Genomic DNA, 114323 nt, shown 5'->3' with positions numbered 1-114323 from the left:
CATGGTGAGCATCGACGACACCGAACTGGCCGTCACCGACACCGGCGGCACCGGAACCCCGGTGGTCTACCTCAACGGCCAGTTCGCCACCCAGGGCTACTGGCGCCGGGTCATCGCCGACCTCGGCCCCGGCTACCGCCACATCACCTTCGACGAGCGGGCCCGCGGCAAGTCGAAGAAGTCGGCCGACTACTCCTTCGACACCTGCGTGCGCGACATCGACGCGATCCTCGCGGCCAGGGGTGTCACCGACAAGCCGATCCTGGTCGGCTGGTCCTACGGGGCCTACCTCGGGGCGCACTGGACCAGCCGCAACCCGGCCGGTGCGCTCGGCGCGGTCCTCGTCGACGGCGCGTTCCCCTACGACTGGCTCGACGAGGCGATGGAGCTGCGCATCCGCACGCTGTTCAAGCGTTTGAGCTGGGTGCTGCCGCTGGCTCGCCCGACCGGGCTCGCGCCCCGCTTGACCGCACAGCAGCAGGCCGACAGCAATATCGAGATCGGCAAACTCTCCAGCGTCAACGCGCTGGGCCCGGTGCTCGATGCCATCACCGACCCGGTGCGGTACGTGGTCGCTTCGGGAACCTCGTTCGGCAGCCGTGGCGACGAGCAGGAGAAGATCCGCGCCGGCCTCGACGCGGCGCTCGATCGCAACCCCAACATCCGCATCAGCGCCAAGGTCGCCAGCAACCACGGTGCGATCCTGCGCAAGGACTTCCGCGCCATCGCCGACGCCGTCCGCGAGGTCGAGACGATCTCCTCGGCCGCCCGCTGACTCAGCACCGATCCCCTTCCCCCACCAAAGAACCCCAGGAGATGACCACCATGTCTGTCACCCTCACCACCCAGGAAAAGGCCACTGTGCGGACCGCCGCGTACGGGGCGGTCTCCCTGCTCGCCGCCGCGGGCGGGGCTACCGGCAAGCCGCACAAGATCGCCACCACCGGCACCATCGCGCTGTCGTCGGCGACCGGTGTGGTCGGGCACGTCCTGGCCGAGAAGTCCGGCCGCATCGCCCTGAGCGGCTCCTCGGTCGCCGAACTCGCCGATCAGGTATTGCCCGCCCTCACCGCGGCGATGAGCCTGCTCGGCCGGCACGACCCGGTGGAGGCCGAGAACTTCCGCAACACCATCGCCGTCGCCCTCGACACCGCCCAGCTCTACCAGACCCGGCCCAACCCGACGATGGTCGACATGACCCACAAGATCACCGGAGCACTCGACGCCGCGTGATGAGATACCCACTCGCGCAACCACAGCCGTGTCACAGGGCCCGTGACACGGTTACGTGGTCTGGCGGGTGATCACCGATCGACGACAGCGATCTCGCACGCGGCGAGCACCATATCCACCCGTGCCGCCATCGCCCGACCGGCCGCACGCAACGGTTCGGCCGAACGGAGTGTGCGGCCCAGAATGAATGCCCCTTCCAGTGCGGACAGCATCGCCAGGATCAGCTCGCGTGCCGCGCCTTCCCTGACGCCGCGTTCGACGAAATACCGTGTGCCCTGCTCGATCCAGTCCAGCACGACCTCTGCGGCCACCTCCCGCAAGACCGGTTCGCTGTCGGCGATCTCGCCCGCGACGGTGCCGACGGGACACATGTTCATCCACCCCGAATCCTCGAGTGTGCGCGCGGCGTCGTCGAACGCGGCGGGCACGGCCACCCGCAGATCCTCGTGCGGGTCCATCAGCAGCGGTAGCAGCTGGATATAGGCCGCGCCGGTGCTGCGCAACGCCTCGGCCGCGATCTGCACTTTGCCCTGCGGAAAGTGGTGGTAGAGCGACCCCATCGGCGCCTCGGCGGCGGCGGTGATCTGTTTGACGGTGATCGCGCTGTACCCGTGGACACGCATCAGTTCCGCGACCGCGCTCACCAGTCGCTCGCGGGTACTCGTTGACATCTGCTCGCTCACTCCACCAGACTAGAGCAAACACGCTAGAGCGAACGCTCTAGCGTGGAGCGCAAGGGAGGATGTCATGGCGACCGTCGAACTCGATGCGGGCCGGATCCACTACCGCGAACGCGGCGAAGGACCCCCGGTGGTCCTGCTACACGGGCTGTTGATGAACCACACGGTCTGGGACTCGGTCCTCGACCACCTGCCCACCGGCTTCCGCTACGTCCTGCCCGACCTACCGCTGGGCGCCCACCCCGAGCCCCTGCGCCCGGGCACCGACCTGAGCTTGCGCGGCCTCAACCAGCTCGTCGCCGACTTCCTCGCCGCACTGGACCTGCACGATGTCACCCTCGTGCACTCCGACTGGGGCGGGGCCCTGTTCCTCACCGCCTACGGCCTCGACGAACGGGTCGGGCGCTTGATCATCTTCCCCAGCGAAGCCTTCGACAACTTCCCACCCGGCCTCCCGGGCAAAACCGCCACGCTCGCCTCAGCCCTGCCCGGCGGCATCAGCCTGGCCCTGCGTCAGATGCGCATCGGCTGGCTGCGCCGCAGCCCCGTGATGTTCGGCTGGATGGCGAAAACTCCCCTCCCCGACGCCCTGGTCCACGCCTGGACCGAACCGGGCCTGCGCGACCCCCGTATCCGCGCCGACCTGCTCGCCTACACCCGCTCCGGTTTCGACAAACGCGAACTCGTCACCAACACCGAAGCCCTGCAATACTTCCCCGGCGAAACCCTCGTCCTGTGGTCGTCCGCGGGCAAAGTCATGCCCCGCTCCCACGGCCCCCGCCTGGCCGCCCTGATCCCGCGGTCGCGCCTGGTCGAAATCGACGATGCCTATGTCTTGTCGATGCTCGACCAACCCACTGCCGTCGCCACCGCGATCACCGAATTCCTCGCGACCTCACGTGCCACCCGCGCGTGACCCACATCACTGATCGATCCTGTCAGGATTTCGTCGGCTGTCTCGTTCAGATGGCACGCGAACCAGACAGGAGCCAATCATGAAGCACCGCATCGTCGTCCTCGGGGCCGGATACGCCGGGGCCTTCTCCGCCGGGGTACTGGCCCGCCGACTCCATTCCGACGACTTCGAGATCACCGTCGTCAACGCTGAACCCGATTTCACCGAGCGGCTGCGCAATCATCAACTCGCCGCCGGGCAGAATCTGCGCCACCTGCCGCTGGCGGAGATGTTCGCGGGCACCGGCATCCGGCTTCGGGTAGCGCGGGTGCGCGGCGTCGATGTCGACCACCGGACGGTCACGATTGCCGACGGCGACGACATCGACAGGCTCGAATACGACACCCTGCTCTACTCGCTCGGCAGTACCGCCGACATCCACGGCGTCGCCGGGGCCGCCGAGCACGCCTTCCACGTGGCGTCTCGCCCGGCCGCGCTGCGCCTGCGCGCCCGCCTGACCGAGCTGGGCGCGGACGGAAAGGTCCTGGTGGTCGGCGGCAACCTGACCGCGATCGAGGCCGCCACCGAGATCGCCGAATCCCATCCAGGGCTTCAGGTCGGCCTGGCCACCCGCGGCGAACTCGGCGGGTGGCTGGGCAGCAAAGCCCGCCGCCACCTGTTCGACGCCTTCGACCGGCTCGGGATCACCGTCCACGAGAACACCACCATCACCCGTGTCGACGCGGCGGGCGCGGTGGCCGCCGACGGCGCCGCTTTCCCCGCGCAGGCGACGGTGTGGGCAGCCGGGTTCGCCGTGCCTGCGATCGCCGCGACCAGCGGTCTCGCGGTGCAACCCAACGGCCAGATCACCGTCGACCGGCAGATGCGGTCGGTCTCGCACCCGGATGTCTACGTCGCCGGTGACAGCGCCTTCGTCATCGGCGACAACGGTTTACCGTTGCCGATGTCGTGCGCGTCCGCGGGATTCACCAGCATGCAGGCCACGGCCACGATCGTCGGGGACCGGACCGGGCGCAAGATCTCGACGACCTCACTGTCGTATGTGGGCAACCACATCAGCCTCGGCCGCAAGGACGGGATCTTCCAGGTGGTCGACGGTGACGCGCGATCGAAGTCGTGGGCCCTGCGCGGGCGAGCGGCCGCCCGCGTCAAAGCGGTGATCCTCGGGGTCAACCCGTGGAGTCTGAGCCATCCCACCTTCGGTATGCCCAGCCGCCGCTACCGCGCGGTCACCGATCGACCCCACGCCGTGGTCGCGACCTAGAGTCGTGCTCATGGACACTGCCACCGTGGCGCGTTTCGAGGCCAGCCGCAACCGGCTGGCCTCGATCGCCTACCGTCTGCTCGGTTCGGCCGCCGACGCCGAGGACACGGTCCAGGACGCGTTCCTGCGGTGGCAGGCCGCCGACCGCGACTACGTCGAGGTGCCGGAGGCGTGGCTGACCAAGATCGTCACCAATCTGGCGCTGGACCGGCTCCGCTCGGCCAAGGCGCGCCACGAGCGTGCGGTCGGCGCCTGGATGCCCGAACCGCTGCTCGACGGCGACCCGATGCTCGGGCCCGCCGACACCGTCGAGCAGCGTGAATCGGTGACTCTGGCGGTACTGACGCTCATGGAACGGTTGTCGCCGACCGAACGTGCCGTATACGTGCTGCACGAGGCCTTCTCATACCGCCATGCCGAGATCGCCGGCATCCTCGACATCACCGTGTCGGCGAGTCAGCAACACCTCCACCGTGCGCGTGGGCGGATCACCGTCGCGCGCACCACCATCGACATCGATCACGGCGCCGCCCGCCGGGTCGTCCAGGCCTTCATCGAGGCCGCCACCTCGGGTCGCACCGATCGGCTGGTCGCGCTGCTGACCGATGACGCGACCGGCATCTCCGACGGCGTCGGCGGCCTGGCCGCGAAGCTGATCCGCTACGCGAGCCCGCAACGCCTGGCCACCGCGGTGCGGGCCGGTTTCACACCGAGTCCGGCCAAGCGACGCCTCGCCGGTGGCTCACCATCGATCTACGCCGTCGTGGCCAACGGCTGCCCGGCCGTGCTCGTCACGCTCGGCGATCGAGTCCTCGGCGTCGCGATCCTGGAGATGCGCGCGGACAAGATCGCCGGCATGCGCAGCATCGCCGCACCGCACCGGCTGGGACGTCTCGCCGCCGAATGGCAGCGGCGCGAGCATGACGCCCCGCTGGTCCGATCGTGGTGATCGGCCGTTTCAGGAAGAACGCGCGACGCCGAGGGACAACGCAGCCCATGCTTTCGGCGCACCCGGCTGGTAGAACCGGTCGAGTTCGGTGATCTCGAAACCCGCTTGGGTGATCAGTCCCGCGATGTCGCGCGAGAGGTGACAGCCGCCGGCGATCTTCTGCTGGATCGGGTCGAGGCGATGCTGCCAGGTCTGCACCGATTCCTCCGGTGCGAGTCCGTGTTCGACGAAGTGCAAGGTGCCACCGGGCCGCAGGACCCGGCCGATCTCGGCGAGTGCCGCCGCGATGTCGGGGATGGTGCACAGGGTGAAGGTGGACAGGGCGGTGTCGAAGGTGGCGTCCGGAAACGGCAGCGACTGGCCGTCCAGGCCCGCGCGTTCGATCGGGGTCGAGCTGCCCGCGACACGTTTCGCGGCGATCTTCCACGCGGTGTCGGCGGGCTCGATCCCGCTGACCCGCTCGACCGCGGCCGGATAGAACCCGATGTTGTTGCCCGACCCGAATCCGACTTCGAGCACCGCGCCGTGTAGCCCGGCGCAGGTTCGCTCGCGCAGCGGCCCGTTCTGGGCGACGCCGCAGACTTTGTCGGTGATGTGCGGGAGGATCCGGTCGGTGTAGAAGCCCATCCACCGATCATCCTCCCGCCACCGCGCTTTCTACACCGGTGGCGCTCAGCCGAGTCGTCGGTCGAAGACCTCGGTGCTCGCGCCCGAGGCCGGATCGACAGTGAGCACTGTGAGGTTCGCCGAGTCCGCGGTGAGGTCCAAGACCATGAAACCCAGTTCGTGCTGGGTTTCGTACAGCGCGCTGTGCGCACCGTTCGTCAGCCGCGGCTGACCGCCCGCGGTCTTGCCCGCGGCGCCCGACACGATCTGGCGGGTGCCCTTGGTCGCCGGGGTGGGTTCGAGCACCTGCAGGGTGTGGTCGTGGCCCGACAGCAGAAACGACACCTTGCCCAGCACGTGGTCTTCGAAGAAGCGCTTGGCGTGCACGCCGTTGATCGGTTCGACCGGCAGGCCCTCGTAGTTGCCCGCGTCGCCGTGCGGGCCGTTGCTGATGTAGGCCTGATGGGTGCAGGCGATCTTCCACGGCGCGGTGGACTCGGCGAGTGCGGTGTCGAGCCAGGCGCGCTGTTCGTTCATGTACGGCCCGTCGACGGCCCAATACGGGTCGAGGAACGGCGGGATGTAGGCCGCGAGGGGGTTGATGTCGAGCACGAAGAACTCCACGACCGGGTTCTGTTCGGGCACGCGCACCGAGTAGTAGCGGCTCGGCATCCACCAGCGCTGTGACTTCGCGTGGTAGGCCACCTCGAAGTTGCCGCGTGCCAGCCAGCCGCCGTCACCGGGGAACACCGAGCTGGTGTCGTGGTTGCCGAGCACCATGGCCCACGGAATGTCCAGTCCCGCATTGGGATTCTCGAATTTGGTGGCGAACTGTTCGTCGTCGGGCCCGTTGGGTCCGGTGTCGTAGATGTTGTCGCCCAGACCCACCGCGAGTGAGAACGGCCGGCGTGCGTGGAATTCGCGTGCCGCGTCGGCGACCGCCCACTGGGTGCGGGTTCCGGTGCCCGCGTCACCGGTGACCAGCACCCGCACGTTACGCCCGGCCTGCGGGGTGAACTTGGGCACTTCGGCAGGCACCGCCGCGGCGGGGGTGAGCCCCACCAGCGACAGGCCCGCGACGACGCCGGCGGCGCCTGCCAGAACTTCACGACGGCCGATTCCGGACGAGAACTGATCGTGCATGGTCACCTTCTGGGTAATGGCTTCTGTTGGACAACTGACCTGATCGAAGCACACTGACATGATCGCGACGCCGCCGCAGCCTAACGGGCGCGGCCGCGGATCGTTCGTCAGCCGCGCGCATGTCGGCGAAGCGAAGCCCCGACTACACCGCGCACATCGATTGGATGACACCGCGCACGATCGGCGCGCCGTAGTCGGTCGGTGCGAACACCAGTTTCTGCACGATCGACAGCGGCGTGGTGACCGTCTCGGTGATGCCGGCGAACCCGGCGATGGTGGTGCCCGCCGAGAACAGCAAGCTGGTGATGTCGAGGGTCAGCGTCGCGAGATCGAAGGCATTCTCGACCTGGACCTGCGCCAACGGCACCGTGTCGAGGGCCTTGCCTTCGGTCAGGTCAGCGCCGAAGTTGGCCAGGAAGGTCAGCGGGCCCAGGTCGAGGGCCTCGACCAGCGGGCCGAGGTCGTCGGCGCGACGCATCAGCATCACCTTGGCGACCCGGTTGCTCGCCAGGAATTCCTGGAGGGCGTCGGCGGCCTGGTGCATCGCGACCCGGTCCACCGCCACGGCGCCACTGTCGAGGAAGGCGCGTGCGCGCTCCACGACGGTGGCCAGGGTCAGTTCCGCGACGGGCGTGCAGGTGCCGTCGGCATTCATGACCAGTGCGGCCAGATCCTCGATGGGCTGGGGAACCTGCACGGGTTCGATGACGGCGTCGCCGAGTTCGAGCGGCGGGTACACGTTCGGCGCCACGCAGCCGGCGTCGATCGAGTCCTGCACCGCGCGGGCCAGCGCCTTGGTTCCGGTGAACATCGCGCCCACCACCGGCTCGAGGAACATGCCGACGGTGGGCACCATGCCCGCGACGAGCTTGGCCGGGATCTTGACGATGCCGGTCGCCAGGATGAACACCTCGATGGCGTCGTTGACGGTCAGCTGCGAGACCGACATCGTCTCGTCGATGCGCCCGGTGCGCACCGCGTCCAGACCGTTGACCAGGTAGGTGACGATCGGATCGTCGAGTTCGGCGGGCCGTACGCCAACCTGTTCCGGGCGCAGCGGCAACCCGTCGCGGTGCACCCGCAGTGCGGCGATCCCGGCCCGGAAATCGGCGACCTGCTGGTCGTAGGCGAGCACCTGCGCGGGCCCGACGGTGCCGCGCAACACCGAGGCGGCGGCGGTCACCACGTCGTCGAAAGTCGGTGCGCCGCTGGCGCACACGGCGGTGGCATCGCTGATCGGCGTCGTGGCCAGGGTCGGGGAAACCTCGGCCGCTGCGGTGCCGGGCGCGAGCATCATGCCCGCGACAAGGGTCAAGGCGGTGAGGGAGCCGACGCAGGGCGCGGCACGGCGAGGCAAGGGCATTCGCATGCGCGGTGATCTCCGACCAGGGGGGGTGACAAGGTGAATCGTTCGATCCGAACCTATTGCCGCCTGGTTTCCGAAACAGTCCCGTTCACATGAACACTTGCCCAATTTGGACGCTCGTTCAGTTTAAGTCGAGTAACTCAGATCTCCTCCGCCGCGGCAGACCTGCGCCGACCCCTGTGGTCTTCGAGCAGATCCGCCAGGTCGCTGACAACGACGTCGGCACCGGCGGCTACCAACGCCGAGGCGCCGGTCCCCCGGTCGACCCCGATCACCCGGAATCCGCCCCGGTGCCCCGCTTCGACCCCCGACACCGCGTCCTCGATCACCACCGTGCGTACCGGATCCACGCCCAAACCCCGTGCGGCCGTGAGGAACATGTCGGGCGCCGGTTTGCTCGCGAGGCGCTCGTCGTGGGCGACCACACCGTCGATCACCACCGTGAACCTGCCCAGCAGCCCGGCGGTGTCGAGCACGAGCACCGCATTACGTGAGCTCGACACCACCGCCATCGGGACACCCGCGGCCGCGAGCGCCTCGACCAGGCGCAACGACCCGTCGAACACCTCGACACCGTCACCACGGATGATCTCGGTGAAACCGACGTTCTTGCGGTTTCCCAACCCGTGCACCGTCCGCGCGTCGGGTGGATCATCGAGCTCACCGTCGGGCACGCTCACGCCCCGCGACGCGAGCACCGACCGCACGCCCGCCGCGCGCGCTTTGCCGTCCACCAGCGCGAAGTAGTCGGCATCGGTGTAAGGGACGGCCTCCGGCGCGATGGCGGGCAGGAACTCGGTGAACAGCGCCGACCACGCCCGCCGATGCACCGCCGCGGTGTCGGTGAGGACGCCGTCGAGATCGAACAGCACTGCCTGCGCATCGAAGACGCCCGTCATGGCGCCCCGACCTCGGCCACGACACCGGGTTCGAGTGTCACCGGCCGACCCCACACGGTGATCTCCACCGATGGCCCCGCACCGACCAGCTCGAAGCGCGCGTCCCGGTGCCCCAGATCGGCTCGCACCGACCGGCCCCGCCAGTGCACCGCGAACCGTAACCGCTGCCAGGACGACGGAAGCGCGGGTGCGAAGCGCAATCCGCCGGCGTCGGCGCGCAACCCGCCGAAGCCGTGCGTCGCGACCTGCCAGGTGCCCGCCGCCGACGCGATGTGGATTCCCTCTTCGGTATTGCCCTGGTTGTCGTCGAGATCGACGAACGCCGACCGCTCGAAATACCTTTCCGCCGTGCGGCAATCGCCCACCTGCAACCCCACGATCGCATGGATCGACGGGCTGAGCGAGGACTTGTGCATCGTGCGCTGCTCATAGAACTCGTAGTTCAGCCGCCGGGTGGCCGGCGAGTATTCGTCGGGCAGCATGTGCAGCAGCATCACCACATCGGGCTGTTTGAGCAGCGAGGTGGTCTCGCAGTCGAAAGGGCTGTAGCCGACCGGAAGTCGCGGCATCCCGTTGTCGTCCCAGTCGACGATGGGCACCACCGTGCGATCGAAATAGCCGTCGAATTGTTCGATGACACCGCAGTCGGGATCGATCGGCGCCCGCAGCCGGTCCGCGGTGGCGAGCCACTGGGCCGGCTCACCCGCGTCCAGCCCGATCGAGGCCATGAGCTCGTGGACACGCTCGGGCCGTTCCCGCGACATCCGTTCGTACACCGCCGCCGCCTGCTGAAGATGCCAGTGCACCAGCCTGTTCGTGTACGCGTTGTTGTCGACGTGGGAGTGGAACTCGTCCGGTCCCATCACCGTCCGGAGGGCGAGCCGATCGCCGTCCTCGACGCACCGCTGCACCCAGAATCGGGCGGTCTCGAACAGGATCTCGGCGCCTTCCCCGAACAGGTAGTCGTCATCGCCGGTGACGGCGGCGTAGCGCATGATCGCGTAGGCGATATCGGCCGTGATGTGCAGTTCTTCTTCGCGCGTGTAGAAACGGTCTTTCCCGTCCGGGGTGTATCGCGGACATTCCTCGCGGCCGGTATCGGCCGATTCCCACGGATAGCGCGCACCGCCGGTTCCGTTGTCGGCGGCGACTTCCCGTGCCCCGGGCAGGGTGTGGTGCCGGTAGCCCAGCAGCGCGCGGGCAGCGCGGGGCTGGGTGAACAGGAAGAACGGCAGCAGCATCACCTCCGTATCCCAGAAGACGTGCCCGCGATAGCCTTCGCCGGACAGCGCTTTCGCGCCGATGCTCACAGTCGGATCGTGGGGGTTCGCGGCGATGAGCAGGTGATAGATCGCGAACCGCAGCGCCTGGGTCACCCGATCGTCGCCGACCACTTCGCAATCGGCGCCGGCCCACAGCTCACCCCACGCTGCCCGGTTGGCCGCTGCGGCGGTATCGAACGAGTCTGCGCGCGCGACGGTGTCGAGTGCGCGCGCCCGAGGTGGGTACACCGCTCGGTAGTCGCGGCTGGTGGCGATACCGACGAGCTTGTCGACCCGCACGGTTTCGTCTGCGCCCACGTCGCAATGCCACTGCACCTCGATGCCGTCGTGGCGGACCCGCTGGTGACGCTGCCCGCTGTCGGCGGAGCAGGTGAAGGCGTAGGCCAGGTCGATCCCGCTGTCGATGGTGCGGCTTTCGATGACACCGACCTCACCGTCGAATCCCGCACCGACCGACACCAGGTGCGTGGACTTGGCCCACTTGTCCCACTTGCGTTCGTAGCCGAATGCCGTCTGTTCGTGGTAGTTCGCAACCGTTCGAGGTTGCGCCGGTTCGCGTCGATACCGGTTCGCACCGTGACCGCCCCCGCGTGGTCCAGGCACGTCACTTCGATCCGCAGACAGCACAGATTCCGGTCGGCGGTGCTTGCGAACCGCTCGGTCCGCAGCCTGACCCGCGCGCCGCCGGTCAGCCGGAACACGGTGTCGCGGTGCAGGACTCCGCTGCGCAGATCCAGTGCACGACGGTGCTCGATCACCTGCGCGGATTCGGTGTCCAGGCGCAGACCGTCGACGAAGACCTCGCTGTCGAGCCAGTCCGGTGCGTTCACCAGATCGATGACCGGGGAGTCGTAGGCGTCGTAGACACCGGCGATGAACGTGCCCGGCAAAGCCCCTGTGTGCCGTTCCTCGAGCGATCCACGGGTTCCGAGGCGCCCGTTGCCGATGGTGAACATCGTCTCGAAGTAGTTGGCGCGCTGCGGGTTCCAAGCATCCTCGACCACCGTCCACGAGGTGGTCTCGCTCGTGTGGGTCCGGGCGTTGACAGTCTCACCGCCGCGGACCGCGCGCGATGCCTGGTTCGTCTGCGCCGGGTAGCCGTAGGCCGAATGCATCACACAGCCTTCCTCGTCGAAGGGTGATCGATGACCGCATTGCGATGGTGACGACGTGGTCGAGCCGGTGGAAACTCGGGCAGGGTCAGGCGCTGGCGATGGGCCGTTCGTAGCCGGCGGCCTCGTCCATGTCCTCGAGCGACATCCCCTTGGTCTCGGGCACGAACTTGGCGACGAAGCCCAGCGACAGCAGCGCGAACACCGCGTACATCCCGTAGGCGAAGCCGAGCGAGAAGGTTTTCAGGCTGGGGAAGGAGACGGTGATCGCCCAGTTCGCCGCCCACTGGCCTGCCGCCGCGAGCGACAGCGCGGCGCCACGGATCCGGTTGGGGAACATCTCCCCGAGCAGCACCCACACCACCGGGCCCCAGCTCATGCCGAAGAAGACGACGAACAGGTTGGCCGCGACCAGCGCGATCGGGCCGAGCGCACCGGTCAGGTGTGGCTCCATGACGCCTTCGGCGTCGGGCACCTGGTCGGCGCCGCCGAAGCAGATCGCCATCGTGGCCAGCGTGACGGTCATGCCGATCGAGCCGGTCAGCAGCAACGGTTTGCGGCCCACCTTGTCGATGAGCATGATCGCGACGATCGTGGTGGCGATATTGACCACCGAGGTGAACACGCTGATCTGGAACGACTGGGATTCTTCGAAGCCGACGGCCTCCCACAGCACATTCGAGTAGTAGAAGATCACGTTGATGCCCACCGCCTGCTGGAACACCGACAGCATCAGCCCCACCCACACGACGGGATAGAGCCCGCCCGCCGGTCGGCGCAGGTCCTTCCAGGACGGCTTGGTATCGCTGCGCAGGCTCTCCTCGATCCGGCCGATGGTGAGCTCGAGGTTCTTCTCACCGAACAGCATCGACAGCACGCGCCGCGCCTCGGGGATCTTGTGCGTGGCGACCAGGTAGCGCGGCGACTCCGGGATCGTGGAGGCCAATACGCCGTATACCACCGCGGGCACCACCATGGACAAGAACATCCAGCGCCAGGCTTCGAGCCCGAACCACAGGATCTCGCTCGCGCCACCCGCGAGGTGGGCGAGCACGTAGTCCACCAGCAGTGCCAGGAAGATGCCGAGCACGATCGCCAGCTGTTGCAGCGATCCGAGCCTGCCGCGGATCCGCGCGGGCGAGGTCTCGGCGATGTAGGCGGGGGCGATGACCGAAGCCACACCGACACCGAGACCACCGATCACCCGGCCCACGACCAGGATCCACACATCGGGCGCGAAAGCAGTGACCACCGCGCTGATGAAGAACAGGACCGCGGCGATCCTCATCACCTTGAGCCTGCCGATACGGTCGGCGATCCGGCCCGCGGTCATGGCGCCCGCGGCGGCGCCGAGCAGCGCCGAGGCCACAGCGAAGCCGAGAACGGCATCGGCGACATCGAATTCGGATTGGATCGCCGAGACAGCCCCGTTGATCACAGCACTGTCGAAACCGAACAACAATCCACCCAGCGCCGCGACGGACGCGATCCGGATCACGCGGCTGCCCGAGGCCGGCTCGCCATCGGGAAGAGCGGACCGGTCGGTGAAGGAGCCTCCATCATGCATCGGCGTCGTCCTCTCCACGGCGGGCAGCAGTGCCTCGCGAGTAGCGGCGTGAGACCACAGTCTGCCCCGAACAAGGTGCCATCTGCAGGAATTGACGATAGCGAGCCCACATCGCCGTGTTGTCGTCGAGAAAATGAACACGCGCGCCGTGCCCGTTCGCAGTGCGGCGGGATCGGCGTGGCTTCGCTGCGCTGGGCACCGCACGTTCATCTTCGCGACACGCACACCATTTAGCGTCACGGGGATGACCGATGTCGAGATTCGTCCGATCCCCCGTGATGTCAGCGAGATCGCCGATCTCGCGACCGTCGTGAACCTGGCCGACACCACCGGATTCACCGTCGACGACAGCGACGACGACGATCCGATCCTGCTCACCGAACCCGGCGGCCTGGTCGTCGACACCTGGCGAGAGGGCTACCCCTACGACGAGCGCCTCTCGCGCCTGCAATACGACCTCGACAAGCGGTTACTGCAGATCGAACTGCTGAAACTGCAGAACTGGGTCAAAGCGACCGGCCGCCGCGTCGTCATCGTGTTCGAAGGTCGCGACGCCGCGGGCAAGGGCGGCACCATCAAACGCTTCATGGAGCACCTGAATCCGCGCGGGGCCCGGGTCGTGGCACTGGAAAAGCCCTCCGCGCGCGAATCCACCCAGTGGTATTTCCAGCGCTACGTCGAGCACCTGCCCGCCGCGGGCGAGATCGTGCTGTTCGACCGCTCCTGGTACAACCGCGCCGGTGTCGAACGGGTGATGGGTTTCTGCACGCCCGAACAGCATCGACGGTTCCTGTCGCAGGTGCCGCTGTTCGAACGGATGCTCGTCGACGACGGTATCGACCTGGTCAAGTTCTGGTTCTCGGTCTCGCCGCTCGAGCAGCGCACCCGCTTCGCCATCCGCCAGGTCGACCCGGTGCGGCACTGGAAGCTCTCGCCGATGGACCTGGCCTCGCTCGACAAATGGGACGACTACACCGCGGCCAAGGAAGAGAACTTCGAGCACACCGACACCGATCACGCACCGTGGATCGTGGTCAAGAGCAACGACAAGAAGCGTGCCAGGCTCAACGCGATGCGGCACGTGTTGAGCGGGTTCGATTACGGCAACAAGGATGTCGAGATCGTCGGCACCGCCGACCCACTGATCGTGGGCCGCGGGCGCGACGTCATCGGTTCCTGAACGTTCTAGCGAGTCAAGGCGACTCGGTGCGCGTCGAGCATCAGCGTGGCGAGCTCGTCGCGCTCGGCGTCGTCGAGGACGTCGAAGCAGGGTGCGATCAGTTCGTCGGTCAGCTTCTCCGCCGCGTCCCAGCGCACCCGCACATCGTCGGTGACCGTCTCGAACGGTTCGGTCCAGCCGAGGAATTTCGCGTGGCCGGGTCCGTCGAGGATCGGGGAGCCCGCGACCAGGATCGCCTGCAGTGGGGTGAGGCCGTTGGCCATCACCGCGACCAGGTGCAGTCCGCCGCGAAGCTCGCGCAGCACATGGGTCAGTTGCAGCACCGCGGCCCGCCCGTCCTCGGGCACCGGCATCGCCCGCCAGCCGGCGAACAGGGGCAATCCGGTCGAGGGCGCGGCATCGACCACGCGGCCCAGCAGGTACGCGAGACGGTCGGCCTGCTCGAACGCGGCCAGTCTGCGTTGCCCGAAATCGCGACACGCGAGCATGTATTCCGCCGCGGCGTCGGCGGCGGGCATCGGCACCGATTCCCAGGCGGCACGCACGCATCCGGGTTCGAAGAAGCCGAAGGCGGCGGTCACCACGTCGGCGTCGACGTCACCGAGCACCCCGCCACGGCCTCGCGTGTAGGCGCCGTGAAACCCGGCCACACCGGTCGTCTCCCCGAACGCCCTGGCCTCGCGCGAGATCATGAACGCCCCACCGAGTTCGAGTACCTGCCGTTTGACCGTTGCCGACGTCATTCGTCTGCCACCTTCCACTGTTGTCCACTCCTGGCAGACTTTAGCGTTCCATAGCCAGATGGGGTAGCCCTTCGCGAGGACAACGACCGAAATCCCGTCGACCGCACCGCTCGACCGGCCCTAGTCTGGATCCCATGACCAACCAGCTCGTGGCGATTCTGTCCGGCGCCGGTGTCTCCACCGACAGCGGAATCCCGGACTACCGTGGCCCGGCGGGCCTGTGGCAGCGCGACCCCGACGCCCAGAAACTGGTCACCTACGACTACTACATGGCCGATCCCGACATCCGCCGCCGATCCTGGCTCATGCGCGGCGAACACCCCGCCTGGCGCGCTCAGCCCAACCCCGCCCACCAGGCCGTCACCGCGCTCGCCGCCACCGGGACGGCGGTGCGCGTGATCACCCAGAACGTCGACGGGCTGCACCAGCTCGCCGGCCTGCCCGACCGCAAAGTCCTCGAACTGCACGGCAACGCCCGCACGGTGCTGTGCACGTCCTGCGACGACCGCACCACCACCGAGCAAGCTCTCGACCGCGTCAACGCGGGCGAACCCGACCCCGCCTGCCTGCGCTGCGGCGGCATCCTCAAAACCGCGACGGTCATGTTCGGCCAAGCACTCGACCCCGAAGTGCTCGCGCACGCCATGGCGATCGCCCAGGCCTGCACCGTGTTCATCGCCGTCGGCACCAGCCTGCAGGTCCAGCCGGCCGCGTCGCTGGCCGGTGTCGCCGCCGATCACGGCGCCCGCCTGATCATCGTCAACGCCGAACCCACCCCCTATGACGAACTCGCCGACGAGGTCATCCGCGAACCCATCGGCACCGCCCTGCCCGCTCTGCTGGCAACATTGGCCGCGACGAAGGCCGAGCACAGCGGCTAATCTCGGCAGATGACCGTCGACACCGGCCGGAATGCCTGGCTCACAGTCGAATTCGTCGCCCTCTTCTTCGGCCTGACCGGCTCGGTCGCGGTATTGCTGCGCGGTGTGAGCCCGCTGCCGTTCCTTGCGGTGATCACCGTCGTCATTGTGATCTATCTGCGCCGCACCGGTTTCGACCGCCGCAACTTCTGGCGAGCCGACGCACTGCGCCCCGCCCTGCCCGGCATCCTCGCACTCTGGGCGATCTCGGCCCTCGCCCTCACCGCCGCGGTAGCGCTGTCGCGGCCCGGCTCGCTGTTCGATCTACCGCGCGAACGTCCCCTGATCTGGGTGCTGGTCCTGGTGTTCTATCCGCTGGTCAGCGTCTATCCGCAGGAACTGCTCTTCCGCGCGTTCCTGTTCCACCGCTACGCCCCGATCTTCGGCGACGGTCCGCGCATGATCGCCGCCAGCGCCCTCGCGTTCGGTTTCGCCCACTTCATCGTCGGCAACTGGATCTCGGTGCTGCTGAGCACGGCGGCCGGGGCTCTCTTCGCAGCCCGCTATCGGCGCACCCGCTCGCTGCTCACCACCTCGGTGGAGCACGCTCTCTACGGCATCCTCGTCTTCACCGTCGGCCTCGGCGACTTGTTCTATCACGGTGCCGCGGCCGCGTAACACTGCCTCGATGCGGGGAGAGGCGAGGTGAACTATCGGCATCGTTGCGCCGTAGTGCTTGGATGGTGGGGGTCGAGACCGCGGCCGCCGAGGGCGATGACGGAGACCGGATGCGAGTGCTGTTCGTGGCGATGCCGTTGATCGGGCATCTGTTCCCGATGATGCCGCTGGCCGAAACTCTGCGCGAGCGCGGGCACGAGGTCATGGTGGCCACCGGCGGCGACGCGGCCGCGGTGGTGCGGGCGCGATTGCCGGTCGCCGAGGTTGCCCCGCCGATCGACTATCTGCGTGCCGCGGTGCGGGGGCTGGGCAGGCATCCGGTGCTGGCGTGGCGATCGGGGCAGGGGATGGCGGATGCGCGCGGCGGTGCCCACGTGTTCGCGGTCACCAATCGGCCGATGATCGAGCCGCTGCTGCGTGCCGCCACCGAGTTCGGGCCCGAAGTGATCGTGCACGAGCCGTTCGCGTCGGCGGCGGCGATCGTGGCCGACCGGCTCGGCGTACCCACGGTCCTGCACAACATCGCCCTCGACAACGGCACCGTCATCCGCCGCGAACTCCTGCGTCTGCTCACCGACGCCGCCCTGCCCGCACCGGCGAGCACCCTGTCCATCGCCCCGCCCAGCATCGCCTGTGTCGACGGGCAGCCGTTGCGCTATACCCCGTACTCCACTCCGGGCGCGGACACACCCGCATTCCTGCGCGAACCGTCCACGCGCCGACGCATTCTCGTCACCCGCTCGACCATGCTCGGCGACGGTCCGGACACGATGCTAGGTGCGATCGTGCGCGCCGCACCGTATGTCGATGCCGACATCGTCATCGTGCGGCCCGATCGAAAGACAGTGCGCAACACCGCACTTCCCGCGAACATCCGCACGACCGGGTGGATCGCCCTGCACGAAGCTCTGCCCCACTGCACTGCCATGGTCAACCACGCGGGCGCCGGTTCGGTCTATGCCGCCCTCCACGCCGGCATCCCTCAGATCGCCACCCCCGCACCGGGCGACCGAGCGTGGAATGCGATCTCGGTGCAGCGGCGCGGCGCCGGACTGTCGGTGCCTGCCCGTTCGATCACCGCCGCCCACCTCAACGCCCTGATCTCTGATCCCGACCTGGCGGCCAGCGCGCGGGCGGTCGCCGCCGAGATCGCCGCGATGCCCGGTGTCATCGACATCGCCGACGAGGTGACCCGATCGGCCGGCACCCGGTGAGCTAGGGCGCTTGCACCAGCGTGAGCTTCGACTTCTTGCGCACGGTGAAGCCCAGCGTCTCGTACAGACTGATCGCCGTCGTGTTGTGTGCGACCGCGTGCAGAAACGGCGTCTCACCCCGCGCGCGAATTCCGGCCCCGACCGCCCGAATCAGCCGCGAGGCGATACCCCGCCCCCGAAAGTCGACATCAGTGCACACCGCGCTGATCTCGGTCCACCCCGGAGGATGCAGCCGCTCCCCCGCCATCGCCACCAACCGGCCCTCGACCCGCAGTCCGAGATAGGTGCCCATTTCGATGGTCCGCGGCGCGTACGGGCCCGGTTCGGTTCGGGCGATCAGCCCTAGGATTTCGGGAACATCAGCGGGTGTGAGTCTTTCGAGCTCAGGATCGAGGGAAACCCGCAATCGCGCGCCGTCCATCTGCACGGTGTCGAACTCGGCGAGCACCGTCCACCCCGCCGGCACCGCATGCCCGATCCCGCGAATTCCAGCACTGCCGCCCGACCCGAGCACAGCGCCCAGATCAGTCCAATCCTGCTCATCCAACACCGCCGGATGCCCAACGAATCGCGCGACTTCCGGCTCATAGCGCCCGATCCGCCCCGTCCACTGCGCGAAACGACTGTGCTCGCCCCGCAACGAAGCCCGCACCGGATCATCGAGCGGATGCACCGCGATATCGACGTCGACGGTCAACACACTCTCCTCACCAGGCAACCCGACCGCCGAAACGTTAGCCGAGCACACAACCACCGGTCACCGTTTGCGCTCACCACGATTCCGACCCCCTGTCCTCGAACACATCCCGCAACCGCCCCACCACCGTCCGCCGCCACCCCTCCGGGAACCGCCCACGCAACGAGCGGACCGAGTCAGTGCTCGGCGAGCGAAAGCTGGATATCCAGTTCCAGCAGATAGTGATTCACCGCCACAGCGGCTCTGGATCCCGCGGCCGCGGCGTGGACGAGTTGTGCAGGCGAATCGGCGACATTGCCCGCGGCCCAGATACCAGCGACGCTGGTGCGCCCGGTGGCATCGACCGCGACCCAACCGTCGTCGCCGACCGCGCATCGCAGCCGAGTGAGCAGATCGTCACGGGGAGTGAAACGCGGCCCGACAAAGACCGCCGTCCGCGTAATGAGCTGTCCCGATGCGAGTTCCACGCCGTGGAGGCGACCGTCGTGCGCAACAACTCGGTTCACCTCGCCTTCGACAACGTGAACATTGCGCGCGGACAACCGGCGGCGCTCATCCGCCGACAACACGATCTCGTGCGGGAAGAAGAGGACGTCGTCGGACCACTGACGCACCAGCGACGCCTGGTGCACGGAAAATGCCCTGTTCGCACCACCCAGAACCGCCAGCGGCGCGTCCCGCACCTCGTATCCGTGACAGTACGGACAGTGGAGAACCCCCTTTCCCCACTGCTCGCGAACTCCGGGGATCGCCGGCAGTTCATCGCGCAGACCCGTCGCCACAACCACAGCCCGCGCCGCAACGGCGGCCCCGGTTTCGGTCTCCACCGAGAAATGTCTGTCGACCGCGGCGATGTCCACGACTCGGTCCGCCAGCACCTGTGCGCCGTAGCGGCGCACCTCCGCGCCGCCTGTCGCCAGCAACTGCTCGGGCGCGACTCCGTCTCGTGTCAAGAAGCCATGCGTCGTCTCGGCAGCCATGTTTCGAGGTTCACCGGAGTCGATGAGCACTACTTGCCGACACGATCGAGCCAAAACCAGCGCGGCACTCAGACCTGCCGCACCTCCACCGACCACCACGACATCGTGAACCACAATTCCCCCTCGACCACTCCGCGCGACCTTGTCACCGTCCGGGTACGCTCCGAACGTACCGAATTGTTTACTAGTTAACAAAAGGAGAGGTAATGGCCGAAAAGTCGCTCCGAGAACGGACATCCGATCTCTGGCGTGTCCGAAACCCCGACCTCGACACGTCCGCCATGGTGGTGGTCGGCCAGATCAAACGCATTTCCGCCCTGCTCGACCGTGCCGTGGAGGACATCTACGCCGAAGCCCACATCACCACGGCAGAGGTGGGCCTACTGGTACCCCTTCGGTACGCCGACCCACCCCTCACCGCGATCCGACTGGCCGAACACCTCGGCATGTCCAGGGCCGGCGTCGGAAAAACACTCACCAAACTCGAGCGGCGAGGACTGCTCACCCGCACCCAGAACCCGACCGATCGACGATCGACCCTGATCCGCCTCACCCCAGCGGGAATTGGCTTGATCGACGAGGTCTTCCCCCGCGAACTCGAAGCCCACGCACAGCTGCTCGCCGACCTGGATCAACAACATTCCGCAGTACTACAGGGCTTGGACCACCTCGCCCGGAGTCTCGAAGCTCGAAGCGACCGCTGAGACCGCGACCGGTCACGACGCCGAAGGCGACTGGCAGGCGTTCGAACCCCGCCTACGCTCGCCGCCGAAGCGGTGCGTGGACCCGAGGGCAGGACAACTCAGGCCCCCACGCCAACGCGCTGGCACAACTCGCGCACGTCCTTCGCCATTCCCACAGGTGGGCGCTTCGACAGCCCCAGCAACAGCTCCTTGGCGAACCCGTTGAAGCCGATCGTCTCAGATGCGGTGCGGTGCGCTTTGTTCAACAAAGCCAGCACGGCAGCGCCCTCGTCGCGCTGATGGTAGGCGCGGGCCACCTCGATCAGATGACGTGCCCTACGCGGCACCGACACGATCGCTTCCTCCTCGAGCGCACGCGCCGCCCGTAGCGCTTCCCCGGATCGACGCAGATCCACGCCGAGGGTGACCGCATTCGCGCCCTGCACTGCCTGCCCGAAGCTGGTTTGAATGTGACGATAGTCCGGGCCCAACCGCTTCGCCCAGCGGTCGGCACGGTCCCACGCCGACCACGCATCTCCGTGACGGCCGCGGCGAGCATGCACCAGAGCCGCCTCGGCTTGCAAGGCACCGGTGATACCCCGCCAATCGTCGGGAGTGTTGTCGCGATCCAGGTAGGGGGCGAGGATTTCGGTACCCGATTCGATCAGGGCGAGAGCCTCATCCCATCGGCCCGAGTCCCGCAGCGCCTGCACCATCGACCACGAGGACGCAGCGACGAGGTACGGGTCGTCTGCTTCGTATGCCTGCTCCAACGCGCGGTCCGCGACCATCCAGACCAACGAACTGTCCCGCTGATAGGCCACGAAAAAGTCCACCAGTTGATAGACGCCAGCCAGGACTCGACGTGCCTCCCGTCGGCCGGGGTCTGGTGCGCGCGCCGCCTCCTGGGCGTCGCGAATCAGACTCGGCAGGATCCTGCCGAGCTGTGTGCGGTGATCGGGGCTGGCGTGCCGGACCTCCCAAGCCAGGCGTAGCCGCTCGGCCAGGTGCGCAGCGTTGTGGGTGCGACCGGGCGAAGGCCGACGGAAATCCGTGAGTGCGGCTTGGACGTCGCCGAGGGCCTCGTGTCTCGCCCCCGCGTACAGATTCACCGAGACGGCGTGCCCGTTGCCTGTCAGGTCGGCAAGGTCGGCCAGCCCCAGGGCGTCAGCGATGGCCAACAGCATCGGCAGCTTCGGTGGTTGCAGCACCCCGTTCTCGATCTGCTTCACCCAGTCAGATGACCGGTTGATCCGGTCGCCGAGCACCGGCCGACTGATTCCCGCACGCTCGCGGTGGCGTTTGATGCGCAGCCCGATCGGGGCGTGATCTTCCATGTTCCGTACCCCTTCACGGCGGGCGTGGAAAGCAATGTGCCCAGTCTAGGTGGCATAGGGGGCGAAATCCTCCCCATACCTCGTCTTCGCCGACCTTAACGTTGCGGCATGTCAATCGCCGGGCTACCAAGTCTGCTCGCCTTTCCCGAATCCCACGGTGAAGGCAAACGTCAATGACCACAGTCGATTCCAGAATCATCGTCGGCCGGATTGCTGCCGCGCAATGAACGGCATACTCCTCTGTGGGCGCGATCCTGGTCCGCTGACCGCCGAACAAGCTCATCGGGTGATGCAAGTCCATCTGGAATGCGCGGTCGACACGTGCCGGTGTCGGCGACGTGCCCGAACCGCCCTGGTGGAGCAGAAGCGGATGGTTCTCGACGAACGCGCACAACAGGTCAGGGGCTCGTGATGAGCGAGGATCACCTGACTCACTGCCAGGACTGGATTTTGACCAGCTTGTGCGAGTTCTCCCCGACAGCGCCGATCACCACTCCTGACCTCGCCTCGAAGTTGAGCCACTCGGTTCGCCGTACCGAGATGTACCTCGAACAGTTGGTTGCGATGGGATTGGTTCGTGTGCATGAGGTTTCGGGTGAACCAGCTTGGCGGCCATCCTCTGACGGTCTAGCGATCGGCAGCGTCGAGTAGATCATCGGTGACCGCACGACGATCAATCTCTCGGTTTCAGCTCGGGAGAACTCGATTTCGTCAGCGATCAGTCGCGTCGGCCCGACAGGGAGGCGCGGCGGGTGTTCGGTGAGCGGGTCGTGTCCGGGAACTCGTCCGCTAACCTTGCGTTTTGTGGCGAGGATTGCGGTGATCGGTGGTGGTCGGATCGGGGAGGCGTTGATTGCTGGGCTTCTCGAATCCGGTTGGGCACGTGAGGATCTGGTGGTTGTGGGGCGGGTGCTGGCGCGGATCGAGCGGTTCGGCATTCGGGCGATGACCAGCCTCGCGGATGCGACCGAGAATGCGGATCTGATAGTGATCGCGGTGAAACCGCGCGATGTGGACGGCGTGCTCACCGAACTGGCCGAGTCGATGGTCGGCAGGGCGCGCGATCAGGTGCTGGTGTCGCTGGCCGCGGGTGTGTCGACGGCACGGATGGAAGCTGAGCTGCCCGCCGGTTTCCCGGTGGTGCGGGTTATGTCGAACACCCCGATGCTGGTCGGCCAGGGCATGAGCGCCATCGCGGCGGGCCGTCACTGTAGCGAGGAGCAGTTGCGGCTGGTCGGTGATGTGATGGAGGCCGTCGGCAAGGTGGTGACGGTCGCCGAGTCGCAGATGGACGCGGTGACCGCAGTGTCGGGTTCGGGGCCCGCGTACTTCTTTCTGGTGATCGAGGCCATGATCGACGCCTCGGTGCAGCTGGGTCTGTCCCGGGAGGTAGCTGCCCAGTTGGTGCAGCAGACCATGCTCGGTTCGGCCGCGTTGTTGACGGAGTCGCGCCGGCCTGCCGTGGAGTTGCGCGCTGCGGTCACCTCACCCGCGGGAACGACCGCGGCGGCGGTGGGAGAACTCGAGCGGGGTGGTGTGCGTTCGGCTTTCGGTGAGGCATTGATCGCGGCAGAACGCCGTTCGGCCGAACTGGGCGCGATGTCGAACTAGCCTCGCTCTTGGTTGTGGTTGACGGGGCCGGCCGGATCGGTTCCAAATTGGCTGTCCGAATCCCTACCTCCCCCAGCGATTTCCGGTGCTCGACCACTGTTTGAGTCGCACCAAGGCGGGCATTCGCACTGAGCAAGGACAAACCTCTACCGGAGGGACAGCGTCGTGTTCACACATCTACGAGGGGCCGTGCTGATCGGGCTGCTGGTTGTCGCCGGCTGCGCTACCAGCACCGAGGCACCTGATCCCGGTTTGCCACCGTCGGCCGAGGGCGCACCTGAAATCTCCGATGAGGCGGCCGCGCACCTGTGCGAGATGATGGCCCCGGATCTCGATAATTGGCGTGCGCAGGGAGTCACTGTGGCGCGCGTGTCGTTCAACGCCACAGTGCAGAACTGGGCGGTGCGCAGCGGCGGCATCAACGTGGCGGTGGCTCGCAATCGCGAGGTGATCGATGCCGTCACCCAGCAGCACTGCGCTGATGTGCGCCAGCAGGCCATGCAGGCCCTGGATGTGCCGGATCTGGCCTCAGCGCTCGCCGGAGTCTGAGACGCCTGGGTCGGAAACCGCGGCGGGCGAGGTGGCCTCGACACCACGGCGCCGGTCGCGCAACACCAGCACGCCCGCCGCGACCGCCCAGATCACCGCGAACGCGACCGCGCGCATCAGGCTCCAGTTGACCATCAGCATCACGAGCGCGACGCCACCGAACAGTGTCAACAACCGGGCGGTACTCGTCTGACCTTTCATCGCCAGATCATCGCACGGTCCCCCACGACCTGCCACGACGCTCAGCTCTCGACCCGCACGACCTCGTCGGGAACCGCAGGCCGACGAGCGGCCCAAGCCAATGCGGGCACGATCAGCAGCGCGATCCCCGCACCGAGGAACGCCAGACCCGGGTAGTCGGCGAATGCCACGACCACCCCGGATCCCAACCCACCACCCGCACCCGCGATGGCGATACCCACATCGACGGTGCCCTGTGTTCGAGCACGGGTGGCGACCGGCGTCGCATCCGCGATCATCGTCGTTCCCGCGACCAGTCCCAGATTCCAGCCCACCCCGAGCAGTCCGAGCGCCACCGCCAGCGCCCCGACCGAACTCGGCGGGGCGAGCGCGGCCGCCGAACCGGCCGCGACCAAGGTGGCAGCGGCCGCCACGGCCACCAGGCCTGGCCCGAACCGATCCACGAGCATCCCCGACAGCAACGACGGCAGATACATCCCCGCGACATGCACCGCGATCACGAATCCCGCCGCGCCCACCCCGTGCCCGTGATGCTGCATATGGATCGGCGTCATCGTCATGACCGCGGCCATCACCAACTGCGTCACCACCATCACCGTCGTCCCGGCCACGATCGGCGCCGACCACCGTGTCGGAGCGTCCGTCACGACCACCTCGCCGGGCGGCTCGGCAATCGCGCGGGCAACAACAAGCGGGTCCGGCCGCAGCATCACCCACAGGACAAAAGCCGCCAGCACATACGCCACCCCCGACAGCACGAACGGCCCGGAAAGCGCCGGAATGCCCCAGCTCACCGCCATATTCGACATCGGCGTCGTCAGATTCGGCCCGACCACCGCACCGACCGTCGTCGCCACCAGCACCGTGCTGATCGCGCGCGCCCGATGCGCGGGCTGCGCCAGATCCGCGCCGGCGTATCGCGCTTGCAGACTCGTCGCGGTGCCCGCCCCGTACACGATCAGCGACACGAACAGCAGCGCCAGGCTCCCGGTCACCGCAGCGGCCACCACCCCGAAACTCCCTAGCGCACCGGTCAGATAGCCCAGGGTGAGGCCTGCCCGTCGACCCGCACGCTGCGAAATCCGACCCACTCCGACCGCCGCCGCGGCCGACCCGACCGTGAACATCGCTGCGGGCAACCCCGCCAGCCCGGTCGATCCGAGCATGTCCTGCGCCAGCAACGCGCCGACGGTGATGCCGGCGGCAAGCCCCGCGCCACTGAAAATCTGCGCCGCGACCAACACGGCCAGCGTGCGCCGTTGCGCGGGATGCTCGCTCATGGCGTCATCATCGCGGCAGAGATGGACGCCGGTCCAGTCGTTAGGCGCAGAAAGGTCCAGTGACGACGAACCGGCCTCCTCGAACGGCGCGAAGCTAGCGCAGGTACGGCCCCAGCTTGATATTCACCTCGGACCCGGCATCCTCGATCGAGGTGATCGGCCACACCCGCCCGGGCTGCATCGTGCCCGCGGCCGTGGCGTAACCGACGACGTCGAGCGCCGCGACCCCGTCGTCGTCCTGCAGGATGCCGGCCTCGGTGCGCATTCCATCGGAGAACACCACATCGAACTCGTCGGCCATACGATCGGCGCGCACCACCACACCGGGGAACAGATGCGAATAGTCGACGATGATCCGTCCCGGCTCAGCGCGTTCGTTCATCGACGTCCTCTCCGAGTTCTGACCTCAGTGACCACACGGATCGGTGAGGTGCAGCCCCTCGCCGACCTTGATCCGGCGATGCTCGGCGAGCACGATCCCGACCCCGAACAGCAAACACACACCGCTGAGGATGCCGGCGATCACCGCCCATCCGACGAACCCGGAACCGGCGGCCGTCAAGGTGGCCGCGAGCATCACGATGCCGACTCCGACGAGGAACAGCCCCGGCCAATTGAGCGAATCCTGAATCGACTCACCCGCGTGTGAGCGCGTCGTGCGCTCGGTGTCGGGAAACTTGTGTTGATGGGGATCGATGTAGTCAGTCATGGCACGGCCTCCTTCCGACGAGAGCTCTCCGTCTTCGGCGCGTACCCCCGATTCAATCGGGCAAACGGCCAGAATCACTCGAGTTCTCCCGCACGAGCACGAAGAAGTACGGCTCGGGGAAATTGCGGTAGTCCATCAGGCCCAACACGGTGTCGTCGTCGATCCGGCGGAACACATCGATGATCGGCAGATGGTCGTACACCATCGCCGTGGTGACCACCCCGCGGTGCTCGACCGCCCGCAACCGAGCCCGATAACCACGGGCGCGCAACGCCGGTTTCAGCACCCCGAGCAGCCCCCGACCCCGGTCCACGACCTTGCTCGGCACCTTCCCGACCAGGCCCAACGGCACCCGTTGCGGATCGACGGCGAAAATATCGCCCGCCGGAGCGCGAAACAGCAGCGGATGCACCCTGTCGAGACCGTCGAATTGCTTGCCGTACCACCCCGACGCGACGAGCAACCCGTCCATCGGGTGCCCGGTGCCCAGCTCGCGACCACTCCATCGGCCACTGAGCTGGGTCGCCGGCACCGGCGCGAGACTGTCGAACAGCTCCAGCGCGTCCTGTCGGGAACAGGCGGGTTCGAGCGCGGTAAGTCGGTCGATCGTCATGAAAATCCTCTCGCCTCAGGCGGGCAGTCGCAGCGCACCGGGCGCCGAAGCGGGCACAGCGGGCTGTTCCGGGGCCACCGGACTGATCCGCTGGTAGGCGGCACCGAGATCCGGACGCGGATCCGGCTCACCCTTGTTCGGCCAGAACGCCATCGCACGCTCGGCCTGCGCGGTGATGGTCAGCGACGGGTTGACCCCGAGATTGGCGGTGATCGCGCTGCCGTCGGCGATGTGCAGCCCGGGATAGCCATAGACCCGCTGATACGGGTCGATCACGCCGGTCTCGCGGGAGTCGCCGATGGTGCAGCCACCGATGTAGTGCGCGGTCGCGGGGATATTGAAGATATCGGTGGCGATATTGCCGGTGATGCCGTCGGACTCGGCAGCGTATCGGCGGGCGATGTCGTGCGCCATCGGAATCCACTCCGGGTTCGGCTCCCCGCTGCCCTGCTTGGTCACCAACCGCTTGCCCTTCAGGTAGGAGGTCAGCGAATTGTCCAGCGACTGCATCACCAGCAGGATCACCGACCGCTCCGACGCACCGTGCGCATTCTGCGAGCGCAGGAACTGCACCGGATGCAACACCATCGACAGCAACAACCGCAGGAACCGGAACGCGCCACCATCGATCATCGGCACGGTCTGCAAGAACAGCGCGTTCTGCCCCTTGCCGTAGGTGCACACCTCCACATGCGTCTGCGGTTCCGGGTGAATGGAGGACGTGATCGCCACGCCCTGGGCGAAATCACGCCGGGACTTACTGGTGACCCCGATGATCGCCTCGGAATTGCTGCGGGTCAGCTCGCCGACCCGCGAGGACAACTCCGGCAGCGTGCCGTCGCTACGCAACTTGTGCAGCAACTTCTGGGTGCCCAGTGCCGCCGCCGCGAACACCACCTGCTGGGCGGTGAACGTGCGACGCTGCTTGCGCACCCAACCGTTGGACTGCACCGTCTCGACGCGATAGCCGCCCGCACCGTCGGGCGCCACCGACGTCACCGTGGTCAACGGATGCACCTGCGCGCCGTTGCTCTCGGCCAGGTGCAGGTAATTGAGCGTGGTGGTGTTCTTGGCATTGTGCTTGCAACCGGTGAAACACTCCGAGCAGTGGATACAGCCCGCCCGGCGCGGACCCGCGCCACCGAAGTACGGGTCCTCGACCTCGACACCTTCAGAACCCTCGTTGAAGAACACGCCCACATGGGTGCGATGGAAGGTATCGGCGACCTTCAGATCCCGCGCCACCTGCAACAGCACGTCGTCCTTCGGCCCGACCCGCGGATTCTCCACCACGCCCAGCATCCGCGAGGCCTGGTCGTAGTACGGCGCGAGCTCGGACTTCCAGTCGGTGATGTGCGCCCACGCGCGATCGCGATAGAACTCCGGCAGCGGTTCGTAGAGCGTATTGCCGTAGATCAGCGACCCGCCGCCCACGCCCGAACCACTGAAGACCAAGCATTTGCCCAGCGCGCTGATTCGCTGCGGCCCCGTCAGGCCGAGGCGCGGCGCCCAGATGGCCTTGGGAATGTTCCAGTTCGTCTTCGGAAAGTCCTCGGCATTCCAGCGTCTGCCGGATTCCAGAACTCCCACCCGGTAACCCTTCTCGGTCAGCCGCAGCGCTGTGACGCTGCCACCGAAACCGGAACCGACGACGATCACGTCGTAGTCGTAGTCACTCATCGCGACACCACCTCATAGTCGGCGGGATCGAACCGCGCCTGCTTCTTGTATTGGATTCCCAGTAGTGGCCAGTTGGTCGTGATCCGGCCGTCGGCCTGGCGGTACCACGACGAGCAGCGACTCCACACGCTGCCGCCGAGCTGCGCCTGGATCCGCTCGTCATAAGCCTGCTCCACGTCCGGACGCACCGTCAGCGCGCGACCGGACGCCGCGAGATGGGCGACATAGTCGCCGAGGTACTTCGCCTGCGCCTCGAGGAAGTAGATGATCGAGCCGCCACCGGTGTTGGTGTTGGGCCCGTACATGATGAACAGGTTCGGAAACCGCGGCACGGTCATGCCGTAGTAGGCGTGCGCACCGCTGCCCCACTCCTGCGTCAGCTCCCGGCCCTGCGCGCCCGTGATCGTCATCGGCGCCAGGAACTCGGTGCTGGTGAAACCGGTCCCCCAGATGATCACATCCACCTCGTGATCCCGCCCGTCCGCGGTGCGCACACCCGAGGACGTGATCTCGGCGATCCGCTCGGTGGTCACCTCCACATTCGGTTCGGTCAGCGCCGGAAGATAGTTGTCGGAGAACAGAATTCGCTTACACCCGACCGGATAGTCCGGCCACACCTTCTCGAACAGCCCCGGCTTGGCCTTGGTCTGCCTGCGCATGTGCCACTTCGACACAGCCTTGATCGCGGCGGACAGCGGCTTGGAGTACACCCAGGCGACGCTGAGCCCTTCGACGACGCCGTACCAGGTGCCACGTTCGGCGAGCTCGGTCACCGGCAGCTTCTCGAACACCCGATGATGGCGCGTCGAGAACTCGCGATCGGGGCGCGGGATGATGTAGGGCGCGGTCCGCTGGAACAGCGTCAGCTTCTCGGCCTGCCGCTGGACCTCGGGAACGAACTGGATCGCACTCGCCCCGGTACCGATCACGGCGACGCGCTTACCCGTCAGATCCACCTCGTGATCCCACTCGGCGGAATGGAAACTGGCGCCTGCGAAGCTGTCGCGCCCCGCGATCGCGGGCACCGAGGGCCGCGACAGCTGGCCCACCGCCGACACCAGCACATCGACCACCACGGTGTCCCCGCCGCCGAGCCGGACCGTCCACTTCCCGGTCGCGTCGTCGAACGCCGCGCCGAGCACTTCGGTGCCGAACCGGATATGGCGGCGCACATCGTATTTCTCGGCGACGTGCCTGATGTAGTCGAGGATCGCCGGCTGCCGCGAGAATCGGTGCGGCCACCGTGGATTCGGCTCGAAGGAGTACGAGTAGAACGGGGAGGGCACATCGCAGGCCGCACCGGGGTAGGTGTTCTCTCGCCAGACGCCGCCGACATCGTCGGCCTTCTCGAACACGACGATGTCGTCGAAGCCGCGCTTCTTCAGTGCGATGACAGCCGCCAGGCCACCGAACCCGCTACCGATCACTGCGATGGACGGGGTCATGAGGTCCCTTCGAGAACGAGGCGAGCACAGGTTTCGGGGTCGTCGCTGAACGGGAGGTGCCCGCAGCCGGGAAGGTCGACGTGCTGCGCGAACGGCAACACCGTCCGCGCGCGGGCGCTCTGGGTGCGGTGCACGAGCACGATGTCACGGGTGCCCCACGCGATCGTCACCGGAATCTCGCCCAGCGAGCCACGGTCGTCGCCGGGGTCGAGCACATAGTTGCCGAAGTCGTCGCGAGCGGCGGCGAAGGAGGTGGCCCCCGCCAGCCCGGCCAGATCGGTGCGGGCGGCATCGGGATCGACACGCACCGGGCGGCCGAACATGGACGAGAGCAGGACCACGCGGCCGGCGGGGTGCTCGACCAGCCGGTCCAGTGCCGGTCCGGCGACCCGAGCGGCGCCACGCATGCTGGTGAGCAGGCCCTGCGTCCATCGCCGTCCGAGCGGCCCGTAGAAGCCGACCGGGGAGAACGCGGTGACCCCGGATGCCACTCCGGCCCGGCCCAGCTCGAGGGCGATCCCGCCGCCCATCGAACTCCCGACCACGTGCGGGCGTTGAATCTCGTTGTCCGCCAACCATTGTGCGAGCCAGGTGGCATAGCCACGCGGCCCCGGTCGCACAGTGTCCAGCGCGGGTGAGTCACCGAAGCCCGGGAGGTCGATCGCGATGACCTCGTGCTGCTCGGCGAGCAGATCGATGATCGGTGCGAAAACCTGCCAGCGGCTGCCGAGACCGTGCACCAGCACGATCGGCGTACCACTGCCCCGGCGGAGGTGGGAGATCTGCGTCATCGCAGCCCTTCGTCCAATAAACAGTTACTGCGTACGGTTTCTTGATTGCACCAGCTCCATCGGCCGTCGTCAAGAGGTGACGGCCGACACCTTTCACTCAATCTACCGAATCTTGTCGGCAGCACGTACGATTTCTCAGGTGACCGTGCAACCTCCACGCCGCACCCAGGCCGAACGTCGGGCATCCACCCGCGCCAGAATCCTGGCCTGCACCGCCGAATGCCTGCTCGAACGCGGCTACGCGGCAACCACCGTCAGCGCGGTCCAGGAACGCGCCGGACTCGCCCGCGGCACCGTGCAGCACCACTTCCCCACCAGAGCCGAACTGCTCATCGCCGCCACCACCCAGGTCGTCGACACCCGGCTCGACAAATTCCGGCGCGAAGCCGAACTCCTCGCGCCCGGCCGCGACCGCCTGCAATCCGTCGTCGACCTCGCCTGGCGCGACCTCAACAGCCCCGCCTTCTTCACCGCACTCGACCTGTGGGTCGCCGCACGCACCGACACCGAACTCCGCGACCAGCTCGTCATCGAGGAACGTCGCGTATTCACCGAAATGCGCAGGCTCTACCTGGAAGTGCTCGGCGAACCGTATGCCTCGGATCCGCGCGCCGAAGTCCTCGTAGAATTCACCATCGACCTGCTCACCGGGCTCTCGATGACCGCCATGCTCACCGGCACACTCGGCGAACGCGAGGCGGTACTGCGCCGATGGAAGCGCGCGCTCGCCGTACTCATCGGACAGCTACCCAGCGAGGAACTGCTCGACGGAAGTCCACTGCCGGCAGCGTTGAACTGACCGCGCTCGACGTCGCTCCCCATCGAGGGCGCGACGGGCCCTAGTCCCCCGTCGTCTCGACCCCGGACAACCCGTTCCAGCACAGCGAGACAACGGTATCGACCGCATCGCCCTTCGGAATCGGGCGACCCGTGTCCAGCCACTGGCGCGCCGCGAGGTGGCTGGCCCCGACCACGCCGAACGCACACGCATAGGCCCGGACATCGTCCATCCCCGCCGCGCGCAGCTCAGCGCTCACCAGGACCGCGCACTCGCCCATGGCATTGCGCACCCGCCACCGCACACACGGCTCGCTCGGCACCGGCGACTCGAAGACCAACGTGTGCCCGCCGGCGTCCTCGTCGACGAAGTCGAAATAGGCCAGCACCGCGCGACGCACCTTGTCCTCTTGACCGTTCGCGTCGGCCAGCGCATCGCGAATGCCGTCGACCATCCGGTCCAGATACCCCTGCAACACCGACAGATACAGATCGAGCTTGCTCGCGTAGTGCGTGTACAGCACCGGCTTGCTCATCCCGGCCCGAATGCCGATGTCATCCATGCTCGCACCGTGATACCCGTGAGCCACGAAGACCGCACGCGCGGCGTTGAGCACCGTGAGCCGACGCTGGGTGCGGGCAGTTTCGGCGCTCTCGTCGGTCTGGATGTCATTGAACAGAAGTGTCATGGCGCGTCCGTGGATTCGAGGGTGTTCACCATGTGAGCACCGGCTTGACCACAGTCCCCGCACGCTGATCGGCCAGTGCGGCGCCGACCTCGGCATGCGGATACCGGGCGATGAGTCGCTCGGCCGGGAAACGACCAGCCGCGTACAGATCGAGCAGATGGGGAATGAAGGTGGCGGGCACGCTGTCCCCTTCGAGGCAGCCGCGAATCGCCTTGCCGTGCAGCACGAGATCACCGACATCGATCGGCGGCGTACCCCGACCCAGACCCACGGCCACCACCGTCGCCCCCACCGCGAGCGCGGCGACGGCATCGGCGAGCACGGTGGCGATGCCGGTCGTGTCGAGCGCATGCGTCGCACCGCCCTCGGTGAGCTCACGGATGCGCGCTGCCGTCGGCCCGTCGGCAGGATCCAGCGCGGCGTCAGCTCCCAGCTCGACGGCCAGTTCCCGCCGCGCAGCCGATGTCTCGACGACGACCACGCGCACGTCGGGAACTGTCCGGGCTGCGAGTAGGCCCGCCATCCCGACCGCGCCCGCCCCGTACACCGCAACCCACGAACCCGGCTCCGGCGCCAAAGCGTTGAGCACCGCACCCGCACCGGTCTGGAATCCGCAGCCGAACGGCGCCGCCACCGTGAGGTCGATCGCGGGGTCGACCACGATCGTGTTGTCCTCGGTGCTCAGCGCGTAACCGGCGAAACTCGACTGACCGAAGAATCCGCCGAGAATCGGGGACCCGTCGACCAGCGCCCGGGGCGTGGCGTGCGCGCGTCGCCCGAACTGGTTGAGCGCGGTCGCCCGGTGGCAGTACGCAGGCCGACCGGCCGCACAGTTGCGACAGCTACCGCAGTGCCGAAAGGTCAGCACGACATGATCACCGGGCCGGACCGTACGCACATCGGACCCGACCGCCGCGACGACACCCGCGCCCTCGTGGCCCAGCAGGATCGGCCGATCCGCGGCGCCCGCGCGACGGCTCACCAGGTCGGTGTGGCAGATACCGGCAGCGACGATCCGCACCAGGATCTCGCCCGCGCGCGGCTCGTCGACCTCGATCGGCTCGATCGAGAAGTCCGCGCCCGGATCGCGCGACAGCACCCCCGTCGTGCGCATCAAGAGACCCGTTCCAGCAGGAAGTAGAAGTATTCGCCGCGCGCGAGAACCAGTTCGGGACGCCCGTTCATGATGCCCATCAGGGTGGTGTCGTCGAGCCACTTGAAGTGGTCGAACACCGCGCGACCGTCGTAGACCATGGTCGCGGTGACCTCACCGCGGAACTCGATGTTCCACAGGGTCGCTTCACCCTGTCCCAGTTCGACATTGGAGAACAGGCTGCCGTCCTCGGCCCGGCAGATCAGCGGCTTCGCGTCGTCGAGAGCGTGGAAGTTCTTTCCGTACCAGCGACTCGCGGGCAGCGCGCGGCACAGCGGGTGACCGGTCTGAAACGCGTCACCGCGCCATTCGCCGAGGATGTCCTCAGCGCGCGCCGGGCGTAGCCGGGTCCACAGCTGATCCAGCTCGGCGGTCGTCACGCCGTCCGACTGCTCCTTGAGCTGCTGCCACCGTGGTTTGTCCGCGCTCATCAAGCCCTCGTCTCACAGAGTTCAGAACCGTTCGGTTCACAGTGGACCATAGTTCCGAACCAGATGGTTCGGCAAGGGGTAGGATTCGGCGCATGCGTGCGGCAGGTCAGGCAACCAGGGAGCGAATACTCACCGCGGCGAAAGCGGAGTTCGCCGAATTCGGCATCGCCGGCGCTCGGATCAACCGCATCGCGGACGCCGCGCACGCCAGCAAGGACCGGCTCTACGCCTACTTCCCCGGCAAGAACGAGCTCTACGCGGCCGTCACCGAACGCTGGACCACCGAAACCAGCAGCGAGGCCGCCATGTCCGCCGACGACCTCCCGGCCTATGCCGGCCGCCTGTTCGACCACTTCGTCGCCCACCCAGACAACGCCCGCCTACAAGCCTGGGCCGAACTCGAACCATCCGGCGACATCCCGCAAGCCCTGCGCCGCACCATCGACGCGAAGATCACCGAGCTCCGCCGCGGTCAACACGAAGGCCTCGTCACCACCGATATCCCCGCTCCGATCATGCTCCGCATGCTCACCGATCTGACCCGCACCTCAGCCACCCATGCGAGAACGGGATCCACCGACGACGGTCGCCTGGCGGCGCAGCGCGCGGCGGTGGTGGCGGCCGTGGCGCGAATGGTCGCCCCGCCGTAGCAACCGGCATGCTCCCCCACTACGGCAAGCTCTGACCCCCTCCCCTCCTTGTGTTTTTGAAGGGTGTTGAGGTCGACGAAGTCGGGCACGGCCGGATGATGGACTGACATAGTTAGATGCGCATATCGCAATATCGCGATTAAATATCTAGGAGGGAGAACCTTCACCGACGATCGTCGGTAGCTCCACCCATGGCCGCCGTGATCGTCACCGGGTTTCAAATACCCTCTGCCCCTTGGCTTGTGCGCTCCCCCGCCGCCGATCAGGCCGATCCCCGAAACCCACTCCCCACCTCGTACAGTTGCCCGAATGAATGAGGATCTGCGCATCTGCTTCATCGGCGACTCCTTCGTCCAGGGAATCGGCGATCCGGAGTACCGCGGCTGGGTCGGCCGCGTACTCACCGCGAGCGGCCCCGGTATCACCGCGTTCAACCTCGGCATCCGGCGCAATACCTCCGCTGATGTCCTGCGCCGCTGCTGGGGAGAGGTCGAGCCGCGCGTCCTGCCCGGCACCGACAATCGTCTGGTGATCTCGTTCGGCAGCAACGACGCGGTCGTGGAGAACGGCGACGTCCGGGTGGACAGGGCACAATGCCTCGACAACCTCGCGACCCTGCTGACCGAAAGCAGGGAACGTGCGATCCATCCGCTGGTAGTCGGCCCACCACCTGTCATCGACGGCGGCGCGGAGCACCTGCGGCGCACCGCGGAGCTCGCCGACGACATGGCGGAGCTGTGCGAATCACGCAAGGTGCCCTTCGTCGCCACCACAAGGCACTTGGCCGACGACCCCGTCTGGACTCGCGAAGCCATGGCGGGCGACGGTGCCCACCCCGGCAGCGGCGGCTACCAGCGCCTGGCCGAGCTCGTCCTCGACAGCCGCTGGCAGTCCTGGATCGCCCGGCCCACCCTGTGAGGACTACTCCAGCAGGCCGAGGCCGGTCAGGTCGCGGACATATTTGGCGATGAGATCCGCCGGTAGGTGCGGGATGTCGTTGTCGGGACCGATCTGTGCGGCGCGAACGGCGGCGTGGAATCCGTCGGCGGGGAGAGCTGAGCCGGGCAGTGGACGACCGGGTCGGCGATAGGCGTCGAGCAGCGGGAGCAGGGTGTGTTTGCGCTGCGGTTCGGGGAGGGCCCGCAAGGCTGTTTCGAAGCGGGCGAACCACTCGTCGTAGCTGTCGATGCGATCGATGTGGCAGCCCGCGTCGATCAGCCAGTCGACGAAGACGTCGAGGGAGATGCCGTCGTCGTGCGGGTTCAGGACGTCGTAGGTGCGGTAACCGCTCGTAGCGGCGGCGCCGAGTGCGGTGACGGCCGTGGCGACGAAGTCGGCCGGTAGCCCGTCGTAATGGGCACGCTGTCGTTGCCCGGCGGAATCGGTGCGGTAGAACGACTTCGGTGCGAGACCGGTGACGAGCACGCTCAGCAAGAGCCGGGTGAAGACGTCGGGCACATTGAGCTGCCCACGAAAGTGACTGTGCGCCAGGATCATGTCCGAGCGGAACACCGCGACGGGCAACCCGAACCGCTCAGCCGCCTCCCGCAGCAGCACCTCACCCGCCCACTTGCTGTTGCCGTAGCCGTTGGCATAGGAATCGTCCAGCCGGCGGACCGGGCTCATGGTTCGCACGTCACCGTCTTCGGCGAAGGACTCCCCCTGCGCCGCGACGGCCACTGTCGACAGGTAGCTCACCGGCTTGCGCGTCGTTGTCAGCGCCAGCCGGATGATCTCGGCGGTGCCCACCACGTTCGGGCCGAACAGAGCCGCGTACGGGAGCACATGGTTCACCAGTGCCGCGGAGTGCACGATCAGATCGACCTCGGCGGCCAGCCGGTCCCATGTCGGCTGTGGCAGACCGAGATTCGGTTCGCCGATGTCGCCGGGCAGCACTTCCAGCGTGTCCTTCGCGAGGAGCTGGAAATGGGTGTCGAGGTCGCTGTCGCTGGCGAACGCCGCGTCGAGGCGCTCGCGAGCGGCGATCGCATCGCCGCCGCGGACCACGCAGATCACCTTGCCGCCCCGAGGAGCGAGCCGTTCCAGCCAGGTCAGGAGGAGGAACCGGCCGAGGTAGCCGTTGGCGCCGGTGATCAACACCGTCCGGGCGGGCGCTGCGGCAGGCACCTGCGCTACGTCGGCGACATCCAAGAACTTCTCGAGTGTCAGATCCGCGGCACGAATCTCGGTCGCATCGGCACCGTGTATCGCGTCGGAATCGGTTCTGTGCGTGCCCGGTTCGCGTTCATGGCGCACGTAGTCGGCGATGCGCGCCAGGTCGCTGTCCGGTCCGAGCAGCACATTCACCGGCACATCCACCGCGAGCAGTTCCCGCAGCAGAGACGAATACGACAGTGCTGCCAGCGAATCGCCGCCGAGATCACCGAATCGCGCGTCGGGTCGCAGATCTGCCGGGTCGCCGCCGAGCACCGCGCTGGCGGCGCGCACGACGGTCTCGTACACCGGTAGGCCGGGCGCATCGCGACGCAACCGCTGCAGTTCGTCTTCCTGACCCCGCGCGAGGTCCGCGTAAAGCCGCTCGAGACGCTCGCCGTACCGCTGCTTCAGCTTCGGGCGCAACAGTTTTCCGACTCCGGACAAGGTCCCGCCGGTTGTCGTGAACGGTTCGGTCTCGATGATGAAGTCGCGCGGAATCTCGTACGGCTCGAGCCCCGCCGATACGGCGGCGCGGTGCAGCGACGAACTCACCGCGGCGCGCAACCCGCCGGCAGGTCCCGCGAGGGCGGCCTCGGTGGGCACCACGACCGCCAGCAGATAGGACCGTTCGCTGCTGCCGTACACATAGATCTGGCGCACCAGATCGGCGCCCGCGAACACCGCTTCCAGCCGCGATACCGTCACGAACTCGCCCTGGGACAGCTTGAGGACATTGTTGCGGCGGTCGACGTAAGCCAGCCGGTCCGGTGCCAGCTCCGCGACCACGTCGCCGGTGCGGCAGAAGCCGTCGGCGTCGAAGACCTCGGCGGTCACCTCCGGGCGGCGGTAGTACCCGGCGATCATCGTGGTGGTCTTGAGCAGCAATTCCCCGCGCGGATACGGCTTGTCGGTACCGAAATAGCCGAGTTCGGGCACGTCGACGAGTTTGTAGTCCAGCACCGGCGGGCGCATCACCTTCGTATCGAAGATCACCCCGCCGCCGGTCTCGGTAGAGCCGTACCCGTCGTGGAGGCGCAATTGCAGCACCGATTCGACGAAAGTACGCAGCTCGGGGGCGATCGGTGCGCTGCCGCACAGCGCCGACATCAGTCGACCACCCAGGAATTGTTCACGCAGTTCGGTTTTCACCGCGTCGGTCGCCGCCTCGCCACGTTCGGCGACCTCATGACGGAAACGCTGCATGATCATGTCGCACACCCGCGGCACCAGGAAGATCTCGGTAGGCCGCACGAGCGTGATGTCGGTGAACAACGTCGACAGGTCCGGCGCCGCCGCGAAGAACGCGGTGCCGCCACGGGCGAGCACGCTGTTGAGGGTGAGGCGGGCCGCGATATGGCTCATCGGCAGGAAGTTGACATTGATCGCGGCCAGCGGCCGCGCGGGCTGCCAGCCGACCGCGACCAAACGCTGGGTGTACATCGCGCCCTTGGGCGTACCGGTGCTGCCCGAGGTGTAGATCAGCAGGGCGAGGGGATCGTCGCCGTCGGCGGGCACGCTCAGCGGCGCCGCATCGGCGAGCCGACCCTGTTCGACGATGTCGGCGAGCGTGCTGGGCACCAGGGCCGATCCCCCGGCACGCAGCCGGGCACGGGCCGCGTCGAGCGCGTCGCGGTGATCGTCGTCGTCGGCGTGATGGTCGAACACGATCAGCGAACGTGGTGTCGCGCCGGCGAGTACCGCATCGACGGCGGTGTCCAGGTGGGCGGTATCGACCGCGAACACCGTCGGCTCGGTCTCGTCGAGGATCGAACACAACTGTTCGAGGCCCGCGCCGGCCTGTAACGGCACCGCGACCCCGCCGACGTGGATCGTCGCGAGATCGAGCACGGTGTAGTCGGCGCTGGTGAACCCGAGCACCGCGATGAAATTCCCCGCGACGACGCCGTCACTGTGCCAGGCTGCGGCGAGCGCGCGGGTGCGCTCCCACACCTGCCCGTAGGTCAGTACATCGAACTCCGGCAACAGCTTTCGAGTCATCCGTCCGCCCGACTCGACCAGTTCGGTCCGGCGCGTGCCGAGCGCCGGGCGCTCGGCGTAGGCGGTCATGACGGTCTCGACGATGCGCGCCGGCGCGAGCCCGGGGGTCGTCACGATGGCGTGTACGTCCTCGGCGGGACGCGCCGCACGGATCTGCCCGTCTTCGGCGTAGAGCGCCCTGATGCGATCGGCCAGCTGCTCCGCGGCGAGCTCGACGGTCATGCTTCGCACTTCCGGATGCCTTGCCACGCTTCGCGTCGCGCGGACTCGGGGTCGACCAGCACGCGCGGTGGATGGTCGATGATGCAGGTCGTCCGGCGTTCGGCGGTGTAGGGGCTCCAGGGCGGCAGCGGACGGCCGGTGCGGGCGAAGCTGAGCCAGTTGTCCTGGATATGGTCTTGGACCGCCAGGAACGCCCGCCTGCCGCCTGCCGCTGTCATCGCGCGGCCGACCGGTCCGTCGACCCAGCCGAAAACCGGGACGAGATCGAGCGCGTGGGTGGCGCCGAAACCTGCCAGGTGCAGTGCGCGCGGGGCGTAGTCGTACCGGTAGGCGTAGGTGGGGGCATAGCGGCTGTGGCCTTCGAGAACGGCCAGCGTCGGGCGCAGGAACAGGTGGTCCCCGCCGATGCGCACCGCGGTCCGCGCGGCCGGATAGCCGGGGTATCGGCTGGTCACCGCCTGTTCGGCGCCGGGTTCGTAGCGTCCGAAGATGGCCGTCAGCTGCTCAGGGGTGTGCGGCACCGCCTTGGCGAAGCGCTGGAACAGCGTCGCCTCGTCGCGGTTGGTGCCGATGATCAACGGCACCGGATGCGCCCGGCCCTCCGCGATCGCGTCCAAGGGCATTTCCGGCAGGAAGTCGCCGTCCGCGACCGGCGCGTAGGGAAAACTGCCCGGATTCTCGCGCAGCGCCCGGCCCAGCGCACGGTCACCCGCCCGGCACAGCTCCTTCGCTGACACGGTGTTCAGCACGGTCGCGGCGTCGGCGGGGGCGGCGCCGAGCCGGTCCAGGCAACGGCGGGCGAAGCGGCGCGCCTCGTCCGGAGTCGAGGTCCAGTCCGCCGGGGCGCTCTGCGCGATCGCCCGATGGAACAGGCCGCGGGCGGCGGGGGTCGCCAGCAGGCTGACCACCGCGTGCGCACCCGCCGATTCACCGAAGATGGTGACGTTGTCCGGGTCACCGCCGAACGCGGCGATATTGCGGCGCACCCATTCGAGTGCCGCGACCTGATCGCGCAATCCGAGGTTCGACTCGAAAGGTCTGTCCGGTGTGGAGAATTCGCTGAAATCGACATACCCGAGCGCACCGAGGCGATAGTTCACCGACACCACGATCACGTCGCCCCGCGCGGCCAGCCGTGCGCCGGAATACATGCTCGACGTGCCGATCAGGTAGCCGCCACCGTGGAAGAACACCATGACCGGGCGCGGTGTCGACGAGGGCGTCACCGGTGCGGTCACATTGAGCGTCAGGCAGTCCTCCCCGGTGGGTTGCCAGGTTCGCGGCCCCACGCGGGCACCGTTGGGGTTCTGCACCGCGGCGAAGCCGAACTCGGTCGCCGATCGCACCCCCGTCCACGGTCGAACGGGCTGGGGAGCACGCAACCGCAGCGCTCCGATGGGTGGGGCCGCGTAGGGCAGGGCACGCCAGCGGGCGATTCGGCGACCCGCACGACCGCGCACGACTCCGTCGGCGCTCACGATCTCGGTGGACAACATCTCCCGAATGTACCTGGTACCGACGGTACCGCGCATATGGTTCCGTCGGCGAACTGTCTCGAAACCGCATCAGGGCCGCCGACTAGACTGTGCCGATGACCGGCGTGGATCCGGAAGCAGCCCCGAGCGCGGCAGCCCACACCCCCGATATCGCCGCGCTCGACCGCCTGGTTTCCACCTGTCGCGCCTGCCCCAGGCTCGTCGCCTGGCGCGAGGAGGTCGCCGTCGTCAAACGCGCGGCCTTCCGCCACGAACAGTATTGGGGTCGGCCGGTGCCGGGCTTCGGTCCCGCCGACGCGCGAATTCTCGTAGTCGGCCTCGCGCCCGCCGCCCACGGCGGCAACCGGACCGGGCGCATGTTCACCGGCGACCCGAGCGGCAACGTCCTGTTCGGCGCACTGCACGCGGTCGGTCTGGCCACCGGCGCGCACCCGATCAGCCGCGACGACGGCATCGAACTGCTCGATACCCGGCTCACCGCACCGGTGCACTGCGCCCCGCCGGAGAACAAACCGACGCCCGAAGAGCGGCAGCGCTGCGCGCCTTTCCTCAGCCGGGAATTGGAGCTGCTGAGCCCGACGCTGCGGGTGATCGTCGTTCTCGGCGCCTTCGGCTGGCAGGCTCTCTTTACCGTCCTGCTGACAGGGGGCTGGAATGTGCCACGCCCACGTCCCCGTTTCACCCACGGCGCACAAGTGGTCATCACCCATCCCGACGGCCGATCGGTCACCGTGCTCGGCAGTTACCACGTGAGTCAGCGCAATACCGCTACCGGTCGGGTGACTCCCGCGATGATCGAGCACGTCCTGCTGCACGCGAAGAAGATCGCCGAGTCCTGACCGGAATTCGCGACCTGGTCACCTAGGATCGAACAGCGCTCCCGGAAATCCTGCGGGCGAAAGACATTCGCTACGTCTAATTGGTAGTCATCCATTCCCCTCGACACCGTTCGGCACCAGTTCACTGCGATGGCAGGAGATCCGACGATGAGTTCGCTGGCAATGAGCACACTGGATGTCTCCAGATGGCAGTTCGGTATCACCACGGTCTACCACTTCATCTTCGTCCCGCTCACCATCGGACTGGCACCGCTCGTCGCGGGAATGCAAACGGCGTGGGTGATCACCGGAAAAGAACACTGGTACCGGCTCACCAAGTTCTTCGGAAAGCTGTTCCTGATCAACTTCGCCATCGGTGTCGCCACCGGAATCGTGCAGGAGTTCCAATTCGGGATGAACTGGAGTGAGTACTCCCGATTCGTCGGCGACGTCTTCGGTGCACCCCTGGCATTCGAGGCGCTGGTCGCCTTCTTCCTGGAGTCGACATTCCTCGGACTGTGGATATTCGGCTGGACTCGCCTGCCCAAACTAGTTCACCTCGCCACAATCTGGATCGTCGCGTTCGGTGTCAACGCGTCGGCCTACTTCATCGTCGCCGCCAACTCGTTCATGCAGCACCCGGTCGGCGCGAAATACAATCCCGAGACCGGACGCGCCGAGCTGGACAGCATCTGGGCGCTGCTCACCAACAACACCACCCTCGCGGCGTTTCCGCATGTGGTCGCCGGCGCGTTCTTGACCGCGGCGACCTTCGTCGTCGGCATCGCGGGCTGGTTCATGGTGCGCAACGTACGCAGTGGTGATGCCACGAAACTCGACGAAGCCGAGACCATGTGGCGACCGGTGGCGCGGGCGGGCATGTGGGTCATCGCCGCGTCGATCGTCGTAGTGGGTCTCACCGGCGATATCCAGGGCAAGATCATGTTCGATCAGCAGCCGATGAAGATGGCGTCGGCGGAATCGCTGTGCCACACCGAGACCGATCCGAAGTTCTCGATCCTCACCGTCGGCACGCACAACAACTGTGACAGCGTCACGCATCTGCTGGAGGTTCCCTACGTCCTGCCGTTCCTGGCCGAGGGCAAGTTCACCGGCGTCACCTTGCAGGGCGTGGAGGATCTGCAGAAGTCCTACGTCGAGGACTACGGGCCCGGCAACTACCGGCCCAACCTCTTCGTCACCTACTGGGGCTTCCGCGGCATGATCGGCCTTCTGGCCGGACCGGCGCTCTTGCTGCTCGCCGGGCTCTGGATGACCCGCGGTGGTCGAGTTCCCGGCAGGCGCTGGTTCTCCTGGCTGTGTCTGATCGCCATCCCGACCCCGTTCCTGGCCAACAGCGCGGGCTGGGTCTTCACCGAGATGGGACGTCAGCCGTGGGTGGTGGTGCCGAACCTGACCGGCGACACGACCATTCGCATGACGGTGGCGCAAGGAGTCTCCGATCACGCACCGGGGACGGTCATCTTCTCCCTCGCTGTCTTCACGCTGCTCTACGGCGCGCTGGCGGTGGTCTGGTACTACCTGATGCATCGCTACACCGTGGTCGGGCCCGAACCAGGGCCGACGGCTTCCGATGACGAGTTCGGTCCCGATGACGACGGCGGTGGCGGCAGGCACCGCGCCGAACCCGTCGAGCCGCTGTCCTTCGCGTACTAGGAGACGACGATGAGTCTGCAGCAATTCTGGTTCGTGCTGGTCGCCGTGCTGTTCACCGGCTACTTCATCCTCGAGGGCTTCGACTTCGGAGTCGGCATGCTGATGCCGATCCTCGGTAAGGGTTCCGATGTGCGCAGGCGCGTCGTGCTCAACACCATCGGCCCGGTGTGGGACGGCAACGAAGTCTGGCTGATCACCGCGGGCGGTGCGATGTTCGCGGCGTTTCCCGAGTGGTACGCGAGCTTGTTCTCCGGGTTCTATCTGGCCCTGCTGTTGTTGCTGGTCGCGTTGATCCTGCGAATCTGCGCGATCGAGTGGCGAGCGAAGATCAACTCGCCGAAGTGGCGGGCCTGGTGCGACATCGGCATCGGCATCGGCTCGTGGATTCCGGCACTGGCGTGGGGCTGGGTGTTCGCCAACCTCGTGCGCGGGGTACCGCTGAACGAGAAGCGACAGGTCGTCGGCTCGGTGTGGGATCTGCTCAGCCCCTACGCGCTGCTCGGCGCGGCGACCACGACCATCCTGTTCGCCCTGCACGGCGCGATCTTCCTCGCGCTCAAGACCGGTGGTGAAGTCCGCGACGATGCCCGCGTCTGCGTGCGGATCCTGTTCGTGCCCACGGTGGTGATCGTCGGCGGGTTCGGGCTGTGGACTCAGCTCGCCTACGGCTCCGGCTGGACCTGGGCCGCGCTCGGCGCGGCCGTGTTCGGCCTGGTCGTCGCCGGTGGGGCCACCGGCGCGGCCCGTGACGGCTGGGCGTTCCTCGGCACCACCGTCACGATCGCCGCGGCCACCATCCTGCTGGTCGGCTCGCTCTACCCGAACGTGATGCCCTCGACGATCGACCCCGCGTTCGATTTGAACATCCACAACGCCTCCTCCAGCCACTACACCCTCCAGGTGATGAGCTGGGCAGCGGTCCTGTGCACCCCGGTGGTCCTGATCTACCAGGGATGGACCTACTGGGTCTTCCGCAAACGACTCACCGTCGAACAGATTCCCGAACCGACCGGGCTGCCGCTCTCGAAATAGGCTTTCCTGCCGAGTAGGCGGATCGCCAGCAGGACAACCCACAGGCCGCCGGCAATGATCCCCACCCGTTCGATGAGCCCTGCCGGTCCCCCGTCGACCAATTTCGCAGTGCAGGCGAAGGCGACGTAGGTGGTGGCGACCAGCAGGCCGGTGGCCACCGAATACCGGGACCAGCCGCGACTTCCGGGCAACTGATCGTGCCGTGCCAGCACGAAGCAAGCCACGGTCAGCGACGTGAACTGAACGAGACCGAGAAGAGTGTGCACAGCGCCGTGCACGGTCAACGCTTCCGACGCTCCCGCGGGGTACCCCAGCGACGGGTCGGGAAGGATGGGCCCGATGGCGAAGAAGGTGAAGCCGTAGATGCCGAGCAGGACCGGACCCCAGGTGGAACCGCGTCCGGTACGCAGAAGCCGCCTCGTCCCGATCGCAAAGGCGAGCAGGAGTGTTCCGGTGACGATGTAGTTCGTGATCTGCATCCACCCACCGGGCCCCAGTTCGAGGTTGCTGTCGGGGACCACCCAAGCGTTGTAGTCAGGGCGAACGGCCCCGAGGACGAGCATGACGACAATGTTGATGAGCGGAGCGATGACACCGCAGGCCAGCAGCGGTCTCGTTGCCACGGACTGCTCGCCGGTACGTCGTGCTGAGGTGTGGGGATCGGCAGGGCCGAGCGTATCGGTCACGGCAGGTGTCCTCTCGTCGATCGGGGTGAGGGAACACCACTATCGACCGATCGCTCACCCCGGGGATTGGAAGAATGTTCCCCACGCCCGGTACCGATCCCGGGCGATGACAGGAAGATTGTCCGCGTGCAGCGTCCCCGGGGTGCGATCGGCGAAGATCGCCACATCCCGGCACAGATGAGCCTGATCGGTGTACCCGCAGACCGCGGCGACGTCGGCGGCCGGCCTGCCCGCCAGCAAAGCGGTGGCCGCGCACCGGAATCGGACCAGCATCGCCGCGCGCTTGGGTGTCAGACCGATCTGGGATTCGAACCTCGCCCACAGCCGTTTACGGCTCCACCCCAGCGAATCGGCGAGCTCGCCGACCTTCACCCGGCCACCGGAGGCGAGGAGGCGATGCCAGGCAGCGATCACCTCCGGGTCCGGCGTGAGCATCGGCCTGTCACGCTGTGCCAGAAACGATGCCGTCAGTGCGAACCGGTCCTCCCAGGTCCCCGCCTCCGCGAGTTGCTCCCGCAGTCGCCGAACCCCGGGTCCCCACAGCTCCTCCAGCGGGACAACGCCCCGGCCCAGATCGGTGGCGGCGATACCCAACAGCGAATACGCCCGGATCGGCGACAAGCGAATCTCTACGCACTCGGCTTGTCCGCTACGAATGCGCGCGGCAGCCAAGGGAAGTCCGACGACGAAACCCCCCAGCGCCTGCCGTCCATCCGCGTCGTCGACAAGCAGTTCCCGCCCCCCGAACTCGATCACCACAGCGACCGCCGTCGTCGCGGCAACCCGCAAGTCCAACCCGGCGCCACCCACATCGCGGTATCCGATCATCGCGGCACCCGATGCCGCGGCAGCGGACGGACCCGCAAAATCCCAGCCCAGAGCGGGCTCGCACCCGACCTCCGCAACTCCCACTGATCCAGGCTACGCACACGCGAACCCCTCGTGGCGCTACGCGTATCAGCGCAGCGGTAGCCGACCGCGTTTCAGCGCAGGGGTGCCGCGGACGAGTTCACGGGACGCCCGAGGTCGCGAAGGCGGCCGGCAAGACGCGCTCTGACGTCCGGCCAGTCTTCCACCGTGATCGAGAACAGCACGGAGTCGCGAATGGTGCCGTCGGCACGCCGGGTGTAGCGGCGCAGTGTGCCTTCGTAGCGGGCGCCGAGGCGCGCGATGGCCTGTTGCGAACGGTGATTGCGAACATCGGTTTTGAGCTCGACGCGACCGGCACCCAACGTGTCGAACGCATAGCCGAGGAGCAGCAGCTTGGCCTCCGGGTTCACCCCGCTCGCCCACACGCCCGGGGCGAAGAGGGTGGCGCCGATCTCCAACCGGGCGTCCCGCGCTCGGGTTTCGAGATAGGAGGTCATCCCGACGATCGCACCGACCGGGTAGCCCGCGACGGCCTGGCGCGTTCGGACGATCCACAGATAGTTCTCCGGCGTCGCGTGCCACGACCGCAGGAACGCTTCGAGTTCCTGTCGATCACGCGGACGAAACGGAATGTGGGCCCACACGACATCGTGATCGAGCACCGCGAACAACTCGGCAGCATCGGCTGCCGGATCGACCGGGTTCAACCGCACTGTCCCACCGGCGAGTTCGGCAGACGGGGAAACCGGCCACTTCAGCTCCGGCCACACCTCATCGGTCGGCCGCGGGTCCGGCACCGGATCGAAGCGTTTCACGTCGGCTAGACCATCCTGAGGCACAGCCGGATCATAGACCGGCGCCGATCACCTTCCCCGGCGCCGGATCGCCCGCGACAGCCCGCTACTCCGCTAAGCGATCAGGTTCGCGCTTTTCAGCCAGTCGTAAGCGACGTCAGAGGGGTCTTCTCCGTCGATGTCCACGCGGCCGTTGAGTTCTCGCATCAGGTCGTCGGTGAGCAGTTCGGAGATCGTGCCGAGGAGTTCGCGCAGTTCGGGGTTGGCGTCGAGGACGGGGCCCCGGACGACCGCGGTCCCGCTGTAGGGCAGGAAGAACTTCTTGTCGTCGTCCAGGACGAGCAGGTTCAGGTTCTTGACCCGGCCGTCGGTGGTGTAGACCATGCCGAAGTGGCAGGGCGAGTCTTTGGCGGTCGCGGTGTAGACGACGCCGGCGTCCATGCGGGTGACATTGCCCGCGGGCACACCGTTGGGATCGTTGTAGGGGATGCCGTATTTCTGCAGCATCGGAATGAAACCATCCGAGCGACTGAAGAATTCGTCATCGACACAGAAGGTTCGTTCGGCGACCGGCAGCGCGGCCACGTCCGAGAGCGACTTCACGCCGAGTCGCTGCGCGGTCGGTGTCGACGCACCGAACGCGTAGGTGTCGTTGAAGTTCGACGGGGGCAGCCATTCCAGGTTGTAGTCACGCTTTTCGACGTCGTGGACGCGCTGCCACAGCTCCTGCGGGTCCACGATCGTCTCGGTCTCGTTGTGGTAGTTGACCCAGCCGGTGCCGGTGTATTCCCACAGCACGTCGGCGTCGCCGTTGAGCTGCGCCTGCCGCGACGACGCCGATCCCGGCGCGCCGGTCAGATCGGTGACCGAGGCACCGGCCGCGGCCAGGTAGGTCGCGGTGATCTTGCCCAGCAGCACGCCCTCGGTGAAGCTCTTCGAGGTGACGACCAGTTTCGCGCCGTCGAGGGGCCGTTCGCCGCCGGGCAGACTGGCGTCGTGGAAGGTGCCCGACGAGCTCACCAGCCCACACCCGACGAGCAACGACAGCGTCGCGACCAGTGCGGAGATCAACGGGACTCGCCTCATGAGACACCTCGTGGGGTCGCGGCCAGTTCGACGAGTCGGCCGAGCCAATCGATGGTCAACGCCAGCAACCCGACGAGCACGGCACCGGAGATGAGCAGCTTGGGCAGGAACAGGGTGACACCGGTCGTGATCAGCGTGCCCAGGCTGGTCGCACCGATGAAGGTACTCAGCGTCGCGGTGCCGACCAGGATGACCAGCGCGGTGCGCACGCCGTTGAGGATCACCGGCACGGCCAGCGGCAACTCGACCTGAACCAGCGTCCGCCCGGCCGAGAAGCCGATACCGCGGGCGGCCTCGATGGTGCGGTGATCCACCTGCCGCAGCCCGACGATCGTGTTCTGCAGGATCGGCAGGATCGCGTAGACGACGAGACCGACGACCGCCGTGCGGAATCCGGTGCCGAGCCAGAAGGTGAACAGCACGAGCAGTCCGACGGCGGGCGCCGCCTGACCGATATTGGCGATGTTGACGGCGACCGGCTCGAGCCGCTGCAACGCAGGCCTGGTCAAGGCGATGCCGAGGGGAATCGCGACCACCACGACGATCAGCGTGGCGACCACCGTGAGCCGGATGTGCTCGAGGATCGTGGTCTGCAGGTTCGCCCAGCCGAGCGAGGCCTGTTCGGTCGCGGTGAACGTCGACGACCGATACCAGAGCACGTATCCGATGCCGATCACCACGATGATGAGCGGTTCGAACCACACATCGATCGGGACCCGGCGCAGTCGGTTCATGCTGGTCCGGCCGATCCGGGTTCGTCGTCGGCGGCGACGACAGGGGTGGGCGTGGGATCGGAACCGTCGACGTAGGTTTCGTAGGACGGGTCCTCGACAGCGGCGTGCCCCTCGGCGAGCTTGGTCTGGATCACGTCGGTCACCGAGCCGATGTTCAGCGAGCCGACGACAGCGCCGCGACCGTCGGTGACCAGGGTGGCGCCCTGACTGGCGGCGAGCATGGCGTCGAGCGCGTCGTTGAGGGTCGAGGACTGCGCGACCACGGGCAGTCGGCGATCGAGGTAGTCCGAAACCTCCGGCTTGCTCGCCACTTCCGTCAGCGAGGGCCACGACCGCGGCCGCCCCGCGTCGTCCACGACCACCACCCAGGTGTGTCCCGCGGCTTTCGCCCGCCCGATCACGACCTGCGAGGATTCGCCGATCCTGGCGGTGGTCACCGGGTCGACCTCCACGTCGCGGACCCGAGACACCGTGAGATAGGCCAGTTTCGCGCCCGATCCGACGAACTCCTCGACGAACGGCGTCGCCGGGTCGGTAAGGATCTCCTCCGGTGTCGCGTACTGCTCGACGTGTCCGCCCTCGGACAGGATGAGCACCTTGTCACCGAGTTTGGTGGCTTCCTCGAAGTCGTGGGTGACGATCACGATGGTCTTGCCGAGTTCGTGCTGGATCGCGATCAGACTGTCCTGCAGGCGAACCCGGGTGATCGGGTCGACCGCGCCGAACGGTTCGTCCATCAGCAGCACCGGCGGGTCCGCCGCGAGCGCGCGGGCGACGCCGACACGCTGCTGCTGGCCGCCGGACATGTCCTTGGGGAGACGGTCGGCGAAAGTCGCGGGGTCGAGACCGACCAGATCCAGGAGGTATTCGGTGCGCTCGGCGATTCGCTTCTTGTCCCAGCCGAGCACCCGCGGGATCGCGCCGATGTTCTTGGCGACCGACCAGTGCGGGAACAGCCCACCGGACTGGATGACGTAGCCGATCGACTGCCGCAGCTTGTCGGGATCTTCGCGGGTCACGTCACGTCCGCCGATGAATATCCGGCCCTCGGTCGGCTCGATCAGCCGGTTGATCATCTTGAGCGTGGTGGTCTTACCGCAACCCGACGGTCCGACGAAGGCGACGATATTGCCGGCGTCGATCTCGAGGTCCAGGCGTTCGACCGCGGGGGTGTCCTGGCCCTTGTACCGCTTGACGACCCCGTCCAAGGTGATGGCATCGCCGGTCACGTTGCGCTGGGGCGCGGTCGGCGCGGGCTGGCTGGTCACATCGGTCATCACAGTCCCTTGGCAATCGTGAGGCGTCCGAGCAGGACGAGGAGCGCGTCGAAGACCAACGCGATGGCAACGATGAGAATGGTTCCGGTGAGCGCCATTTCGAGCGCGTTGGCGCCGCCGAGGCGCGACAGACCGTTGAAGATCAACGAGCCGAGACCGGGCCCGAGGACGTAGGCCACGATCGCGGCGACACCGACGATCATCTGGGTCGAGACCCTGATCCCGGTGAGGATCACCGGCCAGGCGATCGGCAGCTCGACGGTGAGCAGGATCCGCCACCGCGAAAGTCCGATGCCGCGCGCGGATTCCACGACCGTGGCCGGCACCGATCGCAGCCCGACGATCGCGTTACCGATCACCGGCAGGGCCGCGAAGAACGCCAGCATGATGAACGACGGCACCACACCGAGGCCGAACGGGACCAGCAGCAATGCCAGCAGCGCCAGCGAGGGGATCGTCAACGCGACCCGGCTCGAGGTGAGGGTCAACGCCGACGCCAGCGGCAACCGATACACCGCCACGGCGATGAGGATCGCGACGACGGTGCCGACCAGCACGGTCTGAAAGGCCAGCGACGCATGCTGATAGGTGAGGAAGGTCAGCACCTCGCCTCGGTCCTGGACATAGCTCCACAAATTCACGGCATTCCCATCGTCGGACTGGGCCTGTGGGTACCTGTTCGCGCGTGATCAACGGTCGAATGTGCCGTCGAAGAATAGTCGATACCGGGTGTTCGCCCGGGGACGCGCGCGAGGTGGTGGCGGTCGATGATGGTTATGCCGCACGCTCGAGCGGAGCGGTGTACGGCTCGGCGTCGCCGGCGATCACCGTGCTCGCGGTGCCGTCGATCCCGACGGGGACCGGCCCGCCCAGTGTGATGCGGGTGAGCCTGCGGTGCTCGCTGCCGTCGTAGTCGTCGATGGCGTAGTGCTGGGTGGCCCGGTTGTCCCAGATCGCGACGTCGCCCAGCGACCAGTTCCAGCGGGTGGTGTGCTCGAGGCGGGTGATCCGGTCCTGGAACAGCCGGAACAGTGCCCGCGACTCGCTGCTCGACACCCCGACCAGCTCCTTGACGAAGCAGCCGAGCAGCAGGGCGCGCTCACCGGTCTCGGGGTGCACCTCCACCACGGGGTGCTCGGTCTCGAAATAGGTGGACTCGAACTCGCGACGGTAGTCGCGGTCGGTGTCGGCGGGTCGATCCTGGATCTCGGCGGCGTAGTCGTAGCGGTTCGAATGCCGCGCGCGCAGGCTCTCGGCGAGTCGCTTGAGTGGCTCCGGCAGCGAGTTGTAGGCGGCCACGGTCGAAGCCCAGGTGGTCGAACCGCCGTAGCTGGGCAGGGCGACCGCACGCAGAATGGAGGCCCGCGGGACACGATCGACGAAGGTGACATCGGTGTGCCAGATGTTGGACCGCGTCTGGTGCGAGTCGATCGCCAGGCTCTTCGCACCGGCGGAGGTGACCGTCGGGTGCGGGGTGGTCGGGTTGCCGAGCAACTGCGCGAACTCGTACTGCCCGTCCTCGGTCAGATGGTGCTGGCCCCGGAAGAAGATCACCTTGTGCTCGTTGAGCGCGGCGCGGATGGTGGCCACCGATCGCGCGTCCAGGTCACCACCGAGCCGAACCCCGTCGACCTGAGCGCCGATGTGGGCGCCGAGCTTGACCACCCGCACCGCGCTCCCTGGTACAGCTGCGTCATGGACGGACATGCGGAGGCCTCTCAGTCGAACCTGGACGATCTCGTCACACGAAACCACCAGGAACGCGCCGCGACCATCATTGAATTCAGGCTGAGCGGAATGGCCGAATCGGCCGGTATTACGGTATGCGCAATTGCGCCGCGCTGTGCCGCTGGGATGTCCAAGTATTGAATCGCGATTCGGCCGCTTCCGCCGACGGCGCGCTGATCACCCGGGCGACCGCTTCCCAGGACGCCCCCGACGCGCGCACGAAGCGGACAGCTTCGACGAGCCGCCGCTGTGCCGACGCCGTGTCCTCGAACGCCAGCCGCACCGGAATCAGCGCCTGCATCTCGAGCTGGTGATAGTCCCATTCGGCCAGGACCAGGCGGGCGAGGTCGGCGTCGAGCCGTCCGGTGGAGCAATGCAGCACCCGCGCGGAGGGGGCGTGGTCGGCGGACAGCTCGGTGCGTAGCCAGGTTCGTCCGTGCCACCCGTCGCAGGAGCACAGTGCGCGCCACCCGATCACCTCCTCCGGTCGGCGCGGGTGGCTGTCTTCGGGGGCCAGCGGCCGGGCGTCGTTGGCGACCGTCGCGTGGGGGCTCGGGGCGTCACTGCGTCCGTACAACCCATCCGTGAAGATGTCGGCTACCCATCCGCGATGGTTTTCGAGCAAGCTGTTCATCCTGACTCCGATGTCGAATCCGAAAAGCTCGATCCCGAACCGGCCCGTCATGACGCGATCGCCGGAGGTTCGGTGTGTGGGACAACTACTCCCAGACACTTACGATCAACCTCAGCGACGCCGACGGCAATCACTTCGCCGCATTGTTGTTCCTAGTCACATAATGCCTGGTCGCGGTCTGTGCTCCGAGCGCGGTGGGACCTGGTGGCGAGGTAGATCGTCGCGCCGGAACGCCCGCGGGTCAGCGGGTTGTCGAACTGGATCGGCCGAGCCTCCACCTCGACGAAGGCCGATTCCAGAATTTCGCAGAACTCGTCATCTGGCGCGTCGTCGGACCACATCGCGAAGGTGCCGCCGTCGACCAGGTGTCGCGCGACCGCGCGCAGGCCCTCGCGGGTGTAGAACTCGGCATTCGACCCGTGCAGGACATGGCGCGGTGAATGGTCGATATCGAGCAGCAGCGCGTCGTACACACGTCCCGGGCGTGCCGGATCGAATCCCACCGGCCCCGCCGCCGCGGCGAAGAAGTCCGCGCAGACGAGCTCGACCCGAGGGTCGGCAGCCAGCCCGGCGGTGTCGGGCAGCAGCTCACGTCGATGCCAATCGATGACGGCGTCGGAATACTCGATCACCGTGAGCGCGTGAATTCGAGGGTCCAGCAATGCTTCTCGCGCGGTGTATCCCAAGCCGAGTCCACCGACGAGCACCTCCAGCCGGTCGCCGGGCGTACGCCCCAATCCCAGCCGCGACAGCTCACGTTCGGCGACGGTGAACAAGCTCGACATCAGGTACTCGTCACCGAGCTTCACCTCGTAGACATCGGCCCGCACCGTCGGATCGAAGCGGCGACGCAGACTGATCTCGCCGATCGGGGTCTGCCGCCAGCCGAGTTCTTCGAAGCGTGCGCTCATCGCCGTCACGGTAGTCCCGTGGCGGCCACAACCCGGCCGGACGACGCGCACAGAACGTCGCCAGATTTGTGCTGGGCGTGATCTTTACGCCATGTTTATGGGTCGACGAGTCGGGAAGTCTGGTCGGCAACCCTGCTCGTGCTCGGTCGGGCGGGTTCTATCGGCCAGGAGTACGCATGACGCTCGCAATCACCCACCTCAGCATGGGCCTGGGCTGGGACCCGGCCCACGCCAACGGAATGCACCCCCGCCGCAAGGACATCGATCTCAACGCCGCGGCATTGTCGTTCGCCGGCGAGAATTTTGTCGATGTCGCGTTCCACGAGCAGCTCACCTCGCGCGACGGCGCGCTGCGCCATCTCGGGGACAGCGTCACCGGCGACGGGGACGGCGACAACGAGGTGATCGTGGTCGACCTGGCCTGCATCGATCCCGCCGTCACCACCATCGTGTTCCTGGTGACCTGCTACACCGGCCAGCGATTCGACCAGATCGCCAACGGCTTCTGTCGCATCGTCGACAACGTCACCGGTATCGACTTGATCCGCATCGATCTCGACAGCGTCGGCGCCCACACCGGCATCGTCGTCGGCAAACTGCACCGCCCCCACCAGGAGTGGGCCTTCACAATGATCGGCCAACCGATCATCGCCCAGCACGTGGTCGACGCCGTCCCCCAACTCACCGCCTACCTTCACTGAGAGCGACGACCCACCCCGTCGTCACTCCGCCAGACGGTCGCGGGCTCGCAGACGCGTCTCGAGTGCGTCGAGTACGTGCGTCACGTCCGCGTCGAACTCCTCGGCCAGCATTTCGAGTAGTGCCGCGCCCAGCAGCAACAGCGTGGTGAAAACCACGGGGGCGATCGGTTCGGTCACCTCGAGCAAGGAGCGAGCCCCGGGCGCGCCGCCACGATGCCAGGACTCGAGCAGGGCCAGTGCGCCCTGCAGATAGATCGGCGGTTCCGGGCGGGCGCTCAGCGCGGGGATCGCCCGATCGGCCGCGCGGCGCAGGATATCGGAGATGGACTCGACGCCCGGGGCCATGGCCTCCATCGCGCAACAGGCCAAACGCAGGGCACCGTCCAGATGACGCGGGCTGTAGCGGGCCGACTCCGGGATCTGGTCCCAGGGCAGTCGCAGGACGCGAAGCAGGTCGGCGGTGATCGCGGTCGCCGCCGGCGCCTGCGCCGTCGTCGGGGACGACCCGGACGTGTGATCGACGCCGAGCATGATCTCGAGCCCGATCGCCGAGGCCATGAGATCGCCTCGGCTGCTGCGGGTTTCGCGTCGATGGCGGCGGTCCTCGACCAGCAGCCAGCCGACCGTCTGCGCGTCGGCGGCCCGCAGCAGTTTCGCGTCGGCCTGCCAGCCGTTCGCGGTGTCGCATCGCGACAGCGCGCAGACCAGGTCCGCCATGACATGGTTGGCGGTGACCAGCGTCGGCTGATGCCGTGGACGGCGTGACACCACCGGAAGATCACCCAGCCGGGCCGAGGAGGACACGAACGACATCGCGGTGAGTGCCGCCGCGGCGGTACGCGCGGCGGACACGGCGTCGGCGGCGTTGGTGCGCAGCAGCGCGCGATGGATCGAGTCCGCCAGCGGTGCGACGCCGAACTCCGCGTAGTGCAGCAACAGCCAGGCCAGGGGCATGTCACCGAGGACCGGCGCGAGCCGTTCGTTCAGTTCGTAGAGCAACGCGGCCGACTGCTCCGGCTGACGCGATCGCGGCGCCTCCCCGGTGAGGTCACGCCATTCGAGCAGCGCCAGGTAATTGGGTAGCAGCAAGCTATCGACCAGCTCACTCACCTGAGCGATGACGAATTCGAAATCCAGCTCCGTCATCGCGCCCGGCCCGACCGAATTCACCACGGGGTTGCCGTCGAACGGATCGAAACCCGATTCACCCAGGGCGAGATCGAACAACAACTCCGCGTGCCCGAGCCTGCCGACGACCCGGCCGACAAAGGGCACCACCCCACCGTCTTCCACCGCTGTTGCGGCACCGAGGAGGCAATTCACCATCGCCCCTTCGGCTTTCGCATGCGCACAGAACCTGCGCAGCCGCTGGTGCACGATATCCTCGGTATCGAAACCCGTCCGCACGATCTCTTCCGCGATCGTCACGATTGCCGCGTCGACGACATATTCGGGCCTGCCCCCTGCTTCATCCGATGCCGACGCGGGGCCCGCGAAATAGAGCCGGTCACTGAATGCGTCGCCCATTCGTCGCCTCACCACAACCTCCACTCGGATGCGCAGTATTCCGTGTACTCGACACCCTTCCAGCAAATTGTTCGCAAGTCGCGGCTCACACCTCACAAGGCGATAACGGCATGAACTCCGCGCGCAGCGGCCGGACCAACTACACCCATGACGCGTCCCACCGAGGCACTGTCGCGACACAATCTGCCCGAATTCGGGCAGGGATGTTGGCGAACCCGGTCGGGGCAGGCATGATCGTGCGAGTGAATGACGGGGTACCCACCGAGTTGGTCCGCTACGTAGTGGCGTCCACCGGCCTACCCGAACGCGTGGCCGCCCGGGTCGTCGCCGACATCGTCGGCTACTTCGACGAGACGGCCGAGCAGTTCGTCCGGCGCAGGCACGCCGAGCTGCAAGCTCGGGAGATGCGCAATGCCGAGATCTGGCGACGCCTCGAGGTCGAACTCGGCGAGCGCCCGGTCGCGGCACCGTCATTCACCGAACGGCAACTTCGTCGCATCGTCTACGGGTAAGGGGTTCATCACGCCATGTGTGGAATCGTCGGATACATCGGTCACCGGCAAGCCGTTCCCGTGCTGCTGGAGGGTCTGCACCGGCTCGAATATCGCGGCTACGATTCGGCCGGATTGGCACTGCCGCATCGCGGCAAGGCGCGCGTGTGCAAGACCCGTGGCAGGGTGCAGGACCTGCGCGACAAGGCCGACACCACTGCCCTGCGCGGCACCGTCGGCATCGCGCACACCCGCTGGGCCACCCACGGCGAGCCCAGTGATGCCAACGCCCACCCGCACACCGACGCCGGCGGCCGTATCGCCGTGGTGCACAACGGCATCGTCGAGAACGCCGAGCAGCTGCGGGCCGAGCTGACCGCGCTCGGCATCGATCTCGTCTCCGACACCGACACCGAAGTGATCGCCCACCTGGTGGCACGTGAGCTCGAGGAAGCCGAGTCCCTCGAAGACGCCGTTCGCGTCGCGCTGCACCGGATCCGAGGCACCTACGGTCTGCTGGTGCTCGACGCGCGCCGCCCGACCGAGCTGGTGGTCGCTCGTAACGGCAGCCCCATCGTGCTCGGCGTCGGCGACGGCGAGATGTTCGTGGCCTCCGATGTCGCTGCCCTCGTCCACCACACCCAGCGGGTGGTGTTCCTCGACGACGGCGAGCTCGCGACCGTCCGCGACAGCGAATTCCGCACCAGCACACTGGGAGTCGAGTCCGAACAGACCGACAAGACCCCGACCACCATCGACATGGTGGCTGAGGACTACGCACTCGGCGGATTCCCCGACTTCATGCGCAAGGAGATCGCCGAACAGGGTGAGGCCGTCCGCCGAGCGCTGCGTGGGCGCCTCGACGACCGCTTCGCCACCGCCCACCTCGGCGGGTTGAACATGGACGCTCGCGAACTGCGCAGTATCAGCAAGGTCGTCTTCCTCGGTTGCGGTTCGGCCTACTACGCGGGCCAGCTCGGTGCCCAGCTGATCGAGGAACTCGCCCGTATTCCGGCCACCGCGGAACCGGCCTCGGAGTTCCGCTACCGCAATCCGGTCGTCGATCCCGACGCGCTCTATGTCGCGATCAGTCAATCCGGCGAAACCCTCGACACCCTCGCCGCGGTGCAGGAGCTACAGCGCAAGGGCGGTCGTGTGATCGGCGCCGTCAACGCGGTGGGCAGCGCGATCGCTCGCCAGTGCGGGGCAGGAGTGTTCCTGCACGCGGGCCCGGAGATCTCGGTTGCCTCGACCAAGGCATTGACCAATATGACCGTGTCGTTCACGATGCTGGCCCTGCTGCTCGGCCGGGTTCGCGACCTGTCGGCCGCCGACGGCCATCGCATCGTCGACGGCCTGCGCGCCCTGCCCGCCGCCATCGACCAGGTCCTCACCGACGAAGACGCGATCGCCGAGATCGCGCACCGCTACGCCAAGGCCCGCAGCATGTTCTTCATCGGCCGGGTGCGGGCGTGGCCGGTCGCCCGCGAAGGCGCGCAGAAGCTGAAGGAGGTCTCCTACGTACACGCCGAGGCCTACCAGGCCTCCGAGCTCAAACACGGCCCGCTCGCGCTGATCGACCAGGAGATGCCCAGCGTGGTGATCGTCCCCGACGACGAACTGCTGGCCAAGAACCTCAGCACCATCGAACAGATCAAGGCACGCGGCGGACCCGTGATCGCCGTCACGAACGCGGACCTGCCGCCGAACGCTGCCGACGAAGTGATCCGGGTCCCGCGCGTCGCACCGGAATTGGACCCGATGCTGCTCACGATTCCGCTGCAGCTGCTCGCCTATCACACGGCCATCGCGCTCGGCCGCGACGTCGACAAGCCGCGCAACCTGGCGAAAAGCGTCACCGTGGAGTAGCGGTCGCGTCGAGCGCGAGGCACGGCGGCGGGGCGGCTGGCAGGATCGTGGCGTGACTACCGCGAACCTGACCCGCTCCGAGACCGCCGCGCGATCGGCGGCGATCACCGTCCGCGCCTATCGCGTCGAACTCGATCTGTCGGCGGCCCCGGATCAGTCCCGGGACGGTTTCGCGACGACGACCACCGTCGAGTTCGATGCCACCGCCGAGCAGACGTGGCTCGACTTCATCGGTCTGTCCGTGGAATCGGTGACCGTCAACGGCGTGGCGGTCGCGGTCGAGTACGACGGTGCCCGGCTCGTGGTCGGGGGATTGTCCGAAACGAACGTGGTCCTGGTTCGGGCCACCGGTGCCTACAGCCGTTCGGGCGAGGGCTTGCATCGGTTCCTCGATCCGGTCGACAACCAGACCTACCTGTACACCCAGTACGAGCCGGCGGACGCGCGGCGGGTCTTCGCCTGCTTCGAACAGCCGGATATGAAGGCGCCGTTCACATTCGCGGTGACCGCACCGGCCGGGTGGCAGGTGATCTCGAATCGACCGTTCGCGGCCATCCAGGACAACGGCGTGCTCCAGAACGTCGAGTTCTCCCCCACCTTGCCGATCTCGACGTATATCACCGCCGTCGCGGCCGGCCCGTACCATCGCGTCGAATCGTCGTGGACGCGAGGTCAACTCACGATCCCGCTCGGGATCTATTGCCGCGCTTCGCTGGCCCGGTACCTCGACGCCGACACGATCTTCGAGGTGACGAAGCAGGGTCTGGACTTCTTCGCCGAGAACTTCGACTACCCGTACCCGTGGGGCAAGTACGACCAGGTGTTCGTCCCCGAATACAACCTGGGTGCGATGGAGAACCCCGGGCTGGTCACGTTCACCGAGGCCTACGTGTTCCGTGGCGCGGCCACCGCCGCGCAGTACGAGGGCAGGGCCAACACGATCCTGCACGAGATGGCCCACATGTGGTTCGGCGATCTGGTCACGATGGTGTGGTGGGACGACCTGTGGCTCAAGGAATCCTTCGCCGACTACATGGGCGCGCTCGCGAGCTCGGAGGCCACCGAGTGGACCGACGCCTGGGTGGCGTTCGCGAACCGCCGCAAGGCCTGGGCGTATCTGCAGGATCAACTGCCGACCACGCACCCGATCGTCGCCGATATCACCGACCTCGAGGCCGCCAAACTCAATTTCGACGGCATCACCTATGCCAAGGGCGCGAGCGTGCTCAAACAGCTGGTCGCCTATGTCGGCCGGGAGGAGTTCTTCTCGGGTGTACGCCGGTACTTCCGCACGCACGCATTCGGCAACACGACTCTCGACGACCTGCTGGCCGAATTGTCGGCGGATTCCGGCCGCGATCTGGCGGGCTGGGCGCGGGCTTGGTTGCAAACGACCGGGGTGTCCACCCTGACCTTCGACAGCGGTGCGATCGTGCAAACCGATCCGCGCCCGCACCGGCTCGCTGTCGGGCTCTACGACTTCGATGCCGAGGGTGACTTGGTGATTCGCGAGCGCGTGGAACTCGACCTCGTCGACGCTCGCACACCGGTGACTCTCGCACCCGCTGCACTGCGTCTGCTCAACGACGGTGATCTCACCTACGCGAAGGTTCGTCTCGACGTGGATTCGCTCGCCACCGTGGAGAGTTCACTGAATCGGGTCACCGACCCGCTGGCGCGCGGACTGATCTGGTCGGCGCTGTGGAACGCCACCCGCGACGGCGAACTCCACGCCGAACGCTACCTGTCGATGGCTCGTGATTTCGCGCCCGCCGAAACGAACATGGCGTTGCTCACCGCCGTCCTGGCGAACGCGTCCTTCACCATCGGGCATTATCTGCCCGATCCGGCGCGGGATCGGTGGCGCGGTGAGTGGCTCGAATCCTGCTGGGCCACACTGCATTCGTCGGCACCGGGCTCCGGCGCGCAGCTGGCGTGGGCGCGTGCGGTGGCGGCCGCCGCCACCGTCGACGGGCGCCGTGCCACCGACATCCGGGCGATCCTGCTCGACCGGGCACCGGACGGCCTGGCCCTGGATCCCGATCTGCGCTGGGCGCTGTGGACGGCGCTGGCCGCCACCGATGCGGCGACGGTCGCCGACCTGGACGCCGAGGGGGAACGCGACGACACCGCATCGGGGCGAACCGCTCACCTGCGCGCACTCGCGGCCCGCCCTCGCGCAGACGTCAAAGCCGCGGCATGGAATTCAGCGCTGAGCGACACCACCCTGACCAACGACCACCTCGACGCCACCATCGACGGGTTCCGCGCCGGCCGCCACCGCGACCTGATCGCGCGCTACGACGTCGACTACTTCGCGGCACTGCGCACGGTATGGGATCAGCGGAGCATCGAGATCGCCCGGCGCATCGTGGTCGGGCTCTTTCCCGCCGCCGACTCCCTCGACGGGGTCGACCGGTGGCTGGCCACGAATGCCGACGCACCGAGTTCGTTGCGTCGGTTGGTCGTCGAACAGCGTGACCACCTCGCCCGGGATCTGCGCGTGCGCGACGTGAACTGATATTTCCCATTTCACGTCGGGTTAAACATCTAAATCCGAAAAAGTCGTTCTGTCAACCCCAGTCGACCAATAACGGTTTAATAACCGACGCGTTGGTGAACCCTTGATCTATGACCAACTCACGTAATCGGACAACGAGTACGCCGAGCATGGATCTGACCAGCACCACCATCATGTTGGCCACCTGCGTGTTCTTCCTCTTCGGCCTGGCCGCACTCACCGGATCGCTGCCCGCCGCGATCTTCGGCGCCGTCGGCCTCGGCGCGGGAATGATGATGACGTTCCGAATGCTGGACCTGCACGCACTTTAGGTTCATCTCCGCAGATCCGGAGCGCATTCGAAGGCCAGGAGCTGATCCGCATGTCCAAGACCACCGACCGCACCTACGAACACGCCGAACCCCTCTTCGCGCGCTGGGCGCTGACCGATCCGCGCAGCCCCGAACACGACGCCCTGCGCGACCGGATCATCGAGGTCTGTCTACCGCTCGCCGAGCACATCGCTCGCAAGTACGCCGGCCGTGGCGAGATCTTCGACGACCTGCTCCAGACCGCGCGGCTCGGCATGGTCATGGCGGTCGACCGCTACGACGTGACCACCGGTTCACCGTTCCTCGGCTTCGCCGTGCCGACCATCATGGGTGAGGTGCGCAGGCATTTCCGCGATCACATCTGGCCACTGCACGTTCCCCGTCGCGAGAAGGAACTCCAGGGCAAGGTCAGGGAAGCGAGCGAGGAGATGAGCCGTCGGCTCCAGCGCTCCCCCACCGCCCACGAACTCGCCGCCGAGCTCGACGTGCCGGTCACCGACATCGCCCGCACCCTCGTGGCGGCCAACGCTTTCCAGACCCGCAGCCTCGACACTCCCGCCCGCGACAACGACGGCGATCCCGGCATGACCGTCGCCGAGACGTTCGGCGACGTAGATCCGAGCTACCGTCTCACCGAAGACACGATCACCGTCGCGCCGCTGCTGGCGCAACTGTCGCCGCAGGACCGGCAATTGCTGATCTGGCGGTTCTACGACACGCTCTCCCAAGGCGAAATCGCCGAACGCCTCGGGGTGTCGCAGATGAGTGTCTCCCGCAAGCTCACCAGGCTGCTGGGTGATCTGCGTGCCAAGGCCGCCGACGACCAACCGGTAGCCGTCGCCTGATCTTCGGCCCGCCTGCACCGTGCCCAGACGAGGCGGTGCAGGCTTCGACCGATACCGTCCATTGACTCTGCGGCTACCGGGCTGCACAGTTGATAAAGCAGAATCTCGCGCGTGTCGTGGCGGCGTCCACCGGGTCGGCGCTGTTCACATGGTGTGTCAGTGTGGTGCTCGCCGGCGGGAAGGGTGCGATGACGATGCGCGGTCGACGGAATCGACGGGACCGAGAGATTCGCGAAGTGCGGGAGATCCGGGCCAGTCCGGCCCATCAAACCGCGAAATTCTTGCTGTCGGTGCTGATGCTGGTCTGGTTCGGGGCCGGGCTGGCGGCGGCGATGCAGCGGGACTACTTCACCAATACCCCGGCCAATTGCGGCGATCTGGGCACGATCGGCCTCACGGTGCTCGCGGGCCCGCTCAACTACCTCGGTATGAACCCGAAGGTCTCCGAATGCCAGTTGCCGGAGCCGAGCCGCTGAGCGCACGCGCGACCGGATGCCGCCTCAGATGAGTTCGGCGAGCTGGTCGCGGTCGGTGGCGTCGAGCTTGATACAGGCCCGGTAGATGTGGCCTTCGACCGTGCGGACCGAGACACAGAGCCGTTCGGCGATCGCGCGGTTGGACAGGCCACGGCCGATGAGGGCGGCGATCTCGCGTTCGCGTTCGGTGATCGGCAGAGGGCGCGCCGCCGCGGTGATAGCGGGAGTGCCCGCGCCGTCGCAGCGCGCGGCCAGGGCCGTCGTGCGGGCGGCCGCCTGGGCGCTGGGCCTGCGCTGTCCGGCATGGTCGTAGATCGGCACCGTCTGCGCTTCGGCATCGGCTGCCGACAGCAGGAGCCCCGCAGACTCGAACTCGCGGCTGACCGCGGCGAGCGCGCGGGGGTCGGCAGCGCCGAGGGCAGCGGCGTGGCGGGCGTAGATCGCCGCCACCGGGCCCTGGACACGACCGGCGACGGTCGTGAGCCGGGTGGCGAGGGTGCGATCGCCGAACCGGGCGGCATGGTGCAGCGCTTCGGCTTCCATGGCGTACTGACCGGCACTGTGCGCCAGGTCGGCGGCCTTGCGGGCCAGGTCGACCGCCGCGTGCGCGCTGTGTTGGGCAGCGGCCAGCCAAGCGCGCGCGATGATGCGCTGCGGTTCGTGCAGGGCCATGTGTGGCCCGCTGTGCTCCTCGGCGTCGCCGAGCACCCGCTCGGCCTGTTCGACCTCGCCCAGCGCCGCGTAGGCCCGGGCCAGCAGCAGCCGCGCCGGCAGCTTCCACGGCAGCGAATTCTCGGCGTTGAGCGCCGCCAGCGCCTGTTCGAAGGCGGTGATCGCTTCGCGGAACCGCCCACGATAGGTGGCGACGACACCGTCGGCGATGCGCGCGATCGCCCAGCCGACGAACTGCCCTGCCGAGGAGAACTCGCGGTATTCGATCGCGCGCTGCTCGGCGAGGTCGAGGTCGCCGATGGTGGTCAGGGCGAGAACGTCGCCGTAGCGGACCATCACCCGGATGATCCCGTCGGTGGACTTCTGCTGCGCCCGGCCGCAGGCCGCGATCGGCGCGAAGTCGGCGCCGCGACCGGCCACCGGCATCGCCAGACCCAGGGCGAACGCGGCGAAATCGACGGCCTGGCGGGGTGAGTTCGGATCGGCGATCACCCGCTCGGCAGCCTCGATTCCCTCGTCGAGGTGGTTTTCGTGGACCGCCATCGCCGCCGCGGCGGCATCGACCGTCAGGCGAAGAGCGGGATACTCGACGCGGGTGCGCAGCATTTCGACCAGGTCGCGGGCGTGATCGACATCGCCCAGCGACCAGAACCGCAAGCTGGCGCGCACCACACCCCACTGCACCAGTTGCAGCGGATCGAGGCGGTCGGGATCGAACCGGGCCAGGATCTCGTCGGCATGCTGGGGCCTGCCCTGCCAGAGCAGCGCGCGGGAGAGCAGTTCGGCCGCGCGCAGCCCACCGCCACGCTCGCACGCGGCGCGGGCGAGCCGTTCGCCCAGCGGCAGATTGGCCAGCGACACCGCGTCCTTGGCCGCGTCGATCAGCAAGACGATGTCGATCGGCCGATCGCTGTCCACGCACAGGCGCGCCAAGCGGATACGGTGGGCCGGTGTGCTCAGGTCACGGTCCTGCAGCGTCTCGACGAGGCGTCCGCGCCGGGTGCGCGCGGCGGCGGTGCCGAGACGGCAGCGCACCACCTCACCGAGCAGGGGATGACTGAACCGGACATCGACGACCCCGTTGTGGCTCGTGACCCGGATCAGGCCGGTGACCTCGGCGGCGTCCACGGCGTCGGCGCCGACGAGCTCGCTGAGGATGTCGACGTCAAGCGGCTCGTGCACAGCCAGCGTCTCCAGCACGTCGAGCACAGGCGCTCCCACCCTGCTCAATCGCTCGCCGAGCAATTCGACCAGACCCGAGGGCACCGCGGTGGGCCCGCGTAACTGCCAGACGCCGTTGACGTCGGTCAGAGTGCTCGCCTCGACGCCACCCTCGACCATGTTGCGCAGGAACAGCGGGTTGCCGCCAGAGGACTCCCACATCACATCGGCGCTCAGCCCCTCCAGCGTCCCGCCGAGCACGGTCTCGACGAGTTCGGTGCACTGGGTTTTGGTGAACGGCGCCAACTCGATTCGCTCGAGGTATCCGTCCTTCCACAGTGAGGTGACCGCGTCGGGCAGCGGTTCCCCGGTGCGCACGGTGGCGATGATGCGGGCCCCGCGGTCGACGGCGATCTGGTGCACCAGCGTGGCGGAGAGAATGTCGAGCAGGTGCGCGTCGTCGACGCCGATCACCGTATCGGGCTGGGCGAGCACGTTCTCCCGGGCCGAATGCAGCAGCGCGAGCGGATCGCGCGAGACCGACGCGGCTATCCAGGGCGCGAACGCACCGAGTGGAATGGCTTGTGACGACGCGGTACAGGCCACCCAGCGCACCGGCTCGGACAGCACAGCGGTGACCATCCGGGCCAGGGTGGTCTTGCCGACGCCCGCGGCACCGACGAGGATCACGCCACCGGTGTCGCGGTTCGTCAAAGCCTTACGGACGGCGTCATATTCGGCGGGACGATCGAGCAGCTGCCAGAGTCCGCCCATACATGGAAAGTGTAGTTCCCGTCCGGCCCCGTCACAACGCATCGGCCCGGCGACACGGCCGACGCGCGGGCGGACCGGCGCGGCGGGCGCGCGCGGCGGATGGATGGGTGCCGCGATGGTCACGGCGGGAGCTCGGTGGCGTCACGGGGCTCGAGCCGCGGCGCGTTGTTGACGTCGTGGCGGTAGTTGCTCGAGGCCTCGTACACGCGCTTCTTGAGCCGGTTGATCGAGCCGAGCGGTCGGTGCGCGTCCAGACCACGCCAGGAGTTGAACGAGAGCACGTCGTCACCGTAGGCACGCCGCTGCGGGGTGTACGGATCCTGCACGTCGAAGCGGATGGTCGCCACAGTGCGGTGCGGTGAGTCGCCTTCGGGCCATGGCACAGTCGCGTCCTCGATCGGCATGGTGGCGGTATCGGTGCACAGTTGCGCGCGCAGTTCGTAGGTGGCGCTGTGCGCGGCGAAGAAGTCGACGATCAGGTCCTGATGCGCGTTGACTCCCGCGTCGGGGTCGACCGGTTGCCCTTGCAGCGCAACGACTTCCGGCGACACCGGCACGTAGAGCAGCTTGGCCACATAGTCGCCGTAGCGCAGTGGCGCCGAGGAGTAGAAGGTCTCACCGAGGATGTGGGTGTTGGGCGCGACGAAGACACCGAGATTCGGTGGCACGCTGCGCCCGATCCGGCGCAGCACGTGCGTGTTCAGCGCGGCGACGAGGTCGCTGCCCGCGCGCAGGGCGGCATCGGGCAGCCGGGCCAGCACCCACGCGGTCGGCATCCCCTTGGTGAGGTAGGCGTGCGCGTCGGCGAAGAGGAACTCGCGGTGGGTGACCATGATGAAGTCCTGCGTGCTCGCCTCGTCGTCGGGCAGCGCACGCGGCCCGTGTACTCCGAGCACCTTGATCCCGAGTCCGCGGACGCCGCGGAGCTGATCGCTGCGGATCACCCCGGAGGTGCTCGACAACCGCGCGATCACCGGATAGGTGCCCGGGGTGGCGAACATGCCCTGGGCCAGTTCGGGCGGCAGGCCCGCGGGCACCGTCAGTTCGCCGCGCAGGATGCCGTGACTCTTGGCATGGGCGTCGCGCAAACCTCGCTTGTACTTGCGGTAGGCGCGTTCATTGTTGTCGCGCAGGACCGCGATGATCTTGTCGATGATCTGTTCTTCGTCGGGCCTCGGTCGTTCCAGGTCCTCGCGGTAGCTCACATAGCTCATCGCGGGCTCCTCCACGGGGCGAACGGATTCGCGACGCCCTCCAGCGCGGGCGCGAGGGTCGGGAAATGGCGCAGCAGCACGCTGCGCATCGTGTTGTCACGCACCCAGGCCAAGCCCGCCTCGGTGTAGACCTCGGGCCGGAAGTCGGTGGTGAAGAACCGGTCCGCCGACAGGCGCCGCGACGCCATCAGCACGAACACGCGAAAGGCGGTGTCGCTGAAGCCGAAACCGGGCGGCTTGGGCTCGGCGTAGAGGCCGATCATCAGGTCGACATCGTCCACGTCGCCGTAGACCTGTTCGAGTTCGCGCGCCCACCGCGGATCATCGGTGAGTTCGTCGAACGAGGTGACCGGCGGGAGGCGCAGGTGCCGCCGGAACTCGTTGTAGCGCGGCACACCTCGCTCGCGGACCCGCAGGATGTCGACGGTCGCGAGATCGAGCAGCGGTTGACCCGGACGCTCGAGCTGTTGGAGGTGGACGGGGTAGTTGTGCAGCGTCAACGCGCCGGGATTGGCTCGGCCGAAGGAGTAGAGCAGCGTGTCCATCGCCGTCTCGGCGAGCCGTTCGCGGATGTGGGTGACGCCGAGTTCGGGCAGCGGGTGCTCGGCCAGCACGGTGTCGTCGGCGAGACTGCGGACGACGAGCGCGTCGGGGATCAGCGGATGCATGCGGTAGACCGAGACGAACTCCTCGGTGAGCGAGTACGGCACTCCGCTGTCGTCACGCGCGGAACCCGGTATGCCGCACAGCACTTCGTTGCCGATGAAGTGGCCGAAGCGCCGCGAAACCCGCTCTCCCAGCACGCCGAACCAGTTCGCGCGCATGGCCGCGACGGTGGTGGGATGGGCGATCACGGCCGGTGTCCAGTCGACGGTGTGGATCTTCGCGATCAACGCGGAGTTGACCAGCCGGGCGGTGTCGTAGAGCTGCTGGTCGTTCATGTCGGGGTAGCGCCGGGTCAGGCGGGCACAGATCGCGTTGTGTTCGCGCAGGAACAGCGAGTGCAGCAGGGCCAGGCCCACCCAGGCGTTGGCCGCCGAGGGGTCGAGTGCCACCAGCCGCTCGGCGTCCAGCGGCGGGAGCCCGAGTTCGTCGATCACGAGCTGGCCGTGTTTGCCCGAGCGCAGCGAAGCGGCGAATTCCGCCGTCTTGCCGTAGATCTGAGAGGCATCCCACCAGTGGGTCTCCCCGGTGACGTAGGTCGGCGCGGCGCCCGCATCGGGGGCGGGCACTGTCACCGTGCGTGGGATCGTCATCGGGGGGTGCGGCCACTGATCGTCGTCGTCCAGGGTGACGACGAAGGGGTCCTGTTCGGCGGGGTCGTGCACGAACCAGTCGTGCACCTCGAACTGGATCCAGGCCGCCGCCAGCAGATTCAGGGTGGTGGCCGGCTGGAATCGGTCGCGCGTGAGCAGCTGCCTGCTGATCGTGCGCGGGTTGGGTTCCATGATCCGCGCGGGATCCTCGGGGTAGGTGCGATCGAGTGGAACATTGCGGCCGAATCGGCAACCGATCGAACCCGCGCGCGGGTCGTCGGGGCTGTTGTAGGTGCCCTCGACGGTGCGCGCGTTGCGGTGTTCGCCGGTGTCGTCCGGGGGCAGCGGTCCGGCCGGGTGCGGGCCCGTGTCGAAGAGGTTGCGCGCCCGCAGTCTGCTGCGCAGGCCGACCAGCACGGCCAACCCCAACGGGGTCGGTAACCGGAACCAGCCGACACGCCGGTCGAGCGCCTCCGCGGCGGTGACCAATGCGCGAGTGACCAGTGATTGCTGCTGTGCGTCGACCATCGAGAACCTCCACGGAATGGCGCGTGCTCCCCGCCTACCGGACCGATCGAATCCAGTCTCCGGCACCTGGTCAGGCCTGTCACGAGTAGTCCACTACGCACGCGCACGCGCACGCGGGCACCGTGGCGCCGATCCGGCGCCACTGTCGTCGACGGTCGTCGCTCGACCCGGACGCACGACCTGATCGGGTAGCGCACTACGCGCGCGCCGCGGCCCGTCGATGGGCGAATCTGGCTTCCAGGGGGCCCGCGCACCGCGGGCAGCACCCGTCACAGCGACAGAAAGGGGGCCCGGGTGATCACGCCGATCGAGATCAAAGTGAACCTCGACGGGGATGTCGCGGGCGCACTGCACCGGCTCCGATGTCCCGATACCGCCGCGGTCTACCGCGACATCTGGTTCGCCGAGCCGCTGCACCCGGGTACCGCGGGGGCGCCCACGCTGCTGTCGAGCCGCATCGTCATCCGGTTGCGCAGCGGCGCGGAGGAGGACGATCTCACCGTCAAACTGCGACCGTGCGTGCGCTCCCAGCTGGCGGGCCGCTGGGCGGCACCCTTCACCGAGCCAGGTGTGCGGTACCGCATCGAAAGCGATTGGTCGGCCGATCGGCGGATGCTGTCGGCCTCGGCCATCAGCTCCCGGCCTGCCGGTTCGCTGCGCGCGGCCGTGGCCCGGGGCGTCGATGTCACCGACGCGCTCCACTCGGCTCAGCGGCAGTTCCTGGTCAGCTGCACGCCGCCCGGCGTCGCGGTCGACCACCTGCGCGCGATGGGACCGGTCGCTTCGGCACGGTGGGCGGGGGTGCCGGTGGGGACACTGCGCGCCGATGTCGAGCGGTGGACCGGCGCCGGACTCGATCTGGTCGAGCTGTCACTGAAAGTCACACCACGACAGGGGGATTCGCCCGTCGATCTGCACCTGCGCGCGCTCGACGCCCGGCGCGAACTCGAAGCCGCCCTGCGCACGCTCGGCGTGACGATCGCGTCGGGTGATACCAAAACCGAGCAGGTGCTCACCGCACTGGCGGCGGCGCACCGGCTCGGATAACGCTCGGCAGAGGGTCGGTGACCGGTCCTGATCGACATCGTCGGCGACGCGGACCTGCCCTGCGACTGTCACGGTGCCGGATGGCCCGGATCGACCACGCTGTCGATCGGAGCCGGCCTCCGGCGGATCCGTGGCACTGCCATCACAGCGGCTCAATTGGCGATGATGAAGTTGAACAGCACCCTGATATTGCTGTTCCACCCCACGTGATATCGCACCGTCATCGTGCCGTCGGCGTGCGGAACCACATTCAGGACCTGGGTGGTGGCAGGTCCGAGGAACGGGATGTTGTTCGTGTCGATCTCGGTCAGACTGACCGAGACCTGACTGTCCGCCCGCACGTCAGCGTTCGGGAATCCGAATACCCAGGCGCCCGTTCCATGGGTGCGCAAGATCTTCTGTGCCCAGAAAATCGACGTGATATTGGTCTGGTCGATCGCCCGAACGTCGGCTTCTTCGGCGCCGTAGCCGGTTTTCGCCGACTCGAACGCCTCTTCTTCGGTATCCGCGCTCGCTGCCACGACCGCATCCTCCGTATCCGTTTCCAACATTTCGGTGCCCTTTCTCGGCGGAAAAACTGTCTGGAGCTATCGTCGCGCGCGGGCGTGTGGGTGCGAATGCGTAATCCACTACCCCAATACGCGCGGGTGCGGCGCCGGTCGGGTCACGCATTCGAGTAGTCCGCCACGCTATCGAGTTCGACACGGCCGCAGGAGGATCGAGAGGTGCCGATTTCTCGGCATCAGATCATCGATCTCTCTAGATGGAGGAACGGCAGTGAGCGGATATTCCTTATCTGTTCACGATCAAAGCGGGCGCCGATTTTCTCGATCAGCGCCCGTTCACGCCGTAGCGCCGAGGGTCCGGGCCCGCCTACCTGTGTCGAGTGATTGTCGTGCGAATCGTGGTGTGGCTCATACGGACAGCGTGTGTCCGATCGTGGCCGCCACCGCGGCGTGGGCGAGGTATTCGGCGATGTCGTGCGCCCGCTCCTTGGGGTTCTCGACCGGGAGATCGCGCAGATCCGGCCCCCAGGCCTGACGCAGTGGGCAGCCGATGGCGATCGGATCGCCGGCGTACCAGGTGTTGAGCCATTCACCGACCCGCTCGGGCCTGCTCGGCCCGCCCGTCAGCAGCTTGCGGTACACCCCGTCCAACCCGAGCGGGCTGCCCGCCGTCACCAGCAGTCGCACGTTCAGTTCGCGGGGCAGCTGGGTGAGCAGATCCATCGCGACCACGGTGCCGAGACTGTGGCTGACCAGGATCAGTTCTCCCTCGGTGGGCGCATCGGTGAGCACCGTGTCCAGCACACTCTTGCGGACCCGTTCGTCGTCGAGATAGGCGGCGACGTCTTTGAAGATGGCGCCGATGAGCGCGGAATCGAGGCCACTGCGGGCGGCGATCCAGCTGAGCTGGTCGTGCAACCGCCCCAGCACCACCGCACCGAACCCACCGAAGAGCTCGCGCGCTTGGGGGTCGGCGGGTAGGTCACCGGCGTCCGGCATCCCGGCCCGGCGCGCGGCCTCGGCGACCAGGCTCTCGTAGAGTGCCGGACCGGAGTCGACGGCCTCGCGGGTGTCCATGCTCTCGACGAGCTGGTCACCGTAGAAGGGGAAGTACACATCGGCGGGGTCGATGGGGCTCAGGCCGGCGAGGGTGAGTCCCTTGTTCAAACCCGCTGTCCAGTTGCGGCGCAGTTCGACCGGGTCGCGGCCCTGTTGTCCGCGTCCGTGCAGGAACAGCACGCTGCGTCGACCACCGAACGCGGTCGACCGACCGCGCAGGCCGCGCACCAGGCTTTCGGGGGCCGACCCCCGTGCCGGCACCGGCAGTGCCGTCGCCGCCTCGCTCGGTGCGACCGCCGCGAGCCCGAGTTCGTCGAGCAGGGCGCGCTGGGCCGGATCGAACTGCCGCGATCCGAGATCGTGCAACAGCACGCTCACCCGAACGCCCTCGTTGGCGATCCAGTCGATCGCGTCGTCGCCGTCCCCGGACTGCCACAGTTTGCCGTCCTTGCGCAGTACCCGGCCTTTGTCGTCCTTCTTCGGGACTCCGGCGTGATGCAGCGCCACGATCTCCCACTGATCGTTGAAGACCGGCGAGCCCGAATTCCCCGGTTCGGTGTCGGAGGCGTAGTGCAGGAAGTCGTCGAGTTGCAGGTCGAGGCGGTTGTGCCGGATCGAGATCTCCTTGAGCCGGCCCGAGGGGTGCCCGACGACGTTCATCGCCTCACCGATCACGATCTTGCCGGGCTTGGCGATCAGCGGATTCCAGCCGAAGGTGACGCCGGGCGCCACGCCGTCGGGCCCTGGCGCCACCCGCACCACGGTGTAGTCGAGGTGTTTGTCGGTCACGAAGAAGTCGTCGGGGGCCAGGCGGTAGCGCACGGTGGGGTTCGGGACGTTGTCGATGTCGGCCTCGGCCCGGAACTCGACCACCACCGACTCGGCCGCCCCCCTCGTCGGCAGCACATGATTGTTGGTGAGCAGCAGTTGCGGCGACACCATCGAACCGGTACCCATCGGCACCTCACGGCCGTTGTCGGCCAACGAGATGCGCGCCACCGCCGCGGCGGCCCGAGCACCGCGGGTCAGGAAGTTCGCGGCCTGCAACTCGTTGGCGAAGCCGATGACCCGTTCGAGCGAGCGGATGCTGTCGACCGGGTCCTGCCTGCCGAGTTCGATCACCGCCTGCGCGGGGACTTCGCCGGTGACGAGCAGCCGGTCGGCGCGGGCGAGAATCTGTTCCTTGGTGTCGACGACATCGGACTCGGTCACCGCCCGCAGGCGGGTCACCTCATCACGTTGCGCCTCGGTATCGTCGAATCGCTGCGATGCGGCGTCCATCTGTTCGTGCCATGCGGTGGTACGAGCGTCGCTCTCGGTATCCATGGGTCACCTCGCCCGGAGAATGTGTGCTGGGGTATTCAGCGTGGGCGCGTGCGCGGTGCCGATCACGAGTAGTGGACCACTCGACTTCACCGCGCGGGCACCTGCGCGATGTCACGGATAGATCGTGTGGGCGGCGTTCACATCGCCGGCCGACAACGCGGAGCGCTGGCCCATCGTCACGCCGGGCGGTACGGGCACACGCGCGAGGATCGTCGCCTGCCCGGTGGTGCTGAACGCCGTCGCGGGGTAGTGCATGATCGAGCCGAAGTCGTAGCCGCCGACGTCGTCACCGTCGGTGATGTGCTGATCGAAGTTGTGCCGGTGCGCCGGGTCGACCCGGTCGAGCCGCACCGCGATGAAGTTGCCCCGGTCCTCCCGGCTCTGCTCGTGCCAGAGTCCGAGCGCGTGCCCCATCTCGTGGACCACGGTGCCCACGGGCGCGGAAGCGGCGAGTTCGATCGTCTGCCGTCCGCCTCGCCGCCCGACCGGCGACCGGCTCGACGTGCTGGGCACGAACCGTACGAAGTCGCCGTGGGCGCCGGTACGCGGGACGAACCGGATCCTGGTGCGTGAGTTCCAGTGCGCGACCGCGTCGACGACCCGCTGCGGTGCTGGCAGGGCCGGGTCGACCTCGAAGGGGACCACGGCATTCGGCCAGCGGAACACCGCACCGGAGATCACCACGCCTTCCTGTCGACGGCGGGCATCGATCTCCTCGAGGGTGCCGAGCACGATGTCGCCCTCGAAGATCGCGAGGTCGTCGACCGCCGCGTAGCGCAGTTCGCGCACCCCGTGCGCGACGCTGCCGATCAGCGCGGAGCCCGCCTCCGGGCCGGAATGGAATTCGCCGGTGTCGTCGGTGTCGATGACCGGTCGGAGAGTGTCGTCGATGATCATGGCGGTCGTGCTTCCTGTGTCGGAGCCGACGACGGCGGGATCCGTCGCCTGTCCTGGAAATCGTGGTCCGCTGACCTCCCGGCGCGCGTGAGTAGCGCGCTACCCGATCACGCGGACGCGATCGCGTCACCTCGCCACTATCGATCGCCGGGCAACGAGCTCATCAGCCTCGGGTTCCACACGGTCACCGGGTCGGACCCGGACACGGCCCGTGCGAGGGAGTGGTCAGACCTGATGGCACGCGTGCGGGACGCGGACCGGCACTGACTACGCTGACAACAGCCCGGCATACGCAGACAGGGCAGGCACGTGCACCGACCCGCGAGGAGAACTACCCATGTGGCCGTCCGACTGGCCTTCGTCAGCCCGCGCGATCGCGACCGCCGTCGAGGCCGCCGTCAGCGCGGCGAGGGCCGCCGACGAAGCCGGGTTCGGCGCGACCACGGCGGATCTGTCCGAACTCCCCGCCGACCAGGTCACCTCGGTGCTGGCAGCGATCGTTCGGGACCTGCTCGAGATCGCGCATCCGGATGGTCTCACCGGTGACGATGTGCGCGCCGTGCTGGAATCGGTGGTCCGCCGATCGGCGACGTGGCTGCCCCGACTCGACGCCGCCGCGGTCTTCAGCGCGCTCGCCGGGGCACTCGGGATCGACGAGGCGGCCGAGCCCGACCGGGCGTGGACCAACCCCCAACCCGCGGCGGTCCTCCTGATCGAGTACCTCGCCGATCTCGCCCGGACACCCCCGGGTGACGCCGTTCAGCGCGCGATCAACGAGATCGCCCGGGCCGAAACCGTCGAAATGCCCTGAGCTGCTTCACTCCTCGTCGAGCAGCCGCCGGATCTCAGCGCGCAGGACGACTGCCACACGGTCGGCGGACAGGGGCGGCAGACCCGCTTCGATCAGAGCGGCCGCCACATTGAGCGTCGCCTCCTCGACGAGGTCGGCGGTGGGGATCTCGGCAGTTCGGGCGGAACGGGCGTCGGCCCACGCCGATTCGGTCGCGGCGACGGTGTTGTCCAGCGCGGTGTCGTCGGTGCCGGAGTTCATGGCCTCGGGCAGGTCGCGGCGCACACGGCGACGAACGGCGACACCTATGCGCTGCGCGAGGGTCTGAGTGGCGGACTGGGACCCTTCCTTGATCGCCTCCGCGATGCCGTCGGCCACGTTCTTGAGCAGCCACAGGCCGACCACGGCCGCCAGGGTGGCAGGGTCGAAGCGCACCTCCCCCGACGGTTGCAGGCGGGGCAGGTCGGCGGCCAGTTCGTCCGCGATCGCCGCGGCCGAAGCCTCGAGGTCACTCATGTATCGCCTTTCAGTGCCGGAAGCAGGTGGGCCCGTGCGGATTTGGGGCGGCGCAGCGCTGTCTCGCCGTCGAGCAGGATACGCCGGACCCGACGCTGGTCGCCGGCGGCGACGGCCGCGGCGATCAGGCGGCGTTCCTGATCGAAACCCGCGTTGTCGAGGTCGAGCCACTGATGGAACATCCCGTCGACGACACGGACGGCCCACTCGTCGGCGACCTGATGGGTGCGCGTGTGCGCCTCGTCCCCGGTGGTCGAGGCGAGCGTCGCCGCGACTGTTCGCGCGGCGTGCATATACGGGTAGGTGTCGTAGAGCGCTTTGGCGAATCCACCGCGGTCGTAGGCCGGCTGGTGGACGGCGGTGTCGCGCATCTGCTCGCCGCAGTCGAGGAAGCCCTCGGCCAGCTGCTCCACGATTTCCTCATAGCCGTCGCGGATCGCTCGTTCGACAAGCGGTGTGATCGGTTGGCCGGCAGTGAAATTCGCGTCCGCGTACGCGAGTTGCCGAGCCCACAGCCCGATGCCGGTGAGCGGGTCTGCGGTGTGGGCGATGGCCCCGGCGAGCATGATCGCGGTCAGCGCGTCGGCGGCGGTGGCGCCGTCGACCAGACCGAGTTCGCGCTGTTCCCAGACCGCACCGACCAATCGATGCTCCTGCGCGGTGACGACCTCGAGTGGGTCCATACCCGCACGGGCGAGCTCGCCCAGGCGCAAATCGCGGATGAGGGTGAGCAATCCGGCCCGCAGCGGCGATCGCGCGCCGGGGGCGGTGATCGCGACCGCGTTGCCGATGAACCGCTGTAGCGGCGCGAGCCGGACATCGGATACCTGACACGCGCGAGGTGCCAACGCGGCGAGCCGATCTCGCGCGGGCGTTCGCGTCAGGTCCACGTCCAGCGTGCGCCAGTGCGCGGCTTCCGGCGGCGGCGCGTCGTGCAGGCGCCCGGACAGGTCCGAGCGCACCTGCGCCCAGCCCTCGCGTACCCGCCCGTCACGGTCGAGGTGTCGCAGATGCGCGGACAGGTTCTCCACGCCACGTTCGGGGTCCTCCGAGACAGCGGCCAGGTCGGCGTCGGCGGTGCGCGAATACTGTTCCAGCAGTTGCACATTGGCGTCGATGTAGATCGGATCAGCGCCGATCAGCGCGCACGCCAACAGCATTGCCTCGTGGAAGCAGTCGGCGTCGCTCGACGGCAGCATCCACATGTCGAGGCCCCCTCTCGCGGGTGAATCTCCTCGAATGTAGCCGAGTTCGCCGATCGAGTGTGTTGCTCGGCCACGGCGCGCGGCCCACCGGAGCCGACCCGCCGTCGAGATACCCCGCGTGCGCGTTCCGGTGCCGGGCGGGTCAGCGGCCCGCCGCGGTGAGCCGGTAGTCCGCTTCGAGCAGCATCCATGCGCTCAGCTGCACCGAGAGGTCCCGGCTCAGGTTCGCCGACGATGCCGCGGACGCGTCCGCCAGCTGGAGAAAGGTCCCCGGATGCTCGGGCACCGTGACCGGGCGGGTCCAGTCCGCACCGAACAGCGGCAGCCCGTTCACCTCGGCACGGTTTTCCCAGGCCGCCCGGGCGGAGGCGTGCACGATATTCGCCGCGGTCGTGTTATCCAGCGACAGTGCGGCTTCGGCGAGAAAGCGCGCGAGGATTCCCATGAAGAGCCCGGAATCGTTTCCGGCGGCGGCGACGATCACTCCCGCGGCGGTGAGCCGCTGCTCGACCGCGGCGATCACCGCGGCAGCACGGTGGCGATGAACCGATTCGCCTGTGCGCAGAGCCAATTCGGCTTCCAGTCCGATGGCCACACCCTGGCAGTAGGTGTGCACGGTGCGGTCCACCTGCCCGCCGGGCTCGTGGACCCCATCGTGGATCAGGCCGGTTTCGGTGTCGCGCAATCGCGTGTGCAGGAAATCGGCCAGTTGGCCGGCACGGGAGAGTTCACCGAGGCGCGCCAGCGCGATGCCGGTCGGGCCGATCGCGGGCGTGTTGTAGAAGTCGTCGCCGTTGCGCCATGGCACCGCGCCCACATCCGGGTTCCATCCTTCGAGCAAGGCTCCCCGCAGATTCCCGATCGCGTCGCCGAACCGGACGTCGAGCAGTCGCTCGGCACGCTCGAGGGCGATTGCCAACCACCCCATGTCGTCGTAATAGCGGTTGGTCCAACCGGTGATGTTGCGGGCTCGGATACCGCGTGCGAGGGCGACGACCCGATCAACGCGGTCGGGAGTGCTGGTCCGGTGCGCGGCATCGATCGCGCAGTCGAGCAGGTGTGCTTGCCACCAGTAACACCATCGCCCGAGCAAGGACCTTTCGGTCAGGTCCGCGGGCCACGCGAGCACTCCCAGCCGATAGTCGGGCAGACCGAGCAGCGAGTGCACATGCCGCTGCACGATCGCCTGTTCGGCCAGGTCCGCGCGCTCTCCCGGACCGCTGTCGACCGAGCACTTCCGGGTGATCGTGCCCGCCTGTGTCGGCTGCGCCACCGCGGTCAGCGCGATCGCCGCCCCCGCCGCGCACAGCACGCTGCGCCGACTGAACTCGTGGTTCAGGCGATCCATTCGCTCGGACTCCTCCTACTGGGCATCGGCGTCGGTGCCGAACCCTCAGAGTCCCGTGTCGCGATTGCCAAAGCTTGAACTGCTCCGGTGCGCCGTGAAAACGTTTCACACCGGTTACGGCTCGTCGGCCTCGGCGCCCGGGGAGTAAGGCGAGCTGAAACCGGGCACCCACTCGAACGGGGTCGCCCCCGCACCGGCGGTCCGCTCGGCCGCCGCGGCGAACGGAGCGTTGTTCTGCGTCAGCCGGCCGATGGCGCGTTCGAGTGCGGGCAGGATCTCGGTGATCGCGAGATCACCGTGCGCGAAACGTCCCAGCAGGGCATAGACCATATTGGTCAGCACGAGAGCGAGATCGGCCGCGTAGTCCTCGTCGAGGCTGGCGAACATCGTGCTCACCGCGGGCAACACCGCGGCGAAACCCTGCGCGTCGAGGCGCTGCCCGCCCGGACCGGAGCGGGCGTGGTAGTAGGCGGCGAGCATCCGTGGGTGACGCTCCCATGGCTCGAACACGTAGCGGGTCACCCGCTTCAACACGTCGGCGAGCGACTCGTCGGCTCGCGGCGGGTCGAGTTCGGTGTAGGTGTTCGTGGCCATCCACTGTGCGACCGCGGCGAGGACGAGTTCGTCGCGGGTGGGGTACAGCTTGTAGACCGTGGTCAGCGACACCTGGGCGACGCGGGCCACCCGGCGCAGCTGAACCGCGTCATACCCCTCCGATTCGAGCAACGACAGGGTGGTTTCGGTGATCTTGCGCGCGGGATCACCTTCGCCCTTTCTGGCCACCACGTCACAGTAGTCGATCGTCTCGTCGCGCCACCGAGGCGATTCGACCTCAGATGCGCGTTCCCACATCCGCGGCGACGAGGTTGTCCATGGCCCGCTCCGCGACCGCCGCGATCGTCATCGACGGATTGCACGCGGCGGCGTTGCCCGGCAACAGCGCACCGTCGAGCACGTAGAGCCCCGGCTGGTCATGGACACGGCCGTCCAGGTCGCACACCGAGCCCATGCTGGCCCCACCCAGCGGATGCCAGGTCGAGGGAAACAGCGAGTTGGTGTCCAGCAGCATCCCGGTCGAACCCGCGATGCGGCGCACGGCGGGGTCGATGTGGTTGTTCTGGATGGCCTGGTCGCCGTCGTGGGGCCAGTGCAGAATCGCGTCGTCGCGGGCGGCGTCGTAGGTGAACGCCCCGCGACTGTCACTGACGCCGTAGCCGACGAGCATCGTACTGGCCGGGTCCACCGACATCGGCGGGATGGAGGCCTGGATCACGGTGTGCGCGGCCTGCGGATCGTCCCAGTTCTTACTGCCGTACACCACCGGACCACCTTGTTCCGCACCGAATTTCGCGGCCGGGTCCGACCAGACATAGATGCGGTCGGCGTTGGTGCCCCAGTTCTGGCCGAGCCCGTCGGGCAGGTCGGGAATCAGGCCCTTGGCTCCGGCTCGCACCAGCAGCCGGGTGGTGTTGAGACTGCCCGCGGCCAGGATCACCGATCCCGCGGTGAGCACCTTGTTCTCGACCACGGCACCCGCGGTGTCGAGACGTTGCACGTGCACGGTCCAGCGGCCGTCGCGGGCGCGTTCGAGATCGGTCACCTCGTGCAGGGTCTGCACCTGGCAACGGCCGGTCGCTTCGGCGGCGGCGATATAGGTGACGTCGACGGAGTGCTTGCCGCCGTTGTTGACTCCCATCGCACCGTCACCGTTGGTGTAGGAGGCTTTCATCTCCCCGCGCAGCTCGGCCAGCGCGAAGTTCCAGTCGATGGGCATCGGGATCTTCGACAGCGGCATTCCGGCCCCGCGCACCCGCTCCGCGAAAACCCGTGCGGCCCGGTAGTTGTCGGCGGCGATCAGCTCGTCGGGAGCTTCGGCCAGGCCGAGCATCCGTGCCACTCGCGGATAGTGCACCCGATCCATCGTCGCCCAGTCCAGCTCTTCGGGAAAGTGCGCGTTGAACACCGTCTCGGCGGGCTGCAGCGACATGCCCTGGTAGACCAGCGATCCGCCACCGACACCGGCGGCGCACAGCGCGGTCATGTTCACCCCGGGCACCGCCTCCACCAGCCCGGCGTACGGGTCGAACACGAGCGGTCGCCCGAACAGGTTCGGGCTCGACCGGTACCACAGCAATCGCTTGTCCGGGGCGGACGCGCGTGGGAAGGTCTCGGCGTTCGGGCCGCTGGGCCACCGCTGACCTCGCTCCAGAACCGTCACCGTGACACCGGCCTGCGCCAACCGCAGCGCACTGACGCCGCCGCCGAATCCCGACCCGATCACCACCACCCGGTGCTCCTCGTAGGTCAGCGGAACAGTGTTGGACCGCAGGGCGATCGGAGCCGGCGTGCCCGTGGGGCGGGCACCGAGAATTATCCCGCTCGCTGTTGCCGCGGCAACCAGCATCGAGCGGCGCGAAATGGCTTTCACACAGATCCTTGTTCAGTCGATGCTGCAGCCGGAGACCGGCTTGTCCGCTAGACGATCGAGTAGATAGGTGAACGCGTTGTCGGGCCCGAAGCCGTCGATGATCTCCGGCCCGAAGTGATTCGGGATGGTGGTGCCGGGAAGGATCGGCGGGAGCTCGTTCGTGCGGAAGGTGACCGTGGCGCCCTTGCCGCACCAGTCTTCGGCGAGTCGCCGGGCCTGTCCGTACGGGACGGTGTCGTCGTTGCGGCCGCTGGTGATCAGGACCGGCGTGGCCGGGGTGGAGTTGCCGATCCGCAGTTCCGCCAATACCGGTGTGGCTTCGGGCAATTCGGCGAGATGGGCGGACAGCGGTCGGCCGTCCTTGGTCAGTGACGCGGTTTGCAGGAAGGGGTGATGCATGATCACGTCGGCGATGCACGAGTCGCTCAGGGTCTCGAGCATGGCGCGACCGGCCGGACTGGTGACCTGGTCGACCGCGCGCTGCAGCTCGGGATAGCGAGCGAGCATGCCGTTGACGGCGAACCCGATCGCGCCGCCGATCAGCGCACCGTCGATCTTCTCCAGAATCGCGGTGAGGTCGGCGACCGGCCCACCTGCCCAGGTGCCTTTGAGATTGAGTTCCGGCGCGTAGCTCGGCTGCATCTCCGCGGCGGCCGCGGTGGCGCCACCGCCCTGGGAGTAACCCCAGAGCACGACCGGCGTCTCCGGTCCGGCACCGCCCAGATTGTTGGCCGCGCGCACACCATCGAGAATCGCGTGCCCGCTCTCGAACCGGTTGGCGTAGGTGTGGATGCCGGGTGTGCCGAGGCCGACGTAGTCGGTCACCAGCACCCGCGCGCCCAGCCCGCTCCACACCACCGACGACGGCAGCTCCTGGTTCGCCGAGATCCCCAACGGCTCGGTGGACACCGCCATCCCGGTCGAGAACGCCACCGACATCGCGCAACGGTCGGCCTGCCCCGACGTGCCGGGGCCGATGACCACCGTCGGACGCGGTCCCACGCCCTGCCACGGCCCGGTCGGCTCGAGGTATGTCCCACTCACCGCTACCGGCGACCCGTCCTGCAATCGAGACGTGTACATCACGTGCTGCGCCTTGCCCGGCCATCCCTGCTCGGTGGGCGGTGTCACGAACAAGGTCATCGGTGCGGTCTTGATGATCGCGCCCGGTTCCTGCGGGATCCGGTCCGGCGGTGTGTAGAACGCACCGACGGGCTCGGCCGCGGCCTCGCCCGTCCGGGTCACCACCCCGGTCGCCGCCATCGCACCGGCCAAGACCATGACCGCGACGACGCGCCCGGCACGCGGCCACACCCGTCGAAGATCCTGTCGCTTCATCGAGAACCTCTCCGTCGTCATCACCGGTCGGCGTCGTCGCCGCAGTGACCCAAGTCGCCGGAATGGCAGATCATGATGCCTGTCACACCAGCGCCGACAGAGAGTAACACGGTTACTGTTCAGTGCGAACACCCGCCGCCACACAGCACCCCACCGTGCCGACGACCACGCGACTCGCCGTGGTAACCGAAGAACTCGCGTGGTGAAAGCTGTTCCAGCGAATCATCTTTCAGACCGCTTCGGCTGTGGGATGGTGCCGGAATGCTGATCGAATACGGAGTGTGGGGTTCGCGATTGGTACTGGCCGGGGCTTTCGGACTGTCGGCATGGGGGAAGCTGGCGGACGGGCCCGCGACACGGAAGGCGTTGGTCGACTTCGGGACAGGCATCAGGTGGGTTCCCGCGGTGGCGATCGGGTTACCGGTGGCCGAGGGCTTGGTGGCCGCGGGCTTGCTGCTGCCGTGGACGGCGGGAATTGCGGGCGCGGCGTCCGCGCTGCTGCTCGCCGGGTTCACCGCGGCGATCGTGCGATTGCTGCTGCGCAGGAGCATCCGAGCTGCTCCTGCTTCGGCGCGGCGAGTTCGGCGCCCATCGGGCCCGCGACACTGGTGCGTAACGGCCTGCTGCTGGCGCTCGCCGCCGTGGTCACGGTCGGCGCGATCCGATACCCGCGGGTCCCTGCCGGTTTGCCCGTCGAGGCCGGCGTGGATCTCGTGCTGATCGCGATGCTGGCGGTCGTGCTGACCTGGACGCTCGGGGAGTTGCGCGCACTTCGTCGGCGGGTCGACGAACAGGCCCTGTCGACCCTCGGCGCCGAGGGGCTGCCGGTCGGTGCGGTGGCACCGGAGTTCGAGTTGCTGGCCGCCGAGGGTGGGCGGATCGATCTGGCGTCGTTGCTCGCGCCGGGAAAGGCGATCCTGCTCGTGTTCGTCCATCCGGGGTGCGAAATGTGCGCGGCGCTGGCCCGCGAGTTGCCGCGCTGGCACTGCCGCGTGCGGGAAACGTTGACCGTCGTGCTGGTCGGCAACGGCGACCTCGCCGAACATACCGCCTGGGGGCGTGCGCAGGAGGTGGGCGACATCCCGATCCTGGTGCAACAGGGCAATGAGGCCGCTCTTCGCTATCGGGTCCGGGGAACGCCGTCGGCGGTGCTGATCGGCGCGGACGGGCGGGTCGCGGCCGCGGTCGCCCGGGGTGCCATCGCGGTGCGCGAGTTGATCACCACGGCGAAGACGGAGGCGGGGCGGCGATCACCTCGTCGAGACGAGCTCGCCTCAGGGACGCGCCGATAGGCGCTCCCTATTGCCCCGTTTCGCAGACAGAAACCGACTGATTCCCTAAACCCGTTGCTTCCCAACGGGTTTCATTCGCAATGCGCTCATGTTGCCGCGAATCCGCCGATACACTCGACCTCGCAACACGCTCGACTCCCGCTAGCCGAACACATCGACCAAGGGGAAATGTCATGGCGCTCTTTGCATTCACCGACTACAGCGGAAAAGAATTCATTTTCCAGCTCAACAACGAACAGCGGATCTCCGAGGCACGCCGGATCCTGTCCGGCGAGGAAACGATGTCCACCCACGTCATGGGCAAGATCCGCAAGACCAAGCAGAGCTACAACCCGGAGTGGAGCTTCCACCTGGACCCCGACACCATCACCTTCTTCACCATGGCCATCGAAGTATGTGATTCGAGCATCCAGTACACCGAGGACTTCCTCGACGAGGCGTGCGGCGCCTTCCTTCCCGGCTGTTTCTGGTGCCCGTGGTCATCGCGGCTGACGCGGGAAGTGACGGCCTCGGTCAGCGCCTGACATCGGCTCCGGCCGGCGCGCCGCGCGTCGGCCGGACCCTTCGAATCAAGGCTCGCGAGTGCGTTCGTGGCACCGCGGCCAGTGGCACCGCAGCTAGGTGATATCCGTCCGGTGGCGTGCCGCATCGAGGGCGGTGAATGCCGCCGCCGCGAGGATCATCACCGCCGAAACGAGCAGAGCCACGTCGAGTCCGTGATGGAATGCCGCTTTGCCGGCATTGAGCACCTCGGAAACCTTCGACAGGTATTTCAGATACGGGCCGATATCGACGCCCTCGGGGATCTTCCCGAGTTCCACGGCTTGAATGGCGTCGGGCTGTAGCGAGGTCGGCAGACCCAGCTCGTTCATGCGCGCCTTCAGGTCCGAGGACAGGAATCCGCTCACCAGCGCACCGAGCACGGCCACACCGAACGCCGAGCCGACCTGGCGCATCGTATTGGTCACCGCGGCAGCCATTCCCGAGTGTTCCGCCGGAACTCCCGACATCACCGCCGACGTCAACGGCACCACCGCGATCCCGAAGCCGAAGCCCGCCACCGCCATCGCGGCCGACAGCAAAGGATCGTGGAGCTCACCGGACAGCATATGGCGGGTCAGCAAGATCCCGCCCGCGCCGACCACACAGCCGAGAATCATCGGTGTGCGCGCGCCGCGCCGCGCCACCCAGAACCCCGCGACCAGCGAGCCGATCACGATCATGGCGGCCATCGGCGCGAACACCGTGGCCGTACGCGCACCCGAGTACGACTGCATCACTTGCAGATACAACGCGGTGAAGAAGAAGATCGAGAAAATGCCGAAGTAGACGGCGAAGGCGACGATCAGCGCACTACGCACTGCCGGAAAGCGCAGGTAGCGCAAGTTGAGCATAGGTGCGCGGGCCCGTGTTTCGACGGCGATGAACCCGGCGAACGCGAGTCCACCGATCGCGAAGAACGCGAGCACCGAGGGCGAGGTGTAGCCGCGATCCTGACCGGAGATCGCGGCATAGATCACCGACCCGAAAGCCGTGGCGCCGAGCAGAGCGCCTGCCCAGTCGATCGGCTCGGGGCTGGGGTCGGCGCTCTCCGGGACCGACCACAGCGCGACGACGAGCGCCACCGCCGCGATCACCAGGTTGAACCAGAAGATCGAGCGCCACCCGTACGCATGGACCAGCACGCCGCCCAGCACCGGTCCCGCCGCCAACGCCAGCCCCGACACCGCCGCCCACACCCCGATGGCCTTCGCGCGCGTGCGGTCGTCCGGGAAGACGTGCCGAAGCACCGACAGTGTGCCCGGCTCCGACGCCGCCGCACCGAGCCCCATGATCGCGCGACCGGCGATGAGCACCGCGACACTGCTCGCGAGTGCCGACACCACCGACCCGGCACAGAAGATCACCAGGCCGACGATCATCACCCGCTTGCGACCCCAGCGGTCCCCGAGCGACCCACCGGCGAGCATCAGCCCGGCGAACACCACGGTGTAGGCGTTGACCACCCACTGCAGTGCGGTCACGTCCGCACTCAGATCACGCCGGATATCCCCCAGCGCCACGCTGACGACGGTGGTGTCGAGAAAGGTCACAAATACCACTACAGCGACTGCGGTCAGAGCGACACGCGGTCGCGCCGTCCCGCCCGGCGCATTGCCCATCGGTCTCACGGGCACAGGGTACTGGCGGGTTCAGCCGGACGCCAGACGGCCACCGGCCGACGACATCAGCGGGACTCGCACCGGCGGAAGTACCGGGCCGACAGAGGAATTCCCTATGCCACCTGCTGACATTTCGTCTTTGCCTCGCGCTGTTTTCCGGACATACCGTGAAACAGCTCGACGAGGGAGGCACCGCGATTTCATCGAAGCTTCGCGCGCCGCACACGTCGATCCCCTGCCCGTCGGGCGAATACGCAATCGAGAGGACCGGTGGCATGACCACGATCGAGAATGTTTCGCACACGCGAGAACTCGCCGGAAAACGAGCTCTGGTCACGGGCGGTTCCCGCGGAATCGGAGCGGCCGTCGTACGCCAGCTGCTGGACGCGGGCGCCCAGGTGCTCACCACCGCCAGATCGGCGACGAACACAATTCCGGACGGGTCCGCCTTCGTGACCGCCGACGTGCGAACACAGGCCGGCGCACAGGCACTCGCCGCAGCCGTGCACGACGTGCTCGGCGGGGTGGACATCCTCGTACACAACGCCGGTGGTGCGCGACCGCACGCGAGCGCTTCGGCCATCCCCGACCGCGAATGGCAGGACGCGCTCGACCTGAACCTGCTCGCCTCGGTGCGGCTGGATTCGCTGCTGGTGCCGGGTATGCGGGAACGGCGTTCCGGCGCGATCGTGCACGTCTCCTCGGCCGCGGTTCCCACCGCGGCACCACAGTTCCTGCACTACGTGGCCGCGAAAGCCGCACTCCAGACCTACAGCCGGGGACTCGCCTTGGACTTGGCCGCCGCCGGAATCCGGGTCAACACTGTGTCGCCGGGCAGAACCGCCACCCCCGGCGGTGAAGAGACCCGGCAGTTGTGGGCAAGGATGGACGCGACGGCGGGCGACACCGTCACCGCGATCGGCACGACGCCGCTGGGGCGCGACGGACGGCCCGCCGACATCGCCGACGCGGTGCTGTTCCTCATCTCCGACCGCGCGAGCTGGCTGACCGGAACCAATCTGCTCGTCGACGGGGGCGAGTTCCCCCGGGGCTGAAGCCGGTCAGCGCGCCGGCGGGAGTGGCCCCGAATCTGCTGCGACACCGACGGTTGAGCAACGTGCAACACCTCCGCCGCCGCCGTCACCGACCCCTCTTCGGCCACCGCCATGGCGTACTCGAACTGACGAAGGCTCATCGGCGGGTTCCTCCCTGAGGGTGTCGAGCTGCCCCCGCGATGCTAGGCCGGTAGCTCCGGGCAGGCCACGATCGGTGCGTCGGCGACCAGCGGTGCACGGCGTCGAGCCGTCCAGCGCGCCGGGTGTGCGAGACTGGGGCGGTGAGCGATGCCGATGCGGGCACCTACGTCGAGGCGGGCGAGTTCCGCCGCGATACCAACTACATCACCACGCGGATCACCGCCGACGGACGTGAGGGCTATCCCGTCGAACCGGGGCGCTACCGGCTCGTCGCGGCCAGGGCGTGTCCGTGGGCCAATCGCACGCTGATCGTGCGCAGGCTGCTCGGGCTCGAGCCGGTGCTGTCGCTCGGGCTGTGCGGGCCCACCCACGACAAGCTCAGCTGGACCTTCGATCTGGATCCGGGCGAGGTCGATCCGGTGCTCGGCATCCACCGTCTGCGCGATGCCTATCTGGCCCGGTTTCCGGACTATCCGCGCGGCATCACCGTGCCCGCGATGGTCGACATCGTCACGGGGCAGGTCGTCACCAACGACTACGCGCAGATGACCCTCGACTTCTCGACCGAATGGGCCGCCTACCACCGGCCCGGCGCACCGCAGCTGTACCCGGAACCGCTGCGCGAGCAGATCGACGAGATCAACCGAGACGTGTTCCGCGACATCAACAACGGCGTCTACCGCTGCGGGTTCGCCGGTGATCAGGACGCCTACGACGCCGCCTACGTCCGGCTCTTCGCCGCACTCGACCGGATCACCGAGCGGCTGAGCACTCAGCGCTACCTGGTCGGCGACACCATCACCGAGGCCGATGTGCGGCTGTTCACCACACTCGCCCGTTTCGACCCCGTCTATCACGGCCATTTCAAGTGCAACCGCACCAAACTCAGCGAGATGCCGGTGCTGTGGGCTTACGCCCGCGACCTGTTCCAGACTCCCGGCTTCGGCGACACCATCGACTTCGGGCAGATCAAAGAGCACTACTACGTCGTGCACCGCGATATCAATCCCACCGGCATCGTCCCCGCGGGGCCGGACCTGTCGAACTGGCTGACCCCGCACCACCGTGAGGAACTGGGTGGGCGCCCCTTCGGCGACGGCACCCCACCGCCTGCGCCGATCCCCGCCGAGCAGGTACCCGCGATCGACTGAGGCTCTGTCTCCCGGCCCGATAGCCAAGCGGGGCAACAGTTTCGGTGATTCGTCGAAACGGTTTCGTGTCGGTGCTCAGCGCTAGCGTGCTCGGGTATGGACACCGTGCCCGATGCCTGGTTCGCCGACTTGCTGACGCAGCTGTGCGCGAGCGACTTCCGCACCGTCACCCGGCTCGACATCGAGCACGTGTGCGGTACTGCGGGGTGGCTGTGTCCGGGTGACGGCGTGGTGGTCATCCCGGGAACACCGTCCGGTGGCCGCATCGACGACGACCGCGGTGCCGACGGTAAGCAGCGCGCGCACCTGTCCATCGCCGTCGCGACCATCGCGCCCGAACTGTTCCGTCACTACCTGGACCTGACGGTGACGACGTGGGGTGCGCCGACATGGTTTTGCGGCCTGTCGGATCTCGGCGTCGGCTGGGTCGACGGCGACGCCCTGCGCATCCTCGAGCTCTCCGACCACGGCACGGTGACGCTACGGATCGAGTCCCTCGATGCAGATGCCCAACGCAGGTGGTGGAATTGGAGAACCCAGTACCACTACCCGGATCTCATCGACGAAGCCGACCGGGTCCCGAACGATGAGCACGATGTCTCGGTCACGAGCGCCGACGATTACGAGGTCAGCTTCACCTGGTCGGCCGGTTCGGCCGGGCGCGGCAGCGAGATCTGGAGCGTCTACACCCTCGGCCACCTGCGTGGTCTGCTGACCGACCTGCTGGGCAGCGTGCACCTCGCCATGCGAGCGCTGGGCCCCGGTCCCGAACCGCTTGTCCTGCACTTCTTCGACCGCGACAAGACACCGGATCGCTACGCCCAACTCGAGCTGTCGCCGACCGAGATCCGCCTGCGCGCCTTCACCACCGAGGCCACCCGCCCACACCTGGACCGGCTCGGCTTCGTCGACTGCGGTGACGGCAGCGCCACCCGGATGTGGCCGACCGACCGGGCACGGACCGCCGCCACTGTCACCGTGGTCTTCCTGCACCGAGTCGGGCTCGGTTCGGAGAATCTGACGATGACCGAGTCGGGGAATCCACTACCGATCGACCACTTCTCGGTGGATCTGCAGGTCGACCTGGAAGGTGACGGCGGCCTTCCGGCGTCAGCTGTCTCGCAACCGTTCGACCTGCCCATCGGACCGCTCGGTCCGCTGTCCGATGCGGCCGATCAGGGTGGCGAGGACGAACAGGGCGATCAAGATCAGTAGATGGGCGACGAAGAGCGCCAGCACGGGGAGCGCGAAGCCCTCGTCGGTGAGAAACCCGCGGTCACTGACGCAATACAGGGTGAAGTTGGTCGAGGTTCCTTCGGAGTCGTGGAAGGTGTCCGAGACGACGACCGGCGTGGTGGCCGTCGGTGAGCAGAACAGGGGTGCGGTGAGTTTCGCTTCGCCCGGCCAGATGGCAACAGCGATGAGAATGGTGAGGAAGGCGGCGGCGCAAGCGAGTGACACCGCGGAAATCAGGACGCGTCGCATTCGCTATACCTGCCGCACTCGAAGGAAGGTGCCGGTCCGGTCGAATTCGGCGACCATCTCCGAGCGTGGCGACAAGACATTGGCGACGATGCGGATCTCGCGGCCGAAACGGCTCACCACGATGACGGTCACCTGCCCGCCGGGCAGCGCGCTTCGGGCGAGGGCGGTGTCGACGATGTCCTCGATTCGCGACAGACCGGGTACCTCGCTGACGGCGAAATCCTCGCCGTCGAGGTCGTCGGCGGCGGAGACCCGAACCGGACGTGGTGCGCTGAGGGCGCCGAGAGCGAAGGAGTAGTCGTCGAGCTGCCGGGATCGATCAGGTGGCCGAACGCGCAGGCGCACGGTGGGTTCCCGAGCGGCCAGTACCTCGTCGCCGGACAGATATCGGGTTATCTGGGCGGGTTGGTCGTTCAAGGTGAGGCGGAACTGGGTCGAATTCGGTGGGGTGAGCATGATGACGTTCGCTTCGAGGTCGGTGGCACCGGTTCGCCGGCTCAGCGCCGCGATGGCCTCCTGCGGCAACGAACTCACCAACCCGCCGCCGCGCGCTCGCAGCTGATCCTCGAAATCCACCCGGTCCACCGCGCCCACGCACCCACTGGTGCCCAGTACGACCAGGCAAACGAGGACCCGAAACCATCTGCCACCGCGCACATCCCGAATGCTAAGCGTTGCGCCGGGATCGCGCCGGTCGTCAGCCCCCGACTGGTTGCAGAACGCGCAGAATCGGGTCGTAGGCCCAGTTCAGCATGCGTTCGGCGTCCTGCCGCGCGGCGGCGCTGCTGTGGTCGGAGCTGTGCAGGACGACACCGATCAGCGGGATGCCGGCGCGCACCGTCTCGAACATCAGGCAGTGTCCCGCGGCGTCGGTGTTGCCGGTCTTGATGCCGATGGTGCCGGGATATTCGTCGAGCATGCGGTTGGTCGTTTCCCACCGGTGCTCGCGGTTGGCGGGTCCGGCGGGAACGTGGAAGTCCCGGGCGCCGACGATCTCGCGGAACAGCGGCAGGTTCATCGCCCGCACACCCAGTGCGACCAGGTCCGCCGGGGTGGAATAGGTGGAGTGATCGGTGGGATAGGGCATACCGGCCGGGTCACTGAAATGCGTTCCGGCCAAACCCATCACCCGCGCAGTGTCGTTCATCCTGGCCAGGAAACCACCCTGACCGGGACCGAACGACTCGGCGACGGTGTAGGCGGCGTCGCAGCCCGACGGCAGCAGCAGCGCGTAGAGCAGTTGGCGCGCGGTGAGCACCTCACCGGGAACCAGTCCCGCGGTGCTGCCGTTTTCCCTGGCACAGTAGGCGCCCGCTTCCTGCGGCACCGTCACCGGCCGTTCGAGGTCACCGCTGACGATCACGACCACCGCCGTCATCACCTTCGCGATACTGGCGATCGGGACCGGGGTGTTCGCCTCGCGCGACCACACCACCGTCCCGGTGAGCCCCTCCGCCAACGCCGCGCCCGAGGCCTGCACACCGTCGGGCCCAGCGGCCGGCCACGGCAGCAGACCGTCAGCACTCCCGGAGGGTGCGGCCGCCGCAACACCGTGACCAGCGGCAACGATCAGAACCCCGACAGTGACGGCGTGCAACACCTTGGCGAATGTCCGCATGGCGACATTCTGGCGTACAACTACGCCGACCTGCGGGATTTACCCCCTCGATTCACCGAACTCGTTGCCGTTGCGGTCCAACCCGCCGGAACTATGCCTGGAACTCCCGGACATAGATCGTGTCGACGCCGAGTACACCGACCGAGCTCGCGCCGCCCGGCTGACCGAGTGGCTCGGCCCGTCCGGGTAGCGGTTCGTGGAAGAAGCGGACGTTCTCGGTGACGAACTGTTCTTGGCCGGGCGGCAGATCGTCTTCGTAGTAGATCGCCTCGACCGGGCAGGCCGGTTCGCACGCGCCGCAGTCGATGCACTCGTCGGGCTGGATGTAGGCCATCCGATCGCCGATGAAGATGCAGTCGATCGGGCACTCCTCGATGCAGGCCCGATCCAGGATGTCCACGCAGGCGGCGCCGACCACGAACGTCATGTTGTGCTCCTCAGCTGTACTGGCCCGCAACTTGCGGTAGTGCTGATCCTGCTGCGCACGCTCGCGGGCGGGTAGCCCTCGATATCCACCACCTCGTAAGGTTTCCTTATGAGCTTGCCCCCCGGAACGCCTGATCTGGAGGTACTCGATCTCCTGGTATCGGTGGCAGAGCTGGGCAGCCTCGGCGCCGCGGCGCGCCGACACGGCATCAGCCAGCCCGCGGTCGGCATGCGCATCAGCGCGTTGGAACGGCGGCTGCGGCTGCGGCTGATCGATCGCGGACCCACCGGTTCGGCCTTGACCGATGCCGGTGCGGCCGTGGTCGAACTGGGTCGGCCGGTACTGGCCGCGGGACTCGCCCTGATGGACGGTGTCGCGGAACTGCACCGCGAACTGCCACCACAACTGCATGTCATCGCCTCGAAAACCATTGCCGACCATCGGATTCCGCAGTGGCTGGCGGCATTGCGCAAGCTCCGGCCCGAGCTCGCCGTCGAACTCGACGTGGCGAACTCCCAGCAGGTGACCACAGCGGTGCGCGATCGCGAGGTCGTGCTCGGATTCGTCGAGGGCCCGCAGGCGCCCGCGGGGCTGGGGAGCCGGGTACTCGTGGCCGACGAGCTGGTCGTTGTCGTCGCATCTACCCATCCGTGGGCCACCCGCACGCGCCCGGTGAGCCCACGCGAACTCGCCGATACGCCGCTGGTGTGGCGCGAGAAGGGATCCGGGACACGGGACACCGTGTGGGCCGCGCTACAGATCCACGGCACCCCCGCGCGGCCTGCGGCCGAACTCGGTTCCGCCGCAGCCATTCTCGCGACCACCCGCAGCGGACTCGCGCCCGCGGTGGTCAGCCGGCTGATCGTCGCCCACGAACTCCGTGCGGGCACTCTGCACGAGGTCGACTTGGCCGATTCGCTGGTTCTGACCCGAAAGTTCCGTGCCATCTGGCACCGCAGCACGCCACCATCCGGCCCCGCGGGCGACCTGGTCGACCTCGCCGCCCGCATCGAAGCGGCCCGACCGACAGTACGACGACCGCCGCGAGACTGACCGATCGTTTGCCTGGCACGGGGATCTTCGCTCACACGGACAGATTCGGCATCGGCACCGGGCACGACCCGCTGCGCAGAGAGCGCGCACCCACGACACCGACCAGCGACGCCGCGACCGCCGGGCCGACGGGCACCAGCGGTAGCGCACCCCGCTCGACACACGCACGAAAGCCTTCGAGGATTCGTACCGTGCCCTCAGCCTTCGGTTCGACCAGGGTGCCGTCCGGCAGCGTCACGGCGGCGGGTGCGCGTTCCTCGTCGCGGGTGACGCCGTCACCAGTCGTCCAGCCTTCTTTGCGCACGCGCACCGACCAGGCGCGAGCGCCCGGTGCGCGAACCGATTCGGCGAGCCCCTCGGTACCGCGCACCGAGACCCAGCTCCAGTGGCTGTCCGGTTCGCCTTGCAGGAATCCGTGCCGGGTCACGGCCAACCCACCGCCGCTGAGCCGGACCACCATGACCACCGCGGACCTGGAATCGGTGGTGTCGACCGGAAAGGCCGTCACCTCGGTCGGCAGCTCGCCGGTGAGAGCGAGGATCGGCGACAGGGTGTGCGTGCAGTACGCCGTCGGCTCGATACGACCACGCCAGTGATTCGGATCGCCGATCAGGCCCGAGACATCATCGGGCGACATCGCGTGCAGATAGTCCGCCTCGACAAGCGTCACCCGTCCGATCTCCCTGGCTTCCACGGCTTTTCGAAGGAGCCGGACATGCGGATGGAAGACGTAGTTCTCGGCGAACGAGTACGTCGCGGCCGAGCGTCGTTCGGCCGCGAGCAGCGCGATCGCTTGCCGCTCGTCCGCACACGCGGCGGATTCGGAGAGCACGTGGATTCCGCGGTCGAGGAAGGCGACGGCCAAGGGGGCGTGCTCGTCGAAATCGTTCGCGAGGACCACCCCGTCGAGGTCGTAGTCCAGCAGGACGCGCCAATCCTCGAACACGGCCGCCGATGACAGGTGAACGGCCGCTTCTGCCCGCCGGGCCGGGTCACGATCGCAGGAGGCGACCACCTCCATACCCAATCGCCGACACCACGTCGCCAGATACAAGCCCATTCCCAAACCGACCACACCTACGCGCATGGCTTGATGCCTCCTGGATACTTCTTGCCGAGCAGGTCACTCCCCCTCGATCAGTTGCCTACCACTCCGCAAGGATCTCGACGTAACCGTCGGTGCCGTTCACGCGGATGCGCTGCCCGTCGCGGATCAGCTCCGTGGCGTGTTCCACGCCGACGACGGCGGGGAGGCCGTATTCGCGGGCGATCACCGCACCGTGGGTCATCAGGCCGCCCACTTCGGTCACCAGTCCCGCTATCCCGACGAACAGCGGGGTCCAGCTCGGATCGGTGTAGGCGGTGACCAGGATGTCACCGGATGCCAGGTCGGCCTGCGCGATGTCGGCGATGACGCGGGCGCGCCCTTCGATCGTCCCGGCCGAGACCGCCAAGCCTGGCAGTGCCCCGGCGGGAAGGTCCTCACGCCGATATGCCCCGGCGAGGGCCTCACCGTCGGAGGTGAGCACTCGCGGCGCGGTGAGCGACCGATACGACCGGAACGCGTCTTGTCGTTCGTCGACGAGGCCCCGGTCGGCCAGTTGCGTGCGAACGACCTCCTGCAGCTCGTCGAATCTCAGGAAGAAGATGTCGCCGGACTCGTCGAGTACACCGGCCCGCACCAGCCGTTCGGCTTCGCGCAGCAGCGCCTGCTTGTAGACGAAGTAGCGGCTGACCATGCCGTATTTCGGGTACTCCCGATATCCGGAGAACGTGCGGACACGCTCGATCATCCGCGCGGTCTCCGCGGCCTTCTGCTCCCCCTCGGGGAGGGCGCGCAGGCGTCGCAGAATCTGTTGTTCCGATTGTTCGGCCTCGCGCAGGCCGTCCTCGAAGCGACGCCTGCCCTCGCCCGGCCCGAAGTTCTTGATATTGCCGAGAATCGTCGGTACCAGCGTGGCGGGACTCTCGCTCCAGCGCGGCCGGGTGATGTCGATTTCGCCGGTGCAGCGCATGCCGTACTTGCCGAGGAACCCCTCGATCGCGGCTCGTGCGTCGTCTCCGCCCGGGTGATCGGCCAGACCGTCCAGGAAATCGTCGCCCTCGATCCGCTCCAGGTAAGCCACCACCTCCGGATGCGGGCGGATCACATCGGCGACATCCAGCAACGCCAGACCCATCTCCGATGTCACGTTGCCGGGGACCGACTGGGTGAGTGCGTCGGCGGCGTTCTTCTCGCCCAGCCATTCCCGCAATCGATCGTTGAGCCACTCCGTGGCCTCCATCGCGGCCATGATCACCTGCAAACCCTGGGGAGCGAACAGGACCCGCCGCAGCTCCTGCTGGATATCGGTCCGGATGAAGTCGAGCAGCGGCGGTCCCGACAGATCCGCGATGTCGCGCTTCATGGCCGCCAGCGATGCCTCGCTCTGCGCGATGAGCGCGGTGACGATATCGGGATCGGTTTCGATCGGCGCGGGGGCGGTACCGAACGGCGCCGCCGGTGCGCCGGAATCCTCTTCTGGCACTGGACGAACGAAATCACCGCGCTCGAGCACTGTGCGCAGCGCGTCCCCCATCAGCGGGTCGGACTTGCCGAGTCCCGCCGCCAAGGCGGCGCCTTTCGCCGGGACGGACACCATCGCGGTGACATCGACGAACAACCGGCCGCCCGCGTCGCGCATCGGCGCGTTGCTCGTCAGCTGCCACACCGAGAGCCCCAGCGGCTTCATCGCGTCGGTCATCATCTGCTGATGGCCCACCGACACATAGACGTGGTTCTCCCCGTCGTCGGCGGCGGGGATCGGGAACAGGCTGGTGATCGGCCTGCTCTGCACGACGCGGAAAACATCACCGTCCGAACACCATTCGATGTCCTGAGGGCTGCCGAAATGCGCTTCGATGTGGCGGCCGAGCCGCGCGAGCCGCAACACCTGCTCATCGGAGAGGACCGGCTCGTTCCGGTGTTCTCCCGCGATCTCGCGCACCTGGGTGCCGCCTGCCGGGACCGGCTCCACGCGAATCTTCTTGGTGGCGATCGTCTTGTCGGTGATGTGGTCGTCGCGAACCCGGTAGACGTCGGCATTGACCAGACCCGACACGAGCGCCTCACCGAGACCGAAACCGGCGTCGATGGACACGACCGTCCGGTCGCCGGTGAGGGGGTCGGCCGTCATCAGGATGCCGGCGGCGCGCGCGAACACCATCCGCTGCACGACCACACCCATCCGGATCTTCTTCTGGTCGAAGCCGTTTCGCAGTCGATAGGTGACCGCTCGCTCGGTGAACAGCGAACCCCAGCACCGGCGGACATGCTCGACGATCGCCGCCGATCCCACGACATTCAGGAAGGTGTCCTGCTGGCCGGCGAACGAGGCGCCCGGCAGATCCTCGGCCGTCGCACTGGATCGCACGGCACAGCCGTCCTCTGCTCCGAGCCGAGTATGCGCGGCGAGGATCGCCTCCACGACCGCGTCCGGCACGACCAGCTCCTCGATCATGCGCCGCAGCTGCGCGCTCAGCCGGGAGATCGAGGCCCGATCACATGGCTCGAGGCGCGACACCTCGTCGAGCCGAGCATCGAGCGCCGGCTCCCCCGCCACCGTCCGATCGAAGGCATCGGTGGTCACGCAGAACCCGTCGGGCACCTCGACACCGTCGATCCGCGACAACTCACCGAGGTTCGCACCCTTACCGCCGACGATCGCGACCATTGTTCGATCAATCTCGTCGAACCCGAGCACATAGGCCATCCCGCTACTCCTCACCTGGTGGTTTCGGTCTAACGCGAGCGATTATGGACCAGGATTCAGCGCCTCATGAGGGCCCGGAATCGTGTATACAGTAGAAGGGGGGAAAGCAACGGGAGCGTTCGTGCGCCCGACACCGGCGGCAAATCCGTGACCACACCGGATTCCAGTCGACCACAGCCCCGATCCGCCTTGATCGGACTCGGGTTGCCACATCGCGAGACGACCGGCCTCCGAAAGCCGACCGCTGCCGCGTGACGGGCGCTTGTGCCATGTTGCCCATCGATTGCGGATGCCGAGATTTTCACCTCGCGCGCCGATCCGGGCCGCCTGCGACCCCGAATATGTGACAGATCAGCTAGCACGCAGCGTCCAGCCCCCGGCTTTGCCTGTGAGGACACCATGGCCACCGAGAACCCTTTCGACTCCCTGCCCACGACCGATTCTTCCGTCGAACCGGCCCCGCCGTCCTGGGCCGCGCCTGCCCTGCTCCTGTCGCTACTGATGCTCGGCCTCGACCTGGTGGCCCTGATTCCCCTCGGTGCGTGGATGCGCGACTACGGCATCGGCCTGGTCTGCACGATCTACCTGATCCACGTCCTGGCGTCGACCGCGGTGGCCGCATGGACCGTGAGCCAGTTCCCCCTCCAGCTCGATATCGAACCGGAGCAGCAGAACACCTAGCCATACCGGTGCGGCAGTGGGGGATGCGGGTGCATCCCTGCTGAATTGTCGGCGAACACCGAGTTCACGGCACCTTCGGGCCTGCCACACGTGGGTGCGCTGATGGCAGGATAGAGGCGGAGTTTGCCTGATCTACCCGGAGCACCGCTGCACCATGACTCGAACTCGCACCCCGCGCCCGTCCGATGTACCGCGAGCTGTCGGCGGGGACCTGGTGAATGTGCGACTCATCGTGCTGGCGTTGACAATCGGCGTCACCCAGCTGTTCGTGATCCCGCTGGCACTGCTCCCACTGGATGCGGCGTGGGGTTGGGCCCTGGTGCCGCTGACGCTGACCATCACGCCGTTCTGGGCACTGATCCACGAGGCCGTTCACGGGTCGCTGCTACAGAATCGGACCCGCAACGACCGGATGGGACGCATGCTGGCGGTGGTGTACGGATCGCCCTTCGCGATGCTGAAAGTGGGCCACCTGCTCCACCATCGATACAGCCGGGTCCGTGAGCGCAGCGAGATCTATGACCCGGCGACGACCACTCTGCGAGCCGCCGCTCCCCCGTTCTATCTGAAACTGTTCGGCGGTTTGTACCTGCTCGAAGTGCTCGCGCTACTGCTCGCGCCGATGCCCGAGCGAACCATTCGCGCACTGGGACGTCGAGTGGACGCACCCGATTCGGTCGGTGGTCTCGTCCTCGAGCGTGTCGCCCAGCCGGCGGTTCTGGGCAAGTTCCGCACCGACGCTGCCGCGATCGTCGTCCTCCACACCGCCGCGTTCCTCGCCTACGGCCCACACGGCTGGATGCTGCTCGCCGCGATCGGCGGCCGCGCCCTCATCATCTCCCTCTCCGACAACGCCTACCACTACGGCACCGACCTCGAATCACCCAGAGCAGCAATGAATCTGCGCCTGCCCCGCACACTCGAGCGCTTCGCCCTCAGCTTCAATCTGCACGATGTGCACCACCGCCACCCCGGTCTGCGCTGGTACGAGCTGCGCTCCCGATTCGACTCCGAAGGCGCTCACTACCACCTCGGCTGGTTCCGCGCGGTTGCCCGTCAACTCCGCGGTCCGATCGAACTGACCTGATTTCGCTCGATCCCGCGGCGCCGGGTGAGGCATCGTAGATCCATGCCGCTGACGATTTCGGTTCTCGCGGACCGCCCCGATCTGTACGACGCCTTCACCGGAATGACCGACTCCTGGCCTGAATTCATGCGCCACGACCCCGTCGGCAACCTGTACTACTCGATGCTCGATCGGTTCGCCGACTACATCCTGGTCTGCCAGGACGAGGCGGGCGAGGTGGTGGGCCGGGCCTATTCCTCCCGTTCCGGCTCGGTGCGGCCGACCTCCCGGACGACGGCTGGGACGGTGCGATTCGCCGCGGCATCCACACCTCGGCGACCGGCGCACAGCCAGACACGGTGTCCGCGATCGAGATCGTCATCGAACCGAGCAGGCAGGGCACCGGGCTGAGCGCGGAAATCCTTGCCGCTCTGCGGGACAACGCCGCTCGGCTCGGATTCGCCGAGCTCGTGGCGCCCGTGCGCCCCAACGGAAAAGCCGACATCGAACAACCGATGAGTGTCTACGCCGGGCTGACGAGGGCGGATGGGCTGCCGGTCGACCCGTGGCTGCGCGTACACGTCCGGGCCGGCGGCACGATCGACAAGATCGCACCGCGATCCATGGTTATTCCTGGGACGCTGGAGGAATGGCGTGCGTGGACCGGCCTGCCGTTCGACACCAGCGGGCAGGTACTCGTGCCCACAGCGCTGGCCCCGATGTCGTGTTCGGTCGAGCACGGTGTCGCGGTCTACGTGGAGCCCAATGTGTGGATCCGGCATCCGACAGGAGCGACGGGTTCGCAGCGGATCAGTGCAGGTCGAGGTTGGTGACGGTCTCGGGGCCGAGTGCGATGCGGGCGTGCCAGGTCGGTGGCTCCCAGGGATCGGGAGCCATGCCCTGGTAGCGGGCCGACAGGTCGAGGTAGCGGGAGCCGCCCGCCTCGGCGGCCACGACTTCGTAGTCGTACCAGGTGATGTCCGAGCCGGTCGGCACGTGGAGTTCGATGCTGTCGCCGGTGCCGTCCGTGTCCTCGCTCGCCTCTCTGGCCTCGAGATCGCGGACCAGAATCGGCACCGCAGCATAGATTTCCAGGCTCGTCGCGGTGGTGAACCGGTCGGCCGGATAGCGGCCCTGCCAGCCCGATGGATCGGCGAGTACCACGTCCTGGAGCGGCTCGACGACAACACGATTCGACGACACCGGACTCGATGCCACTGCACTGCACCCGGATTGACCGCGCAGGAGCGCGTTCGCAGTCACCAGGACCGAGGTGGGATGTCCAGACCCGGGTGCCGCCCCGGTGGTCCAATGTGGTGGGGTGTCCTCGTCGCGTCCGGCCATGAGCTCGACGATCGTGGCAGCTTCGGAGCCGTCGACAGTGGCGCACAGGGCTCTGCCGTAGCCGCCGACACCCAGGGTGCGCTGCGTGAGCGGGATGGCGAAAGGCCAATTGGTCGGCGCAGGCAACGGCTCGTCATCCGGTGAGACCGCGGGCTGGAACGCGATATCGAGGGCGGTCGGCGTGTACGGCGCACGACGCCGCACCGTGAGCTGCTCGTCATCGGGCAGTGCTCGCAAACGATCGATCACGTTCCCCAGCCTGCGCACCTCACCATTGCCGGAACGCGTGCGGGAGTCGGTGTCCAGGCCGTAGACCGAGACACCCACCGGCCCATCGAAGTTCGCGTACACCACCGTCGTCGGCTGGTCCGTCGGCGGCGAGAACTCGCGGTAGTGGGCATCGTCGAAGGAGAGTTCGCCGAACCACGCGCGAACTTGCTCGATGCCGTCCTCGGTGAGCTGGGCCCAGTACACGCCGAACACGCTCTGCTCGGCACCGTCGTCCACGTAGGTGAAAACCGTACCGTCGCGCCGCAATTCGAAGAAGGGAACGCGTCGGCTCCCGACACGGCCGGTCTCCAGGAACCCCGCCGACTCAGCGATCGACACCAACACATCCGCGTCACGCGCGGCAGGCGGATCATCCTCGCCGCGGCCGAACACAGTGCACGCGCAGAGCGACGACACCGCGATGAGCATCGCACCGAGAACAACAGATCGGTGGGCCATATCCGAGCCTAACGCAGGCTGTGATCTTGCACGGCCGAGTAGCCGCACCCTCCCGATGGCCGCATCATGGATAAATCGCCGACTCTCAGATCCGGGCATCTGTCAGTCGCGCGCCACCGGTGCCGCGCGTTCGGCGAGACTGCCCATGCCTAAGGAGTCCGCCGGTGAGTCATGCATTCTTTCGCGCACAATCCGATCCGATCGGCGGCACCGAGGTACTCCATCCCGAACCCGAGGCGAGCAGCGGATGGATCGGTGGGCAGTTGCGCGGGATGGCTGTCGGCGCGGTCCTGGCGCGCGCGGTGGAGCGCGAGCTCATCGTTCGCGACCGGAGCGACTTGCGGCCGGTGCGGTGGACGCTCGACCTGTTCCGCCCGGTGTTCATGCGGCCCTGCACAACTCGTGTCGAGGTGATCCGCGACGGCCGCCGATTGTCGTTGTTCGATGCGGTGCTGATCCAAGACGGCCGCCCCGTGGCGCGGGCCGGCGCGCTGTATCTGCGCCCCGGCCCGACACCGGACGGCATCTGCTGGTCGCCGGAGACGACCGCGGATCCGCCGCCTGCCGACCGCGAACCCTCGCCCGATCGGGATCGCGTGTACTTCAGCGAGGAGCAAGGTTGGAGTCCCGATGCCCGCACCCACCACAACGCGGCCCGCACGGGGATCTGGCACCGCCCGATCGCGGTCGTGGTCGGTGAGCAACCGACGCCGTTCCAGTTCGTCGCGGGCCTCGCCGATGTGACGAACGTGGTCACCAACCTCGGCAGCCACGGCCTGGAGTACATCAACGCCGATGCCACGCTCACGTTGACCAGGCTTCCGGAAGGGGAGGAAGCCGGGCTGGTCGGCCTGGACCGGCTGGCACAGGACGGCATCGCGCTGGGCACTGCGGCGATCTATGACCGCAAAGGCGTATTCGGTACCGCGACAGTCAGTTCCCTCGCCAACACCCGTGGCCCCGCGGACCTGAGCGCTATCGGGGCGTCGTCATCGCCCATGGCCGCGGACTAGTTCGCACCGCCTCAGCTGCGCCGCCGTGGCGATTTCATGACCCGGCCTCGTAGGCTTGCGCTATGGCACACGACACCGATCAGCCCGTCGACATCAAGCCACGCTCCCGCGATGTCACCGATGGTCTCGAGAAAACTGCCGCTCGTGGCATGCTCCGCGCGGTCGGCATGGGTGACGAGGACTGGGTCAAACCGCAGATCGGTGTGGCCTCGAGCTGGAACGAGATCACGCCGTGCAATCTGTCGCTCGACCGGCTGGCCAAGGCGGTCAAACGCGGTGTCCACGCCGGGGGCGGTTTCCCGCTCGAGTTCGGCACGATATCGGTCTCCGACGGCATCTCGATGGGCCACGAGGGGATGCACTTCTCGCTGGTCAGCCGTGAGATCATCGCCGATTCGGTCGAAACCGTGATGATGGCCGAGCGCCTCGACGGTTCGGTGCTGCTCGCCGGCTGCGACAAGAGCCTGCCGGGCATGCTGATGGCCGCCGCGCGACTGGACCTGGCGAGCGTATTCCTCTACGCGGGGTCGACCCTGCCCGGCAATATCGACGGCAAGGACGTCACGATCATCGACGCGTTCGAGGCTGTCGGTGCCTGCATCAAAGGTCTGATCACCCCCGCCGAGGTCGACCGCATCGAGCGGGCGATCTGTCCCGGCGAAGGCGCGTGTGGCGGCATGTACACGGCCAACACCATGGCCTCGGCGGCCGAGGCCCTCGGGATGAGCCTGCCAGGATCGGCTGCGCCGCCTGCCCCGGACCGTCGCCGTGACGATTTCGCCGAGAAGTCCGGCGAGGCCGTCGTCGGATTGCTGCGCAAGGGGATCACGGCCCGCGACATCATGACGATGGAGGCGTTCGAGAACGCCATCACGGTCGTCATGGCGCTCGGCGGGTCGACCAACGCCGTGCTGCACCTGCTGGCCATCGCCCGCGAGGCCGGTGTCGGCCTCACTCTCGCCGACTTCAACCGGGTCGGTGACAAGGTGCCCCACCTGGGCGACCTCAAGCCGTTCGGCCGCTATGTCATGAACGACGTCGACAGGGTCGGCGGCATCCCCGTCGTGATGAAGGCCCTGCTGGATGCCGGTCTCATGCACGGCGACGTCATGACCGTCACGGGCGCGACCATGGCCGAGAATCTCGCCCACATCGAGCTCGGCCTCGACGGTGACGTCATCCGCCGCCTCGACCGGCCGATCCACCGCACCGGCGGGCTCACCATCCTGCACGGCTCGCTCGCACCCGAAGGCGCCGTCGTGAAGAGCGCCGGTTTCGACTCCGATGTCTTCCGCGGCACGGCCCGGGTGTTCGACGGGGAACGGGCTGCGATGAACGCACTCGAGGACGGCACCATCGTGGCCGGTGATGTCGTGGTCATCCGTAACGAGGGCCCCAAGGGCGGACCCGGCATGCGCGAGATGCTCGCCATCACCGGCGCGATCAAGGGCGCCGGCCTCGGCAAGGACGTTCTGCTGCTCACCGACGGCCGGTTCTCCGGCGGCACCACCGGATTGTGCGTGGGGCATGTCGCGCCCGAAGCGGTCGACGGCGGCCCGATCGCGTTCGTCCGCGACGGCGACCCGATCGTGCTCGATGTCGCCAACCGCATCCTCGATGTCGAGATCGACGAGAACGAACTCGCCGCCCGCAAGGTCGGCTGGGAGCCGCTGCCGCCCAGGTACACCTCGGGGGTGCTGTCGAAGTACCGCAAGCTCGTCAGCTCGGCCGCACACGGCGCCGTCACCGGCTGACGGCGCCGCCTCGGCGAGAATCGCTCAGCTCAGCGTCTTCAGCGCCGTCCCGTCGTAGGGCTTCACCTCGTCGCTCCGCCCCGCCAGGATCTTGGCGGCCCATTCCGGGTCCTGGAGAAGGGCTCGACCGACGGCGACCATGTCGAATTCGTCGCGCTCCATGCGATCGAGGAGGTTGTCGAGACTGCCGAGCTCGGCACCCTGGCCCGAGAACGCACGCAGGAAATCACCGTCGAGGCCGACCGATCCGACGGTGATCGTGGGCTTGCCGGTGAGCTTCTTGGTCCAGCCCGCCAGGTTCAGCTCCGAGTCGTCGAACTCCGGAAGCCAGTAGCGGCGGGTGGAGGCGTGGAAGGCGTCCACACCGGCCGCGGCGAGCGGGGCCAGGATCGCCTCGAGCTCCTGCGGCGTCTCGGCCAGGCGGGCGTCGTAGGCCTCCTGCTTCCACTGCGAGTAGCGGAAGATCACCGGGAACTCGGGCGAGACGACCGCGCGGACGGCGGCCACGATCTCGGCCGCGAACCTCGTGCGGGCGACCGCGTCACCGCCGTACACATCGTCGCGGCGGTTCGTGCGCTCCCAGAGGAACTGGTCGAGCAGATAGCCGTGCGCACCGTGCAGTTCGACGCCGTCGAAACCGATGCGCTCAGCCGCCGCGGCGGCCTCGGCGAAGGCGCCGATGACGTCGTCCAGGTCACGCTGGGTCATCGCCTTGCCGGTGCCTTCGGTGCCGTCGACGCGAATGCCCGACGGGCCGACGGCGGGCGCGTCGACATAGGGCTGCTCGCCCTGATTGCGCACCATGCCGATATGCCACAGCTGCGGCACGATCGTGCCGCCTGCCGCGTGGACGTCCTCGGCGACCTTCGCCCACCCCGCCAACTGTTCCTCACCGTGGAACCGCGGCACACGATCGCTCTGCCCGGCCGACTGATGGCCGACGTAGGTTCCCTCGGTGACGATCAGACCGACGCCCGCGGCGGCGCGGCGGGCGTAATAGGACCGAACATCGTCACCGGGAACGCCGCCGGGCGAGAACATCCGCGTCATCGGCGCCATCACGATGCGGTTCGGGACGGTCAGGCCGTTGAGCGTGACGGGCCGCGACAGGATCTCGGCCGTACGGGAGGCCTCGGACTGGGTGACGATCACTGGGTGCTCCTCAGAGGTACTTGACAAAGTCGAAGGTTGAGAACTTCAAGCAATGCCCACACGCTAGAGGCAGATATTTGAGATAGTCAAGTTTCTGCGGATAAGCTGACTCCCATGGAAGAAGCTGCGCGCGTCGATACGGCCCAGCTCATGGAGCTGCTCTCGGTGGCGCTCGGTGTCTATTACGGAGACTTCACCGCGGCGGCAGCGAGCGAGAACCTCACGGCGAGTCAGGGCAAAACGCTGACGGTGCTGCGCCGAGGGCCTGTCGCTATGCGTGCCCTGGCCGAGACCTTGTCCTGCGACGCGTCCAATGTCACCGGGATCATCAACCGGCTGGAGAAGCGCGACCTCGTGCGCCGCGAAGCCAGCGCGTCCGACCGGCGCGTCACCCACCTGGTCATCACGGCCGAGGGCGTGCGTGTCACCGATACGATCCGCGCGAAGATGCAGTCGACGCAAGACGGCCTGAAAAAGCTCAGCGACCGAGATCGAGATTGCCTGTTCGCCCTGCTGGAGCGCGTTTTCGTGACCGGCACCGACTGAGCTGCCGACCGGGGCCCGGCGTCAGAAGGACGACCCGAGCAGGGTCCGCACGAACGTGTCGGTCGACTTCCCGAGCTCCGCGGTCGTTCCCGCGGCGAGCACCCGGCCCGCGTGCAGGATCACCATCCGGTCGGCGACGCCGCCGTGAGTCAGCATCTGCACCTCGTTGCTGACCACGAGTACCGCCGCACCGGAGTCGGCGTAATCGCGCAATGATCTCCACACGCCGTACGCCGTCGCCCTGTCGAGGGAATTGGTCGGTCCGTCCGCGATGAGCACGCGCGGAGCCGGCAGCAGCGCGGCGGCGAGCGCGGCACGCTGGATCTGACCTCCCGAATGCTGATGTGGGAGAAGGTCCGAGGCCTCGGCCGGATACTGTGCCGCGGCGCATGCTCGCTCGACACTCCACGCTCGATGGCGGCGCTCCAACGTCCGCAATTGGGCGCTCACTGTCTTGTCGGAGTCGAATGCCGTCACACCTTCTTGCGGCACATAGCCGACGACGCCCTCACGCAAGGCCGTCCATCGCTGATCGTCGACAGCCACACCGTCGACCAAGACCTGGCCCTTGGACTGCGCGGTGGCGGGCAATCGTCCCGCGAGAGCCGAAGCGGCCATGGACTTTCCGGCGCCGGGGCCACCGAGCACAGCGGTGATCTGACCAGCAGGCACCACCAGATCGACCTCCGTGAGCACGGTTTCGCTCCATCGCGCGGTGTCGACACGGACGGTCAGGCGGCGCAGTTCCACGGTCATAACTCACCATGGCACGCTCGAGTATCGAGCATCCACCGTTCGCCGGAGGCGGTCGGAGCTCATCGCACGACCGCTGGCATGATTGCCGACCAGAATCGCGATTGCTTTCGCGACCTGCGCGGAACTGGTAGAACCGGATCAAACACGAGGTGCCGATCGCGAAGCGCCGAGACGTTCGCCGGCAGACTCTCCCTATCGGTCGACGCCCGCGGCTGAGGTAGACGTTCGCAGATCGGCATGCTGCCACGAGGAGACGTCATGGCTACCGACCAGAGCTTGCTGCACCGTTTCGTCATTTCCCAGCTCGGCGCGGCCGGGCTCGATCGGGCGCAGCTCATCCGGGACACCGGGGTGCCGGATTGGTCGATGACCGGCCACGACGTGCATCTACCCAGTGCGACGTTCTCCCGGCTGTGGGAGGTCGGTGAACATCGCCTCGGTCCCGACGTCGCCCTCCAAGTGGCCCGGCGCTACGAGCTGTCCAGCCTCGGGCTCTACGACTATCTGTTCGCGTCCGCGCCGACGCTGGGCGCCGGGCTGGCGACGTGCGGTCCCTACATCACCGCGGTCACCACCAATCACCGATTCGACCTGGTCACCGAAACCGAGGACGAGTCCACCCTGTACCTCGAGATGCTCGATGGCGAAGGTCGCGGCAGGGACCACACCCAGCTGTGGGGTTTGTCGGCCGTTCTGAGCCGCGCGCGCCGGGTGGTCGAGGATCCGTTGAACCCGGTGCGCGTCTCGCTGCGCCAAGCCGCTCCCGCGCACGTCGACGGCTTTCGAGCCGTGTTCGGCTCCGCCACGCTGGAATTCGACGCCCCGGCCGACTCGATGACCTTCCGCTCCGCGGACCTGGACCTTCCCCTGACCACCGCGGACCCTGTCCTGGCCGCGGTCCTGGAACCGCTGGCCGCCGCCTTGCCACCGCCGCCGACCCTTGCCTCGGCCTGGCCCGCCCGAGTCGCCGACGCCTTGGACGAAGCTATCGAGGCCGGAACGGTCTCCCTCGACAGTGTCGCCCAGATCCTCAACATCAGCCCTCGCACACTGCAACGACGGCTGGGCGAATCGGGCACGACCTGGCGGGCCGAACTGGACCGGGCCCGCAGCGCACGGTTGTCGCGAGCAACGTCCGGGGGCTCGCTCAGCGGCACCAAGCAGGCCGAACTGCTCGGCTACTCCGATGCGGGGTCGCTACGCCGGGCTGCCCGACGCTGGTCGGTGGGCTCGCGTCCGGTTCGCAACGTCACGTCCTGAGGTAGGTCGAGGCGATCTGCCAGAACGTTTCGCGCTCCAACAAGCGGAAGTCCCACCCATCGATGAGGTCACGGAACGTGGCGACGATGCCGGCGACATCGAAATCATCGCGGGTCGCTGTTCCTTTCGACTCCAGCGCGGAAATCACGTAGACAGTGGCACTCTCCCTCGTCACCGCACACTCCCATCGTTCACTCACCGACCATTCGAACGTAAGTGTCGAATTACCTCGCGGCCACGACAAGAACAGAACGCGCCAATCTCGTGCCGAACACGCCAACCTCACCGCCGAGGCGCGGGATTCACCCGTTCCGGATGAGGCCGACGCCGCTCTTCGCTGGTTGGCTGAGTCTCGCCGACCGCACGAACGGCGGTCCGAGGCGAGGAGCGTTCGTGAACTCGTACCCGCCGATCGACGAACACGGCATCGTCGGTGATCTGCAGACAGCGGCTCTGGTATCGGCCGCCGGAACGATCGACTGGTGGTGCGCGCCACGATTCGATTCACCGAGCGTGTTCGCGTCCCTGCTCGACAGCGAGAAGGGCGGACACTGCTCACTCGCCGTCGACACCACCAACCCGGTGACCATCCGGCAGCTGTACTTACCCGACACCGCCATCCTCTTGACGCGGTTCTCCGGGCCCGACGGCGTGGGCGAGGTCGCCGACTTCATGGAGCCGATTCGCGGTACCGAACCCGCCGACCGGCACCGATTGGTACGGGTCGCGCGGGTGGTGCGCGGAAGCTTCACGTTCGCTCTCGCATGCCGCCCGCGGTTCGACTACGCACGCGCCAGCCACACCCTCGACCGCATCGATGAGCGAACCGCCGTCTTCCGTTCCGGCATCGCCGATCTGCATCTGCAATCCACCGACCCGATCGCGCTGCACCCCGACGGCGCCGACATCACCGCGCGATTCACCTTGTCCGCCGGTGAGCGAGCGGCGGTCGTGTTGACCACCGCCCCCGCCGGGGCGGATTTCTCCTCGGCACCGATGTGGGCAACGATCGCCCACGAGTTCGACCAGTGCCGTCGCTTCTGGCAGACCTGGTTGCGCTCGTCCACCTACCGCGGGCGCTGGCGCGACATCGTCAATCGCTCCGCGATCACCCTCAAACTGCTCACCTATGCCCCGACCGGCGCGCCGATCGCCGCGGCCACCATGGGGTTGCCCGAACAGATCGGCGGCGAACGCAATTGGGACTATCGCTACACCTGGATCCGGGATGCCTCGCTGTCGGTACGGGCGCTGAGCGACCTCGGCTTCACCGAGGAGCCCTACGCCTTCCGTCGCTGGCTGCGCGACCGGGTCGACGCGGGCGGCACCGCCTCCGGCGAACCCTTGCAGATCATGTACCGCGTCGACGGAGACCCGCACCTGGACGAGATAACGCTGCCCCACCTGGAGGGATACCAGGGTTCGGCACCGGTGCGGGTCGGCAACGGCGCCGCTGACCAGATCCAGCTCGACATCTACGGCGAGGCGGCCGACGCGCTGGCGCAGGCGACCGATATGGCCGCCATCGCCGGTTGGCGGACATTCAGCGGCCTCATCGACTGGCTCGCCGACAACTGGGATCGCCCCGACGAGGGCATCTGGGAAACTCGCGGCGGCCGCCAGGAATTCACCTACAGCCGCCTGATGACCTGGGTGGCCTTCGACCGCAGCATCCGCATGGCGAACGCGCACGCCAGGCCCGCCGACGTGGTCCGCTGGACCGCCGAACGCGACGCCGTCTTCCGGCAGATCATCGACCGCGGCTGGAGCCAGAAACGCCGAGCGTTCGTGCAGCACTTCGCCACCGACGTACTGGACGCCTCGCTGCTGCTCATGCCCCGGATGCGATTCCTGTCCCCCACCGACCCGATGTGGCTGAGCACCCTCGACGCGATGGACAAGGAGCTCGTCAGCGACAGCCTGGTCTACCGATACGACCCCGAGGCATCACCGGACGGCCTGCGCGGCACCGAAGGCACCTTCAACCTGTGCAGCTTTCTCTACGTCGAAGCCCTCGCCCGGACCGGGCGGCTGCAACAGGCCCGCTATGCCTTCGAGAAGATGCTCACCTACGCCAACCATGTCGGCCTGTTCGCCGAGGAGATCGGTCCATCGGGCGAGCAGCTGGGCAACTTCCCCCAGGCCTTCACCCACCTGGCCCTGATCGCCGCCGCCATCGCGCTCGACGAAGAACTCGATCGCGCCGAGGCCGAGCCCGCGTCGGACTGATCCGCTCACCCGCGATGCGAACACGCCAGACAGCACATGACGCACTTCATGCCATTGTGCACAGCATGCCAATTCGCTCAGCTCTCGGCGGCGACGACGCAGAACTCGTTGCCGTGCGGGTCCTGCAGCACGGTCCAGCCGAAACCGGGTAGCGAGTGTTCGCCGTGGACTGTGGCCCCCAGCGCCGTCAGCCGGGCGACCTCGGCCGCGCGAGCCGTGGTCTGGAAATCGATGTGCACCCGGTTCTTGGTCACCTTGGTCTCGGGAACCAGCTGGAACGCGAGGTAGCGCCCCTCCCCGAAGCCGACGCCGGGCGGAGTGATCATGACGTAGTCCCCGGAGTCGACGAGGACCGTGTAACCGAGTGCGGAGCTCCAGAACTCGGCCAGTTCGGCGGGATCGTTGCTGTCGATGGTGATGCCGCCGACTGTGATGGTTTCCGACATGGACGAAACGCTAGGCCGTGACACCGACAAGTTCCGGTGGACGCGGCGAGCGTGCCAGACTGAGCGACGTGAGCGGGCCGGTGAAGAAGACCAGTAGGGCGCAACCGAACGACAAGCCTTCGCGTGATCGCGGAGATGTGATCGGTGGCGGGATCCTGTGGCTGGCCAAATGGTCGCTGTGCGTCGTGGCGATCGCGGCGGGGGCCTGGGTGCTCGGCACGATCACCGCCCGGCTGTGGGTGGTGCTCCTGCCCGTCGCACTGGCGATCGTGGTGACCACGATCCTGTGGCCACTGACCCGCTGGCTGACCCGGCGCAAGCTGGCACCGGCGCTCGCCGCGTCGATCACGCTGCTCGGGTTCGTCGCGCTGCTGGCCGGGGTCGTGGCGCTGATCGTGCCCTCGGTGGCCGATCAAGCACCTCAGCTCGCGGACAAGGCCACCGACGGGGTCAACCAGGTACGTGACTGGATCCAGGGACCACCGCTGCGCATCCGCGACGAGCAACTCGATTCCGCGGTCGAGGCGATCGTCGGACGACTCCAGTCCAGCGGCGCGCAGATCGCCAACGGCGTGTTCACCGGTGTGTCCACCGCGACATCGGTCCTGATCACCGTCTTCTTGGTGTTGGTGCTGGTGTTCTTCTTCCTGAAGGACGGGCCGCGTTTTCTGCCCTGGATGCATCAGGTGTTCGGCAACCGCAGCGGGCGCCATGTCGAAGCCGTCCTGGAGCGGGTCTGGGCGACTCTGGGTGGCTTCATCCGGACCCAGGCGATCGTCAGCATGGTCGACGCCCTCCTCATCGGCGCGTCACTGTTCATCCTCGATGTGCCGCTGGCGTTGGTGCTGTCAGTGATCACCTTCATCGGCGGATTCATCCCGATGGTCGGCGCGTTCGTCGCCGGTGCGCTGGCCGTCCTCGTCGCGCTGGTGGGCAACGGGCTCACCACAGCATTGATCGTGCTCGGCATCGTCATCGCGGTGCAGCAGCTGGAAGGCAATGTGCTGCAACCGGTCCTGCAAAGCCGCAGCATGGAACTCCACGCCGTCATCGTGCTGCTCGCGGTCACCGCCGGTGGCTCGCTCTACGGCATCACCGGGGCCTTCCTCGCCGTGCCCGTCGTCGCGATGATCGCGGTGATCATCCGCTACATCGGTGAGCAGATCGACATCGCCACCGGAGCGCGAACCGACGACGCCGACGAGCCCGACGACGCCGAGGCCGACACCGGCGAGGCCATGGTGGCCTCGCCGACATCCGACTCCGGAGCAGCGCCCGAGCCGAGCACCTAGCGCCGCGCGCATCCGCCTCAGCGGCCGCGCGAAACCTCCGCCCGATCCCGGTCGTTCTCGCCGGCCCCTTCCTCCAACGCACCCGAACCAGTGCGCGTCCGATCGGCCAGGGCAACCACGCCCGCCACTGCCGTCGCCGTCGCGGCGGCAGCGACCAGAGCAGGCCAGCCGAACCAGCCGATCGCTGCGGCCCCGAACGCGGTGCCCACACTTCCCCCGACGAAGTAGACGGACATGTAGGCGCTGTTGAAACGGGCAGGCGCTGAAGCGTCGATGGCCAGCACGGCACTCTGATTGGCGACTTGCGCGGCGAACAGTCCGGCGTCGAAGAGGCCGAGGCAGATCAGCGTCACCACGGTGTTCGACAACGCGACGGACAAGACCACGACCGAGCTCAGAGCGAGCGCGAGCCCGACCAGGATCACCTTCCGGTGGCCGACTCGGTCGGTCCAGCTGCCGGCGATCCTGGTGGCGAAGACACCGGCCAGCCCGGCGCAGGCATACAGCCCGATCCGGTCGGGGGTATACGAGTACGGCGGCTGCGACAGCGCCACCGCGAGCCCAGCCCACACCGCACAGAACGCGAAGAACCACAGCGCGCCTCGCGCTGCCGCCCAGCGCAACGCGGCGAAGCGGGCGAAGAGCCCGGGCATCCCCCGCACCGTATCCAGATATCCGGCAGCTGTCCGCCCACGCACCGCGGGCAGCACCACATACGACACTGCCGCCACCACGACACAGGGCACCACGAACACCAGCAGCATTGCGCGCCAACCGATCACCTCGGTAAACCAGCCACCGACGATGCGCCCGGCGAGGATTCCGGCCGAAATGCCCGCGGTGACGATCCCCAGAACCGTGGCCTGCCGTTGAGGCGCCGCGAACCGCCCTGCCACCGAACTCAACTGAGCTCCGACAGCCGATCCCGCGCCGACCACACCGATGACGATCCCCAAGGTCAACGGCGAACGGGCCGCCGCACCGGCGACCGAAGCCAGCGCCAGCGCCGCGAACTGCGCCGCCACCACAGTCCGGGGTGCGAACCGGTCCACCAGCGGCACCAGCAACACCAACCCCGCCAGATAGCCGATCGGGCCGCATGCCAACGCGGTGCCGATCGCCGCCGCGGAGGTGTCCAGCGATCCGGCGACCTCGGCGACGGCCGGTTGCAGCAGATACACACTCGCGGTCGCCAGCGCGGCGGCCAGCGCCATGAACCACACGACGGGCGCGCGCAACGCCGTGGTCGAAATCTCCGGAATCCGTTCGCTTTCCATGGCACCGACGATAGGAATCGCGCCGCTTCGGATCCGGCGGAAAACGGACGACACCGTCGCTCAGCCCGATGCGCTGTGCCCGGAACCCCGCCGGTCGTCGCGTGGTGTGATGGCCGCGGTGACTCGGTCGGCCAGCGCGCGCAGGTGTTCGATCAGTTCGGGCGGTTCGTGTACGTGGAATCCGAAGCCGAAAAGCGCGGTGTAGACCGCTATTTCGTCGAGCGAGTTCGAGCCGGTGCGCAGCAGGCAGTGCCCTTCGTCGATCGCTTCGATCACCCCGACAGTCGGCGGGATGCGATCGGCCGCCACGGCCGCCGACACCTCCAGCGTGATGCGGGCCTGATAGCGGTAGGCGGAGGTGCTGACACCGCGCGATACCCAACCGCCCAGGTCGACTTCGGGCGCCTCGCGTGGGGTGAAGCGTGGCCCGGTGGGGATTCGCGGGCGGAGGCGGTCGACGCGGTAGGTGCGCCAGTCCTGCTTCTCGACGTCCCAGCCGACCAGGTACCAGCGCCGCCCTGTGTGCACGAGTCGATGGGGCTCGGCTGTTCGCCGGACCTCGGTGCCGTCGTGGGTGCGGTAATCGAACCGGAGCTGTTCGTGGTCGCGGATCGCGGCGGCGATCGCGGTCAGTACCTCGGGGTCGACTGTCGCGGTTCCGGCGGGCACGGTGACGGTCGCGGCGTCCAACGCCGAGACCCGGTGTCGCAGCCGCGACGGCAGAATCTGCTCCAGTTTCGCCAGCGCTCGCAGCGAACTCTCCTCGATGCCGGTGACCGATCCGCCCGCGGCCGTGCGCAGTCCGAGCACAACGGCGACCGCTTCGTCGTCGTTCAACAGCAGCGGTGGCAGCTTGGTGCCCGCGCCCAACCGGTATCCGGCGGTGCCGGCCACCGCGTGCACCGGGTAGCCGAGGGTACGCAGCTTGTCGATGTCGCGACGGACCGTGCGAGCGTCGACCTCGAGGCGTTCGGCCAGATCGGCACCGGTCCACGCGCGGGGCGTTTGCAGCAACGACAGGAGTTCGAGGAGGCGAGCCGAGGTTTCCAACACAGTTCGCATTCTTCCCCACTGCTAGGGCAGAAACTGTCCTAGCTGTCTCGTAGCGTGGCTTTCATGAGCGAAGCAATCACTCCCTTCCGCATCGACGTCCCGCAGTCCCAGCTCGACGATCTCCATCGACGTCTGGACGACACCCGCTGGCCCGACGGTGTGACCGGAGTCGGCTGGGCGCAGGGCATTCCGCTCGACTACACCCAGGAACTGGTGCGGTACTGGCGCACCACCTACGACTGGCGAGCGCAGGAGGCGCGCCTCAACGCGTTCCCGCAGTTCCGCACCGAGATCGACGGTCACGCTGTGCACTTCCTCCATGTCCGGTCGGCCGAACCCGGTGCGATGCCGTTGATCCTCACCCACGGATGGCCCGGATCGATCGTGGAGTTCCTCGACGTGATCGGGCCGCTGACCGATCCGGTCGCGCACGGCGGCCGGGCCGAGGACGCGTTCGACGTGGTAGTGCCGACGATTCCTGGCTTCGGGTTGTCCGGTCCCGCCATCGGCTGGTCGACCAGCCGGGCCGCGCGAGCCTGGGCCGAGCTGATGCGCCGACTCGGTTACGAGCGCTACGCCGCCCACGGCGAGGACACCGGTGCTGCCATCTCGCGCGAACTGGCGGTGATCGATCCCGACCACCTCGTGGCGTTGCACGTGACCATGATCGCCTCGGCCACCGTCACTCCCGAGACGGCCGATCTCGACAACCCGGCCGAGAAGCGGGCCCTCCAGTTGGCTCAGCGCGCCCAGTACGAACTCGGCGCGTACGCGATGCTGCAGGCCACCCGCCCGCAGACACTGTCCTACGCGCTCACCGATTCCCCCGTCGGGCAACTGGCTTGGATCGTCGAGCGCTTCAAGGACTGGACCGATTCGACCGATGTCCCCGAGGATGCCGTCGACCGTGACACGATGCTGACCAACGTCATGATCTATTGGCTCAACGGCACCGCTGGTTCCTCGGCGCGCTATTACTACGAGGGCGCCGCGACGTGGGGCCGGCCGGAGCCCGCGACCGAGGTGCCGGTCGCGGTGGCCGTGTTGCCGAACGACCTCGGTGTCCCGGTCCGTCGTATCGCCGAACGCAACCACACCATCGTGCGCTGGACCGAATTCGATCGCGGCGGCCACTTCGCGGCCATGGAGGAACCCGACCTGATCACCGACGACCTGCGCGCCGGCTTCCGCGACTTCCGTTGACAACGCCTCCTCACAGACACCCACGACAGAAAGCGACACAGAGCATGGCCTCCGTGCACAAAGAGATCCTCATCGACGCCGACCCCGCACAGGTGTGGGCGGTCATCAGCGACTTCACCGACGGCCCCGTCCGGATGGCGCCGGGCTTCGTCACCGACAGCCAACTCGTCGAGCCCGGGGTCAGGACCGCGACTTTCGCCGACGGAACAGTCGTCCGCGAGCGCCTCATCGCCCTCGACGAGCAAGCACGCCGAATCGCCTACTCCGTCATCGGCGACACCATGCGCCCCGCCCACGACAACGCGTCGATGCAGGTCTTTTCCCACGGTGACGGCCACAGCCGATTCGTCTGGATCCACGACGTGCAACCCGACGACCTCGCCGCCCCGATGGGCGCAGCCATGGACCACGGCCTGACCATCTTCAAGCAGACGATGGAGAGCGGTCGCTAGCACCCCGCGTTCACTGATTCTGCAGGGCCGTGATCGGCGCCATGTCGAAATAGTCGCGCCACGCGTGGATTCGGCCGTCCACGACCTCGAATACACCGGCTACGGGGAGATCGATCGTCGTCCCGTTGACGGTAAAGGTGTCCACGCGCTCGTTGAGGACGATGTTGCCGGAACACACCTGGTGGCCGACGTGAAAGTCGATGCCGCCGAATGTGTCGAGGAATCCACGCAGAAATTCCCGGATCGCCTCCCTGCCGGTGATCGGCTGGAGTGGAATGTTGTGATAGGTCGCGTCGTCGGTGAAGTACTCGGCGAGCTCGTCTGCGTTACCGTGGCCCCACTTCGCACAGAATTCGGTGATCAGAGTATCGGGAGAGTGCGCTTCGGCGTTGAATGTCATGGTGATGTAGTCCTTTTCCATCGGCGAAATCGGAGATCGTCAGCCGGTGACCGGCACCGAGGTAGCGCCTGTGATCATCGACGCCACCGCACGGGCAGTGCGTTCGGTCCACGCAGCGCCACCCCGACCTGACTGGTCACCTTCGCCGCGTCCTCGGCGCCGGGCTGCAACCGCAGATCCGGCAAACGCTCGAGCAGGACACGCAACGCGGTGTCGAGTTCGGCGATCGCCAGCCAGTTCCCGGCGCAGCTGTGCACACCCTGCCCGAACGACAGCATCGACATCTTCTTGCGGGTGATGTCGAACTCGTCGGGTCGCTCGTACACCGACGGATCGCGATGGGCGGCGTTGATGGAGAAGATCATCGGTGTCAGCGCCGGAATCGAAATGCCGTGCCAGTCCACCGCTTCCGGGCACGCACGCGGCAACAGCCCGACCGGCGGCTCCCAGCGCATGCCCTCCCAGATCGCCCACTGCGTCCATTCCTCCGGGTCCGACCGTAGGAGTGCGAGCTGATCGGGGTGGGTCAGCAAGGCGGACAACGTATTCCCCAGTGCGAGCATCGTCGTGTCGGCGCCGGCCGGAAACAGCAGCCGCAGAAAGGACAGGATCTGCTCGTCGTCGAGGAACTCACCCTCGGCCGACTCGGTGACCAGCCTCGAGATCAGGTCGTCGCCCGGCTCGCGCCGCCGTTGTTCGAGGATCGGCGTGACGTAGTCGGTGAATTCCCGCGAGGCGCGCATGGCCGCCTCGGGATCGAGCGGGAAGTAGAACAGGTCGTGGGCCCAGCGGTGCACCGTCGCCTCGTCCTCGACCGGGAGCCCGAGCAGTCGGCTGATCACCAGCACCGGGTATTTGGCGGTGAAATCGGCGACCAGATCGGCTGAACCGTTGCCCTGGAACCGGTCTATCAACTCGTGTGCCAGCGGTTCCAGCAGCGGCTGCACGAAGTCCGCGACTCTGTTGCGCCGAAACGACGGTGTCGCGACACCGCGCGCGATCCGGTGCTCCTGTCCCTCCATGCACTGCAGGGTCTTGCCCAGCACCGGTCCGGTCGTCATCCGGTAGATCGCGGCGGCGGGAAAGGTCGATTCGTCTTTGAAGGCAGCACTGACCAGGTCATGAGTGAGCAGCAGGACAGCACGAACGCCGGCGAAGGGGACGACGGCGTAGTCGCGCTCGGCCCGCAGCCTCGCGAGTGTGGCGTGCACGTCGGGGTCGTCCTGGAAGGCGAAGTCGACACCCTCGATGTCGGTCCGGTCCAGCAGCGTCGGCGTTGACACAGGGCCTCCTGATGCAAATATTTGTATCCAACGATACAGATAGCGATACCACGACCATAAGTGGAACGTGTGTCACTTAGCAAGACCTGAGATCGCCGGACGTACCGATCAGCACGCTGCTCCCCGCTCATACGACGATCACGGGGGTTGCGACAACCCTCGGCGGCGTCAACGCAGGCCGGGAATCACTTTCGCCGCCGCGATCACCGCAGCCAGGTATCGGTCGCGTTCGGCCCTGGTCACCGCGGCCCGCATCGGGCCGACGATCAGCTCCGCCAGCACATCCCCGTCGGAGCCGAAGACGGGTGCCGACACGTAACTGATCGGCAATGCCATATCGGTGTCGAGTTCGGCAGGACGATAAGCCGTGCCGCTGATCTCCCCGAGCAGAGCGAGCACCCGTTCGCGCAGCGTTCGACTGACCGGATCGTGTGCGAGATGGTCGACCACGTCGGCAAGGACATCGAGGGTGGCGACGCTGCGGGAGTCGACCCCCCAGACCGCGGCGCCGACGACGTGGATGTCGCCGAGGAGCTGCTCGAATTTCCCGCGCTCTTCCGGCTCGGCCGCCGCCAGCCATGGTTGCCGGAGCAGGTCGGAGGAATGGGCCACGATCGTCGCCGCGGCGGGTGGGATGAGCGGCAATCTGGTGCCGACCGAGATTCCGGCGGGAATTCGTCCACGATTCTCGACGACAGCGCTGAACAGGATCTCGGCGCCGTCGACAACAACCAGCGCGACACCACAATCGACGTCCTCCGCCAAGCCCTGCAGGGCGGCGTGCAACGACGAGTCCTCGGTGAGCTTGCTTCGTTCCCGCTCGGCGGTCCGCATGAACGCGGGACCCAACTCGTAGGTCAGATCACCGCGGCGATTGACCCACCCGCGCGCCCGCAGCGCCGAGAGCACGTTGCCGACGGTCGACCGGCTCAGCGCGAGACAATCGGCGATCTGCGCCGAGGTCTGCGGCTCATCCGCGTCGGCGAGAAGTTCCAGCACGGAAACGACACGCTGCGTGGGCGGTGACGCATCGACAGGCTCCACGTTGTCGCCCACCGCGCCTCCTCCCCTCCGCCCTGGAGTACCTATTCGCACCACACGATACAACTATTAGGTTTCTCGAGTGTGATTGCGCAGCATCGTCGCGATCAACACCGCAGCGAGCCCGACCAGCGCGGCAGCGATCGTGAGGGCATAGGAGAACGCTTGGGTCGCGGCCTGCCGAGCGTCGATCGAGTCGGCCGAGGAGTCACCGCGACGCGTGGCAAGCGTCACCAGGATCGCCAAACCCAGTGCGCCGCCCAGTTGCTGGACCGAGCTGAGGACAGCGGAGCCGATTCCGGCATTGTTCTCGGT

General features: G+C 67.5%; 111 protein-coding genes and 1 pseudogene (2 of these 112 running past the window's edge). 46 read left to right on the top strand and 66 right to left on the bottom strand.

Annotated features, from left to right (window positions below):
• On the top strand, positions 1-775 hold the 3' portion of the coding sequence (locus ACWF99_RS01650) for an alpha/beta fold hydrolase (RefSeq protein WP_452534007.1). 44 nt of this gene lie to the left of the window's left edge; the window shows 775 of its 819 coding nt (coding positions 45-819); its start codon lies off the left edge, out of view; its stop codon occupies positions 773-775.
• A 41-nt stretch (positions 776-816) separates the two neighbouring features.
• Positions 817-1233, top strand: coding sequence for a hypothetical protein (locus tag ACWF99_RS01645; protein WP_452534005.1), 417 nt, complete (start codon positions 817-819; stop codon positions 1231-1233).
• 71 nt (positions 1234-1304) lie between these two features.
• On the opposite strand, the gene ACWF99_RS01640 is transcribed toward ACWF99_RS01645, so the two are convergent.
• A complete protein-coding gene (locus tag ACWF99_RS01640) occupies positions 1305-1916 on the bottom strand; it encodes a TetR/AcrR family transcriptional regulator (protein ID WP_452534004.1) in 612 nt (203 codons plus the stop codon).
• 64 nt (positions 1917-1980) lie between these two features.
• Here ACWF99_RS01640 and ACWF99_RS01635 point away from each other — a divergent pair, with 64 nt between their 5' ends.
• The 3 genes from ACWF99_RS01635 to ACWF99_RS01625 all read left to right on the top strand — a co-directional run bounded on the left by ACWF99_RS01635 (position 1981) and on the right by ACWF99_RS01625 (position 5042).
• The gene (locus tag ACWF99_RS01635) at positions 1981-2829 is read left to right on the top strand and encodes an alpha/beta fold hydrolase (protein ID WP_452534002.1); all 849 of its coding nucleotides are present in this window, start codon (positions 1981-1983) and stop codon (positions 2827-2829) included.
• Between the two features lie 79 nt (positions 2830-2908).
• Complete coding sequence (locus tag ACWF99_RS01630; RefSeq protein WP_378629016.1) at positions 2909-4093, top strand: NAD(P)/FAD-dependent oxidoreductase; 1185 nt, start codon at positions 2909-2911, stop codon at positions 4091-4093.
• A 10-nt stretch (positions 4094-4103) separates the two neighbouring features.
• Entirely contained in the window at positions 4104-5042 is a 939-nt protein-coding gene (locus tag ACWF99_RS01625) for a sigma-70 family RNA polymerase sigma factor (RefSeq protein ID WP_452534000.1), read from the top strand.
• A gap of 9 nt (positions 5043-5051) precedes the next feature.
• Here the strand turns inward: ACWF99_RS01625 and ACWF99_RS01620 are convergent, their stop codons facing one another.
• From ACWF99_RS01620 to ACWF99_RS01590, 7 genes and pseudogenes are all read right to left on the bottom strand, one after another.
• Positions 5052-5669: a class I SAM-dependent methyltransferase gene (locus ACWF99_RS01620; RefSeq protein WP_452533998.1), complete on the bottom strand. Its 618-nt coding sequence runs from the start codon at positions 5667-5669 to the stop codon at positions 5052-5054.
• Between the two features lie 45 nt (positions 5670-5714).
• Positions 5715-6791, bottom strand: coding sequence for a metallophosphoesterase (locus tag ACWF99_RS01615; RefSeq protein WP_452533996.1), 1077 nt, complete (start codon positions 6789-6791; stop codon positions 5715-5717).
• 142 nt (positions 6792-6933) lie between these two features.
• Positions 6934-8160, bottom strand: coding sequence for a hypothetical protein (locus tag ACWF99_RS01610; protein WP_452533995.1), 1227 nt, complete (start codon positions 8158-8160; stop codon positions 6934-6936).
• 137 nt (positions 8161-8297) lie between these two features.
• Positions 8298-9056 (bottom strand): HAD family hydrolase, encoded by a 759-nt coding sequence (locus ACWF99_RS01605; RefSeq protein ID WP_452533994.1) that lies wholly within the window; start codon positions 9054-9056, stop codon positions 8298-8300.
• Positions 9053-10942 (bottom strand): glycoside hydrolase family 65 protein, encoded by a 1890-nt coding sequence (locus ACWF99_RS01600; protein ID WP_452533993.1) that lies wholly within the window; start codon positions 10940-10942, stop codon positions 9053-9055. Before ACWF99_RS01600 ends, ACWF99_RS01605 begins: the two co-directional genes overlap by 4 nt.
• Before the next feature lie 35 nt (positions 10943-10977).
• Positions 10978-11295, bottom strand: a pseudogene (locus tag ACWF99_RS01595) (glycoside hydrolase family 65 protein); the annotation flags it as partial.
• Between the two features lie 244 nt (positions 11296-11539).
• Positions 11540-13018, bottom strand: coding sequence for a sugar porter family MFS transporter (locus ACWF99_RS01590; RefSeq protein WP_378629005.1), 1479 nt, complete (start codon positions 13016-13018; stop codon positions 11540-11542).
• 244 nt (positions 13019-13262) lie between these two features.
• On the opposite strand from ACWF99_RS01590, the gene ppk2 reads away from it, so the two are divergent.
• The gene (gene ppk2, locus ACWF99_RS01585; RefSeq protein ID WP_378629995.1) at positions 13263-14198 is read left to right on the top strand and encodes a polyphosphate kinase 2; all 936 of its coding nucleotides are present in this window, start codon (positions 13263-13265) and stop codon (positions 14196-14198) included.
• A 5-nt stretch (positions 14199-14203) separates the two neighbouring features.
• On the opposite strand, the gene ACWF99_RS01580 is transcribed toward ppk2, so the two are convergent.
• Entirely contained in the window at positions 14204-14941 is a 738-nt protein-coding gene (locus tag ACWF99_RS01580) for an SCO6745 family protein (RefSeq protein ID WP_452533991.1), read from the bottom strand.
• A gap of 134 nt (positions 14942-15075) precedes the next feature.
• Between ACWF99_RS01580 and ACWF99_RS01575 the strand changes: the two genes are divergently transcribed.
• From ACWF99_RS01575 to ACWF99_RS01565, 3 genes are all read left to right on the top strand, one after another.
• Positions 15076-15822, top strand: coding sequence for an SIR2 family NAD-dependent protein deacylase (locus tag ACWF99_RS01575; protein WP_452533990.1), 747 nt, complete (start codon positions 15076-15078; stop codon positions 15820-15822).
• Positions 15823-15831: 9 nt separating this feature from the next.
• Positions 15832-16479 carry a CPBP family intramembrane glutamic endopeptidase gene (locus tag ACWF99_RS01570; protein WP_378629001.1) on the top strand — a complete coding sequence of 216 codons (648 nt, stop codon included), beginning with the start codon at positions 15832-15834 and terminating at the stop codon, positions 16477-16479.
• A 62-nt stretch (positions 16480-16541) separates the two neighbouring features.
• Positions 16542-17693 (top strand): glycosyltransferase, encoded by a 1152-nt coding sequence (locus ACWF99_RS01565; protein ID WP_452533988.1) that lies wholly within the window; start codon positions 16542-16544, stop codon positions 17691-17693.
• 1 nt (position 17694) lies between these two features.
• Here ACWF99_RS01565 and ACWF99_RS01560 read toward each other — a convergent pair whose 3' ends face one another.
• Both ACWF99_RS01560 and ACWF99_RS01555 read right to left on the bottom strand, forming a co-directional pair.
• Positions 17695-18393 (bottom strand): GNAT family N-acetyltransferase, encoded by a 699-nt coding sequence (locus ACWF99_RS01560; RefSeq protein ID WP_452533986.1) that lies wholly within the window; start codon positions 18391-18393, stop codon positions 17695-17697.
• Between the two features lie 173 nt (positions 18394-18566).
• Positions 18567-19607 carry an NAD(P)/FAD-dependent oxidoreductase gene (locus ACWF99_RS01555; protein WP_452533984.1) on the bottom strand — a complete coding sequence of 347 codons (1041 nt, stop codon included), beginning with the start codon at positions 19605-19607 and terminating at the stop codon, positions 18567-18569.
• Between ACWF99_RS01555 and ACWF99_RS01550 the strand changes: the two genes are divergently transcribed.
• On the top strand, positions 19577-20074 hold the full coding sequence (locus ACWF99_RS01550; RefSeq protein ID WP_452533982.1) for a MarR family winged helix-turn-helix transcriptional regulator: 498 nt from the start codon (positions 19577-19579) through the stop codon (positions 20072-20074). The genes ACWF99_RS01555 and ACWF99_RS01550 overlap by 31 nt on opposite strands.
• Positions 20075-20172: 98 nt before the next feature.
• Here the strand turns inward: ACWF99_RS01550 and ACWF99_RS01545 are convergent, their stop codons facing one another.
• On the bottom strand, positions 20173-21390 hold the full coding sequence (locus tag ACWF99_RS01545; protein WP_452533981.1) for a helix-turn-helix domain-containing protein: 1218 nt from the start codon (positions 21388-21390) through the stop codon (positions 20173-20175).
• 804 nt (positions 21391-22194) lie between these two features.
• On the opposite strand from ACWF99_RS01545, the gene proC reads away from it, so the two are divergent.
• Together proC and ACWF99_RS01535 are read left to right on the top strand one after the other, a co-directional pair.
• On the top strand, positions 22195-23001 hold the full coding sequence (proC, locus tag ACWF99_RS01540) for a pyrroline-5-carboxylate reductase (protein ID WP_452533979.1): 807 nt from the start codon (positions 22195-22197) through the stop codon (positions 22999-23001).
• Positions 23002-23190: 189 nt separating this feature from the next.
• On the top strand, positions 23191-23550 hold the full coding sequence (locus tag ACWF99_RS01535; protein WP_378628964.1) for a hypothetical protein: 360 nt from the start codon (positions 23191-23193) through the stop codon (positions 23548-23550).
• Here ACWF99_RS01535 and ACWF99_RS01530 read toward each other — a convergent pair.
• The 8 genes from ACWF99_RS01530 to ACWF99_RS01495 form a co-directional block, all read right to left on the bottom strand.
• Positions 23530-23751, bottom strand: a complete 222-nt coding sequence (locus ACWF99_RS01530; RefSeq protein ID WP_452533977.1) for a hypothetical protein — start codon at positions 23749-23751, stop codon at positions 23530-23532. The genes ACWF99_RS01535 and ACWF99_RS01530 overlap by 21 nt on opposite strands.
• A gap of 41 nt (positions 23752-23792) precedes the next feature.
• Positions 23793-25031, bottom strand: coding sequence for an MFS transporter (locus tag ACWF99_RS01525; RefSeq protein WP_452533975.1), 1239 nt, complete (start codon positions 25029-25031; stop codon positions 23793-23795).
• Positions 25032-25125: 94 nt separating this feature from the next.
• The gene (locus ACWF99_RS01520; RefSeq protein WP_378628958.1) at positions 25126-25413 is read right to left on the bottom strand and encodes a hypothetical protein; all 288 of its coding nucleotides are present in this window, start codon (positions 25411-25413) and stop codon (positions 25126-25128) included.
• Positions 25414-25437: 24 nt separating this feature from the next.
• Positions 25438-25740, bottom strand: coding sequence for a hypothetical protein (locus ACWF99_RS01515; protein WP_378628955.1), 303 nt, complete (start codon positions 25738-25740; stop codon positions 25438-25440).
• A 52-nt stretch (positions 25741-25792) separates the two neighbouring features.
• Positions 25793-26353: a DUF4334 domain-containing protein gene (locus ACWF99_RS01510; protein WP_452533974.1), complete on the bottom strand. Its 561-nt coding sequence runs from the start codon at positions 26351-26353 to the stop codon at positions 25793-25795.
• Positions 26354-26368: 15 nt separating this feature from the next.
• A complete protein-coding gene (locus tag ACWF99_RS01505; RefSeq protein WP_378628951.1) occupies positions 26369-28033 on the bottom strand; it encodes a GMC oxidoreductase in 1665 nt (554 codons plus the stop codon).
• Positions 28030-29478 carry a flavin-containing monooxygenase gene (locus ACWF99_RS01500; protein ID WP_452533973.1) on the bottom strand — a complete coding sequence of 483 codons (1449 nt, stop codon included), beginning with the start codon at positions 29476-29478 and terminating at the stop codon, positions 28030-28032. The genes ACWF99_RS01505 and ACWF99_RS01500 overlap by 4 nt, the downstream gene beginning before the upstream one ends.
• Entirely contained in the window at positions 29475-30269 is a 795-nt protein-coding gene (locus tag ACWF99_RS01495) for an alpha/beta fold hydrolase (RefSeq protein WP_378628947.1), read from the bottom strand. Before ACWF99_RS01495 ends, ACWF99_RS01500 begins: the two co-directional genes overlap by 4 nt.
• 139 nt (positions 30270-30408) lie before the next feature.
• On the opposite strand from ACWF99_RS01495, the gene ACWF99_RS01490 reads away from it, so the two are divergent.
• Positions 30409-31068, top strand: a complete 660-nt coding sequence (locus tag ACWF99_RS01490) for a TetR/AcrR family transcriptional regulator (protein WP_378652851.1) — start codon at positions 30409-30411, stop codon at positions 31066-31068.
• 40 nt (positions 31069-31108) lie between these two features.
• Here ACWF99_RS01490 and ACWF99_RS01485 read toward each other — a convergent pair whose 3' ends face one another.
• The 3 genes from ACWF99_RS01485 to ACWF99_RS01475 are packed head-to-tail and all read right to left on the bottom strand — an operon-like array spanning position 31109 to position 33319.
• Complete coding sequence (locus ACWF99_RS01485; protein ID WP_378652854.1) at positions 31109-31735, bottom strand: TetR/AcrR family transcriptional regulator; 627 nt, start codon at positions 31733-31735, stop codon at positions 31109-31111.
• Between the two features lie 25 nt (positions 31736-31760).
• Entirely contained in the window at positions 31761-32849 is a 1089-nt protein-coding gene (locus tag ACWF99_RS01480) for an NAD(P)-dependent alcohol dehydrogenase (RefSeq protein ID WP_452533970.1), read from the bottom strand.
• A complete protein-coding gene (locus ACWF99_RS01475) occupies positions 32849-33319 on the bottom strand; it encodes a DUF4334 domain-containing protein (RefSeq protein ID WP_378628939.1) in 471 nt (156 codons plus the stop codon). The genes ACWF99_RS01480 and ACWF99_RS01475 overlap by 1 nt, the downstream gene beginning before the upstream one ends.
• 92 nt (positions 33320-33411) lie before the next feature.
• Here ACWF99_RS01475 and ACWF99_RS01470 point away from each other — a divergent pair, with 92 nt between their 5' ends.
• Both ACWF99_RS01470 and ACWF99_RS01465 read left to right on the top strand, forming a co-directional pair.
• Positions 33412-33969, top strand: coding sequence for a TetR family transcriptional regulator (locus tag ACWF99_RS01470; protein ID WP_378628936.1), 558 nt, complete (start codon positions 33412-33414; stop codon positions 33967-33969).
• 309 nt (positions 33970-34278) lie between these two features.
• Complete coding sequence (locus ACWF99_RS01465) at positions 34279-34887, top strand: GDSL-type esterase/lipase family protein (RefSeq protein ID WP_452533968.1); 609 nt, start codon at positions 34279-34281, stop codon at positions 34885-34887.
• Positions 34888-34890: 3 nt separating this feature from the next.
• On the opposite strand, the gene car is transcribed toward ACWF99_RS01465, so the two are convergent.
• Both car and ACWF99_RS01455 read right to left on the bottom strand, forming a co-directional pair.
• Positions 34891-38346 (bottom strand): carboxylic acid reductase, encoded by a 3456-nt coding sequence (gene car, locus ACWF99_RS01460; RefSeq protein WP_452533967.1) that lies wholly within the window; start codon positions 38344-38346, stop codon positions 34891-34893.
• Positions 38343-39842: a carboxylesterase/lipase family protein gene (locus tag ACWF99_RS01455; protein WP_452533965.1), complete on the bottom strand. Its 1500-nt coding sequence runs from the start codon at positions 39840-39842 to the stop codon at positions 38343-38345. Before ACWF99_RS01455 ends, car begins: the two co-directional genes overlap by 4 nt.
• 95 nt (positions 39843-39937) lie before the next feature.
• Here ACWF99_RS01455 and ACWF99_RS01450 point away from each other — a divergent pair, with 95 nt between their 5' ends.
• The 3 genes from ACWF99_RS01450 to cydB all read left to right on the top strand — a co-directional run bounded on the left by ACWF99_RS01450 (position 39938) and on the right by cydB (position 43369).
• Positions 39938-40681 carry a uracil-DNA glycosylase gene (locus tag ACWF99_RS01450; protein ID WP_452533963.1) on the top strand — a complete coding sequence of 248 codons (744 nt, stop codon included), beginning with the start codon at positions 39938-39940 and terminating at the stop codon, positions 40679-40681.
• Between the two features lie 162 nt (positions 40682-40843).
• Positions 40844-42337 carry a cytochrome ubiquinol oxidase subunit I gene (locus ACWF99_RS01445; protein WP_452535288.1) on the top strand — a complete coding sequence of 498 codons (1494 nt, stop codon included), beginning with the start codon at positions 40844-40846 and terminating at the stop codon, positions 42335-42337.
• Between the two features lie 9 nt (positions 42338-42346).
• Entirely contained in the window at positions 42347-43369 is a 1023-nt protein-coding gene (cydB, locus tag ACWF99_RS01440) for a cytochrome d ubiquinol oxidase subunit II (protein ID WP_452533961.1), read from the top strand.
• On the opposite strand, the gene ACWF99_RS01435 is transcribed toward cydB, so the two are convergent.
• The 10 genes from ACWF99_RS01435 to ACWF99_RS01390 form a co-directional block, all read right to left on the bottom strand.
• The gene (locus ACWF99_RS01435; RefSeq protein WP_378628919.1) at positions 43297-44055 is read right to left on the bottom strand and encodes a DUF998 domain-containing protein; all 759 of its coding nucleotides are present in this window, start codon (positions 44053-44055) and stop codon (positions 43297-43299) included. The two genes, cydB and ACWF99_RS01435, sit on opposite strands and share 73 nt — an antisense overlap.
• A 54-nt stretch (positions 44056-44109) precedes the next feature.
• A complete protein-coding gene (locus ACWF99_RS01430; protein ID WP_452533959.1) occupies positions 44110-44967 on the bottom strand; it encodes a helix-turn-helix domain-containing protein in 858 nt (285 codons plus the stop codon).
• A 71-nt stretch (positions 44968-45038) separates the two neighbouring features.
• Positions 45039-45764, bottom strand: coding sequence for a GNAT family N-acetyltransferase (locus ACWF99_RS01425; RefSeq protein WP_378628913.1), 726 nt, complete (start codon positions 45762-45764; stop codon positions 45039-45041).
• A 69-nt stretch (positions 45765-45833) separates the two neighbouring features.
• The gene (locus ACWF99_RS01420; RefSeq protein ID WP_452533957.1) at positions 45834-46805 is read right to left on the bottom strand and encodes a glycine betaine ABC transporter substrate-binding protein; all 972 of its coding nucleotides are present in this window, start codon (positions 46803-46805) and stop codon (positions 45834-45836) included.
• Entirely contained in the window at positions 46802-47539 is a 738-nt protein-coding gene (locus ACWF99_RS01415) for an ABC transporter permease (RefSeq protein ID WP_378628907.1), read from the bottom strand. Before ACWF99_RS01415 ends, ACWF99_RS01420 begins: the two co-directional genes overlap by 4 nt.
• Positions 47536-48816 (bottom strand): ATP-binding cassette domain-containing protein, encoded by a 1281-nt coding sequence (locus ACWF99_RS01410; RefSeq protein WP_378628904.1) that lies wholly within the window; start codon positions 48814-48816, stop codon positions 47536-47538. The genes ACWF99_RS01415 and ACWF99_RS01410 overlap by 4 nt, the downstream gene beginning before the upstream one ends.
• The gene (locus tag ACWF99_RS01405; protein ID WP_378628901.1) at positions 48816-49457 is read right to left on the bottom strand and encodes an ABC transporter permease; all 642 of its coding nucleotides are present in this window, start codon (positions 49455-49457) and stop codon (positions 48816-48818) included. Before ACWF99_RS01405 ends, ACWF99_RS01410 begins: the two co-directional genes overlap by 1 nt.
• Before the next feature lie 133 nt (positions 49458-49590).
• A complete protein-coding gene (locus ACWF99_RS01400; RefSeq protein ID WP_452533954.1) occupies positions 49591-50523 on the bottom strand; it encodes a TauD/TfdA dioxygenase family protein in 933 nt (310 codons plus the stop codon).
• Positions 50524-50632: 109 nt separating this feature from the next.
• On the bottom strand, positions 50633-51178 hold the full coding sequence (locus ACWF99_RS01395) for a hypothetical protein (RefSeq protein ID WP_452533952.1): 546 nt from the start codon (positions 51176-51178) through the stop codon (positions 50633-50635).
• A gap of 152 nt (positions 51179-51330) precedes the next feature.
• Positions 51331-52089, bottom strand: coding sequence for a polyamine aminopropyltransferase (locus ACWF99_RS01390; RefSeq protein WP_378652885.1), 759 nt, complete (start codon positions 52087-52089; stop codon positions 51331-51333).
• A gap of 176 nt (positions 52090-52265) precedes the next feature.
• Here ACWF99_RS01390 and ACWF99_RS01385 point away from each other — a divergent pair, with 176 nt between their 5' ends.
• The gene (locus ACWF99_RS01385; RefSeq protein ID WP_452533950.1) at positions 52266-52790 is read left to right on the top strand and encodes a TerD family protein; all 525 of its coding nucleotides are present in this window, start codon (positions 52266-52268) and stop codon (positions 52788-52790) included.
• A 21-nt stretch (positions 52791-52811) separates the two neighbouring features.
• On the opposite strand, the gene ACWF99_RS01380 is transcribed toward ACWF99_RS01385, so the two are convergent.
• A complete protein-coding gene (locus ACWF99_RS01380; RefSeq protein WP_378628888.1) occupies positions 52812-54317 on the bottom strand; it encodes a hypothetical protein in 1506 nt (501 codons plus the stop codon).
• Positions 54318-54559: 242 nt separating this feature from the next.
• On the opposite strand from ACWF99_RS01380, the gene ACWF99_RS01375 reads away from it, so the two are divergent.
• The 6 genes from ACWF99_RS01375 to ACWF99_RS01350 all read left to right on the top strand — a co-directional run bounded on the left by ACWF99_RS01375 (position 54560) and on the right by ACWF99_RS01350 (position 60830).
• Complete coding sequence (locus ACWF99_RS01375) at positions 54560-54829, top strand: hypothetical protein (RefSeq protein ID WP_378652893.1); 270 nt, start codon at positions 54560-54562, stop codon at positions 54827-54829.
• 15 nt (positions 54830-54844) lie between these two features.
• The gene (gene glmS / locus ACWF99_RS01370) at positions 54845-56677 is read left to right on the top strand and encodes a glutamine--fructose-6-phosphate transaminase (isomerizing) (RefSeq protein WP_378628884.1); all 1833 of its coding nucleotides are present in this window, start codon (positions 54845-54847) and stop codon (positions 56675-56677) included.
• A 52-nt stretch (positions 56678-56729) separates the two neighbouring features.
• Positions 56730-59198 carry an aminopeptidase N gene (gene pepN / locus ACWF99_RS01365; RefSeq protein ID WP_378628882.1) on the top strand — a complete coding sequence of 823 codons (2469 nt, stop codon included), beginning with the start codon at positions 56730-56732 and terminating at the stop codon, positions 59196-59198.
• Positions 59199-59308: 110 nt separating this feature from the next.
• Complete coding sequence (locus ACWF99_RS01360) at positions 59309-59509, top strand: hypothetical protein (protein ID WP_378628880.1); 201 nt, start codon at positions 59309-59311, stop codon at positions 59507-59509.
• A 50-nt stretch (positions 59510-59559) separates the two neighbouring features.
• Positions 59560-60354 carry a SigB/SigF/SigG family RNA polymerase sigma factor gene (locus tag ACWF99_RS01355; RefSeq protein WP_452533947.1) on the top strand — a complete coding sequence of 265 codons (795 nt, stop codon included), beginning with the start codon at positions 59560-59562 and terminating at the stop codon, positions 60352-60354.
• A 161-nt stretch (positions 60355-60515) separates the two neighbouring features.
• Positions 60516-60830 (top strand): hypothetical protein, encoded by a 315-nt coding sequence (locus ACWF99_RS01350; protein WP_378628876.1) that lies wholly within the window; start codon positions 60516-60518, stop codon positions 60828-60830.
• Between the two features lie 24 nt (positions 60831-60854).
• Here the strand turns inward: ACWF99_RS01350 and ACWF99_RS01345 are convergent, their stop codons facing one another.
• The 3 genes from ACWF99_RS01345 to ACWF99_RS01335 form a co-directional block, all read right to left on the bottom strand.
• On the bottom strand, positions 60855-63437 hold the full coding sequence (locus ACWF99_RS01345; RefSeq protein ID WP_452533945.1) for a LuxR C-terminal-related transcriptional regulator: 2583 nt from the start codon (positions 63435-63437) through the stop codon (positions 60855-60857).
• 119 nt (positions 63438-63556) lie between these two features.
• On the bottom strand, positions 63557-64651 hold the full coding sequence (locus tag ACWF99_RS01340; RefSeq protein WP_452533944.1) for a catalase family protein: 1095 nt from the start codon (positions 64649-64651) through the stop codon (positions 63557-63559).
• A complete protein-coding gene (locus tag ACWF99_RS01335) occupies positions 64648-66435 on the bottom strand; it encodes a peroxidase family protein (protein ID WP_378652907.1) in 1788 nt (595 codons plus the stop codon). The genes ACWF99_RS01340 and ACWF99_RS01335 overlap by 4 nt, the downstream gene beginning before the upstream one ends.
• A 294-nt stretch (positions 66436-66729) precedes the next feature.
• Here ACWF99_RS01335 and ACWF99_RS01330 point away from each other — a divergent pair, with 294 nt between their 5' ends.
• Positions 66730-67482 carry a hypothetical protein gene (locus tag ACWF99_RS01330; protein ID WP_378628868.1) on the top strand — a complete coding sequence of 251 codons (753 nt, stop codon included), beginning with the start codon at positions 66730-66732 and terminating at the stop codon, positions 67480-67482.
• A 152-nt stretch (positions 67483-67634) separates the two neighbouring features.
• Here ACWF99_RS01330 and ACWF99_RS01325 read toward each other — a convergent pair whose 3' ends face one another.
• The 3 genes from ACWF99_RS01325 to legP form a co-directional block, all read right to left on the bottom strand.
• Positions 67635-68003 carry a hypothetical protein gene (locus tag ACWF99_RS01325; RefSeq protein ID WP_378628865.1) on the bottom strand — a complete coding sequence of 123 codons (369 nt, stop codon included), beginning with the start codon at positions 68001-68003 and terminating at the stop codon, positions 67635-67637.
• Between the two features lie 393 nt (positions 68004-68396).
• A complete protein-coding gene (locus ACWF99_RS01320) occupies positions 68397-70373 on the bottom strand; it encodes a trypsin-like serine peptidase (protein WP_452533941.1) in 1977 nt (658 codons plus the stop codon).
• 111 nt (positions 70374-70484) lie between these two features.
• Positions 70485-71270 carry a Dot/Icm T4SS effector Zinc-dependent metalloprotease LegP gene (gene legP / locus ACWF99_RS01315; RefSeq protein WP_452533939.1) on the bottom strand — a complete coding sequence of 262 codons (786 nt, stop codon included), beginning with the start codon at positions 71268-71270 and terminating at the stop codon, positions 70485-70487.
• Positions 71271-71607: 337 nt separating this feature from the next.
• Here legP and ACWF99_RS01310 point away from each other — a divergent pair, with 337 nt between their 5' ends.
• Positions 71608-72081 carry a hypothetical protein gene (locus tag ACWF99_RS01310; RefSeq protein WP_452533937.1) on the top strand — a complete coding sequence of 158 codons (474 nt, stop codon included), beginning with the start codon at positions 71608-71610 and terminating at the stop codon, positions 72079-72081.
• 6 nt (positions 72082-72087) lie between these two features.
• Here the strand turns inward: ACWF99_RS01310 and ACWF99_RS01305 are convergent, their stop codons facing one another.
• From ACWF99_RS01305 to ACWF99_RS01280, 6 genes are all read right to left on the bottom strand, one after another.
• Positions 72088-72576 carry a hypothetical protein gene (locus ACWF99_RS01305; RefSeq protein WP_452533936.1) on the bottom strand — a complete coding sequence of 163 codons (489 nt, stop codon included), beginning with the start codon at positions 72574-72576 and terminating at the stop codon, positions 72088-72090.
• The gene (locus ACWF99_RS01300; protein WP_452533934.1) at positions 72573-73781 is read right to left on the bottom strand and encodes a hypothetical protein; all 1209 of its coding nucleotides are present in this window, start codon (positions 73779-73781) and stop codon (positions 72573-72575) included. Before ACWF99_RS01300 ends, ACWF99_RS01305 begins: the two co-directional genes overlap by 4 nt.
• 142 nt (positions 73782-73923) lie before the next feature.
• Entirely contained in the window at positions 73924-75129 is a 1206-nt protein-coding gene (locus ACWF99_RS01295; protein WP_378628852.1) for a glycoside hydrolase family 76 protein, read from the bottom strand.
• A 114-nt stretch (positions 75130-75243) separates the two neighbouring features.
• A complete protein-coding gene (locus tag ACWF99_RS01290; protein WP_378628849.1) occupies positions 75244-75912 on the bottom strand; it encodes a TetR family transcriptional regulator in 669 nt (222 codons plus the stop codon).
• 49 nt (positions 75913-75961) lie between these two features.
• Positions 75962-77557, bottom strand: coding sequence for a GMC oxidoreductase (locus ACWF99_RS01285; RefSeq protein WP_452533932.1), 1596 nt, complete (start codon positions 77555-77557; stop codon positions 75962-75964).
• 12 nt (positions 77558-77569) lie between these two features.
• A complete protein-coding gene (locus ACWF99_RS01280) occupies positions 77570-78895 on the bottom strand; it encodes a lipase family protein (protein WP_378628844.1) in 1326 nt (441 codons plus the stop codon).
• Between the two features lie 261 nt (positions 78896-79156).
• On the opposite strand from ACWF99_RS01280, the gene ACWF99_RS01275 reads away from it, so the two are divergent.
• The 3 genes from ACWF99_RS01275 (at position 79157) to ACWF99_RS01265 (ending at position 80711) form a co-directional block, all read left to right on the top strand.
• Positions 79157-79615, top strand: a complete 459-nt coding sequence (locus ACWF99_RS01275) for a MauE/DoxX family redox-associated membrane protein (protein WP_452533930.1) — start codon at positions 79157-79159, stop codon at positions 79613-79615.
• The gene (locus ACWF99_RS01270) at positions 79504-80187 is read left to right on the top strand and encodes a peroxiredoxin family protein (RefSeq protein ID WP_452533928.1); all 684 of its coding nucleotides are present in this window, start codon (positions 79504-79506) and stop codon (positions 80185-80187) included. Before ACWF99_RS01275 ends, ACWF99_RS01270 begins: the two co-directional genes overlap by 112 nt.
• A gap of 173 nt (positions 80188-80360) precedes the next feature.
• The gene (locus ACWF99_RS01265; protein WP_452533927.1) at positions 80361-80711 is read left to right on the top strand and encodes a BP74-related protein; all 351 of its coding nucleotides are present in this window, start codon (positions 80361-80363) and stop codon (positions 80709-80711) included.
• A gap of 93 nt (positions 80712-80804) precedes the next feature.
• On the opposite strand, the gene ACWF99_RS01260 is transcribed toward ACWF99_RS01265, so the two are convergent.
• Entirely contained in the window at positions 80805-82280 is a 1476-nt protein-coding gene (locus ACWF99_RS01260; RefSeq protein ID WP_452533926.1) for an MFS transporter, read from the bottom strand.
• Positions 82281-82624: 344 nt separating this feature from the next.
• Between ACWF99_RS01260 and ACWF99_RS01255 the strand changes: the two genes are divergently transcribed.
• The 3 genes from ACWF99_RS01255 (at position 82625) to ACWF99_RS01245 (ending at position 85911) form a co-directional block, all read left to right on the top strand.
• Entirely contained in the window at positions 82625-83404 is a 780-nt protein-coding gene (locus ACWF99_RS01255; RefSeq protein ID WP_452533925.1) for an oxidoreductase, read from the top strand.
• Positions 83405-83685: 281 nt separating this feature from the next.
• Entirely contained in the window at positions 83686-84696 is a 1011-nt protein-coding gene (locus tag ACWF99_RS01250; protein ID WP_378628833.1) for a glutathione S-transferase family protein, read from the top strand.
• A gap of 96 nt (positions 84697-84792) precedes the next feature.
• Positions 84793-85911, top strand: coding sequence for a hypothetical protein (locus ACWF99_RS01245; RefSeq protein WP_452533923.1), 1119 nt, complete (start codon positions 84793-84795; stop codon positions 85909-85911).
• Here the strand turns inward: ACWF99_RS01245 and ACWF99_RS01240 are convergent.
• The 4 genes from ACWF99_RS01240 to fdxA all read right to left on the bottom strand — a co-directional run bounded on the left by ACWF99_RS01240 (position 85807) and on the right by fdxA (position 88226).
• On the bottom strand, positions 85807-86181 hold the full coding sequence (locus ACWF99_RS01240; RefSeq protein WP_378628829.1) for a hypothetical protein: 375 nt from the start codon (positions 86179-86181) through the stop codon (positions 85807-85809). The two genes, ACWF99_RS01245 and ACWF99_RS01240, sit on opposite strands and share 105 nt — an antisense overlap.
• A 3-nt stretch (positions 86182-86184) precedes the next feature.
• Positions 86185-86757: a hypothetical protein gene (locus ACWF99_RS01235; RefSeq protein ID WP_378628827.1), complete on the bottom strand. Its 573-nt coding sequence runs from the start codon at positions 86755-86757 to the stop codon at positions 86185-86187.
• Between the two features lie 121 nt (positions 86758-86878).
• A complete protein-coding gene (locus ACWF99_RS01230) occupies positions 86879-87799 on the bottom strand; it encodes a D-alanyl-D-alanine carboxypeptidase family protein (RefSeq protein WP_378628825.1) in 921 nt (306 codons plus the stop codon).
• 91 nt (positions 87800-87890) lie between these two features.
• The gene (gene fdxA / locus ACWF99_RS01225) at positions 87891-88226 is read right to left on the bottom strand and encodes a ferredoxin (protein ID WP_378628822.1); all 336 of its coding nucleotides are present in this window, start codon (positions 88224-88226) and stop codon (positions 87891-87893) included.
• Positions 88227-88334: 108 nt separating this feature from the next.
• Here fdxA and ACWF99_RS01220 point away from each other — a divergent pair, with 108 nt between their 5' ends.
• A complete protein-coding gene (locus ACWF99_RS01220) occupies positions 88335-89279 on the top strand; it encodes a LysR family transcriptional regulator (RefSeq protein ID WP_452533921.1) in 945 nt (314 codons plus the stop codon).
• Positions 89280-89310: 31 nt separating this feature from the next.
• On the opposite strand, the gene ACWF99_RS01215 is transcribed toward ACWF99_RS01220, so the two are convergent.
• Together ACWF99_RS01215 and rph are read right to left on the bottom strand one after the other, a co-directional pair.
• The gene (locus ACWF99_RS01215; RefSeq protein WP_452533919.1) at positions 89311-90366 is read right to left on the bottom strand and encodes a Gfo/Idh/MocA family protein; all 1056 of its coding nucleotides are present in this window, start codon (positions 90364-90366) and stop codon (positions 89311-89313) included.
• Positions 90367-90424: 58 nt separating this feature from the next.
• A complete protein-coding gene (rph, locus tag ACWF99_RS01210) occupies positions 90425-93031 on the bottom strand; it encodes a rifamycin-inactivating phosphotransferase (protein ID WP_452533918.1) in 2607 nt (868 codons plus the stop codon).
• Between the two features lie 399 nt (positions 93032-93430).
• On the opposite strand from rph, the gene ACWF99_RS01205 reads away from it, so the two are divergent.
• The 4 genes from ACWF99_RS01205 (at position 93431) to ACWF99_RS01190 (ending at position 95611) form a co-directional block, all read left to right on the top strand.
• Entirely contained in the window at positions 93431-93712 is a 282-nt protein-coding gene (locus tag ACWF99_RS01205; RefSeq protein WP_452533916.1) for a hypothetical protein, read from the top strand.
• A 154-nt stretch (positions 93713-93866) separates the two neighbouring features.
• Complete coding sequence (locus ACWF99_RS01200) at positions 93867-94799, top strand: fatty acid desaturase family protein (protein WP_452533914.1); 933 nt, start codon at positions 93867-93869, stop codon at positions 94797-94799.
• 42 nt (positions 94800-94841) lie between these two features.
• Positions 94842-95189 carry a hypothetical protein gene (locus ACWF99_RS01195; protein WP_452533913.1) on the top strand — a complete coding sequence of 116 codons (348 nt, stop codon included), beginning with the start codon at positions 94842-94844 and terminating at the stop codon, positions 95187-95189.
• Entirely contained in the window at positions 95138-95611 is a 474-nt protein-coding gene (locus tag ACWF99_RS01190) for a hypothetical protein (protein ID WP_452533912.1), read from the top strand. Before ACWF99_RS01195 ends, ACWF99_RS01190 begins: the two co-directional genes overlap by 52 nt.
• Here ACWF99_RS01190 and ACWF99_RS01185 read toward each other — a convergent pair.
• Positions 95589-96851 (bottom strand): hypothetical protein, encoded by a 1263-nt coding sequence (locus ACWF99_RS01185; protein WP_452533910.1) that lies wholly within the window; start codon positions 96849-96851, stop codon positions 95589-95591. The genes ACWF99_RS01190 and ACWF99_RS01185 overlap by 23 nt on opposite strands.
• Before the next feature lie 164 nt (positions 96852-97015).
• Here ACWF99_RS01185 and ACWF99_RS01180 point away from each other — a divergent pair, with 164 nt between their 5' ends.
• Both ACWF99_RS01180 and ilvD read left to right on the top strand, forming a co-directional pair.
• Complete coding sequence (locus ACWF99_RS01180; protein ID WP_452533908.1) at positions 97016-97864, top strand: acyl-CoA thioesterase domain-containing protein; 849 nt, start codon at positions 97016-97018, stop codon at positions 97862-97864.
• 62 nt (positions 97865-97926) lie between these two features.
• Complete coding sequence (gene ilvD, locus ACWF99_RS01175; protein ID WP_378652985.1) at positions 97927-99618, top strand: dihydroxy-acid dehydratase; 1692 nt, start codon at positions 97927-97929, stop codon at positions 99616-99618.
• Between the two features lie 24 nt (positions 99619-99642).
• Here the strand turns inward: ilvD and ACWF99_RS01170 are convergent, their stop codons facing one another.
• Positions 99643-100770 (bottom strand): NADH:flavin oxidoreductase, encoded by a 1128-nt coding sequence (locus tag ACWF99_RS01170; protein ID WP_378628804.1) that lies wholly within the window; start codon positions 100768-100770, stop codon positions 99643-99645.
• 114 nt (positions 100771-100884) lie between these two features.
• Between ACWF99_RS01170 and ACWF99_RS01165 the strand changes: the two genes are divergently transcribed.
• A complete protein-coding gene (locus ACWF99_RS01165) occupies positions 100885-101316 on the top strand; it encodes a MarR family winged helix-turn-helix transcriptional regulator (protein ID WP_378628803.1) in 432 nt (143 codons plus the stop codon).
• A gap of 21 nt (positions 101317-101337) precedes the next feature.
• On the opposite strand, the gene ACWF99_RS01160 is transcribed toward ACWF99_RS01165, so the two are convergent.
• Complete coding sequence (locus tag ACWF99_RS01160) at positions 101338-102072, bottom strand: ATP-binding cassette domain-containing protein (RefSeq protein WP_452533905.1); 735 nt, start codon at positions 102070-102072, stop codon at positions 101338-101340.
• A 258-nt stretch (positions 102073-102330) separates the two neighbouring features.
• On the opposite strand from ACWF99_RS01160, the gene ACWF99_RS01155 reads away from it, so the two are divergent.
• Positions 102331-103332 (top strand): AraC family transcriptional regulator, encoded by a 1002-nt coding sequence (locus tag ACWF99_RS01155; RefSeq protein WP_378628798.1) that lies wholly within the window; start codon positions 102331-102333, stop codon positions 103330-103332.
• Here ACWF99_RS01155 and ACWF99_RS01150 read toward each other — a convergent pair.
• Complete coding sequence (locus ACWF99_RS01150; protein ID WP_378628796.1) at positions 103322-103480, bottom strand: hypothetical protein; 159 nt, start codon at positions 103478-103480, stop codon at positions 103322-103324. The genes ACWF99_RS01155 and ACWF99_RS01150 overlap by 11 nt on opposite strands.
• Positions 103481-103725: 245 nt before the next feature.
• Between ACWF99_RS01150 and ACWF99_RS01145 the strand changes: the two genes are divergently transcribed.
• On the top strand, positions 103726-105561 hold the full coding sequence (locus ACWF99_RS01145; RefSeq protein WP_452533903.1) for a glycoside hydrolase family 15 protein: 1836 nt from the start codon (positions 103726-103728) through the stop codon (positions 105559-105561).
• A gap of 77 nt (positions 105562-105638) precedes the next feature.
• On the opposite strand, the gene ACWF99_RS01140 is transcribed toward ACWF99_RS01145, so the two are convergent.
• Positions 105639-106007, bottom strand: coding sequence for a VOC family protein (locus ACWF99_RS01140; protein WP_378653000.1), 369 nt, complete (start codon positions 106005-106007; stop codon positions 105639-105641).
• 68 nt (positions 106008-106075) lie between these two features.
• On the opposite strand from ACWF99_RS01140, the gene ACWF99_RS01135 reads away from it, so the two are divergent.
• Positions 106076-107299: an AI-2E family transporter gene (locus tag ACWF99_RS01135; RefSeq protein WP_452533901.1), complete on the top strand. Its 1224-nt coding sequence runs from the start codon at positions 106076-106078 to the stop codon at positions 107297-107299.
• Between the two features lie 17 nt (positions 107300-107316).
• Here ACWF99_RS01135 and ACWF99_RS01130 read toward each other — a convergent pair whose 3' ends face one another.
• Together ACWF99_RS01130 and ACWF99_RS01125 are read right to left on the bottom strand one after the other, a co-directional pair.
• Complete coding sequence (locus tag ACWF99_RS01130; protein WP_452533899.1) at positions 107317-108576, bottom strand: MFS transporter; 1260 nt, start codon at positions 108574-108576, stop codon at positions 107317-107319.
• 60 nt (positions 108577-108636) lie between these two features.
• Positions 108637-109629, bottom strand: a complete 993-nt coding sequence (locus ACWF99_RS01125) for a helix-turn-helix transcriptional regulator (protein ID WP_452533897.1) — start codon at positions 109627-109629, stop codon at positions 108637-108639.
• A gap of 63 nt (positions 109630-109692) precedes the next feature.
• Here ACWF99_RS01125 and ACWF99_RS01120 point away from each other — a divergent pair, with 63 nt between their 5' ends.
• Together ACWF99_RS01120 and ACWF99_RS01115 are read left to right on the top strand one after the other, a co-directional pair.
• On the top strand, positions 109693-110832 hold the full coding sequence (locus ACWF99_RS01120) for an epoxide hydrolase family protein (protein WP_452533895.1): 1140 nt from the start codon (positions 109693-109695) through the stop codon (positions 110830-110832).
• Positions 110833-110876: 44 nt separating this feature from the next.
• A complete protein-coding gene (locus ACWF99_RS01115; protein WP_452533894.1) occupies positions 110877-111284 on the top strand; it encodes an SRPBCC family protein in 408 nt (135 codons plus the stop codon).
• A gap of 10 nt (positions 111285-111294) precedes the next feature.
• On the opposite strand, the gene ACWF99_RS01110 is transcribed toward ACWF99_RS01115, so the two are convergent.
• The 4 genes from ACWF99_RS01110 to ACWF99_RS01095 form a co-directional block, all read right to left on the bottom strand.
• On the bottom strand, positions 111295-111684 hold the full coding sequence (locus ACWF99_RS01110; protein WP_452533892.1) for a nuclear transport factor 2 family protein: 390 nt from the start codon (positions 111682-111684) through the stop codon (positions 111295-111297).
• Between the two features lie 74 nt (positions 111685-111758).
• Positions 111759-112967 (bottom strand): cytochrome P450, encoded by a 1209-nt coding sequence (locus ACWF99_RS01105; protein WP_452533890.1) that lies wholly within the window; start codon positions 112965-112967, stop codon positions 111759-111761.
• A 168-nt stretch (positions 112968-113135) separates the two neighbouring features.
• Positions 113136-114023, bottom strand: coding sequence for a helix-turn-helix domain-containing protein (locus tag ACWF99_RS01100; protein WP_378628775.1), 888 nt, complete (start codon positions 114021-114023; stop codon positions 113136-113138).
• A 54-nt stretch (positions 114024-114077) separates the two neighbouring features.
• Positions 114078-114323 carry the end of an MFS transporter gene (locus ACWF99_RS01095; protein ID WP_452533887.1) on the bottom strand. 1185 nt of this gene lie beyond the right edge of the window, so only the last 246 of its 1431 coding nucleotides appear in the window; the start codon falls outside the window, past its right edge; the stop codon is at positions 114078-114080.

Source organism: Nocardia sp. NPDC055002, from assembly GCF_053608825.1.
The sequence above is the reverse complement of the archived record's forward strand: the minus strand, read 5'-3'. Positions and strand labels throughout refer to the sequence as shown.

Coding starts and splice junctions, on each gene's coding strand:
- ACWF99_RS01645 (WP_452534005.1), top strand. CDS start 817: ATGACCACCATGTCTGTCACCCTCACCACCCAGGAAAAGGCCACTGTG.
- ACWF99_RS01635 (WP_452534002.1), top strand. CDS start 1,981: ATGGCGACCGTCGAACTCGATGCGGGCCGGATCCACTACCGCGAACGC.
- ACWF99_RS01630 (WP_378629016.1), top strand. CDS start 2,909: ATGAAGCACCGCATCGTCGTCCTCGGGGCCGGATACGCCGGGGCCTTC.
- ACWF99_RS01625 (WP_452534000.1), top strand. CDS start 4,104: ATGGACACTGCCACCGTGGCGCGTTTCGAGGCCAGCCGCAACCGGCTG.
- ACWF99_RS01620 (WP_452533998.1), bottom strand. CDS start 5,669: ATGGGCTTCTACACCGACCGGATCCTCCCGCACATCACCGACAAAGTC.
- ACWF99_RS01615 (WP_452533996.1), bottom strand. CDS start 6,791: ATGCACGATCAGTTCTCGTCCGGAATCGGCCGTCGTGAAGTTCTGGCA.
- ACWF99_RS01610 (WP_452533995.1), bottom strand. CDS start 8,160: ATGCGAATGCCCTTGCCTCGCCGTGCCGCGCCCTGCGTCGGCTCCCTC.
- ACWF99_RS01605 (WP_452533994.1), bottom strand. CDS start 9,056: ATGACGGGCGTCTTCGATGCGCAGGCAGTGCTGTTCGATCTCGACGGC.
- ACWF99_RS01590 (WP_378629005.1), bottom strand. CDS start 13,018: ATGCATGATGGAGGCTCCTTCACCGACCGGTCCGCTCTTCCCGATGGC.
- ppk2 (WP_378629995.1), top strand. CDS start 13,263: ATGACCGATGTCGAGATTCGTCCGATCCCCCGTGATGTCAGCGAGATC.
- ACWF99_RS01580 (WP_452533991.1), bottom strand. CDS start 14,941: ATGACGTCGGCAACGGTCAAACGGCAGGTACTCGAACTCGGTGGGGCG.
- ACWF99_RS01575 (WP_452533990.1), top strand. CDS start 15,076: ATGACCAACCAGCTCGTGGCGATTCTGTCCGGCGCCGGTGTCTCCACC.
- ACWF99_RS01570 (WP_378629001.1), top strand. CDS start 15,832: ATGACCGTCGACACCGGCCGGAATGCCTGGCTCACAGTCGAATTCGTC.
- ACWF99_RS01565 (WP_452533988.1), top strand. CDS start 16,542: ATGGTGGGGGTCGAGACCGCGGCCGCCGAGGGCGATGACGGAGACCGG.
- ACWF99_RS01550 (WP_452533982.1), top strand. CDS start 19,577: ATGGCCGAAAAGTCGCTCCGAGAACGGACATCCGATCTCTGGCGTGTC.
- ACWF99_RS01555 (WP_452533984.1), bottom strand. CDS start 19,607: ATGTCCGTTCTCGGAGCGACTTTTCGGCCATTACCTCTCCTTTTGTTA.
- ACWF99_RS01545 (WP_452533981.1), bottom strand. CDS start 21,390: ATGGAAGATCACGCCCCGATCGGGCTGCGCATCAAACGCCACCGCGAG.
- ACWF99_RS01530 (WP_452533977.1), bottom strand. CDS start 23,751: ATGAAAGGTCAGACGAGTACCGCCCGGTTGTTGACACTGTTCGGTGGC.
- ACWF99_RS01525 (WP_452533975.1), bottom strand. CDS start 25,031: ATGAGCGAGCATCCCGCGCAACGGCGCACGCTGGCCGTGTTGGTCGCG.
- ACWF99_RS01520 (WP_378628958.1), bottom strand. CDS start 25,413: ATGAACGAACGCGCTGAGCCGGGACGGATCATCGTCGACTATTCGCAT.
- ACWF99_RS01515 (WP_378628955.1), bottom strand. CDS start 25,740: ATGACTGACTACATCGATCCCCATCAACACAAGTTTCCCGACACCGAG.
- ACWF99_RS01510 (WP_452533974.1), bottom strand. CDS start 26,353: ATGACGATCGACCGACTTACCGCGCTCGAACCCGCCTGTTCCCGACAG.
- ACWF99_RS01505 (WP_378628951.1), bottom strand. CDS start 28,033: ATGAGTGACTACGACTACGACGTGATCGTCGTCGGTTCCGGTTTCGGT.
- ACWF99_RS01500 (WP_452533973.1), bottom strand. CDS start 29,478: ATGACCCCGTCCATCGCAGTGATCGGTAGCGGGTTCGGTGGCCTGGCG.
- ACWF99_RS01495 (WP_378628947.1), bottom strand. CDS start 30,269: ATGACGCAGATCTCCCACCTCCGCCGGGGCAGTGGTACGCCGATCGTG.
- ACWF99_RS01485 (WP_378652854.1), bottom strand. CDS start 31,735: ATGACACTTCTGTTCAATGACATCCAGACCGACGAGAGCGCCGAAACT.
- ACWF99_RS01480 (WP_452533970.1), bottom strand. CDS start 32,849: ATGCGCACGACGGGGGTGCTGTCGCGCGATCCGGGCGCGGACTTCTCG.
- ACWF99_RS01475 (WP_378628939.1), bottom strand. CDS start 33,319: ATGAGCGCGGACAAACCACGGTGGCAGCAGCTCAAGGAGCAGTCGGAC.
- ACWF99_RS01470 (WP_378628936.1), top strand. CDS start 33,412: ATGCGTGCGGCAGGTCAGGCAACCAGGGAGCGAATACTCACCGCGGCG.
- ACWF99_RS01465 (WP_452533968.1), top strand. CDS start 34,279: ATGAATGAGGATCTGCGCATCTGCTTCATCGGCGACTCCTTCGTCCAG.
- car (WP_452533967.1), bottom strand. CDS start 38,346: ATGACCGTCGAGCTCGCCGCGGAGCAGCTGGCCGATCGCATCAGGGCG.
- ACWF99_RS01455 (WP_452533965.1), bottom strand. CDS start 39,842: ATGTTGTCCACCGAGATCGTGAGCGCCGACGGAGTCGTGCGCGGTCGT.
- ACWF99_RS01450 (WP_452533963.1), top strand. CDS start 39,938: ATGACCGGCGTGGATCCGGAAGCAGCCCCGAGCGCGGCAGCCCACACC.
- ACWF99_RS01445 (WP_452535288.1), top strand. CDS start 40,844: ATGAGCACACTGGATGTCTCCAGATGGCAGTTCGGTATCACCACGGTC.
- cydB (WP_452533961.1), top strand. CDS start 42,347: ATGAGTCTGCAGCAATTCTGGTTCGTGCTGGTCGCCGTGCTGTTCACC.
- ACWF99_RS01420 (WP_452533957.1), bottom strand. CDS start 46,805: ATGAGGCGAGTCCCGTTGATCTCCGCACTGGTCGCGACGCTGTCGTTG.
- ACWF99_RS01415 (WP_378628907.1), bottom strand. CDS start 47,539: ATGAACCGACTGCGCCGGGTCCCGATCGATGTGTGGTTCGAACCGCTC.
- ACWF99_RS01410 (WP_378628904.1), bottom strand. CDS start 48,816: ATGACCGATGTGACCAGCCAGCCCGCGCCGACCGCGCCCCAGCGCAAC.
- ACWF99_RS01400 (WP_452533954.1), bottom strand. CDS start 50,523: ATGTCCGTCCATGACGCAGCTGTACCAGGGAGCGCGGTGCGGGTGGTC.
- ACWF99_RS01395 (WP_452533952.1), bottom strand. CDS start 51,178: ATGAACAGCTTGCTCGAAAACCATCGCGGATGGGTAGCCGACATCTTC.
- ACWF99_RS01390 (WP_378652885.1), bottom strand. CDS start 52,089: ATGAGCGCACGCTTCGAAGAACTCGGCTGGCGGCAGACCCCGATCGGC.
- ACWF99_RS01385 (WP_452533950.1), top strand. CDS start 52,266: ATGACGCTCGCAATCACCCACCTCAGCATGGGCCTGGGCTGGGACCCG.
- ACWF99_RS01380 (WP_378628888.1), bottom strand. CDS start 54,317: ATGGGCGACGCATTCAGTGACCGGCTCTATTTCGCGGGCCCCGCGTCG.
- glmS (WP_378628884.1), top strand. CDS start 54,845: ATGTGTGGAATCGTCGGATACATCGGTCACCGGCAAGCCGTTCCCGTG.
- ACWF99_RS01360 (WP_378628880.1), top strand. CDS start 59,309: ATGACCAACTCACGTAATCGGACAACGAGTACGCCGAGCATGGATCTG.
- ACWF99_RS01355 (WP_452533947.1), top strand. CDS start 59,560: ATGTCCAAGACCACCGACCGCACCTACGAACACGCCGAACCCCTCTTC.
- ACWF99_RS01345 (WP_452533945.1), bottom strand. CDS start 63,437: ATGGGCGGACTCTGGCAGCTGCTCGATCGTCCCGCCGAATATGACGCC.
- ACWF99_RS01340 (WP_452533944.1), bottom strand. CDS start 64,651: ATGAGCTATGTGAGCTACCGCGAGGACCTGGAACGACCGAGGCCCGAC.
- ACWF99_RS01335 (WP_378652907.1), bottom strand. CDS start 66,435: ATGGTCGACGCACAGCAGCAATCACTGGTCACTCGCGCATTGGTCACC.
- ACWF99_RS01320 (WP_452533941.1), bottom strand. CDS start 70,373: ATGGATACCGAGAGCGACGCTCGTACCACCGCATGGCACGAACAGATG.
- legP (WP_452533939.1), bottom strand. CDS start 71,270: ATGATCATCGACGACACTCTCCGACCGGTCATCGACACCGACGACACC.
- ACWF99_RS01310 (WP_452533937.1), top strand. CDS start 71,608: ATGTGGCCGTCCGACTGGCCTTCGTCAGCCCGCGCGATCGCGACCGCC.
- ACWF99_RS01305 (WP_452533936.1), bottom strand. CDS start 72,576: ATGAGTGACCTCGAGGCTTCGGCCGCGGCGATCGCGGACGAACTGGCC.
- ACWF99_RS01300 (WP_452533934.1), bottom strand. CDS start 73,781: ATGTGGATGCTGCCGTCGAGCGACGCCGACTGCTTCCACGAGGCAATG.
- ACWF99_RS01295 (WP_378628852.1), bottom strand. CDS start 75,129: ATGGATCGCCTGAACCACGAGTTCAGTCGGCGCAGCGTGCTGTGCGCG.
- ACWF99_RS01280 (WP_378628844.1), bottom strand. CDS start 78,895: ATGAAGCGACAGGATCTTCGACGGGTGTGGCCGCGTGCCGGGCGCGTC.
- ACWF99_RS01275 (WP_452533930.1), top strand. CDS start 79,157: ATGCTGATCGAATACGGAGTGTGGGGTTCGCGATTGGTACTGGCCGGG.
- ACWF99_RS01265 (WP_452533927.1), top strand. CDS start 80,361: ATGGCGCTCTTTGCATTCACCGACTACAGCGGAAAAGAATTCATTTTC.
- ACWF99_RS01255 (WP_452533925.1), top strand. CDS start 82,625: ATGACCACGATCGAGAATGTTTCGCACACGCGAGAACTCGCCGGAAAA.
- ACWF99_RS01245 (WP_452533923.1), top strand. CDS start 84,793: ATGGACACCGTGCCCGATGCCTGGTTCGCCGACTTGCTGACGCAGCTG.
- ACWF99_RS01240 (WP_378628829.1), bottom strand. CDS start 86,181: ATGCGACGCGTCCTGATTTCCGCGGTGTCACTCGCTTGCGCCGCCGCC.
- ACWF99_RS01230 (WP_378628825.1), bottom strand. CDS start 87,799: ATGCGGACATTCGCCAAGGTGTTGCACGCCGTCACTGTCGGGGTTCTG.
- fdxA (WP_378628822.1), bottom strand. CDS start 88,226: ATGACGTTCGTGGTCGGCGCCGCCTGCGTGGACATCCTGGATCGGGCC.
- ACWF99_RS01220 (WP_452533921.1), top strand. CDS start 88,335: ATGAGCTTGCCCCCCGGAACGCCTGATCTGGAGGTACTCGATCTCCTG.
- ACWF99_RS01215 (WP_452533919.1), bottom strand. CDS start 90,366: ATGCGCGTAGGTGTGGTCGGTTTGGGAATGGGCTTGTATCTGGCGACG.
- rph (WP_452533918.1), bottom strand. CDS start 93,031: ATGGCCTATGTGCTCGGGTTCGACGAGATTGATCGAACAATGGTCGCG.
- ACWF99_RS01205 (WP_452533916.1), top strand. CDS start 93,431: ATGGCCACCGAGAACCCTTTCGACTCCCTGCCCACGACCGATTCTTCC.
- ACWF99_RS01200 (WP_452533914.1), top strand. CDS start 93,867: ATGACTCGAACTCGCACCCCGCGCCCGTCCGATGTACCGCGAGCTGTC.
- ACWF99_RS01195 (WP_452533913.1), top strand. CDS start 94,842: ATGCCGCTGACGATTTCGGTTCTCGCGGACCGCCCCGATCTGTACGAC.
- ACWF99_RS01185 (WP_452533910.1), bottom strand. CDS start 96,851: ATGGCCCACCGATCTGTTGTTCTCGGTGCGATGCTCATCGCGGTGTCG.
- ilvD (WP_378652985.1), top strand. CDS start 97,927: ATGGCACACGACACCGATCAGCCCGTCGACATCAAGCCACGCTCCCGC.
- ACWF99_RS01165 (WP_378628803.1), top strand. CDS start 100,885: ATGGAAGAAGCTGCGCGCGTCGATACGGCCCAGCTCATGGAGCTGCTC.
- ACWF99_RS01160 (WP_452533905.1), bottom strand. CDS start 102,072: ATGACCGTGGAACTGCGCCGCCTGACCGTCCGTGTCGACACCGCGCGA.
- ACWF99_RS01155 (WP_378628798.1), top strand. CDS start 102,331: ATGGCTACCGACCAGAGCTTGCTGCACCGTTTCGTCATTTCCCAGCTC.
- ACWF99_RS01140 (WP_378653000.1), bottom strand. CDS start 106,007: ATGTCGGAAACCATCACAGTCGGCGGCATCACCATCGACAGCAACGAT.
- ACWF99_RS01130 (WP_452533899.1), bottom strand. CDS start 108,576: ATGGAAAGCGAACGGATTCCGGAGATTTCGACCACGGCGTTGCGCGCG.
- ACWF99_RS01120 (WP_452533895.1), top strand. CDS start 109,693: ATGAGCGAAGCAATCACTCCCTTCCGCATCGACGTCCCGCAGTCCCAG.
- ACWF99_RS01115 (WP_452533894.1), top strand. CDS start 110,877: ATGGCCTCCGTGCACAAAGAGATCCTCATCGACGCCGACCCCGCACAG.
- ACWF99_RS01110 (WP_452533892.1), bottom strand. CDS start 111,684: ATGACATTCAACGCCGAAGCGCACTCTCCCGATACTCTGATCACCGAA.